This window comes from Acidovorax sp. GW821-FHT10A04, assembly GCF_059415825.1.
Window position 1 is genome coordinate 611519 of record NZ_JBWKNZ010000002.1, and the last position, 99011, is coordinate 710529.

Here is a 99011-nt window from a genome sequence, read left to right on the forward strand (position 1 = left end):
GCCGCCGCGCGTCACCAGGCAGATCGGTGGTGCGGGGATCAGCTCGCGCACCGGGATCTGCTGCACCAGCCCGAGCAGGGGGGATTGCGTCCACTGGATCGGCAGGACCATGAGCAGGTCGGAATAGACCATGGACGTGAGGAAGGTCAGGGTGGAGTGCGAGCTCATCACCAGCCGCGGCGGCGGCAGGCCGTGCTGGCGGAACAGCGGGCCGATCTCCTCCTCGGCCTTGTGGGTCACCGAGCTGGTGATCCACTCCGCACCGGCCAGCTCCTTCAGGGAGCGGGCGCCGGCCAGCGGATGCCCCTTGCGCCCGACGACCACGCGGGTGTTGTCGAACAGCCTCTCCACCGCCAGCCCCGCCGCCGTGTCCGCGGGCGCGGGGCCGGCGTAGAAGTCCAGGCTGCCGTCGAGCAGGCGCGCTTCGACGCGCGGGTACACCGCGTCCATGATGTCCAGCCGCACCTCGGGGTAGCGCTGGCGGAAGGCGCGCAGCGCCCCCGGGTAGAGCGCCAGGTGCGGCACGCTGGACATGGCGATGGCCAGGCGGCCGTGCACCTGCCCGCGCAGCTGGTCGATCTCCTCGCGCGCACGGCGCACGTCCTCCACCACCGAGCGGGCACGGCGCAGGAACACCTCGCCCATGGGCGTGAGCGACACGCCGCGGCTGTTGCGCTCGAACAGCGGCACGCCCAGGTCCTTCTCCAGCTCCTGGATGCTGTGGCTCAGGGCGGCCTGGGCGCTGCCCAGGTGGCGCGCCGCGCCGCGCAGGCTGCCACGCTCGGCCACGGCCAGGAAGTCGCGCAGGGCATTGAATTTCATGAACGCTCCAAGGCTGCTGGGTGATCGCAAATTTCGATCAGTGTGCGAATTTTGCCGTCTTTCGCAGACGCGGGCCACTGCCTACGATCGCCCCATGCCCTTGATCCAGATCCCGAAAAAAGTCCCGCCATGCAATCCGTCCAGGTCCTGATCGTCGGTGCCGGCCCCGTGGGCCTGGCGCTCGCCATAGAACTCGGCCACCGCGGCATCCGCTGCCTGCTGGTGGAACGCAACGACCGCGTGGGCTACGCCCCGCGCGCCAAGACCACCAATGTGCGCACCCGCGAGCACCTGCGCCGCTGGGGCATCGCCGACCAGCTGCGCGCCGCATCGCCGCTGGGCATGGACTACCCCTCCAACGTGGTCTTCGTCACCCGCCTGGCCGGGCCCGAGCTCACCCGCTTCGAGAACGCGATGTATTGCGCGCCGGGACGCAACCCGCTGTACTCCGAACATGCGCAGTGGATTCCGCAGTACACGGTGGAAGAGGTGCTGCGTGCCCATGCCCAATCGCTGCCCGGCGTGGAGCTGCGCTTCAACTGCGAGCTCGGCGGCTTCGACCAGGACGAAGAGGGCGTCGAGGTCCACCTGCACGACCGGGTGGGCGACACCGACTTCTGCGTGCGCGCCGACTATGTGGTGGGAGCCGACGGCGCGCGCAGCAAGGTGCGCGAACTCATCGGTGCGCGCATGGAGGGCACCTACGGCCTCTCGCGCAACTACAACATCGTGTTTCGCGCCCCGGGCCTGGCCCAGGCGCACCGCCATGGCCCGGCCATCATGTACTGGCAGGTCAACACCGAGCTGCCCAGCCTCATCGGGCCCATGGACCGGGGCGACACCTGGTTCTTCATGCCCACCCGGGTGCCCGAGGGCGTGAAGCTGTCGGACCTGGACGCCGCCGCCCTGATCCGCCAGGCCACCGGCCTGGACCTGCCCTACGAGTTGCTGAGCAGCGACGAGTGGGTGGCCAGCCGCCTGATTGCCGACCGCTACAGCGACCGCCGCGTGTTCCTGGCCGGGGATGCCTGCCACCTGCATCCGCCGTTTGGCGGCTACGGCATGAACATGGGCGTGGCCGACGGGGTCGACCTGGGCTGGAAGCTCGCTGCCCGGCTGCAGGGCTGGGGCGGCGATGCCCTGCTGGCCAGCTACGAGGCCGAGCGCCGGCCGGTGCACGAGTGGGTGATGGCCGAGGCCGAGGCCAACCACGCGGTGCTGGGCAACCAGCTGTCCGCCGCAGGCGTGGAGGACGACACGCCCGAAGGTCGGCGCCTGCGCGCGGAGATCGGCGTGCGCATCCAGGCCACCAAGATGCGCGAGTTCGCCACCCTGGGGGTGGTGCTGGGCTACCGCTACGAGGATTCGCCGGTCACCGTGCCCGATGGCACGGCAGCGCCGGCCCGTGACTTCATCAACTACGTGCCCACCTCGCGCCCGGGCAGCCTGGCCCCGCATGCCTGGCTGCACGACGGCAGCTCCCTGTACGACCTGTTCGGCCCGGGCTTCACCCTGCTCGCCGCGCCGCAGGCCGACAGGGCCGAGCTGGAACGCATCCGGCTGCAGTGCGCGGCCGCCCGGCTGCCGCTCAAGGTGCTGCAGTGCGAGGAGGGCGGTGTTGCCAGCCTCTACCCCACGCGCTACACCCTGGTCCGGCCGGACCAGCATGTGGCCTGGCGCGGCGACGACTGGCCCGAGGACGGCCGGGGCCTGTTGGACCGCGTGACCGGGCGCGCCCCGGGGTAGCAGCAATCCAAGAATTCCACCAGGTCAGCCATCAAAAAAAACGGAGACAAGACATGCCACCCATCACCCGCCGCGCCGCCGGCCTCCTGGCCCTGGCGGCACCCTTTGCCACCTGGGCACAGCCTGCGCCGGGCCTGCCCGTGCGCATCACCACCGTGTTCCCCACCGGCAGCGGGCCCGACGTGGTGGCACGCATCGTGGGCGAGAAGCTGCAGGCCCGCTGGGGCCGGGCCGTGGTCATCGATGCCAAGCCCGGCGGCGCCGGCATGGTGGCCATCAACGGCGTGAAGGGCGCCGCGCCGAATGGCAGCGAGCTGGTGGTGGTGGACGTTGGCAACCTGTCCATCAACCCCCTGATCTTCAAGAAGCTCTCGTACGACCCCGACAAGGACCTGGTGCCGGTGGCCGTGCTGTACAAGACGGCGTTCTTCATCGCCGTGGGGGCGTCCAGCCCTTACAGGAGCGTGCAGGAGCTGATGGCGGCGGCCGCCGACAAGCGCAAGCCGCTGACCTACGGCTCCAACGCCGTGGGCGGGCCGATCCACCTGCATTCCGAGCGCCTGGCGCATGCCGCCGGCGTGGAGATGGTGCACGTGCCCTTCAAGGAGACCAGCCAGCTCTATGCGGCGGTGGCCATGGGCGAGGTGGACTGGGCCTTCGGCAGCATCGCCAGTGCCGGCCCGCTGGTGCGCGGCGGCAAGCTGCGCCTGCTGGCCGTGGCAGACAGCGCGAAGTCGCCGGCCATGCCCGAGGTGCCCACGCTGGAGGCCGCCGGCGGCCCCAAGGGCCTGCATGCCTCGACCTGGGTGGCCCTGATGGCGCCGCGCGGCACGCAAGCGGCCACGGCCGCCGACATCAACAAGGCCGTGAACGAGGCGCTGGCCCTCCCCGACGTGAGAGACAAGTTCGCGAACTTCGGCTTCGTCCCGAGCCCGGGTCCGGTGCAGCAGGTGGTGGACCTCACGCAGGAAGACCGCACCCGCTACGCCGAGGTGGTCAAGCGCGTGAAGCTTTCCGTCGACTGAGGCAGAACGGCCGTCCGGGCGCCGGCCCAGGCCAGGGGCCGGGGTCAGCGCGGCGCCAGGATGGCCATGGTGATGCGCGACACGCAGGTCATCTCGCCCGCGTCGTTGACCATGTCGATCTGCCACACATGCGTGGTGCGGCCGATGTGCACCGGGCGGGCCGTGCCTGTCACCCAGCCGCTCTGGGTGGAGCGCAGGTGGTTGGCGTTGATATCGAGGCCCACGGCGCGGTAACCCTCGGGGCAGGCGTGGGCCGCGCCCACCGAGCCCAGGGTCTCGGCCAGCACCACGCTCACGCCACCGTGCAGCAGGCCGTAGGGCTGGTGGGTGCGCTCGTCCACGGGCACGCGGCCGCGCACGAAATCGTCGCCGACCTCCAGGAACTCGATGCCCAGGTGCGGCACGGCCGTGCGCAGGCTGTGGTGGGTGAGCGATTCGACGGTGATGGGTTTCTTCCAGATGGCAGGCATCGTTCTTTTCTTTCTCGCAAAGGGTGAGCAGGGCCCCTTGGTGGTTGGCAGATGAGCCTGCCATTGTGCTTCGGTTCAAGCGCCCGGGCCCTGGGCCGCGTCGCCTGCGGGTCAGCCGGCCGGCGCGCTACCATGACCGCATCCCGCCGGCTTTTCCTTTGTCCATGCAGCACCTCCCTTCCTGCCCCTCCTGCCGCCAGCCCATGCAAGAGCACCGGTTCGCCACCAACCTGGGCGGCGAACTGGCGCTCGACATCTGCTTTCCCTGCCAGGGCATCTGGTTCGACCGGCACGAGAACCTCAAGCTGGCGCCCGCGGCGGTGGTGGAGCTGTTCAAGCTGCTGCACGAGCACCGCACCGACGAGCGGCGCCCCCTGCAGAACAGCATGGCCTGCCCGCGCTGCGTGCGCCCGCTCGCGCACGGTTTCGACCTGGTGCGCAGCGGCCGCTACGTCCTGTACCGCTGCGCCAGCCAGCATGGCCGCTTCAGCACCTTTTCGTCCTTCATGGTGGAAAAGGGCTTCGTGCGCCACATGACCCAGCCTGAGGTGGCGGACCTCGCCCAGCGCGTCGGCGCCATCTACTGCACCAGCTGCGGCGCCCCCGTGGACATCCGCAAGGACCACGCCTGCCCCTACTGCCGCGCAGCGTTCTCGCTCATCGATCCGGAGGCCGTGAAGCGCGCTCTGGAAGGCTACGCCCAGGCCGGGCAGCGCGCCGCCCAGCTGCACCCGCCGCAGCGCACCGACCTGGCCGATGCGCTGGTGTCGCTGGAGCGCGACCGCACGCGCGCCGAGCGTGAGCGGCAGAAGGAGCGCTTCAGCAGTGCCGGCGCGACCGAGGCGAGCGTGACCGGTGATCTGCTGGTCGCCGGCGTGGCGCTGGTCTGGGGCATGCTCAGCGCTTAGGACACCCTCTCAGTCCCAGGGGCGCAGCGTGCTCCGGTGGGCATGTGGGGAAGCGCCCAGGGGCCCGGTGAGCTGCCCCACGATGGCTGCCCGCAGCGGTGGCAGGCGCCGTGCCAGCTGCAGCACCCCCTGGCGCAGCAGGCGTGGCACAGGCCGGGCGTCGGTGTAGAGCCGCACGATGGCGTTCGTTCCCTGGTACATCGGCCAGGCATGGCGGTGGTGCTCGCTCGCATAGCGGGCCAGTGCCGCGGTATGGCCGGTGTCATGCCCCTGGTGGCGGCCTGCCACCAGGGCGGCCACCAGGCGCTCCACGCCCGCCAGCCCGAGGTTGAGCCGTGCGCCGTCACCGGGTGCATGCCCACGGCGGCATCGCCCAGCAGCGCACAGCGTGGGCCCGCAAAGCGCCGGGCATACACTCCCACCAGCGGGTAGGCATGGCGCTCGCCTTCCAGTTCCATGGCCCCCAGCCGCTGCTGGAACTGGGCCTGCACCTGCGCAGCAAAGGCCTCGGGTGGCAGGGCCATCAGCGCCGCGGCATCAGCCGCCCCGGCCGTGACCACCACCGAGCAGGCGGCCCGGCCATCGGCGGCATCGGCCAGGGGCAGGATGGCCAGCGTGCGCGCGTAGCCAAAGCATTCGTGGGCTGTGCCGCCATGGGGCTGTGCGTGCCGCATGCGGCAGACGATGACGGTGCGGCCGAAGTCCGTGATGTCCGCCCCGATGCCGAGCTGGCGCCGCGTGACCGAAAAGCGGCTGTCGGCCGCCACCAGCAGGGGCGCCTGCAAGCGCAGCGTTTGCGAAGCCGTCGTGCCCTCGGCCGGGCCCAGCGTGCAGTCGAGTTCGGCATGCTCGACCCCGGTGGCGACCCGCGTCACCTGCGCGCCGGCGAGGATGCGCACGCCCGCGGTGCGCGCAGCCACGGCGTGGGCGGTGCGCCGCAGCGCGTGGTTGGAGACGATGGCGCCCAGCGCCTGGGCGCCGCCGGTGTGCAGCCGCAGGGGGCCGTGGCGGCCCAGGGGGCCATCGTGCACCTGGGCCTCGCGGATCGTGCCGCGCTCGTGCGCCTGCAGGCCGGCCCAGGTGCCCAGGCGCTGCAGCGTGGCCACGCTGGGGTGCGTGAGCGCGATCTCGCGGCCATCGGGTGCCGGGTCGGCCAGCGCCGCCCCGGGCTGCTGCTCCACCACGGTGGCGCTGAAGCCGGCCTGCGCCAGCGCGATGGCGAGCGAAAGCCCGGCGGGGCCGGCGCCCACGATGAGAACGTCACTTCGGGAGGTCATGGCAACAGGGTGTGAACGCACCCGCTGCGGGTGCGTCCCCATTGTGCTGCCCTGGTGCCAGCAGGGGCTTTGCCGTGGGTCAAGCCTTGCGGGACTTGGCCGAGGCCCTGGCCGGCTTTTTCTTCTTGCCAGCGCCCGATTTGCCGCCGCCGCGCAGGTGCAGCACCCAGGCCACCAGCAGCCACAGGCAGGACAGCGGCACCGAATACGCCGCCATCGCAGCCAGCGACAGCGGTGGCGCCGTGATGGAGCGCGGGTTGGCAATGGTCTGCAACAGCTGGCGCGTACCGTCGCCCAGCACCGGCGTGCCCTGCACGCCGCCCGTGCGCGACATGCGCGCGGCCATGAAGAGCATGAACTCCATGAGCAGCGCCCCGATCAGGAAACAGGCCACCAGGGCCAGCAGCTGCAGGAAGGCGCGGCGATCACCCCGGGCGAGAAAGAAAATGGCGGACAACACGACCAAGGCGAGCAGCACCCAGACCAGGATGGGCCAGGCAGAGATGAGCAGGGGCATCGGGAATTCGGGTCGGCAGGAACAGGCTGCCGATCATAGGCCTGGCGCCCGGGGCGGCATCAAGCCTGTATGAAATCCGCCACGGCGTTCAGCACGGCCTCGTCCTGCAGCAGCTTGCGGTGGCCCAGCCCGTCGGTGGCCAGCAGTTGCGCGCCCGCAATGTGGTCGCGGTAGGCCTCACCGTCGGCAAAGCGGTTGATGCGGTCGCCCCGGTCGTGCACGACCAGGGTCGGCTGGGCGATGCGCGGCCCCACGGCCTGGGGTTCGAACTGGGGCATGAGGATGCCCTCGCGCGCCTCGATGCGCCGCTCCATCGCGGCGCGCGTGGTCTCGCTCAGGCCGAACACCTGTGCGAACAGCCGTGTGTACTCGCGTGGCGAGGCGGGCGGCGCCAGCAGCACCAGCCGGGCGGCCGGCAGGCCCCGGCTCGCGGCATGGGCCGCCGCGTTGGCGGCCAGCGAATGGGCCACCACGGCTGCCAGCGTGTTGCCGCGGGCCTGCAGGCGCGCCGTGGCGTACTCGATGGCGCGGGCGAACTGCGGCAGGTTGCTCACGCGCCCCCGGCTGCCGCCGTGCGCGGGCAGGTCCACGAGCACGGGGTGCATGCCGCGCGCGGCCAGCGCATCGGCCAGGGGCAACATGTGCCGCGCATGCCCGCCCCAGCCATGGGACAACAGCACCACCGGGCCCTTGGTAGGCAGGTCGCTGCGGGTGTAGAGCGTGATCTCGGCGTCCTCGAAGGGCCAGCGCTCGGCCTGCCAGCCGGCGGCCACCAGGGCCTGGTGGCCCGGCTTGCGCAAGGGCAGGGGCGTGCCGAAGAGGCGGTAGGCGGTGCGCACGGCGAGCCGGGGCCACAGGTGCTGCGCCGTGCCCAGTGCCAGGCGCACCAGGCGCATGCCGGCATGGGCGCCGTAGAAGTTCGAGGTGGCCTGCACGGCGGTGGACTGGCTCATGGTGGGGCTCCGTAGGGGGGTGGAAGGGTTCCAGAGAGGGAGAGGCGCGTGCGGTCAGTAGAAGACCCAGTCGCGGTTGCTGCGCGGAAGGCGGGCCAGGGTCTGGCGCACCGCATGCAAGGCGCCTGCGAGGGCCGCGGCAGCGGCAAGTCCGACAAGGATCAGCATGGTGTTTTCCTTTCTTCGCACGGTTGTGCGAAATTTGGGCGAACAAGAAGCAAGGGTTCCATGGCGCGCAAAGGGGGTTTAGGCGGTCTGGTAACTCTTGACGAGGCGCGCCCACGACGCCTCGGTGCGTTGCGCCGCCTGCGGATCACGCAGGAAGCGCACGTCGTGGAGCAGGCCCATGACCATGGCGTAGATCTCTGCCACCAACTGGTCGGCCGGGGTGTCTGCGGGCAGGTGCCCGGCCTCGATGGCCTGCAGCACGGTGCGGCGCAGGGCGGCGCGCCAGCGCGTGATCTCGGTGTGCAGCAGGTCGCGCAGCTCGCCTTCGCGGTCGTCGAGTTCGAAGGCGCCGGCGACGTAGATGCAGCCCGTGAAGGCCTCCACGTCGCGCGTGCGCGCAATCCAGCGGCGCACGATATCGTTCAGGCGGGGCAGGCCCTTGGGCTGCTGCATGGCGGGCACGAACACCTGGGCCAGGAAGCCGCGGCCGTACTCCTCGATCACGGCCTTCTGCAGCGCCTCGCGCGAACCGGCGCGCGAGAACACGCCGCTCTTGGACAGGCCCACGCGGTCGGCCACGGCCTGCAGGGTGATGGACTCCAGCCCGTCGGCCGCAGCCACGTCCAGCGCGGCGCCGATGATGGCGGCGCGCGTGAGCTCGGCTTTCTGGGTCTTGGCGTCCATGGCGCTAATTTAGCACATGTGTGCGAAAAATCAAGGCGATGGGTTTCTGCAGGTTTTCCCGGCCCGCGCCAAGGCCCTGATGCCAGCGGGAGTTTTTCCTACGGCGCCTTTTCGCCATGGGCAGTAGAGTGGCTTCTTTGTAACCGCCAAAGGACCAACCATGCGCGTGGACATCTACCGTCGGGCCGAAGCTGAGGGCCGTTTCACCCACCTGGCCGTGCCGGAAGGAAAGCGAATTCCGGAAGAAGCGACCAATACGGACTGGGACACCGAGGTGAAAGGCCAGGACCTGGACGAAGATGCCGACCGCTGGGACCACTACGGAATCGTCAAGCCAGGCGCTCAGCTGCAGGAAAAAGGCTACGCCATCACCGGCCTGCACGAGCCCGAAGGCGGCTGACCACCTCGGCCGCCGCGATCAAACGGGGCCGCAGGCGACCCCGTGGCGTCAGTACTGGTGCCCGCGCTGGGTGCGGCGGGCGTCGCCTGCCGGCAGTCCGGTGGTCGGCCCGGAGCCGGTCAGCACGCTGGTGGGGCCCACGCTGCTGCCCGATGCCGCCGTGTCCTGGCCGTAGGTGCCTTGCCACACCGACCATGCCATGTCGTTGCCCGTGCACTCGCTGTCCTTGAAGGCCAGGGGGGCCGTGCTTTCGATCCAGTTGGCGCGGGCCGCCAGCTGCGTGGCCAGGCCGGCTGGCCGGCTCTGGCACGACAGGCCGCCATAGGCCGGCGTGCTGCCGCTGCTGAGGATGTTGTGGCTGATGCGCGTGCCCGAACTCGTGGGGTTGAACGGCCCCCAGCTCAGGGCGATGCGCTGGTTGACGACCGTGTTGTGGTGCACGTCGTGGTCGCGCATGGAGCAGGTGCTCTGGAAGCACTGCGTTCCGAGCAGGATCCCGGCGTTCACCAGCAGGTTGTGGTGGATGTGCACGCCCACCGAATTGTCCTGCGCCGACACCTGGATGCCCGAGGTGGTGCGGTTGGCGGCCGAGAACTCGATGTAGTTCTCGCGGTAGGTGTTGTTCTGCGAATTGTCCTTGTCGTGGAAGCCGCCATTGACCTTGCCCAGGCGCAGCTGGTTGTTCTCGACGAGCGATTCGCCGGCATCGAAGAAGGTGGTGGCATAGCCTGCACCCACGTAGGTGCCGAAGTCGTTGTCCTGCACCAGGAACTGGTGGCGCCAGGCGGGGCCCGTGTCGCCCCAGCCATGGATGAAGGCGGGGTTCTCGCTCAGGGTGGGGCCTTCCTCCCCGTTGACGAAGCGCACGTGGCGCACCACCAGCCCTGCCTTGCTCGGGTCGCTCACGATGCCGTACTGCTTGACGTTGGCGATGTCCACGCCCTCGATGCGCGGTGCCGGTGCGGTGGAGGAGGCCACGGAAATGGTGTCCACCCTGTTCATGTCCAGCGTGGCCACCTCGTCGGGGTAGGCGAGGATCTGCTTGGCCTTGTTGTCCAGCAGCCGCAAGGGGCCGCTCAGGTAGGTGCCCTGGCGCAGCACGAGGGCCTGGCCCGCGGTGCTGCGTGCCAGGGCATAGGCGAGCGTCCTGTAGGGCGCTGCGCGCGTGCCCCGGCCACTGGTGTCCTGTCCATCCGGAGCGACGAATGCAAAGCGCGAGGCCGCCGTGTCGACGGTGAAGCTGCGCACCAGCGTCTGCGGCGTGCTGCCACTGTCCTTGATTTCCAGCGTGATGGTGTAGCTGCCCTCGGCAGGCGGCGTGAAGCGCACCGTGCCGCGCCGGAAGTCGAGCGACAGGTCGGCACTGCTCTGCGCCACGCCATTGCGCGTGAAGCCCTGCAGGCGGTACTCATAGGGAAAGGTGCCGCCCACCACGCCGGGCCGGCTTTCGTAGGCGATGCCCGGGTAGGCCAGCTCGCGCAGCGCAAAGCCCACGGCCAGCGGCTTGCGGGGCTCGGTGTCGGGCATGGTGAGGTGGGCGCCAGCGGTGTGCACGCAGCGCACGAAGACCGGAGCGCCGTCGGCCGGTACGGTGGCCGGGGCGGACTCCGACACGGCGCAGCGCTGCCCGGTGGGCTGGGCCGTGACGCGCAGGTCCAGCGGGGCACCCGCTGCCGCCTGGGGCGCGAAGCGGTAGGGCTCGTTCAGGGTGGCGCTCAATGTGGCCGTGCCGTGGCCGAGCTGCAGTGTGCGGCCGAGGCCCAGCCCCTGTACGCGCACGTTCAGGGCGACCAGATTTCCCGACGGCGCGGGGTTGGGTGCTGTACCCCCGCCGCCCGCACCGGGCGCGGCGGTATCGCATGGGTCGCGCAGGGGCTCGTCGCCCGCGATCTGCGCCACCACGCCGAAGCGCTGGCGCGCCAGCAGGTCGGCAAAACTCTGGGCCCCGCTGGCGCCATAGCCCACGAACACCGTGAGCCCGGGCAGGGCCGCGGCGGAGCGCAGGCCAGGTTCGGTGACCGCCACCTCCAGCATGTCCACGCCTGCGCCCTGGCTGCGCTGGGGATGGCGCACCGCGTTGCCGGCCACGGGCACCACGCCGATCGAGGGGGGCAGCACCACCCACTGCCCCTGGCCGTTCTGGAAAGCCCATTGCCCCTGGTAGTGCGCGCCCTTGTAGATGTCGAAGAGCCCATCGGGGCTTTCAGCGCTGAAATCCAGCTGGGCCCGGGCGACGAAGCCCCGGTCCTTGTGGAAGCAGGTGCTGGCGCCCGACACGGCGGGTGGCAGCGGGCTGAGCGCCTGGGCGCTGCCCGCGCAGGCCAGGCCCAGCAAGGCCGCGATGGCCCAGGGCGTACAGTGCGGCGGGCGCACAGCGGTGCCCCCAGCCGTCCAGGTGTTCTTCATGTCCATCCCCCCTCGCTCCTGGCGATGCATTTGTTGTGGTGCCACGGGGCTCTCCCGGGCGACACCGAGTATTTCCGAGCGGTTGTCGTACCTCGCAAGGGTTTTCCCGAGAAAATGTGTCCGTCTGTGGTGCGCGCGGGAAGGTGGACCGCGCCGCCCGGGTGTCAATCCGGGGACGGCGCCCGATGGCAGGCCTGCGCCAGCGCTGGTACGCTGCGTCGCCATGGAGACAACCAACAACACCCCCCCGTTCATTCCCCAGATCCGCCTGTACCAGGACTGGCTGCGCGACCAGCGCGGCCTGGCCTTCGACAGCTACGACGCGCTGTGGCGCTGGTCCACGACCGAGCTCGATGCCTTCTGGCACAGCGTCTGGGACTACTTCGAGATCGAGTCGCCCACGCCGCCCACGGTGGCGCTGGCCAGGAACACCATGCCGGGGGCCGAGTGGTTCCCGGGCGTGCAGCTCAACTATGCGCGCCAGGCGCTGCGCCATGTGCAGGCAGCCTATGCCGCCGGCTTGCCGGCCATCGTCAGCCGCAACGAAAAAGGCCAGCACCGCGAGCTGGACTGGCCCGAGCTGCGCCGCCAGGTGGCCGCGCTGGCGCTCCACCTCAAGGCCCAGGGCGTGCAGCCCGGCGACCGCGTGGCCGCCTACCTGCCCAACATCCCCGAGGCCATGGTGGCCCTGCTGGCCACGGTGAGCATTGGCGCGGTGTGGAGCATCTGTGCCCCCGACATGGGCACGAACGCCGTGCTCGACCGCTTCCGCCAGATCGAGCCCACGGTGCTGATCGGCGTGGACGGCATCACCTACGGCGGGCGCGACCACGACCGCATGGGCGTGCTCAGCGAGTTGCGCGCGGCCCTGCCCAGCGTGCAGCACGCCATCCTGGTGCCCAACCTCGCTGCGGATGCGGCGCTGGCCGGCTGGTCCGACTGGGCGGCCGACGTGGCCGCCAGCGGGCCGGCGGTGGATGCCTTCGAGCCCGCCTGGATGCCCTTCGACCACCCGCTGTGGATCGTCTATTCCAGCGGCACCACGGGCCTGCCCAAGCCCATCGTGCACGGCCATGGCGGCATGGTGCTGGTGGCGCTGCAGCTCAAGGTACTGCACAACGACATCGGCTGCAGCTACGAGGCCAACAGCCTCGGCGAGCGCTACCACTGGTACAGCTCCACCGGCTGGGTGATGTGGAACGCCCAGGCCAGCGGCCTGCTGTCGGGCACCACCTGCGTGATCTACGACGGCAACCCGGGCGGCAGCAAGGACCGGCCCGACTGGGGCACCTTGTGGCGCTTTGCGGCCGAGACCGGCGTCACCTTCTTCGGTGCGGGTGCGGCGTTCTTTGCCAACTGCATGAAGTCGGGGCTGGACCTGGCCGCCTGCGGCGACCTGTCGCGCGTGCGCGCCCTGGGCACCACGGGCTCGCCGCTCTCGCCCGAGGTGCAGGCCTGGGGCACGGCGCAGTTCGAGCGCATCGGCACCCCGGACATCTGGTGGAACAACATCTCGGGCGGCACGGACTTCTGCGGCGCCTTCATCGGCGGCCACCGCGAGATGCCCCAGGTGCCCGGCGAAATGCAGTGCCGCATGCTGGGCGCGGCCGTGGAATCGTGGAACGCCCAGGGCGAACCCGTGAAGGACGAGGTGGGCGAGCTGGTCTGCGTGCAGCCCATCCCCTCCATGCCGCTGTACCTGTGGAACGACACCAACGGCGAACGCTACCTGTCGAGCTATTTCGACATGTACCCGCCCGGCCATGGCCGCCGCCCCGGCGGCGGCGACACGGGGCCCGAGGCCGGCGCCGTCTGGCGCCATGGCGACTGGCTCAAGATCGACGGTGCCAGCGGTGGCTGCACCATCTACGGCCGCTCGGACGCCACCATCAACCGCCACGGCCTGCGCATGGGCACGAGCGAGATCTACAGCGCCGTGGAGGCCCTGCCCGAGGTGCTGGACAGCATGGTCGTCGACCTCGAGCACCTGGGCCGCGAAAGCTACATGCCGCTGTTCGTGGTGCTGCGCGAGGGCGTGGCGCTCGACGAGGCCACGCGCCAGCGCCTGAACGGCGCCGTGCGCACCGCTCTGAGCCCGCGCTTCGTGCCCGACGACATCTTCCAGGTGCCCGAGATCCCGCGCACCCTGAGCGGCAAGAAGCAGGAACTGCCCATCAAGAAACTCCTGCTGGGCCAGCCCATCGAGAAGGTCGTCAACAAGGACGCCATGGCCAACCCGGGTTGCCTGGACTGGTATGTGGCGTTTGCCAACCAGCGGGCCGCCAAGGGGGTGTGAAACTGGCGCGACCTGGGCCAGCACCCCCGTGCAAGGGCCGCCCCGCCGCGCTGGGGGTGTCCCCCTGAGGGGGATGACGCGAAGCGGCTCAGGGGGTTAGTCCAGCTTTGCGCCGGATTGCTTGATCAAACGCTCCCACACCGGCCGCTCCTTCATGTACGCGGCCTTGAACTCGGCCGGTGAGGAGTTGGTGCGGGCCTCGAAGCCCATGCCCGCGATGCGCTGGGCCACGTCGGGCAGCTGCACGGCCTTGCGCACCTCGGCGGCCAGGCGCTCCAGGATGGCCGGCGGCGTGCCCGCCGGCGCGGCAAAGGCCAGCCAACCCGCCACGCGGTAGGCCTCGTCGGTCATGCCCTGCTCGGCCAGCGTGGGCACGTTGGGCAGGATGCCCATGCGCCGCTCGCCGGTCACGCCCAGCGCCTTGAGCTTGCCGGCATCGATGTGCGGCTTGGCGACCAGGGCACTCGCGTAGGCCATCTGGATCTGGCCGCCGATCAAATCCTGCACCATGGGCGCCTCGCCGCGGTAGGCCACATGGCTCATGTCGGCGTTCTGCGTGAGGCTCATGTAGGCCCCCGCCAGGTGCGGGTAGGCGCCCGTGCCGTAGGAGCCATAGGCCACCTTGCCCTTGTTGGCGGCGGCGTACTTGAGCAGCTCGGGGCCGGTGGCCACGGGCACGCTGGGGTGGGCCACCAGCACCAGCGGGGCGATGGTGATCTGGTAGACCAGGGCCAGGTCGCGCTGCGGGTCGTACGGCAGCTTCTCGTAGAGGAACTGGTTGGTCAGCAGCGAATTGCTCAGGCCCAGCACGATGGTGTAGCCATCGGGTGCGGCCTTGGCCACTGCATCGGTGCCGATGATGCCTGCCGCGCCGGGCTTGTTGTCGATGACCAGGGGCTGGCCCAGGCCGGCCGCCATCTTCTCGGCCAGCACGCGGGCCAGCACGTCGGTGGCGCCGCCCGGCGCAAAGGGCACGACCACCTTGATCGGCTTGGCAGGGTAGGCCGGCTGCTGGGCCTGGGCGGCCATGCCGGCGAGGGAGGCGACGGCGAGCGCGGCCGCGCCGAGCCAGGTGCGGCGTTGAAGGGTCTGGAAAGTTCGCATGGTGGTTTGTCTCCTGGAATCGTTATGGGTCTTGGGGGTAAAAGACTCAGGCACCGGGCGCTGACAGCACCACCTGCACCTGGATGGGCAGGGGCGCCAGCACCTGGCGCAGGCGGTCTGCGAGGGCTGGTGCGCCGCCGTCGACCGCCACGCGCACGGCGCTTTCGCCTTCTGCCTGCACGCTGGGGCGCGTGGTGGCGCCGAGTTCGGTGCACACGCCGTCGACCAGCGCCTGCACCGTCCGGCAGGCGGCCTGCAGGCGCAGGGCGGGCTTGTAGATCTTGCCCACATTGGTCACGGGCATGGTCTCCAGCACGGTCAGCGTGCGCGGGCGCGACACGGCCTCGTCCACGCCCGCGCAGACGAAGTCCAGCAGCTCGGCCTCGCTGGCCTGGGCGCCCGGCACCAGCGTGGCGAAGACCACGGGCAGCTCGCCCGCATAGGCATCAGGGGCCCCCACGGCGGCGCACAGCTGCACGGCGGGGTGGGCGCCCAGGGCGTCCTCGATCACCTTCGGGTCGATGTTGTGGCCGCTGCGGATGATGAGGTCCTTGGAGCGCCCGCTCAGGTGCAGGCGGCCTTCGGCATCGACGAAACCCAGGTCGCCCGTGGCCAGCCAGCCATCGGCCGTGAAGGCCCGGGCCGTGTCGGCGGCATCGAGAAAGCCCGAGAACAGGTTGGGCGAGTGGAACAGCACCATGCCCGGCTGGCCGGGCGGCATCTCCTGGTCCGAGGCATTGCCGTGCGCGTCGAGCGCCACGATGCGCAGCCGCGTGTAGGGCAGGCGCCAGCCCACGCAGCCTGCGGGCGCGTTCACGCCCGGTGGCGTGATGGTGGAGATGCCGGCCATCTCCGTCATGCCCAGGCTCTCGTGCACATGCAGGCCGAACAGGCGCTCAAAGCGCGCCGCCAGCTCGGGCGCCAGCACCGCTGCACCGGTGCGGCAGTAACGCAGGCCCGAGATGTCCGCACCATCGAGTGGCACATTGGCCAGCGCCGCCAGCACCGTGGGCACGGCCGACAGGTAGGTGCAGCGGTAGCGCTCGGCCAGGCGCCAGTAGTTGGCGATCACCTGGCGGTTGCGGAACAGCCCGGTGGTCGGGATGATGGTCTCCACCCCGGCCGACAGTGCCGCCAGCGCGCCCGGCAGCACGCCCGCCACGTGGAACAGGGGGTAGCCGTTGATGCCGGCGTCCTCGGGTCGGATGCCCTGCATCTGCACACAGGCCCAGGCCGTGAACACCTGCGCGCCATGGCTGTGGCGCGCGAGCTTGGGGGCGCCCGTGGTGCCCCCGGTATGGAAGTAGGCCGCGATGTCACCGGCCGCGATGCGCCGCCCGCTCACCAGCCGGTCGTCGGGTTGGGCGCTGCGGCTGGCAAAGTCGATCACGCCGTCGGGCAGCGGGCCGGCAGCGCCTGGTGCCTCGCCGTGCGGGGCCACGCGCAGCACGGTGCGCAGGGTCGGCACCTGGCTGCGCAGGCCCATGGCCTTGGTCCAGAAGCCCGAATCGCCGTCCTCGCCATAGGCGATCAGCACCTTGGCGCGGGCCAAGGTCATCATGGAGGCGAGCTTCTCGGGCGTGAGCAGCGGGTTGAGCGGCTGCACGATGGCGGCCGCCTCGCCGCCCCACAGGGCCAGGTGGTATTCCAGGCAGCCGGGCAGCAGCACGGCCACGGCATCCTGCGGGCCCACGCCCAGGTCGTGCAGCAGGTTGGCCGTCTGGTGGATGCCAGCGAGCAACTGCGCGTACGACCAGCGCATGGGTTCATCCGCCGGGTCGGCGGTGGGCAGAAAGCTCAGCGCCGTCTTGTCGCCAAAGGCATGGGCCGAGTTGCAGAAGATCTCGTAGGTGCTCTGCACCGGCAGCGCCTGGGCCAGTGGCAGCGCCTCCAGGCGCTCCACGTCCTGCAGGCTGCGCACCGGAAACGCGGGGGCGAAGGGGGCCGACAGGGGCGGGCGTGCGCGCGCGCCGCCGGTGCCAAGGGGGGCCGCCGTCATGGAGCGGGGGCCCCCGCGGCGACAGGGGTGGGGCAGGGCGAGAGTGCGCTCCCGGCAGTGTGCATGGTTTGTCTCCTGGCAAATCGGGCCCATCCTGGGAACCAGGTGGGCCGATCATTGTTGGTGCGCGATGATTTTTTGACAATTGCACAAAACCATGGACACACTGTTCAAAAACATTGACAGTGAGCAAAGCCATCGCGCGGGGCCTTGGCTGAATGCGCCTGCTGCCGGTGCCACCCCATCCGCGCGGGGAGTGTGCCTACAGAAGGCGGTGCGCGCCGCCGCCCATAATGTGGCGTCACCACTTTCCCTGGCGCGACCGGTGCGCTCCTGACATGACCACTCCCCAAACCCATCCCAAGCGCTTTTCGATGATCCGCGAGTTCCACCTGGCCGACTGGTTCACGCTGGGCAACGCGGTGTGCGGCGTCGGGGCGCTGTTCTCGGCCATGACCTACCTGGGCACGCGCGACGTGCTGCACATCTACTTTGCCGCCGCCCTGGTGCTGGCGGCGCTGGTCTTCGACGTGCTCGACGGGCGCATCGCGCGCTGGCGCCAGAAGAGCTCGGCCATGGGGCGCGAGCTCGATTCGCTGGCCGACGTGATCTCGTTCGGCGTGGCGCCTGCCATCATTGCCTATGGCTGCGGCATGCAGGGCCTGTACGACCGCGTGGTGCTGGCCTACTTCGTGGCCTGCGGCGTCTCGCGCCTGGCGCGCTACAACGTCACGGCCGAGTCGCTCTCGGGTGACGACGGCAAGGTCCGCTACTTCGAGGGCACGCCCATCCCGACCTCCATCGTGCTCGTGGCCCTGATGGCCCTGGCAGGGTACATGGGTGCCCTGGGCGAGAACCTGTGGTTCGGCAAGGTGCTGATCGGCGGCTTCACCTTGCACCCGCTGGTGCTGGTGTTTGCGGCTTCCGGCTCGCTGATGATCAGCCGCATCCGTATCCCTAAGTTCTGATGGCGAAGGCCCCCCGCAAGGGGAAGGAGGCGCCGTCCACCGGCCTAGACCCTGAAGCGCGGGCATCGAGCGTGCGCTGGGCTTTGTTGTTGTCGGCGGTTGCCGTCTTGGCCGCGAGCACAGGGAGGCTCAGGATTTCCCCGGGTCGGGGCCGCACCCTGGTCGTGCTGAGCGGTGGTCCCCTGTTGCTCATGCTGGGGGCCCTGGCCTGCGGAGTGCTGGCCTTGGCTTCCAGGGTCGTGCAGAGCCTGCATCAAGGCGCCAATGCCCGGGAGTACGAATCCTTCCGGTGGCTGGTGCTGTGGCTGGGCGTTGCGTTCGCCGTTTCCTCGCTGATCGCGCACCTTTACCTGGGCGTGCGGGGATAGTGGTCAGGCCGCCGCCGGCTTGCGATTGACCAGCACAATTCCCACCGCCACCAGCCCCAGGGCCACCAGCAGCCCCGGGGTCACGGGTTCGCCCAGCCACCAGGCGCCGAACAGCAGGGCGAAGACCGGGGTCAGGAAGACGAACACCGAGATGCGCGTGGCCGGGTAGTGGGCCAGCATCCACATCCAGGCCAGGTAGCTCACGAAGGCGCCCACCAGGGCCTGCACCAGCAGCGATCCCCAGGCGAAGCCGCTGAAGTGCCAGGTCCAGGTCTCGCCCAGCACCAGGGACAGGAGGGGCAGCACGGCAGCGCTCACGCCCACCTGGTAGAGCAGCTGCTTGGCCGGGGCGACGCGCGCCAATGGCGTGGTGCGGATCACCACCGTGGTCAGCGCCCACATCAGGCCCGAGGCCACGCCCAGCAGGTCGCCGAGCCAGGCCAGGGGCATGGCGGCGTTGGCCGGGCCCAGCATGCCGTCACCCAAGGCCAGCGCCACGCCCACGAAGGCGGCAGCCAGGCCCAGCCACTGCCAGCCGCGCAGCCGCTCGCTGGGGATGAAGCGCGGCAGCAGCAGGGCCACCCAGAATGGCGCCCCGTACAGGAACACCGTGAGCCGCGAGGCGCTGGTGTACTGCAGCCCCAGGTAGATGCAGGCGAACTCGCCGGCGAACAAGGCGCCGGCCAGCAGCCCGGCGCGCAGCGCGCCCGCGGGCTCGCCACGGCTGGACAGGGGCACGCCGCGCCACAGGCACCAGGCGGCAATGGCCAGCGCCGCCAGCACGAAGCGCACCGAGGACTGGAACACCGGGGCCACCTCGGCCACGGTGGCCTTCACCAGCACCTGCTGGAAGCCCCAGAACATGCAGCAGGCGAGCAGCAGGCCGATGGCCAGGGAATCGAGGTGGGTCTTGCGGGCAATGGGCATCGGCCGATTATGGAAGGGGCGTGCCCAGGCCGCAGGGCAGCGCCCGGCCGCGGCCTGAAACGTCGCGAGACAAGGCCTCTTTGGGCCCACGGTACACTTTGCGGCTGGCGATACCGGCTTTCGGGCGCTTTCTTCACCCAACTCCGTTGACATGGCCTTTTCCACGGCGGCCCAGGTCCGCACCCGCTTCGATCTCAAGAGCGCTTCGCTGTCCGTGGTGGCGGTGCTGCTCAAGACCACCGATGCCGCCCAGTTCGCCGCCGAACTGGCCGAGCGTGTGGCCGATGCACCGGGGTTCTTCGACAACGACCCGGTGCTGATCGACCTGGCGCTGGTGCGCGAGGCCGAGGAGTCCATCGACTTCGCGGCCATCGTCGCGGTGCTGCGCGAGCACCGCACCCTGCCCGTGGCGGTGCGTGGCGGCAGCCCGGCCCAGATGGACGCCGCGCGCGCGGTGGGGCTGGCGGCGGTGCCCGATGCGCCGGCGGCCCGTGCCGAGACGGCAGCTGCCCCGGAACAGGAGCCCGAACCGGACCCGGAGGCGCAGGTCCAGGTGCAGGAGGTCATCCGCGAGGTGGTGCACGAGGTCGAGGTGGTGCGCGAAGTGCCCGTGGCCGGCCCCGGCACCATGGTCATCGACAAGCCGCTGCGTTCGGGCCAGCAGGTCTATGCGCGCGGCTGCGACCTGGTGGTGCTGGCCATGGTCAGCTTCGGTGCCGAGGTGATCGCCGACGGCAACATCCACGTGTATGCCCCGCTGCGCGGGCGCGCCATTGCCGGCGCGCGCGGCAACACCGAGGCACGCATCTTTTCCACCTGCATGGAGCCGCAACTGGTGTCCATTGCAGGCATCTACCGCACCACGGAGACCGCCCTGCCCGATGAGGTCGCGGGCAGGCCGGCCCAGGTGCGCCTGGAAGGCGAGAAGCTCTTCATCGAGCCGCTGCGCAATCCCGTACGTATCAACCCCAGAGAGATCCAATAATCCATGGCCAAAATCGTCGTCGTGACCTCCGGCAAGGGTGGTGTGGGCAAGACCACCACCAGCGCCAGCTTTGCCACCGGCCTCGCCCTGCGCGGCCACAAGACCGCCGTGATCGACTTCGACGTCGGCCTGCGCAACCTGGACCTCATCATGGGCTGCGAACGCCGCGTGGTGTACGACCTCATCAACGTGATCCAGGGCGAGGCCAACCTGAACCAGGCCCTCATCAAGGACAAGCAGTGCGAGAACCTGTTCGTGCTGGCTGCCAGCCAGACGCGCGACAAGGACGCCCTCAAGCAGGACGGCGTGGAGAAGATCCTCAAGGACCTGGCCGAGATGGGTTTCGAGTACATCGTTTGCGATTCGCCCGCCGGCATCGAGAGCGGCGCGCTCATGGCCATGCACTTCGCCGACGAGGCCCTGCTGGTCACCAACCCCGAGGTCTCCTCGGTGCGCGACTCCGACCGCATCCTGGGCATGCTGGGCAGCAAGACAAAGCGCGCCATCGAGGGCGGCGAGCCGATCAAGGAGCACCTGCTGATCACCCGCTACAACCCGAGCCGGGTCGAGGACGGCCAGATGCTCTCGCTCGAGGACATCCAGGACATCCTGCGCATCAAGCTGATCGGCGTGATCCCCGAGTCCGAGGTGGTGCTGCAGTCGTCCAACCAGGGCACGCCCGCCATCCATGCCCAGGGCACGGATGTCTCGGAAGCCTACAAGGACGTGATCGACCGTTTCCTCGGCCAGACCGACAAGCCCCTGCGGTTCATTGACGCAGAGAAACCCGGCTTCTTCAAACGCCTGTTCGGGAGCAAGTAAGACATGGCATCGTTTCTTTCCTTTCTTCTCGGCGAAAAGAAGAAGACGGCCAGCGTTGCCAAGGAGCGCCTGCAGATCATCCTGGCGCACGAACGCAACGGCCGCAACGCCTCCGAACCCGACTACCTGCCCGCGCTGCAGCGCGAACTGGTGTTGGTGATCTCCAAGTACGTGAAGATCAACCCCGAAGACCTCAAGGTGCACCTGGAACGCCAGGACAACCTGGAGGTGCTTGAAGTGAAGATCGAACTCCCCGACACCGTCCGCTGAGGTCCCGCGCCGCGTTCGTGCGGTGAGCATTCTTGAGGAGGTGATCGGCGCATGCTGTCCCATGTCCATATCGGGGTGAACGATTTCGGGCGCGCCCTGGCGTTCTATGGGCCGGTGCTGGAGCGCCTGGGCCTGGCGCAGCGCTTTTGCGAGCCTGAAGTGCCCTGGGCCGGCTGGCAGGTGCCGGGCGTTGCGCGCCCGCTGTTCCTCATTGGCCGCCCCTTTGACGGCCATGCCGCCAGCCCCGGCAATGGCGCCATGAACGCGTTGCTGGCCGCCGACCGCAGCACCGTGGACGAGGTCCATGCCCTGGCCTTGCGCCATGGCGGCACCTGCGAGGGGCCGCCTGGACTGCGGCCCCAGTACCATGCGAACTACTACGGGGCGTATTTCCGCGATCCGGACGGCAACAAGCTGTGCGTGTGCTGCCACGGGGCTGCCTGAAAAGGCACCTGGCCTGCCACCGCGGCTGTTTCGTGCCCCCGCCGGCCACCATGGCCGGTTTATTGCTTAGTATTAGGGTAATCCCTGATATGAGGCATTCCTGTGGACGAATCCTGGAAATCCAGCTGGCAACGCGCACGCAACCATGAGGGCTTCACGCGCGGCGCGCGCGCCTTCTGCGCGCTGGCGGCCGTGCTGGCCTGGGGCTGGTGGGCCGGCTGGCAGGCCGAGCTGATGCCGGTGCTGCTGGGCGTGATCGCCAGCGCCCTGACCGAAACCGATGACAGCTGGCGCGGCCGGCTGCGCGCGCAGCTGCTGGCGCTGGGCTGTTTCGGCCTCATGGCGCTGGCGGTCTGGGCCACGGTGGCCTGGCCCTGGGCGCTGATGGGGGTGCTGGCGCTGTCAGCCCTGGGGTTCAGCCTGCTGGGCGCGCTCGGCGAGCGCTGCCGGGCCGTCGCCTTCGGTTCCCTGGTGCTGTTCATCTATGCTGCGCTGGCCGCCCACACCAGCCGTGCCGGGGCGGCGCAGGCGGCACCGCTGATGCTGGCGGGAGCGGCCTGGTACGGGCTGGTCTCGGTGGCCTGGGCCGGGGCCATGCCGCGCGCGCCGGTGCGCTTTCGCCTGGCCCGGCTGTATGCGGTGCTGGGCGAGTACCTGCGCCTGAAGGCCCTGCTGCTCGAACCCGTGCGCGATGTGGACCTGGAGCGCCGGCGCATGGCGCTGGCCCTGCACAACGGGCGCGTGGTGGACGCCCTCAACGCCGCCAAGGAAAGCCTGATGAGCCGCATGGGCCGGGGTCAGCCCCCTGCCTGGCTGCAGGCTGCCATGCACCAGTACCTGGCCGCGCAGGACGTGCACGAGCGCGTGAGCTCCTCGCACGAGCACTACGACCTGCTGGCCACGGCGTTCTTCCACAGCGACGTGCTGTACCGCTGCCAGCGGGTGCTCACGCTGCTGGGCGAGCAGGCCCTGCGGCTGTCGCTCGCCATCCAGCAGCAGTCGCCGCCGCAGCACGGGGGCATGACCTCCCGCGCCATCGAGGACCTGCAGGCCGCCATCGCGCACCAGGCCGGCATTGCCGCCGACCTGGCGGGCACGCAAGGGGCCGCCTCCATGGCCCGGCCCCTGCGCTCGCTGCACGCCCTGGGCAACAACCTGGCGGCCATGGCCGCGGTGTTCGCGACGGCCCTGGGGGGCGCCGCCGCCGGCGAGCGCGGCGGCGTCGACCATGCCCTGTTCGACCGTGAGCCGCGCAGCCTGCGCGATGCCTGGGGCCGTGTGCGTGCGCAGCTGCATGCGCAGTCGCCCTGGCTGCGGCACGGCGTGCGGCTGGCGCTGTCGCTGTTGGCGGGCTTTGGGCTGATGCAGGCCACCAGCGACCCGCACGGCTACTGGATCCTGCTGACCATCGTCTTCGTGAGCCAGCCGCAGTACGCGGCCACGCAGACGCGGCTCATGCAGCGCGCCAAGGGCACGGCCATCGGCCTGGCCCTGGGCTGGGCGGTGATCCAGCTGTTCCCGGGGGCGCTGGTGCAGGCCGCGCTGCTGGTGTTCGCCGGTGCCGTGTTCTTTGGCGCGCGCCACACCCGCTACGTGCCGGCCACGGCGGCGGTGACCACCTTGCTGCTGCTGGGCTTTCACCAGATGGGCATGGCCCAGGGCGTGATCCTGGCGCGGCTGCTGGACACCGCGGCTGGCTGCCTGATCGCGGCGGCCGCCGCCTGGCTGGTGCTGCCGCACTGGCAATCGCGCCAGTGGCCACGGCTGGCAGCCCAGGTGCTGCAGACCCAGGCCCTGTACCTGCGCGCCATCCTGGCGCAGTACCACAGCGGCAAGCACGACCACCTGGATTACCGCCTGGCGCGGCGCAATGCGCACAATGCCGATGCCGCGCTGTCCAACTCCTACAGCGCCATGCTCAAGGAGCCGCGCGGCGTGCGCGGCAACGTGGATGCGGTGGCCAACTTCCTGCGCCTGTCGCACACCCAGCTCAACTACCTCTCGGCCCTGGGCGCGCAGCGCGGCGGTGCCGATGCCAACCCCGTGGATGCGCGCGCGCAGGAGATGGCGAGCGCGCTGCTGACGTCGCTGCAGCAACTGGCGGGGCAGCTCGAGCAGGCCCAACAGCAGGCGCGGGGCCGGATCTCGCGGGCGCCTGCGGCACCGGCGGTGGCACAGGTGCTGCAGGAGTTCGGCGAGCCCGCTGCCGCGCCGCCGGCCGTGCCTGCCCACAGCCTGATGGCGGCCCAGCTGGCACTGGTGGGCAAGGTGTTTCCGCAGCTCCAGGAGCAGGCGCGGCAATGGGCCGAGCCGCCGCGCGGGCCGGCTGCGCAGCCGTGAGTGCCGCTAGCGCGCGTGTTTGGCGAACTTGGCGGCGAAGGCCTGGGCAATGCTCAGCGAGCGCCGGCCGGGCACCAGCGTGGCGCGCTGTCCCGCGGTGAGGGTGCCCGCCTGGTCCACCGCCAGGTAGTAGCCGCAGCAGCCCGCCAGCGCCATGGCGCGGCCGGCCTGGGCAAAGCCCATCACGGCATTGAACTTGAAGCAGGGCTCGCGCGGCGCCGTCACGCGCAGCACGCAATCGGGGAAGTGCAGCTCGTCGCCGATGAAGACCTCACCCTCCAGCGGTCCGTCCACGGTGAGGTTCTCGCCCATGAATCCGGGCGGCAGCTCCTCATCGAACAGGCTCACACCGCGCTCGCGCCGCTGCGCCTGCCAGAAGGCATAGTGGGCAGCCGGGTAGGCGTAGACCGCCTTGTCCAGGCCGCCGTGAACATTCAGGTCCGCCTGCTCGTCGCCGGCCAGGCCCAGCCGCCCCACGGCCACAGCCCCGGCAACCGGTGCCTTGCCGATGGCGCTGAGCACGCTGCGCTCGCCCACCTTGAGGCGGCGGGCGCTGCCGGTGTTCACATGGCGCGCCAGCACGCCCGGCGTCACAGCGGGTGCTCGGTATAGAAGCGGCCGCCGTGGTACAGCAGCGGCGGTACGCCGGCGCGGTGGCTGCAGTGCTCGACCTCGCCCACGAAGATCAGGTGGTCGCCTTCTTCGTAGCGGCTGCGGTTGAAGCACTCGAAGCTCGCGGCGGCGCCGTCCAGCACAGGTGCACCGTTGGTGCCGGGGTGGTGGCTGACGCCGGCCCAGCGGTCGATGCCGCGCGTGGCAAAGCGCTCGGCCAGCGCCTTCTGGTCTGCGGCGAGCACGTTGATCGCATAGTGCGCGCCGTTGGCGAAGGTGGGCATGGTGCTGGCGCCGCGCGACAGGCTCCACAGCACCAGCGGCGGGTCCAGCGAGACGGAGTTGAACGAGCTGGCGGTGAGCCCCACCAGGCTGCCGTCCTCATTGCGCGCCGTGACGATGGTGACGCCGGTGGCAAACATGCCCAGTGCGTCGCGGAACTCGCGGGCGGAGAAGCTCGGGGGCCGGGCAAGGGCAGGGCGGGGCAGGGGGCGGTTCACGAAGGGCAGGCGCTGGGGCCGAAAAAGGGCAGGAGACCATTATGGTCTGCATGCCACAGCCATGTTGCGGCCGGGGGCGCTGGAGGTGTCGCGCATGCGGGGCCTGACCCCGGGGCGTGGATGCCCCGACCGCCGTCCGGGGTTAAAAACACCTGGGCTATCATGAACCGACCCTTGCCATGGCAGGGATTGCGCAGGACATCCATGGCACTTCTTCCCCATTTCTCCACCCTGGGCAGCGGGCCTACCGTGCTCATGCTGCACGACGCCGACGGCGGCCACCTGAGCTTTGCGCCCCAGGTCGAAACCCTGGCCAGCCTGGGCTACCGGGCCGTGGCCTGGGACATGCCCGGCTATGGCAACAGCGCCCCCATCGAACCCTATGGCTTCAAGGGCCTGGCCGAAAGCTGCCTGGCGCTGATCGATGCCCTGCAGTGCGGCCCCGTGACGCTGGTGGGCCACGGCATGGGCGCCATGGTGGCGCTGGAAGTGGCCGTGCGCCAGAGTGCCGTGGTGCGCCGCCTGGTGCTGTGCGCGGGGGGGCCGGCCCTCGATGCCCAGGCCCGGCAGGACTGGGTGGAGCCGCGCCTGGCGGCCCTGGATTCCGCGCAGGGCGACATGGCCTCGCTGGCCCAGGGCCTGGTGCCGCAGTTCATCGGCAGCGGCGCCCTGCCCGAAGGCGTGCGCCTGGCCACCCATGCCCTGTCGCAGGTGTACCGGGGCTCCTACCGCCGCGCACTGGAGGCGCTGTCCACCTTCGACCGTGGCGCCAGCGTGCTCGGCCGCCTGCACATGCCCACGCTCATCATCGGTGGCGCACAGGACCGCTGCACGCCCCCCGCGGCCCTGCAGGCCCTGGCCCACGTGCTGCCCGACGCGCGCCACCTGAGCCTGCCGCATGCGGGCCACTGGCCGCAGCTCGAAGACCCCGACGGCTTCGACGGCGCGCTGGCGGAGTTCCTGGCTTCTGCGCGGGTACTGCATTGACCCAGGGCGATTCTTTCGCGTCCCGTGCGCGGACCCAGGGCTCGGCCTGGCCGGGTTCGTTGCTGGCCGGAGCTGTGCTCGCCGCCCTCACGGCGGGGGGCCTGTGGATCGCTCCGCGGGCCGGTGTGGAGCGCGGCACGACCGCACAGCGGGCAGCAACGCCGGTGCAGGTGCTCCAGGCGCCGGCGCCCCCGGACCCCTCCACTGCAGCCCCGGAGCCTGCGGCCCCTGTACCGGCTGCACCGGTGGCGGCCGCCGCTGCGCCGGCCGGTCCCGGGGCCTGTGCGCTCTTTCTGGCACGCCTGCCCACCGTCTCGCGCGCGCAGTGCGAGGAGGCACAGCTCACGCCCAGTGGCGCCCTGTCAGCGCATGGCGTACCCCTGTTCTGGCGCGATGTGCCTGCTCCGGTGGGCACGGGCGCTGCCGAGGCACCCTTGCGCGTGCTGATTGCCGGCGCCATCCATGGCGACGAGCTCACGGCGGCGGCGCTGGCGCTGCGCTGGATCGCCCTGGCCGAGCAGGCCGGGCGACCCGTGCACTGGCGCTTCATCCCCGTGCTCAACCCCGATGGCCTGCTGGCCAGGCCGGCCACGCGCACCAACGGCCGTGGCGTGGACCTGAACCGCAACTTCCCCACGCCCGGCTGGGAGAAGGATGCGCCGCTGTACTGGGACAAGCGCACCAAACGCGACCCGCGGCGCTTTCCCGGCAAGGCGCCGCTGTCCGAACCCGAGTCGCAGTTCCTGCACGCCCAGATGGCGGCCTTCCGGCCGCACCTGATCGTGAGCATCCATGCGCCCTATGGGGTGCTCGATTTCGATGGCCCGCTGTCGCCGCCGGAGCGGCTGGGCCGCCTGTGGCTGGACCAGGTGGGCATTTTCCCCGGATCGCTGGGCAACTACGGCGGCGTGCACCGCGGCATGCCGGTGGTCACCATCGAGCTGCCGCATGCGCTGAACATGCCTGCGGATGCCGAGGTGCGCTCCATGTGGCGCGACCTGCTGCGCTGGATGGGCGAGCACTGGCCCGAGGCCCCGGGCACGGAGCCCAGGCCCTGACACAGCGGCCCCGCCTGGGGAGGTCAGGAAGTGGCCAGCGTGGCACTGCGCGGCCGTGCCGCCTGCTCGCCCAGGAAGCCGAAGTTCATGGCCGGCTGCTCGCCGCTGATCAGCTCGGCCAGCGCCTTGCCCGAGCCCGCGCCATGCGTCCAGCCCAGCGTGCCGTGGCCGGCGTTGACCCACAGCTTGCCCACGCGGGTGCGGCCAATGAAGGGGATGTTGGTCGGGGTGGCGGGGCGCAGGCCGGTCCAGTACTGCGGGTTGCCGCCCTGCTCGGGCGTGCGCGTGTCGCACACGCCGGGCAGGATCTCCTCGATGCGGCGCGACAGCATGTGGCAGCGGGCCTTGGCCACCGGCGAGTCGAGCGACAGGTCGTAGCCGCCAAGTTCGATGGTGCCGGCCACGCGCAGCACGTTGCCCAGGCGGCTCATGGCGATCTTGCGGCCGTCGTCGATGGTGGAGACCGAAGGCGCTGCCTCGGGGCGCAGCAGCGGGAAGCTGGCGCTGTAGCCCTTGCCGGGGTAGATCGGCAGGTCCACGCCCACCGTGCGCAGCAGCGGCGCACTGTAGGAGCCGCAGGCCACCACGACCGCATCGGCCTTGAGCAGGAAATCCTTCTTGAGGCCGCCCGCACCACCGCGGGCCATGACGGCCACCGAATCGATGCTGTCGCCGATCTTGTTCAGGCGCAGCACGTCGTGGCCGTACAGGAACTGCACGCCGCGCTCGGCGCAGCGGCGCGCCAGGGCCTGGGTGAAGACGCGGGCGTCGCCGCTCTCATCGGTGCTGGTGTAGGTGCCGCCCGTGATGTGCTCGCCGTAGGCCTTGAACGCCGGCTCGATCTGCAGCAGTTCTTCGCGGCTCACCAGGCGGCGCTGCACGCCATGCGTGCGCATCAGTTCCACGGCGTGGCCGGCATCGTCGAAGGACTTCTGGTCGGTATAGAAATGGGCAATGCCGCGTTCGAGCCGGTGGTAGTCGATGCCCGTGCTGGCCACCACCTCCTTGAGCGCCGTGTGGCTGTAGGCGCCCAGGGCCACGATCTGCTGCACGTTGCGCTCGAAGGCCGTGTCATTGCACTGGGCCAGGAACTTGAGGCCCCAGCGCCACTGGTCCCAGTCCAGCTGCGGGCGGAACAGCAGCGGCGCCTCCTTGTCGAACATCCATTTGAGCGCCTTGAGCGGGGCCTCACGGTTGGCCCAGGGCTCGCAGTAGCTCACCGAGATCTGGCCGGCGTTGGCAAAACTGGTCTCCAGCGCCGCATCGGGCTGGCGGTCGACCACGATGACCTCGTGGCCACGCTCCAGAAGGTGCCACGCGGTGCTGATGCCGATGATGCCGGCGCCCAGGATGATGGTTTTCATGGATGGCAGTGTGATCCACATTGCGTTCTACTAAAAGCAAAATTAAACTCAATCCAAACGCATCAGTCTGTCTAATGCAGCGGCCGCCCACGAGGCGCCCGCCGCCCGAGTTTTTTGCGAGCCTTGAAGCCATGAGCACCTACGACCCCGCCGCCCTGGAATGCCTTGCCGCCATCGTCGAAGAAGGCGGCTTCGAGCGCGCCGCCCAGCGCCTGAACGTCACGCAGTCGGCCGTCTCGCAGCGCCTGCGCGCGCTGGAGGCGCAGGTGGGCTCGGTGCTCATCGTGCGCAGCCGGCCGCTGCGGCCCACTTCGGCGGGGCAACTGCTGCTCAAGCACACCAAGCAGATGCGCCTGTTGCGCGCCGACCTGGAGCGCGACCTGCAGGAGCTGGCCCCGAGCGCGCCCGGCGCCACGCGCGAGGACGAGCGCATCTCGATCGCCATCAATGCCGACAGCATCGCCACCTGGGCCATGGGCGCGCTGCACGAGCTGGTGGGCCAGCGCCTGCCGCTGGAAATCATCGTCGACGACCAGGACTTCACGCAGGAGTGGCTGCGCTCGGGCCAGGTGCTGGGCTGCGTCACCACGCTCAAGCAGGCGCTGCGCGGCTGCAAGATGGTGCCGCTGGGCGCCATGCGCTACGTGGCCGTGGCGTCCCGGGACTTCGCCGCCAAGCACCTGCCCCATGGGCTCACGCCGCACAATTTCCGCGAGGTGTCCTTCCTCTCGTTCAACCGCAAGGACGACATGGCGGCCGAGTTCGTGGCGCGGACCTTCGGGCTCAAGCGCGTGGCGCTCAACCACCTGTTCGTGCCCAGCACCGAGGGCCAGATGCGCGCCGTGGCCGCCGGCTGGGCCGTGGGCGTGGTGCCCGAGCTGCTCGCGCGCGGGCCCGTGGCCGACGGCAGCATGGTCGACCTGGCGCCCGGCCATGCCCTGCCCATCCAGCTGTACTGGCACTGCTGGAACCTGGAGTCGGTGGTGCTCGATGCCCTGAGCGCCGCCCTTACCGCCACGGCCGCAAAGACGCTGACCCAGCCCTGAATTGGGGCCCGGAAGCGGCAAAAGCCGTCAACAGGGGGTAACCCGCACGAAATAACATTCCCCGCAGTGGGGCGGCACGATTCCTGCAGACTAAAACGTGAACGGCGTAGTTGTAAAGCAACTTAGTCATTTATTTTTTTACTGCAATGTATAAGATGGGGTCCATGTCCACCACGCTACAACCCAAAGTGTCCTTCAAGGAGCAGATGCACCAGGCGCGGGAGGGGGCGATCCTCCAGTCGGCCTGTCGCCTGCTGGGTGAAAAAGCCTTCGACGCCATGACCATGGACGATGTCGCCAATGCGGTGGGCATCGCCAAGGCCAGCCTGTACAAGCATTTCTGCAGCAAGGAAGAGCTGTGCAGTGCCGCCATGGTGCAGATCCTCGCGAGGGTGCGCACCTACCTGGCGGCGCTTCCGGCCGAGCTGCCGGCCCATGAGAAGCTGCGTGCCCTGGTGCGCTGGTCGCTCGAGCGCCTGCTGACCAACGAGATGCCGCTGCTGCCCAGCCGCAACTCGTCGCTGCGCGCCGTGCTCATGGCCGACAAGGATTACCTCGATGGCCTGGTCATCGTGAGCGACCAGATCGGCGAGTGGATCACCGAAGCCCAGGCGCAGGGCGTGATCAACCCCACGCTGCCGCCGCTGGTGGTGCTGTACACGCTGTATGCCCGTGCCTGCGACCCGGTCGTGACCTTCCTCAAGGAAGGCGGCCAGTACTCCGACGCCGAGATCGTCGACCTGGTGCTGCGCACCTGCTTTGACGGGCTCGTAGCCCGCTGACCCGCTGACGCCACCAGGGGCGCGCTGGCGCGGCCCGTGGCTCAGTGCGAAATCACCAGCTTGCCGAAATGCTGCCCGCCTGCTGCGAGGTGGGCATAGGCCTCCCGCGTGTCGCCGATGCCGAAGACGCGGTCGATGACCGGCACGATGCGGTGCGCCGCAATCGCCCGCGCGGCTTCGGCCAGGTCGGCCACCGAGCCGGTGTTGTTGCCCACCACGCGCAGCGCCTTGACGATCACGGGCAGCAGATCCACCGGGGCCGAGGTTCCGCCCACGAAACCCACCGTGAACACCGTGCCGCCCATGGCAGCGGCCTGCAGCGAGTGGGCGATGGTGGCCGCGCCCACCGTCTCCACGACCAGGTCGGCCCCATGCCCCGCGGTGAGTTTGCGCACCTCCTCGTCCCAGGCGGGCGTGGCGCGGTAGTTGATGAGGTGGTCTGCGCCGAGCCGGCGTGCACGTTCGAGCTTCTCGTCGGACGAGGAGGCGAGGATCACCGTGGCGCCCGATGCCTTGGCGAACTGCAGCGCAAAGATGCTCACGCCCCCCGTCCCCAGCAGCAGAACCACCGAGCCGGGCCGCACCCCTGCCGAGCGCACGGCATTCCAGGCCGTGGTCGCAGCGATGGGCAGCGTCGCGCCGTGGGCGAAGTCCAGGTGCGCCGGCAGGGCCACGAGGCTGGCGGCGGGCACGGCCACGTAGTCGGCGAGCGATCCGGGCAGCGTCAGCCCGCGCATGGCGGCCACATGGCGCGGCGTGATGGCTCCCCCCTGCCAGTGGGGCATGAAGTGCGGAATCACCCGGTCGCCCAGGGCCAGGCCGCTGACGCCGTCTCCCAGTGCCGCCACCTCACCGGCCCCGTCGGCCACCGGCACCATCGGAAAAGCGGGCACCGGAAAGCCGCCGGTGGCGACGGCCACGTCCAGGTAGTTCAGTGCGGCGGCGCGCAGGCGCACCAGCACCTCGCCCGGACCGGCCACCGGGTCCGGCAGGTCGGTGGCGCGCAAGGCGGTGAGCGAGGGGGCGGTCAGTTCGATGGCTTTCATGGCGGTTGCTTTCAGGGATGCGGTGGTGGTGAAGTGGCCGCCAGTGTGATTTCAAATTGGCAGCGGATAAACTGCGAATTCATTGATTGATTTGAAATCAGGAGTGCGCAATGGACGTGTTCGACAGCATGCAGGTCTATGTGCTGGCGGTCGAGAAAGGCAGCCTCAGCGCTGCCGCGGTGGCCTGCGGTATCTCGGCCACGATGGCGGGCAACCACCTGCGCACGCTGGAAAAGCGGCTGGGCATGCGGCTGCTGCAGCGCACGACCCGGCGCCAGCACCTGACGCCGTTTGGCCAGGACTACTATGTGCGCTGCAAGGAAATCCTGCGGCTCGTGGCCGAGACCGATGCCCAGGCACAGAACCAGCAGCTCGCCCCGGCGGGCAGGTTGCGGGTGACGGCCCCGGTCACGTTCGGTACCGACGCCCTGATGCCGGCGCTGCCGGCCTACCTGGATCGCTATCCCGAAGTCAGCATCGACGTGTCGCTCTCCGACCGCGTGGTGGACCTGGTGGAGGAAGGCTTCGAGGCCGCGATCCGCGTTGGCGAGCTGCCCGATTCAGCGCTGATCGCCCAGCCGCTGGCCCCGTACCGGTTGATGGTCTGCGCCTCCCCGGCCTATCTGGAACGGCGCGGTACACCGCGGCAGCCGCAGGACCTGAGCCAGCACGAGTGCCTGTCTTTCGCGCCCACCGCCCTTGCGCACTGGCGCCTGGCGGACGGGGAGGGCAGCAGCAGCCGGGTGCCGGTTTCAGGGCGCCTGCAGGTCAACCAGGGCCAGGCGCTGCGGGTGGCGGCCGTGCACGGCCTGGGCATCGTGCTGCAGCCAGCCATCCTGCTGCAGGCGGACGTGCAAGCCGGGCGCCTGGTCCAGCTGTTCCCAACCCATGAACTGCCCAGCCGGCCGATGAACGTGGTGTACCTGCCGGACCGCTACCGCTCGGCCAGGCTGCGCAGCTTCGTGGACTTCCTGGTGGAGCGGTTTCGCTGACGGCAGGCACACGCGAAAACGCCCGGCATGCCGGGCGTTCTAAGGTTGTGCAGGGGCTCAGCGCACCAGCAGCACCGGCACCTTGCAGTGCGCCAGCACCTGGGTCGTGACGGAACCCACGACCAGGGTGGCGAGGGCGCCGTGGCCGTGCGAGCCCATCACCAGCAGGTCGTAGCGACCGGAGTCGGCCACCTTGGCGATGGTTTCGCCGACATGGCCGACCTTGACGATGGTCTTGGCCTGCACGCCCTGGCGGGAGATGAACTTGACGACCGGGGCCAGGACCTTGTCGGCCTCCTCGGCGTGGTAGGTGTCCACGGCCTCCTTGCCCAGGGCCGAACGGGCGCGGGCGGGCAGGGGGGCCTGCACGGTGAGCACCGTGTAGTCGTGTTTCGGGCCCAGCAGCTCCTCGTGCGCAGCGAGGTAGGCGAGCATTTTTTTCGTGTAGGCGCTGCCGTCGACAGCGAGCAGGATGTTCATTCGAGTTCTCCTAGTTGGTATGACAGACCGTACCTTGCGCTGTCGGTTGTTGTCTTGACCTGTGTCAGGCTTTTCGATCCTGCGCTTGGCAAGGGAGCGGCTCCCTCGCCAGGCCATCATACGGTCACGCAGTAGCGGGGCCGGAAGGTTTCCTGTTCCCCATTGCGGGCATAGCCCAGCGGGTTGGCCACCACGCGGCATTCCCAGGGGCTGCCATCGGCGCGCACGCCCTGGGCGATGTAGTCGCTGGGCGCATGCAGGTGGCCGTGGATCCAGACCTGGGCATCCTGCAGCAGCTCGTCGAGCACATTGCAGAAGCCCGCCGTGCCGGGCACCACGCCGTAGCGCGGGTCGGCACTGCGCAGGCTGGGCGCGAAATGGGTAATGGCCACCGTGGTGCCGTCGAAGGGCGTGGCCAGCGCCCCGCGCAGCCACTCGGTACACGTGAGCGCCAGCTCCCGCATGGGTTCGGCCAGGAAGGGCTCGCCGTCCTTGGTGCCGCCGGTCTTGCGCAGGTAGTGGTTGGCCGCGCGGAAGGCCTTCCCGCGCAGCTTCAGGCGCCGCGCCAGGTCGGTCACCTGGGCATCGTCGGCCAGCGCGTCGTAGTCGGCCCACAGCGTGGTGGCCACGAAGCGCACGCCATCGAGCACCAGGGTCTCGCGCTCCAGCATGCGGATGCCCAGGCGCTCGCAGGTGGCGCGCAGGCGTTCGTGGGCGACATCGAAGTCGAGCGCGTCGTACTCGTGGTTGCCGGGCACGAAGAGCACCGGCGTCGGCCAGCCCGCGAACTGCGGCAACGGGGAAAACCGCGCCAGGCCGAAGTCCTCGTCCTGCATGCGGCCGCCCTCCTGGTAGGAGCCGATGTCACCCGCCAGCACCAGCAGGTCGGCGCCCGGCGCAGGCTCGGGCATGAAATCGGGGTTGGCTTCGAGGTGCAGGTCGGACAGGATCTGGATTTGCATGGACCCCGCAGTCTAAGGCGTGATGCCGAACGACGTGCCCGCCGAATGGCCGGGCTCTCCCTGCGGAAACGCACGCCGTGCCGAACGCGCCAGCGCCGACAGCAGCCAGCCCATGGCCGCCTCCTGCGTGCTGTTGCGGCGCCACAGCGCGTCCACGTGCACCGGCGGCACGTCGAAGGGCAGGCTGCGCTGCACCAGGGCGTCGGCAATCCCGGTCACCGGCACGAAGTGGCGCGGCAGCACGGTGAGCATGTCCGAACCCGACACGACGCGGCCGGCGGTGAAGAACTGGTTCACCGTGAGCACCACGCGCCGGCGGCGCCCGAGTGAGGCCAGCGCTTCGTCGATGAAGCCGAAGGGCCGGCCCGAGAAGCTCACCAGCATGTGGCGCGCCTCGCAGTAGGCATCGAGCGTCAGCGGCGCATCGGCCAGCGGGTGGCCCTGGCGCATCACGCACATGTACTCGCTGTCGTACAGGCGCCGGCTCTCGAACGAGACCATGCCACCCGATTGCGCACGCGCCGTGAGGTCGGCCAGCACGGCCGGGAAGTAGCCCACGGCCATGTCGGCGGCCTCTTCCTCGAGCAGGCGGCGCGGGTCGCGCGTGGTCAGGGGCACCACGCGCACTGCGACACCGGGTGCCTCGCTTTCGAGGATTTCCACCAGGCCGGGCACCAGCGTCGCACCCGTGGCATCGGCCATGGCCAGCACAAAGGTGGATTCGGCCGTGGCCGGATCGAAGCGGCCGGGCGACAGCGATTCCTGCAACTGCGTGAGCGCGTCGCGGATGGGCGGCCACAGGGCCAGGGCCCGGGGCGTCGGCTCCACGCCCTGGCCGCTGCGCACCACGAGGTCGTCGCCCAGCACCTCGCGCAGGCGGCGCATGGCATTGCTCACGGCCGGCTGGGTCAGCGAGAGCTTGTGCGCGGCCTTGGTCAGGCTGCGCTCGGCCATGACTTCGTCAAAAACCCGGAGCAGGTTCAGGTCGAGCGAGCGGAAGTTGAGGCGGCTGGGCATGGCGTCAAATCATCACGAGTGTGAATATCAATGATTCAACATATAAATTTGAAAGACTAAAGGGTAAACCCTAGTATTGCGCCATCGCCCGGGCAATGTCGCCAAAAGCGCTGAATAGGGGAACCGAAATGACCAATTTTGTACACGTGGACTATCCAACCGAACATCCAGGCGTGGTTCGCGCCGAAAACGCCGCCGCTGCCCTCAAGGGCATCGCCGCGGGCTTCGACAGCGCCCGGGGCGCTGCTTCCCTGATGCTGGCCGCCGTGGTCTCCGGCCTGCTGGTGCTGGCCAACCAGGTGGTCGATAGCTGGACCGAAGGCCACCTGCTATCGGCCTGGGTCGTGCTGTGGCTGGTGGCATTCGCCGCCCTGGCCCTGCTGTCGGCACCGGCCCGCCGTGCCGGCCTGGCCCTGCGTGCCGGTGTCACCCGCTGGGCCGAAAGCCAGCGCCATGCCGCCGAAGACCGCCGCACCTGGCAGGTCGCCCTGCGCGATCCGCGCATCATGGCCGAGCTGAACCACGGCCTGACCGACATCCGCAAGTTCTACTGAGCCGCCGCTCCTGCCCCCGGGCAGGGCCCACCTCGACCTTCAAGCCGTGGCATGCCACGGCTTTTTTGTGGCCGACTACCCAGGGGGAGGCCGGCAACATCACTGCAGTGAATGGCGGTAATTCAAGATATAAACTTGATAACACATGGGGTAAACCCTAAGATTCAGTCACTCGCCCGGCAATGTCGCCACAAGCGCTGATAAGGGGAAACCAAATGACCAGTTTTGCACACGTTGACTATCCAACCGAACACTCGGGCGTGATCCGCGCCCAGAACGCCGCTGCCGCCATCAAGGGCATCGCAGCTGGCTTCGACAGCGCCCGTGGCGCCGCCTCCCTCCTGCTCGCCGCCATCGTCTCCGCCCTGCTGGTGGTGGCCAACCAGGTGATCGACACCTGGAGCGAAGGCCACCTGCTGGCCGCCTGGATGGTGCTGTGGCTGGTGGCGTTCGCCGCCCTGGCCCTGTTGTCGGCCCCTGCACGCCGTGCCGCAGCCGCCCTGCGCGTGGGTGTTGCCGGCTGGGCCGAAAGCCACCGCCGCGCTGCCGAAGACGAGCGCACCTGGCAAGTTGCCATCCGCGACCCACGCATCATGGCCGAACTGAACCACGCCATGGGCGTGCGCACGGTGAACGACCTGCGCGCCGGCTACTGAGCGGGCACTTCTCCTGCCTGCCGCACGACGGCTGGTGGAATCTGAAAAAAGCCGTGGCATGCCACGGCTTTTTTCATGGGCGCTTGCGGGCCGTGGTGGGACGCGGGACGTGGAAACGGACAAAATAATCGGGGCGCATGTCGAAAAAGCCGAGGCGACGGCGTCCTTGGTGCACCGGAATCCCTGGCGTGCCAAGCCGCACCGGGCGGTTCCGGAGTCTTGACGTTCACCACTTCCAAGGAACCACCATGAAGTACATGCTCCTGATCTACAGCGACCCCCAACGCGAGCCCGCCTACGGCACGCCCGGCTTCCAGGCCATGATGGCCGGCTACTTCGCGCTCAGCGCGAAGATGCGGGACGATGGCGTCCTGGTGGCCGGCGATGGACTGCAAGGGATCGAAACCGCCACGTCGCTGCGCATCCGTGGCGGCAAGGTGGAAACCATGGACGGCCCGTTTGCCGAAACGAAGGAACACCTGGGCGGCTACTACGTGGTCGAGGTGCCCGACCTGGATGCGGCCCTGAAGTACGCGCAGGCCGTTCCTACCGCAAGCTATGGCACCGTCGAGGTGCGGCCGCTGATGGTCTACGACACGGCGGCCTGAGCCAGCCGCATTGCCTGGCCGCCGACCATGGGCCCATCCGCCTCTGCAGCGGTCGCCGTGACCCAGGCCCTGAACCGCCTGGCACGCGAGGACCGGGGGCGGCTGATGGCGGCGCTGATCGCCCGGCTCCGGGACTTCCAGCTGGCCGAGGATTCGCTGCAGGACGCCATGGAGTCGGCGGTGTCCCATTGGAGCCGTTCCGGCATCCCGTCGTCGCCCCTGGGCTGGCTGCTGCGCGTGGCCTACCGCAAGGCGCTGGACCGCATCCGCAGCCACCGGACGGCCGACCGGATCGGCGACAGCCTGCTGGTGCTTGCGGGCGGCGAGGCCCACGAAGTGGAGACCGACGAGATTCCGGACGAGCGCCTGCGCCTGATCTTCACCTGCTGCCACCCGGCGCTGGAGCAGAAGTCGCAGGTGGCGCTCACATTGCGCGTGGTGGCCGGCCTGTCCACCGCGCAGATCGCCCGGGCCTTCCTGGACCAGGAAGCCACGATGGGCCAGCGCCTGTCGCGTGCCAAGGCCAAGATCGCCGCGGCGCGCATCCGCTATGCGGTGCCGGAGCCGGCCGAATGGCCCGAGCGCCTGGCCGCCGTGCTCGCGGTCATCTACCTGGTCTTCAACGCCGGCTACTCCGCCGGGCCGCAGCGGGGGAACGGGCTGGCGCAGGAGGCCTTGTACCTGTGCGCGCTGCTGGACCGGCTGCGCCCCGGCGAGGCGGAGATCGAGGGCTGCCTGGCCCTGCTGGTGATCAGCCATGCCCGCCGTGCGGCCCGCACGGATGCCGGTGGCCAGACCATACCGCTGGGCCAGCAGCAGCGCGGGCTGTGGAAAACGGAAGAAATCGCCGCAGGCGTGGCGATCCTGGAGCGGGCGCTGGCCCGGCATGCCCTGGGGCCGTACCAGCTCAAGGCCGCCATTGCCGCCTGCCACTGCGAGGGTGAGCACTCGGACTGGGCGCAGATCGCCCTGCTCTACGACCGCCTGCTGGCCTTCGAACCCACCCCCGTGGTGCGGCTGAACCGGGCCGTGGCCCATGCCGAAGCCGGTGCGCTGGATGCCGCTTTGGCCGAGCTGGAGGACATAGCGCCGGGCCTGCAGGACTACCAGCCCTTCTTTGCCGCGCAGGCGGAGCTGCTGGTGCGCAAGGGCTTGTACGCCCGGGCCCGCACAGCCTACGAGACGGCCCTGGCGCTGGCTCCCTCGGAGGCCGATGCCGCGTGGCTGGCGTTGCGCATGAAAGACCTCCCCGGGCTGTGACCTGGGGGTTCAGGCACAAAAAAGCCGCCCAGACCGTGCGATCGGGGCGGCTTGGTGCGGGCCCGGCCAGGCCGGGCTCTGCCCGTGGTCAGGCGGCCAGGCGCTTTTCAATGGCAGCCTTGGTGTCCAGCAGGGCCTGGGGCAGGTGGTAGGCCAGTTGCTCGAAGTGCGTGGTGTGCAGCTTGAGCTCTTCGGCCCAGGCGGCCTTGTCGATGCTGGTCACGGTGTTGAACTGGGCGGCGCTGAAATCCAGGCCCGACCAGTTGATCTCGGTGTAGGCCGGTGCCACGCCGAACATGGTTTCCTCGCCGGTGGCCTTGCCTTCCAGGCGGTCGATCATCCACTTGAGCACGCGCATGTTCTCGCCATAGCCGGGCCAGACGAACTTGCCGGCCTCGTCCTTGCGGAACCAGTTGGTGGTGTAGATGCGCGGCAGGGTGGCGCCCGAGGCAGCCAGCTTCTCTCCCAGCGTCAGCCAGTGCTGGAAGTAGTCGCTCATGTTGTAGCCCATGAAGGGCAGCATGGCGAAGGGGTCGCGGCGCACCACGCCCTGCTGGCCGAAGGCCGCAGCGGTGGTTTCCGAGCCCATGGTGGCGGCCATGTAGACGCCTTCGGTCCAGTTGCGTGCCTCGGTCACCAGCGGCACCGTGGTGGAGCGGCGGCCGCCGAAGATGAAGGCGTCGATCTTCACGCCCTTGGGGTCGTCCCAGGCGTCGTCGAGCGCGGGGTTGTTGGTCGCGGCCACGGTGAAGCGGGCATTCGGGTGGGCCGCCTTGGCGCCGGTCTGCTTGGCGATCTCGGGGGTCCAGTCCTTGCCTTGCCAATCAATCAGGTGGGCGGGCTGGCCGCCGGTATCCTTTTCCATGCCTTCCCACCAGACGTCGCCGTCGTCGGTCAGGGCCACGTTGGTGAAGATCACGTCCTTGTCCAGGCTGGCCATGCAGTTGGGGTTGGTCAGCGTGTTGGTGCCGGGGGCCACGCCGAAGTAGCCGGCCTCGGGGTTGATGGCGCGCAGGCTGCCGTCGGCCTGGGGCTTGATCCAGGCGATGTCGTCGCCGATGGTGGTGACTTTCCAGCCGCTGAAGGCGTCCGGTGGCACCAGCATCGAGAAATTGGTCTTGCCGCAGGCGCTCGGGAAGGCCGCTGCCACGTGGTACTTCTTGCCTTCGGGGTTGCTCACGCCCAGGATCAGCATGTGCTCGGCCAGCCAGCCCTGGTCACGGCCCATGGTGGAGGCGATGCGCAGCGCGAAGCACTTCTTGCCCAACAGCGCGTTGCCGCCGTAGCCCGAACCGTAGCTCCAGATCTCGCGCGTCTCGGGGTAGTGCACGATGTACTTGGTCTTGTTGCAGGGCCAGGACACATCCTGCTCACCGGCGGCCAGGGGCGCGCCCACGGTGTGCACGCAGGGCACGAACTCGCCGTCCACGCCGAGCACGTCGTACACGGCCTTGCCCATGCGGGTCATTATCTTCATGTTCACGGCCACGTAGGGGCTGTCGGACAGCTCGATGCCGATGTGGGCGATGGGCGAGCCCAGCGGGCCCATGCTGAAGGGCACCACGTACATGGTGCGTCCCTTCATGCAGCCGTCGAACAGGGGCTGCAGCGTGGCGCGCATCTCGGCCGGGGCCATCCAGTTGTTGGTCGGGCCGGCGTCTTCCTTGGCGGCCGAGCAGATGTAGGTGCGGTCTTCCACGCGCGCCACGTCCGATGGGTCGGACCAGGCCAGGTAGCTGCCGGGGCGCTTGGCGGGGTTGAGCTTCTTGAAGGTGCCGGCGTCCACCAGCTGCTGGCACAGGCGGTCGTACTCTTGCTGGCTGCCATCGCACCAGTAGATGCTGTCGGGCTTGCACAGGGCGGCCATGTCGGCCACCCAGGCGAGTAGCCGGGCGTTCTTGACGTGCGAGGGGGCGTTGAGATTCAGGCCCTGCATGGTGGGTGCGTTCATCGGGAGCTTCCTAAGTTGAAAAACAGTCTTTTCAAAGGAAGCGTCCCGGGGCACGGGGCGAAAGGCCTGGCGCAGGTGCGGATGCTGAGCGCTGCCTTTGAAAAAACGGCTTTCTTGCTCAGTCGGCGGGCGGGGCGCGGTTCATCCCCACGGGGTGGAGGACGGATTCCACGGATTCCGCGGGTCGGCTGGGATGTCGATTTTATGAATCTGCCGCCAACTTGTCTGTCAGAAAGGTCCTAAAACCATGCAAAAAAAGCATGGGGTTATGCGGGGCTGAGGCTGTTTCAGCCGCGGCCGTTCCCTGTCCAGCGCTCGTAGCCCGCCTTGCGCAGGGCGCAGGCGGGGCAGGTGCCGCAGCCGTAGCCCCAGGCGTGGCGCTCGCCGCGCACGCCGTGGTAACAGGTGTGCGACTCCTCCAGGACAACGTCCACCAGCGCCTGGCCGCCCAGGTCCTTGGCCAGTTGCCAGGTGTCGGCCTTGTCCAGCCACATCAGCGGCGTCTCGAAGGTGAAGCGCTGGCCCATGCCCAGCGACACAGCCACCTGCAGCGCCTTCAGGGTGTCGTCGCGGCAATCGGGGTAGCCCGAGAAATCCGTCTCGCACATGCCGCCCACCAGGGTGTGCAGCCCGCGCCGGTAGCCCACGGCGGCGGCCAGGTTGAAGAACAGCAGGTTGCGTCCGGGCACGAAGGTGTTGGGCAGGCCGGCGGCCGTCATCTCTATCTCGGTCTCGCTGGTCAGCGCCGTGTCGCTGATCCGGCCCAGCACCGCCAGGTCGAGCATGTGGTCCTCGCCCAGGCGGCCAGCCCACTCGGGAAAGCGCTCGCGCATGGCCGCCAGCACGGTCTGGCGGGCGGTGAGCTCGATGTGGTGGCGCTGGCCGTAGTCGAAGCCGACGGTCTCGACATGGGCGAAATGCGTGAGCGCCCATGCCAGGCAGGTGGTGGAATCCTGTCCACCGGAGAAAAGAACCAATGCGCTTCCGGGTCTCATGGCGAACTCCAGGCTGTGGATGAAAAAAAGGGCAAAAAAAAGCCCCGCTGCGCGGGGCTTGCCATGGGGCGTGTGGGGCGCTCCGTGGCGATCAGGCCATGTTCACGGCGATGAACGCCAGCAAAAACATCATGATGCCGCCCACCACGGGCAGCACGATGGGCATCAGCGGGACCACGTTTTCCACGGCGTCGGCCGGATGTTCTTCAGGGGCGTGCGGGGTGTTGTGGTCGGACATGGCGGGGCTCCAGGTGCTTAAAACTTGGCCAATTCTAGCCGGTGTGCGGGGCAGGCCCAAGCCCGTCAGATCAAGACGGCCTCCATGCCCCCGTCGTGCAGGTGTTCCAGCACCTCTTCGATATGGGCCTTGCCGCGCGTCTGCAGCACCAGCTCGATCTCCACGTTCTGCGCGGCGAGCATGGTGAAGGCGCGCTGGTGGTGCACCTCCTCGATGTTGGCGCCCGTGTCGGCCACCATGGCGGTGATGCGCGCCAGCACCCCGGGCACGTCGCGCGCGCTGACCTTGACGCGTGCCAGCCGGCCCGAGCGCACCATGCCGCGCTCGATGATGGCGGCCAGCAGCAGCGGGTCGATGTTGCCCCCGCACAGCACCAGCCCGACTTTCTTGCCCTGGAAGCGCTCGGGGTAGCGCAGCAGAGCGGCCAGACCGGCGGCGCCCGCACCTTCGACCAGCGTCTTCTCGATCTCCAGCAGCATGAGCACGGCCTGCTCGATGTCGCCCTCGTCCACCAGCACCAGGTCGTCCACCAGCCGCTTGACGATCTCCTGCGTGATCTTGCCCGGCGTGCCCACGGCAATGCCTTCGGCGATGGTCGAGGTGCCCTGCGGGTGCTGTGTGCCCTGGATGGCGTTGACCATGGCCGGGAAGCGCGTGGTCTGCACGCCCACGATCTCGATGCCCGGGCGGATCGCCTTGGCCGCCGTGGCCACGCCCGAGATCAGGCCGCCGCCGCCTACCGCGATGACCAGCGTGTCGAGGTCGGGTACCGCCTGTAGCATCTCCAGCCCCAGTGTGCCCTGGCCCGCGGCCACGGCTTCGTCGTCGTAGGGGTGCACGAAGGTAAGGCGGCGCTCGCCGGCCAACTGGTAGGCGTGCGCGCGTGCCTCTTCGAGTGTGTCGCCATGCAGCACCACCTCGGCGCCGAAGCCGCGCGTGCGCTGCACCTTCACCCCGGGGGTGAAGCGCGGCATCACGATCACCGCATGCAGGCCCAGGCGCTGCGCATGGTAGGCCACGCCCTGGGCATGGTTGCCGGCGCTCATGGCGATCACGCCGCGCGCCTGCTCCTCGGCGCTCAGTTGCACCAGCTTGTTGCAAGCCCCGCGCTCCTTGAAGGAAGCGGTGAACTGCAGGTTCTCGAACTTGAGGAACACCTGCGCGCCCACGATCTGCGAGAGCGTCTTGGACTCGACGCAGGGCGTGTCGAGCACATGGCCCTGGACGCGGGCGGCGGCGGCGTGGATGTCTTGGAGGGTCAGCATGGGTGCCATTGTGGCGCCGCAAGGCCCCCTTGTGCGCTGACCGGGGGCCTTTTGTTCCGTTGGCACGCCGCCCCGGCGGCACCGCCCCCTAACGGGTGAAGAAGCGCAGCGGCACCATCACCAGCTGCGGGAACAGGGTGAGCAGCAGCAGCACCGCTGTCTGCGCCAGCAGGTAGGGCATGACGGCGCGGATCACCGGCTCCATGCGCTCGCGCGCGACCCCACAGACGACGTTGAGCACCGTGCCCACCGGCGGGGTGATCAGGCCGATGGCGTTGTTCATGATGAACAGCACGCCGAAGTACACCGGGTCGATGCCTGCCATGCGCACCACCGGCATCAGCACCGGCACCAGGATCAGGATGGTGGGCGCGAAGTCGAGCGCCGTGCCCACGGCGAAGATCAGCGCCATGATCACCAGCATCAGCAGCACCGGGCTGCCCACCAGGGGCTGCAGCATGTCGGCCACCACCATCGGGATGTTGGCGGCGGCGATGAGCCAGGCCGAGACCTGCGCCGCCGCCACCAGGAACATCACCACGGCCGAGGTCTTGGCACTGGCCAGCAGCAGCCCGTAGAGCTGCGGCCAGCGCAGCTCGCGGTACACCACGAAGCCGATGAACAGCGCGTAGAACACGGCCACCACGGCGGCCTCGGTAGGGGTGAAGTAGCCCGCCTTGAGCCCGCCGACGATGAGCAGCGGCAGCAGCAGCGCCCAGAAGCCCGCCACGGTGGCCGAGATCCGCTGGCGCAGGGGCATGCGCTCGCCGCGCGGCATGTCGTCGCGGTGGGACTGGTAGATCCAGGTGAACACCAGCGCCAGCGCCATCATCAGGCCCGGCACGATGCCGGCGATGAACAGCTGCGTGATGGAGATGTTGCCCACCACCCCGAGCATCACGAAGCCGATGGACGGCGGCAGCACCGGCGCGATGATGCCGCCCGAGGCGATCAGCCCCGACGCGCGCGGGATGTCATAGCCGGCCTTGCGCATCATCGGGATCAGCAGCGCAGCGACGGCGGCCGTGTCGGCGATGGCCGAGCCCGAAAGCGAGGCCATGACCACGCAGGCGAAGATGGCCACATAGCCCAGCCCGCCCTTGAAGTGCCCGACCCAGGCACCGGCCACGTCGACGATGCGCCGCGAAATGCCGCCAGCATTCATGAGCTCGCCTGCGAGCACGAAGAAGGGAATCGCCATCAGCGGGAAGCTGTCCGCCCCGGACAGCATGTTCTGCGCGATGATCTGCGCATCAAACAGGTCCATGTAGAACATCATCGCCATGCCGCAGGCGATCAGCGAGAAGGCGATGGGCACGCCCAGGGCCATGGCGGCCAGCAGCGAGAGCACGAAGACGGCGACGACCATGGTGTCAGGCCCCTTCTTCGCTCACGGCGACCAGCGACGCGGGGCTCACCCGCCCACTCAGCAGCCGCGCGATGTTGACCACCGTCATCACCCCGATGGATACCGCACACAGGTAGGCCACCGAATACACCACGCCCAGCGAAATGCCGGTCACCAGGCCGGTGTTGGCCATGTTGAGCGCGTGCTGGCGCAGCAGGCCCCACAGCAGCACCGCGCAGCAGGCCAGCGTGATGCACTGTGCCAGCAGCACGGCCGCGAACAGCGCCTTGCCCGAGAGGCGGTGCACCACCATGTCCATGCCCAGGTGGCCGCCCTCGCGCATGGCGAGGATCGCGCCCAGGAAGATCAGCCAGATGAACATGAAGCGCGAGAGCTCCTCGGAGATGTTGATGCCCGAGTCGAACAGGTGGCGCAGCACCACGTTGCCGAAGACCATGACGCACATGGCGGCCAGGCACAGCACGACGACCCCCTCCAGTGCCTTGAAATACCAGTGGATGAGTTGCTTCATGGAAAGTGGGGGGAAAGGGTGGACAGGCCGCGTCAGAACGCGAAGACCTTGCCGGGGTTCATGAGGTTGTGCGGGTCCATGGCGTGCTTGATCTGGCGCATCAGCGCCACCGGGGCGGCGCCGAGTTCGTCAAGCAGGAAGCCCTGCTTGTGCAGGCCCACGCCATGCTCGCCGGTGCAGGTGCCGTCCATGGCGAGGGCGCGCCGCACCAGGCGTGCGTTGAGCGCTTCGGCCTGCTCCACCTCGGCGTGGTCGTTCGCATCCACCAGCATCTGCACGTGGAAGTTGCCGTCGCCCACATGGCCGACGATGGGCGCGAGCATGCCCGACCGCTGCAGGTCCTGCGCGGTCTGGCCCACGCATTCGGCCAGGCGCGAGATCGGCACGCAGACATCGGTGACCACCGAGCGGCAGCCTGGGCGCAGCTGCAGCGCCGCGAAGTAGACGTTGTGCCGGGCTTCCCACAGGCGCGTGCGTTCCTCGGGGCTGCTGGCCCACTGGAACTGGGCGCCGCCGCCGTCCATGGCCAGGGCCTGCACGGTGTCCACCTGTTCCTGCACGCCGGCTGCGCTGCCGTGGAACTCGAAGAACAGGTGGGGCTGCTCGGGCAGGCCGGTGCGGCTATGGCCGTTGAGCGCGCGGATGGCCGTGGCGTCGACGAACTCGCAGCGCGCGATCGGCACACCGAGCTGGATGGTCTGCACCACCACCTGCACGGCGGCATCGATGTCGGGGAAGGCGCAGACGGCTGCCATCACGCTCTCGGGCAGCGGGTACAGGCGCACCGTGGCCTCCACCACCACGCCCAGCGTGCCCTCGGAGCCCACGAACAGGCGCGTGAGGTCGTAGCCCGCGGCCGACTTGCGCGCGCGCTGGCCGGTCTTGACCACCTCGCCGTCGGCTGTCACCACGGTGAGGTTGAGCACGTTCTCGCGCATGGTGCCGTAGCGTACGGCATTGGTGCCGCTGGCGCGCGTGGCGCACATGCCGCCGATGGTGGCGTCGGCCCCCGGATCGATGGGAAAGAACAGGCCGGTGTCGCGCAGCTCGGCGTTGAGCGCCTTGCGCGTCACGCCCGGCTGCACCGTGGCGGTCTGGTCCTCGGGATGGATGGCGAGCACCTGGTCCATCTGCTGCAGGTTCAGCGTGAGGCCGCCGCGCGTGGCCAGGGTATGCCCTTCGAGCGACGAACCCGCACCATAGGGCACCAGCGGCACGCGGTGGTCGCGGCACAGGCGCACGATGGCCAGCACCTCGTCGCGCGTGCGCGCATGGGCCACGGCATCGGGCGGCATGGCGGCAAAGATCGACTCGTCGCGCCCGTGGTGCTCGCGCACCGCCAAGCTGGTGGACAGGCGCGGGCCGAGCAGCTGGCCCAGGGCATCGAGGAAGGCGGGCGGCAGGGCAGGGTGGGCAGCCATGTCGCTCACTGCGGCTTGGCCGCGGCGCGCGCCTTGGCGATCTCGCTGCGCACCAGGGCCATGAACTCCGGGCCGATCTTCTCCAGGTGCGGTGCGATGGCCGGCGGCACCCGGTCGCGGATGGCCTGCAGGTCGGCCTCGGAGAACTGCGTCACCTGCATGCCCTTGTCCTTCATGCCCTGCAGGGCTGCGCCGGCCTCGGCGGCCGTGGTCTTGCGCTGGTAGGTGGTGGCGCTCCTGGCGGCGGTGCTCATCATCTGCTTCTCGTCGGCCGAGAGGCTGTCCCAGTACTTCTTGGACACGGCGAAGATCAGCGGCGAGTAGACGTGGCCCGAGAGCGTCATGTACTTCTGCACTTCATAGAAGCGCTGCGTGTACATCAGAACGATGGGGTTTTCCTGGCCGTCGAAGGCCTTGGTCTCCAGCGCCACGAAGAGCTCTGACCAGGGCAGCGGCGAGGCGTTCGCGCCGATGGCCTTGAAGGCGTCGAGCGTGAGCGGGTTGGGCTGGGTGCGCAGCTTCAGGCCCTTGAGGTCATCGATCTTGTTCACCGGCCGGCGCGAGTTGGTGATGTGGCGAAAGCCGTTCTCCCACCAGCCCAGCACGTGGATGCCCACGGCGGCGAGCTTGGTGTTGAGCTGCTGGCCCACGGGGCCGTCGAACACCGCGTGGGCCTCGGCCTCGGTGTTGAACAGGAAGGGCACGTCCTGGAAGCCCAGTTCCTTGACCTGGCCGAGCAGCGCCAGCGCGCTGCCGGTGTAGAACTCCTGCACGCCGCCCTGCAGGGCGCCCAGCATCTGCGGGTCGGGCCCCAGGGCCTGGTTGGCGATCACGGTGATCTTCATCTTGCCCCCGGTGGCCTTGTCCATGTCGGCGGCGAACTGCTTGGCCGCCAGGCCGGCAGGGTGGCTGTCGGCAAGCCCATGGCCGAAGCGGGCCGTGCGGGGCTTGGTGTCCTGGGCCTGCACGCAGACGGCGGCCAGGGCGGTGAGGGTGCCGATGAGGGCGGTGCGCAGCAGTCGGTTCAATGGCATGGCAGTCTCCTGGGGGTTGGGCGTTATGCGGTGGCGGGCTCGAAGGGGCGGGGCGCCGTGGCGGTTGCGGCATGCACGGGGTTGCGCAGCAGGCCGATGCGCTCGATCTCCACCTCGCAGGTGTCGCCGGGCTTCATGTACAGGCGCGGCTCGCGCGCATGGCCGATGCCGGCCGGGGTGCCCGCCACGATCAGGTCGCCCGCTTCGAGCGTGATGGCTTCGCTGATGGTGACGATCAGCGACTCGATGTCGAACACCATGTCGTCGGTGTTGGCCGACTGCACGGTCTGGCCGTTCAACCGGGTTTCCAGCCGCAGGCCGCGCGCACCCGGCGGCAGCTCGTCGGCGGTCACCAGGCAGGGGCCGAAGGCGCCGGTGCCGTCGAAGTTCTTGCCCATGGTCCATTGCGGCGTCTTGAACTGGTATTCGCGCACGCTGGCGTCGTTGAAGACCGAGTAGCCCAGCACGTGGGAGAGCGCTTTGTCCCGCGTGATGCGGCTGCCGCCGGTGCCGATCACCGCGACCAGCTCGCCCTCGAAATCGAGCGAATCCGACAGTGGCGAGTGCAGCAGCGGTGCGCCGTGCGCGATCACGCTGGAGTTGAAGCGCGCGAACAGGGTCGGGTAGGCGGGCTGCACGAAGCCGCTCTCGGCCGTGTGGTCGCGGTAATTCAGGCCCACGCAGATGATCTTGGCTGGCCGGGCCACGGGTGCCAGCAACTGCACGGCGGCCAGGTCCACGGCGTCCTGGCGGGCCATGGCAGCGGCAGCGGCGTCCAGCGCCGCGCGGCCCTGGCGCAGCAGGTCGTCCACGTCGCCGGGGTAGCCGGCCGCACCTTGGGTGGTGCCGTGCCATGCGCCGGTGGCGGCGTTGCACACGGCCCAGCCGTTGCGGCCGGTCGATTGGAAGCGAAGCAATTTCATCAGTTCTCCTGGTGGCAGCCGCGGGACCACTGCCCCGACCGCTTGGATATATATTTGATCGAATAATCTATTATTCGTGTGTTGGTAGATTCCCGCATAAAATGGAGTGCCATGCTGACCACCCTTCCCAAGCGCACCCAGGCCGAGACGGCGTGCGACCTGATCCGTGCCGAAATCCTCGACGGGCGCCTGCCGCCGGGCGCCAAGCTGAACATCAAGGCCGTCGAAGAGCGGCTGGAGCTGAGCCTGGGCGCCGTGCGCGAGGCGTTGTCGCGCCTGGGGGCCGAGGGCATGGTGGTGGGCGAGTCGCACCGCGGCTACCGCGTGAGCCCGGTGAGCAAGGACGAGCTGCTGGACCTGACCCGTGCCCGGGTGGAAATGGAATCGCTGTGCCTGGGCCAGGCCATGGACCATGGCGATGTGGAGTGGGAGACGCGCATCGTTGCGGCGGCCCACCGCATGGAACGCCTGCAGTCCATGCCCTCCGAGGCCGAGGCGCGCTCCACCACCGCCTGGAATGACGCCCATGGCGAATTCCACGAGGCCCTGGTCAGTGCCTGCCCCAACCAGTGGCTGCTGCGCATGCGCGACATGCTCTACCGCCAGAGCGAACGCTACCGCCGCCTCTCGGTGCCGCTGAGCACCGACCACCGCGACGTGCGCAGCGAGCACCGCCACATCATGGAAGCGGCCTTGGCGCGCGACAAGGCGCGGGCCTTTGCGGCCATCGACACCCACCTGTTTGCCACCGCGCAGATCATCCTGCGCTCGCCATTGCTGCAGGAGCCATGAGAGTGCGGGCGCGGTAACCTTCGGGATCACACAGTGTTACCGGCCCCACGGGGGGTGCGGTGTACCGTTGCAGTTTTGCGGAGGTGCCCGCCATCGCCCGTCTGCAGGCTTTCATCCTTTCGTTGACCCTGTCCGCTGCGGCGCTGGCCGCGGGCCCTGCGCAGGCCCAGGGCGGCCCGTCGCCGCGCCCCGCCTGGCCCGAGTTGCTGCAGGCCGAACTGGTCCAGGTGGCGGCGCAGAACACGGCCGGCATCGGCGTCTACGTGCGCGACCTGGAGACCGGCATCGCCGTATCGCACCGTGGCATGGAGCGCTGGTACCTGGCCTCCACCGTCAAGGTGCCGGTCGCGCTGGCGGTGCTGCAGGCGGTGGAGCGCGGCGAATTCACGCTGGACACGAAACTGCGCGTGCGCGCCTCGGACTACGTGGACGGCGCGGGCCAGACCAATTCCAAGGCCGTGGGCACGGCGCTGAGCGTGCGCTACCTGCTCGAGCAGATGCTCATCTACAGCGACAACACAGCCAGCGACATGCTCATCGGGCTGGTCGGCATCCGCGCCGTGAATGCCCTGGTCGAGCAGCTCGTGCCGCGCGGCTTCGAGCGCATCACCAGCCTGGCCGACGTGCGCCGGCACGCCTACGGCCAGCTCACGCCGCAGGCCTCGCACCTGTCGGGCCACGACTTCCTGGTGATCAAGCGCCAGCGCAGCGATGCAGAGCGCATGCAGGTGCTCGCGCGCCTGCTGCACGTGCCGGCCTCGTCCTTCCTGCTGCCCAGCGTGGGCGAGGCCTTCGAGGCCTACTACGCGGGCGGCCTGAACTCGGGCCGGCTCGATGCCTATGCCGACCTGCTGGAGCTGCTGGTCCACGGCAAGATCGTCAACGCCGAACACACGCGCTACCTGCTGGCGGTGATGGAGCGGGTGCAGACGGGGGTCTACCGCGTGCAGGCCGGCCTGCCCAAGGCGGCGCGCTTTGCGCACAAAACGGGCACGCAAAGGGCGCGCACCTGCGACTCCGGATTGGTCACTGTCCCACGTCTGGGCCGGGACCGGCGCGTTATCGTGGTCGCCTGCACGCGTGGAGAGCTGTCCAGCGCGCGTTCAGACCGTGCCCTGCGCGACGTGGGGGCGGCCCTGTGCCAGTCTGGACTGCTGACCGACGGACGAACCCATGACCCAGAGTGTCCCCCCGTGGCGCGCGTGGTGCACCGCGCTGATCCTGGCGAGCGCTAGCCTGGCTGCGCAGGGCGCCGCCTGGAGCGACGCGCTGCGCCAGCAGATCGAACGCATCGACGCCGCCACGCCCGGCCGGCTCGGCGTTTATGTGAAGCGGCTGGACAACGGCGAAGTGCTGTCCTACCAGGCCGACCGGCCCTGGTACCTGGGCTCCTCGGCCAAGCTGCCGGTGGCCATCGCGGTGCTGCAGGAGATCGAGCAGGGCCGGCACAGCCTGGCCGAGCAGGTCACCTTGCAGGACACGGACAAGATCGACGGCTCGGGCAACGTGGTCTGGAACAAGGCCGGCACCCGCTACCGGGTGGATGCACTGCTCAAGCGCATGCTGATGGAGAGCGACAACACGGCCGCCAACATGCTGATGCGCAGCATCGGCGACGAGGCGCTCAACCGCCATGCCCGCGAACTGTTGGGCAGCAAGGGCTTCGAGCGCATCACCAATTTCGCGCAGGTGCGCTACGACGTGTATGCCGAGCTGCACCCCGATGCGCTCACCATGAGCAACATGGACCTGGTGCGCCTGGCGGCCGCGCCCATGGGGCCGCAGCGCGTGGATGCGCTGGCCCGCACCATCGAGGTGGACAAGGCGGACTTCCGCGTGAAGACCATGGACGATGCCTACCGGCGCTACTACGCGCGCGGCCTCAATTCCGCACCGCTCACCTCCTATGGCGGCATGCTGGAAAAGCTGGTCACCGGCAAGCTGCTCTCGCCCGCGCACCAGCAGCGCCTGTTCACCGACCTCAAGTACGCCACCTACGATGCCTACCGGCTCGAAGCCGGCCTGCCGCGCAGCGAGCGCTTCATCCACAAGACGGGAACCCAGCTGCACCGCGCCTGCCACATGGGCGTGGTCAACCCGCAGGACGGCGGCCGTGCCGCCATCGTGGTGGCCACCTGCGCCGAAGACCTGGACGAGCACGGCGAGGCTGGCAAGGCCTTCGAGCAGATCGGCCGGGCCATCACCGCGACCCTGCTGCCGGGCAAGAAGCCCGGCCGATGAGCAGCGGAGGCTACTGCGCGCAGACGCGCAGCACCTCGCTGCCGTAGGCCTCGAGCTTTTTCGCGCCCATGCCGCTGATGCCCTGCAGGTCCTCCTGCGTGGCCGGGTTGCGCTCGGCGATGGCGGCCAGCGTGGCGTCGTGGAAGATCACGTAGGCCGGCAGGTTGTGCTCCTTGGCCACCTCGGCACGCCAGGCCTTGAGGTTGATGAAGCGCACCTGCGCATCGGGCCCCAGGTTGGCGGCGGCGGCTGGCGGCGCGCTGCCCTTGCGGGTGCGCTTGGCCGGCGCGGCCGACACCGATTCGCGCAGCTGCACCGGCACCTCGCCCTTGAGCACGGCGCGCGAGCCCTCGGTCAGGCACAGGGTGTCGAAGCTGTGGCCGCTGTCGAGCATCACCTTCTGCAGGCCCAGGGCGCCGGTGGCGATCAGCTGGCGCAAAACACCGCGCAGCTGTGGCTCGGACAGGTCGGCCCCGATGCCGAAGGTGGAGATCTTGTCGTGCCCGAACTGCGCGACCTTCTCGGTCTGCTTGCCGCGCAGGATGTCCATGATGTGGCCGGCGCCGAAGCCGATGCGGCTGACCTGCTGCACCCGGTAGATGGTGGACAGCAGCTTGCGCGCCGCGTCGGTCGCATCCCAGATGGCCGGGGGTGTGAGGCAGTTGTCGCAGTTGCCGCAGGGCGTGGACTCCTCGCCGAAGTAGGCCAGCAGGCGAACGCGGCGGCAGTCGGTGGCCTCGGCCAGGGCCAGCAGCGCGTCGAGCTTGCCGCGCAGCGCCTGCTTGAACTCCTCGCCCGCCGGGCTCTCGTCGATCATGCGGCGCTGGTTCACCACGTCGTTCAGGCCGTAGGCCATCCAGGCATCGGCGTTCAGGCCGTCGCGGCCGGCCCGGCCGGTCTCCTGGTAGTAGCCCTCGATGTTCTTGGGCATGTCCACATGCGCCACGAAGCGCACGTCGGGCTTGTCGATGCCCATGCCGAAGGCGATGGTGGCCACCATCACGATGCCTTCTTCGCGCAGGAAGCGGTCCTGGTTCTTCTGGCGCACCTTGGTATCGAGGCCCGCGTGGTAGGGCAGGGCGGTCAGGCCCGCGTCGCTCAGGGTGGAGGCCAGCTCCTCCACGCGCTTGCGCGACTGGCAGTACACCACGCCGGCCTCGCCCGCATGCTCGCGCTCGATGAAGCGCAGCAATTGGGTGGTGGCGTCCTTCTTCTCGACGATGGTGTAGCGGATGTTGGGGCGGTCGAAGCTGCTGATGAACAGCCGCGCGTCCTCGAGTTGCAGGCGCTCGATGATGTCGGCGCGCGTGAGGTCGTCGGCCGTGGCCGTGAGGGCGATGCGCGGCACGCCGGCATAGCGCTCGTGCAGCACCGTGAGGGCGCGGTACTCGGGCCGGAAGTCGTGGCCCCACTGGCTCACGCAATGGGCTTCGTCGATCGCGAAGAGCGACAGGTGCCCTTCGTTGTACAGGCTGTCGAGCAGGCCCAGGAAGCGCGGCGTGTTCAGCCGCTCCGGTGCCGCGTAGAGCAGCGTGATGGCGCCGGTCTGCAGGCGGAATTCCACGTCCTGCGCCTCGTCGAAGCTCAGCGTGGAGTTCAGGAAGGCCGCGTCCACCCCCGCCTCGTGCAGGGCGCCCACCTGGTCGTGCATCAGCGCGATCAGGGGCGAGATGACGATGGTCACCCCGCGCCCCTGCTGCTGGCGCACGATGGCCGGCACCTGGTAGCACAGCGACTTGCCGCCGCCCGTGGGCATCAGCACCAGCGCATCGCTGCCGCCGATCACATGCTCGACGATGTCCTGCTGCGGGCCCCGGAACTGCTCGTAGCCAAAGACGTCGTGCAAGACGGTATGGGCGGGTGACGGACTCAATGACTCTCCTTTTGATAGCTGCCGCAGCGCATGGCAAAAGGGCGGCAGCCTGGTCGGGTTGGTGTTCAACAGCGCCGGCGCGCGCATCTGCGGCGGCGGGCAAAGGCGCCTATTGTGCGCTGTGCAGGCGCCCGGTTCCGGCCAACCCGGTGCTGCAGTCAACGATTCGCATTGCGAATGGATCGGTCCGATTATCCAATTGGACGCAAATGGCTGCCCCGGACAAGATGCGGTCCAGCCCCGGCACAAGGGGTGTCCGTACACCCATCCAGGAGACAAAGACATGCATCACATCTTCCGGGCCGTGCTCACTGCCTGCGCCGTGGCGGCGGCCAGCTTGCCGGCAGGGGCGCAACAAGCCGTGTACCCCAGCGCGCCCATCACCCTGGTGGTGCCGTTCGCGGCCGGCAGCGGCACCGATTCGGTGGCCCGCACCGTCAGCCAGAAGCTCGCCGAGCGGCTCAAGCAACCGGTATTGGTGGACAACAAGCCCGGCGCCAATGCCCAGGTGGCCGCGCAGATCGCCGCCAAGGCCAGGCCCGACGGCTACACGCTGTTCATGACCACCAACACCTCGCATTCGGCGAACCCGGCGCTGTACACGGCCCTCAAGTACGACCCGATCAAGGACTTCACCCCCGTGGCGCGCGTGGGCGAGCTGCCGTTCGCGCTGGCCGTGCACCCCTCGGTACCGGCCAAAACCCTGGGTGAACTGATCGCCTACGCCCGCGCCAACCCCGGCAAGCTCAGCTACGCCACGCCCAACAGCACCTCGCTGGTGGCGATGGAAAGCATCAAGCACATCGCCGGCATCGACCTGCTGAGCGTGCCTTACAAGTCGAGCCCGCAGGCCATGACCGACCTGGTGGGCGGCCAGGTGCAGGTCTACGTGGCCGACCTGGGCTCGGGCATGAGCATGCTCAAGAGCGACAAGGTGCGCACCCTGGGCATCACCACGGCCCAGCCCTCGCCCCTGCTGCCGGGCGTGCCGCCCATCGGCCAGACGGCCAAGGGCTTCGACCTGACCTCCTGGAACGGCATCTTCGGCCCGGCTGGCATGCCGCCGGCGGTAGTGAACCGGCTGAACACCGAGCTGCAGGCCGTGCTGGCCGACAAGGACACGCAGGACAGGCTGGCGCTGATCGGCTTCCAGGTCTGGCCGAGCAAGACCCCCGAGGAGTTCGCCAGCTACGTGGCCGAGCAGCTCAACCACTGGCGCACCCTGATCCGCCAGGCGGGCATCAAGCCCGAATGACCCTACCGAGAGGAACTCCTTCCATGCAGGACACCAGGCCCCGAGAGGCGGCAGGCCCGCTCGCCGGCGTGCGCGTGCTCGACCTCACCAGCGTCATCATGGGCCCGTTCGCCACGCAGATCCTGGCGCAACTGGGTGCCGAGGTCATCAAGGTGGAGACACCCGAGGGCGACAACATGCGCCACGTGGGCCCCATGGCCAACCCGGGCATGGGCCACATCTTCCTGCACGCCAATGGCGGCAAGCGCAGCATCGTGCTCGACCTCAAGCACCCCGCAGGGCGCGAGGCCGCGCTGCGCCTGGCCGAGGGTTGCGACGTGCTGATCAGCAACGTGCGGCCCCAGGCGCTGGCGCGGCTGGGGCTGGACGCCGCCGCGGTGGCCGCGCGCAACCCGCGGCTGATCCACGTGAGTTGCTGCGGCTTTGACCAGGAGGGCCCCGACGCCGCGCGCCCCGCCTACGACGACCTGATCCAGGGCGCCACGGGCATCCCCTGGCTCATGCAGCAATACGGCGCGCCCGAGCCTGCCTATGCGCCCACCACCCTGTCGGACCGCGTGACCGGGCTGCACGCGGTGTACGCCGTGACGGCCGCGCTCTATGCGCGCGAGAAGACCGGCCAGGGCCAGGCCATCGTGGTGCCGATGTTCGAGGCCATGGCCCAGTTCGTCCTGGGCGACCACATGGCGGGGCTGAGCTTCGAGCCGCCGCGTGGCGATGCGGGCTATGCGCGGCTGCTCACCGCGCACCGCAAGCCCTATGCCACGGCCGACGGCATGCTCTGCGTGCTGATCTACAACGACAAGCACTGGCGCAGCTTCTTCGCCGCCATCGGCGAGACCGAGGGCCTGGGCCGCGACCCGCGCTTTGCCACGCACGGGGCGCGCGCCGCCCACATCGACGCCGTGTACGCCGAGGTGGCGCGCATCCTGCGCGGCCGCAGCACCGCCGAATGGCGCGCCCTGCTTGACGCGGCCGACGTGCCCCACATGCCCATGAACTCCCCGGCCGACCTGCTGGCCAATGCGCAACTGCGCGCCACCGGCTTCCTGCAGGACAGCCTGCACCCCAGCGAAGGCCCGCTGCACACCATGGCCCACCCCACGCGCTGGTCCGGCACGCCGCCGGCACGGCAACTGGCACCCGCCCCGCGCCTGGGCGAACACACGTGTGCCTTGCTGGCCGAGGCCGGCTATGCCCCCACCGACATCGATGCCCTGCTGGCCCAGGGCGCCTGCCACCTGCCCGCCGGAGACACTGCATGACCCCTGCCACCCCACCCCGCTACCTGGTGCGCAGCGCCGGGGTGCCCGCTTACCAGCCGGCCAACCACCAGCACACGCACAACCAGCGTCTGATCGGCCCCGAGACCGTGGGCGCCCGCCAGATGGAGGTGCTGCTGGGCACCCTGCACGCGGGCGGCGGCGCGCTGCCCCACGCCCACCCGGGCGTCGAGCAGGCCTGCTACCTGCTGGAGGGCACGGCCCGTGCCGAAGTGGCGGGCGAGGTGTTTGACATGCTGCCGGGCGACATGTGCTTCTTTCCGGCCGATGTGGCGCATGTCTTCACCGTGACCAGCGAGGTACCGGTGAAGTTGCTCGTCATCTACAGCCCCCCTTACCTCGAATCGCCCGAGCGGGTGGTCCGCTTCCCCGCTGCTTCTTCAGCCACCGCTGCGCCCGCATGAACTTTGCCCTCTCCCCCGAACACGAGCAGATCCGCGATGCCGTCGAGCGCGTCTGCGCACCTTTCGACGCCGACTACTGGCTGCACAAGGACCGCGACGGCGGCTTTCCCGAAGATTTCCACCGCGCCCTGGCCGATGCCGGCTGGCTCGGCATCGCCATACCCGAGGAATACGGCGGCGCAGGCCTGGGCATCAGCGAGGCGGCGCTGATGATGCACACCATCTCTGCCACCGGTGCGGGCCTGTCGGGCGCCTCGGCGGTGCACATGAACATCTTCGGCCTGCACCCGGTGGTGGTCTTCGGCACCGAGGCGCAGAAGGCGCGCTGGCTGCCGCCGCTGATCGCCGGCCGCGACCGGGCCTGCTTCGGCGTGACCGAGCCCAACACCGGGTTGAACACCCTGAAGCTCACGACGCGGGCCGTGCGCCAGGGTGACCACTACGTGGTGCACGGCCAGAAGGTCTGGATCAGCACCGCCCAGGTGGCCAACAAGATTCTGCTGCTGGCGCGCACCACGCCGGTGGAGGAATGTACGGGCACCGAGGGCCTGAGCCTGTTCTACACCGACCTGGACCGCAGCACGGTCGAGGTGCGCGAGATCGACAAGCTCGGGCGCAAGTGCGTGGACTCCAACCAGATCTTCATCGACGGCCTGCGCATCCCGGTGGAAGACCGGGTGGGCGAGGAGGGCCAGGGCTTTCGCTACATCCTGCACGGCCTGAACCCCGAGCGCATCCTGATCGCCAGCGAGGCCGTGGGCCTGGGCCGCGCGGCGCTGGCCCGTGCCGCCGGCTATGCCAACGAGCGCGAGGTGTTCGGCCGCCCCATCGGCCAGAACCAGGGCGTGCAGCACCCGCTGGCGCTGTCGTGGATGGAGCTCGAGGCTGCGCACCTCATGGTGCAGAAAGCCGCCTGGCTCTACGACCAGCACCTGCCCTGCGCGGCCGAGGCCAACAGCGCCAAGTACCTGGCGGCCGAGGCCTGCTACCACGCCTGCGAGCGCGCCATCTTCACCCATGGCGGCATGGGCTACGCCAAGGAATACCACGTGGAGCGCTACCTGCGCGAATCCTGGATACCGCGCCTGGCGCCCGTGAGTCCGCAGCTCATCCTGTGCTTCATTGCCGAGAAGGTGCTCGGGCTGCCCAAGTCGTATTGAGGCGCGCATGCGCTGGCATGATGGGCGCATGAAGCTGTACCTGCTGCGCTACTTTGCCGTGCTGGCCGAAGAGCTGCACTTCGGCCGTGCGGCCGAGCGCCTGGCCATCACCCAGCCGCCGCTCAGTTCGGGCATCAAGGCGCTGGAGGACGAGCTGGGCGTGAAGCTGTTCGAGCGCAGCAGCAAGCACGTGGCGCTCACCCCTGCAGGCCATGCCTACCTGGCCGAGGTGCGCGTGGTGCTCGACCGTGTGGCGCGCGCGGGCGAGACGGCGCGCGCCGTGGCGGCGGGGCTGCGCGGGCGCCTGGACATCGGCTTCACCGGTTCCATGGTCTACCGCGACATGCCGGCCATCGTGCGTGCCTTCGGCGCGCAGGCGCCAGGCATCGAGGTGCAGCTGCGCGAGATGTCCACCGGCGAGCAGCTCGAGGCGCTGCTGCACCGCCAGCTGCACGCCGGCTTCATCAACAGCAGCGTGGTGCCCGAGCCGCTGGCCAGCCTGCCGCTGGCCGAGGACCACTTCGTCTGCTGCCTGCCCGAGGACCACGCGATGGCGCAGCACCCCACGCTGGACCTGCAGGCGCTGGCCGCCGAGACCTTCGTGATGTTCTCGCGCGACGTGGCGCCCGCCAACCACGACAACGTGATCGCCCTGTTCCACCGCGCCGGCATCCACCCCAACACGCGCCATGCGGCGCGCCAGTGGCTCACGGTGGTGGCGCTGGTGGCCCTGGGCATGGGCGTGGCCCTGGTGCCGGCCGCCATGGCGCGGGCCGGGGCCCAGGGCGTGCGCTTCGTGCCCATTGCCGGCCTGCACCACCCCACGGTGGGAGTGCTGGCCTGGCACCGCGACGCGGTGAGCCCGGCGCTGCGCAGCTTCCTGGACGTGGCGGCCGTTGGCCAACAGGGGTAACCGGCCCGGGCCAGCAGGGGAAAAGCCGCGCTTTCTACAATAGCGGGATGCAAGCCCTCCAATACACCCGCGCCCGGGAACTGCCCGACATCCTCGCCCAACGCATCGCCATCCTCGACGGCGCCATGGGCACCATGATCCAGCGCTTCAAGCTGGGCGAGGCGCAGTACCGGGGCGAGGGCTACACCGGCCCCGGCAACGCGGGCGACCGGTTCAAGGACTTTGCCTACGACGTCAAGGGCAACAACGAGCTCTTGAGCCTGACCCGGCCCGACGTGATCAGCGACATCCACGAGCGCTACCTGGCCGCGGGCGCCGACCTGATCGAGACCAACACCTTCGGTGCGACCACCATCGCGCAGGAGGACTACCACATGGCCGAGCTGGCGCGCGAGATGAACCTGAAGTCCGCCCAACTGGCCCGCGCCGCCTGCGACAAGTACAGCACACCCGACAAGCCGCGCTTCGTGGCCGGCGCCCTGGGCCCCACGCCCAAGACGGCCAGCATCAGCCCCGACGTGAACGACCCCGGTGCGCGCAACATCGACTTCGAGCAGCTGCGTGCCGCCTACTACGAGCAGACCGAGGCGCTGGTCGAAGGCGGCTCCGACGTGCTGCTGGTCGAGACCATCTTCGACACCCTGAACGCCAAGGCCGCGCTGTTCGCCATCGACGAGTATTTCGAGAACAGCGGCCAGCGCCTGCCGCTGATCATCAGCGGCACGGTGACCGACGCCTCGGGCCGCATCCTCTCGGGCCAGACCGTGACGGCCTTCTGGAACAGCGTGCGCCATGCGCGCCCCCTGGCCATCGGCCTGAACTGCGCCCTGGGCGCCACGCTGATGCGCCCCTACATCCAGGAGCTCAACCGCGTCGCCGGCGACACCTTCATCAGCTGCTACCCCAACGCCGGCCTGCCCAACCCCATGAGCGACACCGGCTTTGACGAGACCCCCGAGGTGACCAGCCGGCTGGTGCACGAGTTCGCGGCCGAAGGGCTGGTGAACATCGTGGGCGGCTGCTGCGGCACCACGCCCGACCACATCGGCGCAATCGCGCGCGCGGTGGAAACCGTGCCTGCGCGCAAGATGTTCTACCCGGCCGAGGCCTGAATCCCGGGGCCGGTGGGCCCATCTGTACGAAAATCGATCCTGGCGATGGCTTTGCCATCGCCAGGTGCTATGCATACCATCGCAATTTTGGACCGCAGCATCTGCTGCGGCCGTGAATCCTCCTGCCCGCCATGCTGACCGACGCCCCCACCTCGCCCCCCGTTGCCGCACCACCCGCCCCCATGGCGGGCAGTACGGACCGCGAGGCCCTTAAGCTCGAAAAGCGCCTGGTGCGCCAGGTCAGCCAGGCGATTGCCGACTTCGGGCTGATCGCCGATGGCGACAAGGTCATGGTCTGTGTCTCGGGCGGCAAGGACAGCTACGGCATGCTCGACGTGCTGCGCATGCTGCAGCAGCGCAATGGCAACCGCTTCGAGCTGATCGCCGTCAACCTCGACCAGAAGCAGCCGGGTTTTCCGGCCCAGGTGCTGCCCGACTACCTGGCGGGGCTGGGCGTGCCCTTCCACATCGAGACGCGCGACACCTACAGCGTGGTCAAGCAGCATGTGCCCGAGGGAAAAACGATGTGCAGCCTGTGCAGCCGCCTGCGCCGGGGCATCCTGTACCGCGTGGCCGACGAACTGGGCTGCACCAAGATCGCGCTGGGCCACCACCGCGACGACATGCTGCAGACCTTCTTCCTGAACATGTTCTTCGGCGGCAAGCTCAAGGGCATGCCGCCCAAGGTGCAGAGCGACCGTGGCGACCACCTCGTCATCCGCCCGCTGGCCTATGTGGCCGAGGACGACCTCACGCGCTGGGCGGCGCTGCGCAACTTTCCCATCATCCCCTGCACCCTGTGCGGCAGCCAGGAGAACCTGCAGCGCAAGCAGATCGGGCAGATGCTGCGCGACTGGCAGCAGCTGTACCCGGGCCGCATCGAGAACATGGCCGTGGCGCTGCGCAACCTGGTGCCTTCGCACTTCATGGACCCGCGCCAGTTCGACTTCCAGGGCCTGGTGGCCAATGGCGTGGCCGATGCCGATGGCGACAAGGCCTTCGATGGCGAGGAATTCCCGCAGGCCATTGCCATGCCGGTGCCGCCCTGAACAACCCACAACCCGACTGGATGGCCCCCGATGACCGCCCTCAAAGCCCCTGAACTGCTGTTGCCCGCCGGCTCGCTCGACAAGATGCGCGCGGCCTATGACTTCGGCGCCGACGCCGTGTACGCCGGCCAGCCGCGCTACTCGCTGCGCGCGCGCAACAACGAGTTCCGCCTGGAGCAGATCCGCCAGGGCATCGAGGAGGCGCATGCGCGCGGCAAGAAGTTCTTCGTGACCAGCAACCTGATCGCGCACAACGACAAGATCCGCACCTACCTGCGCGACATCGAGCCCGTGATCGATTTGAAGCCCGACGCCCTGATCATGGCCGACGCCGGCCTGATCATGATGGTCAAGGAAAAGTGGCCCGAGGTGCCCGTGCACCTCTCGGTGCAGGCCAACACCACCAACTGGGCGGCCGTGAAGTTCTGGCAGAAGATGGGCGTTGCGCGCATCATCCTCTCGCGCGAGCTGAGCCTGGACGAGATCGCGCAGATCCGCCAGGAGTGCCCGGACATGGAACTCGAGGTGTTCGTGCACGGCGCGCTGTGCATCGCCTACTCGGGCCGCTGCCTGCTCAGCGGCTACTTCAACCGCCGCGACCCGAACCAGGGCACCTGCACCAATGCCTGCCGCTGGGGCTATGCCACGCATGGCGCCGAGGTCGACCCGACCACCGGCGAGGCCGTGGCGCAGAAGATGGAGGCCGGTTTCGACTTCGCCGCCGCGCAGCAGGAGGCCGAGCAGTCGTTTTCCACCTGCGGCGACGGCGTGCGCCACCCGGCGGCCGACCAGGTCTACCTGCTCGAGGACATCGGCCGGCCCGGCCAGCTCATGCCCATCATGGAGGACGAGCACGGCACCTACATCCTCAACAGCAAGGACCTGCGTGCCGTGGAGCATGTGGCGCGGCTGGCGCAGATCGGCGTCGACTCGCTCAAGATCGAGGGCCGCACCAAGAGCCTGTACTACGTGGCCCGCACCGCCCAGGTCTACCGCCGCGCCATCGACGACGCCGTGGCCGGCCGGCCGTTCAACCCCGAGCTGCTGCTGGAGCTCGAAGGCCTCTCCAACCGCGGCTATACCGGCGGCCTGCTCGAGCGCCGCCCCAGCCAGGACTACCAGAACTACATCAGCGGCCACTCGGCCACCCAGCGCAGCCAGTTCGCGGGCGAGGTGCTGGGCGCCGACGGCCAGGAGGCCGTGGGCCTGGCGGGCGACTGGGTGCAGGTGGAAACCAAGAACCACTTCGCCGTGGGCGACCTGCTGGAGGTGGTGCACCCCAGCGGCAACATCCAGCTGCGGCTCGAGCGCATGCACGACGTGCACGGCCAGCCCGTGGCCGTGGCCCAGGGCAACCCGGTGCGCGTGTGGATCCCGCTGCCCGCGCGCTATGCGGGGGCACTGCTGGCGCGTGTGGTGGAACAGCCAGCGGCCGCGCCGGAGCTGGTGGCGTGATGCCGCGGCGGGCAGGATTGATCTCCCTGGCCGCCGCACTTGCGGGAGCGGCTCTGTGGGCGCCGGGCGCGGGCGCGCAGCTGGGGCCCGAGCCTCCGGTGCGCCATGTGCAGGGCTCCTGGGTCAACCTGCGCGAGCGGCCCCGGCCCGATGCCCGCGTCGAGGCCCAGTTGCCGGCCAACACCGTGGTGCGCCTGCTGGCCGAGCAGGACGGCTGGTGCGAGGTGTTCTACACCGGGGACAGCCGGCTCAACCCCGATGGCAAGGGCGAGGTGATCCGCTTCATCCCCTTCCAGTCGCACATGGCCTGCAACCTGCTGGCGGCGCAACCGTTGACGCTGCCGCAGGCCGCGAAGGACCCGGCCCGGGCCTTCTGGGTGGCGCCGTCGTCCAACCGCCTGCGTGCCTATGGCAATGCCTTGCCCCGGCCCGCGGCCCTGCAACTGCCGGCCTTGCGCAAGAGCCACGCCGAAGGGGCCGAGGTGCGCTACCCCGCCCGACCCGAGTTCGATGCTGCCAAGCGCCTGCTGCGCGCCGGCGTGCTGCCCGACACGGCCCACGAGATCGCGCGCGGCAAGCCGGTGCCGGACCCTGTCGCCGATCTCAAGCTGCCAGGCCTGCGCCTGGCCCTGCAGCCCATTGCGTCCTCGCGCTTCAAGCGCCATGGCGAGGTGGCGCTGCTGCACGACACCGAGGCCGACGGCCTGGCCGCCGTGGCCGGCAGCCGCATTGCCGTGGTGCCCACGGCGGCGCCCATGGGCCGCTACAACCGCCACAGCGGGCCGGAGATCGAGTTCGTCACCGGCTTCTGGGATGTGGGGGCGGCCGACCTGGTCTTCGATCCGCCGCTCACCATCTATGCCATCACGCAGCAGGGCCTGGTGGGCGCGCAGGCCCTGCGCAAGCGCAGCTGGCAGATCGACAATGCGGACTTCTACTGCGGCGGCAACTACACCGGTCCGGCGTTCGAGGATCCAGGGGCCGAGGGGGACGAGGTCGTCCCCGTCAAGCGCTATGCACGCCTGCCGGAAACGGCGCAGGTGCTCACCCGCCTGGTCACCACGACCGAGCTGCCCGCCAGCGCCGCGGCGGTGAAGTCCCAGCGCCAGCCCCTGGGCTGGACCATCCCTGCCGAGCCTCCCGAAGTTCCCAAGCCGGTGCGCATCCAGACGGCCGTGGTGGCCTACGAGATCGACCTCGACCGCGACGGCATTGCCGACATCTTGCGCTTCGAGGTGCCCTTCAAGGGCGAGATGTCGGGCCACCCCCTCTTTGCGCACCACTGGTACCTCAACGTCGGCGGCCAGTGGTTCCGCGCTGGCCGCTGGATCGACCAGGAGTGCACCTGAACTAAGGTGGTGGAGCCGGCTGGCGCAGCAATGCCGCCAGCACCAGGGCCTCGGCCAGCACCTCGAAGACCTCCTCGAAGGTTTCCAATGCTGGCGGCACGCCGGGCCACTGGTCGACGGCAATCGCCCACAGGCCGACCAGCAGGCCGGCCCACACCAGTGCCTGCGTGCTGCGGTGGCTGAGCGCGCGGTGCAGCCAGGCCAGCGTGGCCACGCCGACCCCGCCCACAGCCAGCAGGGGCGCCTCGCGCACCCAGGTCGACTGGCAGGCCGCGGTCCATTCGATGCAGCGGAACTTCCACAGCTCGTGCAGCATGAACTGCTCGTCCAGCGCCAGCGCGCCGAAGGCCAGCACCAGCCAGATGCCCAGCAGCCGGGGCAGGGCGCGCTCGGCGGTCAGCCGCAGCGCGGTGACGGACAGGGTGAGCAGCAGCGCGCTCGACAGCCAGGCGGCCGGCGAGGCGTCGGAGCGGAAGGCGCGCTCCCAGCTGGGCGCGAACAGCGCGGCGCTGAGCAGCAGGAAACCGGCCACGGCGGCGAGCAGGGCAGGGGCCACCCAGGGATGGGGCGGCAGCGAAGGCGGCGAGGGTGGAGTGGGCATGGTGGCGTGGGCAGGCCGGATTCTGACGCAGGCCGGGTGGGCCGGTGATCGGGTGCCGCTGTTCAGCGGGGTCGAATCGCTCCAGAATCGGGCCTTCACCCCACCGCCCGCATGGCTGCACCCATCGACCCCTCTCGCCCTGGCGCCCTGCCGCCCGTGGCCCAGTTCCTGGCCGAGGCGGCGCTGCAGCGCCAGGCCGCGCTGCTCGGGACCGACAAGGCGGCCCCGGCGCGTGCGCCGTTTCCGCTGGGCGATCCCGCGGCCCCTGCCGCACCCGTGCCCGGGGCAGCGCCCCCGGCGCCGGCAGTGGCCGACAAGGCCAGCATTTCGCCGCAGGCGCGTGGCCCCCTGGGCGCGGGCTTCGATCCGCGGGGCCATGCGGCGGCGGCCAGCCCGGTGGGCGCTGCGGTGCGCAACCTGCTGCCTGCGGCGCTGGCACCGGGGGCGCCGGTGCCAGCACCTGCTGCGTCCGCGGCAGCACCGCTGTCTGCGGCCTGGCCGGCCGAGGGGCTGGACGCCCCGGCGCTGCGCATGGTGGGCGCCCTGGTGGCGCAGCTCACCGAGGGCAGTGGCATGCCCCAGCGCGTGGTTGCGGCCCAGCCCTGGCCCGTGGGCCTGGCGCATGCACTGGAGAAAGGCGATGCCGAGCCCGGGCAGCCGCCGCTGCAGACCTGGCTGGTGCGCCAGGGCACGGTGCAGACGCCCGAGGGGCCACGCAGCTTTGCGCTGACCCTGCGCGTGCCGGTGCCCTGGATGGCGTCGCAGTCGACACCCTTCGCCGCGGCGGGGCTGGGCGCGCCGGCGCCGTTGCAGGTGCCGTTTTCCGGCAATGCGCAGGCGCTGCAGTCGGGGGTGTTCGCGCTGGTGCTGCAGGGGCCTGACGCTGCGGCCACGGCGCGCACCAGTGCGCTCCTGGTGCTGGACTTCCAGGCGCAGGTGCCGGCTTCGGTCTATGGCCGAGAGATGCTGCTCGCGCCAGGCCAGCGCCTGGACCCCTGGACGCAGATGGCGGTGCTGCAGGCCAGTGGCCATCTACCGGTCGATGAGGAGCGTGAGCGCGAGCGGCCGCTGTGCGAGGTGGCTGGCTGCCCTTATGCGGGGCGCACGCCTTGTGCGCAGCCTTTCTGCCTGGCCTTGCGCTGGGTGGACCCGGTGGTTCCAGCGCTGCCCGCAGGGCCCCAGCTCAGCCCGTGAACTGGCTGTCGCGCACGTCGCCCACGCTGCGGCGGATCTCGCCGTGCCGCGCGCGCGTGATGGGGTAGACCAGCAGCAGCGGAATCGCTAGCGCCAGGCACAGTGCGGGCAGCGGGCCGGTCATGAGCCGTATGCCGCCCAGCGCCTCGGGCGACTGGGCCACGTTGGGTACGTAGTGCGTGATGTCCAGCACGGCCGCAACGATCACCGTGGCCAGCGTGCGTGCGATCTTGTCGACCAGACCGAACAGGCCGTAGTACATGCCGGTGGTGCGCTCGCCCGCGAGCATGTGGCCGTGGTCGATGGTGTCGGGCACCATCGCGAAGGGCACGATCCAGTGCGCGCCCATGCCGATGCCGATCAGCGCCAGCACGGCGGCCACCGCCCCCTGCTGGCCCGGCCCGATCCAGTACAGCACCACCAGGCCCGCGGCACTGAACACCAGGCCCAGCATGTAGGCCCGGTTCTTCTCCCAGCGGTCCACCACGCGCTTCCAGACGAACAGCGAGACCGCCACCACCCCGAGCAGGATGGCCATGAGCCGCGGCAGGTCGCCCTGCGTGCCCTGCAGCTGGTAGATGACGAAATAGGCCAGCGCGCCCTGCACCAGGGTCAGGCCCAGGCGCACCAGGCCGGCCGCGCTCACCAGCAGCAGGAAGGGCCGGTTGCGCAGTGTGCCCAGCAAGGTACGGCGCACCGAATCCCAGGCGGGCGCGGGGTCGGTGGGGGCGGCTGCCTCGTCGGCCACGGGCTCGCGCACGCGCCAGGCCACCACGGCCACCGCCATGCCGGCGGCCAGGCCGAAGCAGGCACCGGCCAGCGCGTAGCCCGTGCGCGCATCGGGCGCGGCACGCACCAGCACTGGCATGAGCACGCTGCCCGCGAAGAAGCCGATCAGGGCACCGAGCGAGGCAAAGGCCGTGAGGCTGGTGCGCTCGTCGTAGTCGCGCGTGAGGTTGGCGGCCATGGCCTGGTAGGGCAGCTGCACCAGCGTCATCAGCGTGTCGAACAGTGTGTAGGTGATGGCAATCCACAGGAACGCCGCCACGGGCGACAGGCCCGGGGGCACCATCCATACCGCGGCCGACACCACGGCCAGCGGAATCGCGCCGTAGATGAGGTACACGCGGTGGCGGCCCCAGCGCGAGCGCGTGCGGTCCGTTACCCAGCCGAACAGCGGGTCGTTGATGGTGTCCCACACCTTGCCCACCAGCAGCGCGGCGCCGGCCACGGCCGGCGGCACCAGGGCCACGTCGGTGTAGAAGATCATGAGCAGGAAGCCCATGGCGGCGATCAGCATCTGCAGGCCCACGTTGCCCACGGCGTAGCCGAGCTTGGTGCCCAGCGGCAGCCTGGTGTCGGCGGTGGTGGCAGCCTGCGCGGCGGTCGGCCCGCTCACAGCGCGTGCGCCGGTTCGGCCACGGGCTCTTCGGCGTCGAGCATGGCGCGCACCTCGCGGCGCAGCATCTTGTTGAGGAAGCTGCGCGGGATCTCGGGCACGATGCGCACGCGGTCGGGCTGCAGTGCCGCAGTCAGGTTCTCGGCCAGGTACTCGGTGATGTCGTGCTCCAGCGCACGCCAGTTGTGCTCGGTGCGCCAGCTCTGGCGCAGGCTGACCACCAGCACGGCCTGCTCGCCGTGCTGCACCAGGCAGCATTCCTTGACGGCGGGGTGCTGGTGCGTGACTTCTTCCACCTCGCGAGGGTTGAGCAACTGGCCGTCCTTGCGCACGCGGTCGGCGTTGCGGCCCAGCACGTGCAGGTAGCCTGCCTTGTCGAAATAGCCCGTGTCACCCATCACCACCCAGCCGTCGCGCAGGGTTTCGGCCGTTTTCTCGGGGTCGTGCCAGTAGCGCTCGAATTGCACCGGGGTCTGTACCGTGATGAGGCCCGTGGAGCCCAGGGGCAGCGGATGGAAGTCGTCATCGCGGATCACCACCTCCACGCCGGGCATCACGCGCCCCACCGACGACAGGATGTCCAGGCCCAGTGGCGCGCCGCTGGCGTCCACATGCTCGTGCGGCAGCAGCCAGGTGATGGGCGGCAGCGCCTCCAGGCAGCCGTAGCCCTGCTGGAAGATGGGGCCGAAGCGGCGGATGGCTTCGGCGATCTTGGGCGCGGGCATCATTTCCGAGCCATAGGGCACATGGGTCAGCGAGGCCAGGCGGTAGCGCGGCAGCTCCGGGTCGTCCAGCAGGTCGATGATGGCCGACGGCGAGAGGAAGGCGCGCGAGACCTTGTGGCGCTCGATCAGTCCGGCCAGCGTGGCCGAGCGGAAGTTCTCGGGCATCACCAGCACGGCGCCCGAGAGCAGCGTGGGCAGCACCAGGCCCGAGCCCGGCCCGGTGAGCGGCAGGCCCAGCATGTTGATGTCCTGGCCGCTGGCCGGGGGGGTGAAGTTGATCGACTGGGCAATGAAGCGCACGCTGTCCAGGTACTTGCGGTGGGTGTAGCCGATGGCCTTGGGCAGCCCGGTGGTGCCCGAGGTCATGTGCAGCGCGAACACCTCGTCCTCGTGCACCCTGGCCGTGCCGCGCGTGGGCGTGGCCTGGGCCAGCGCGTGCTCGTAGGGCTTGCCCAGGGCCAGGATGTGCAGGCCGGGCATGCGCTCGCGCACGGTGGCCAGGATGGGCTCGCTCAGCGCCGGGTCGTGGATGAACACCGCGGGTTTCACGCGCAGCAGGGTATCGAGCGCGGCCTGGGCCGACAGGTGCTTGTGGAAGCTCGCGAAGATGGTGCCGTTCTCGAACGTGGCCAGGCGCGTCTCGTACTGCTCGCCGGTCTCGGGCAACCAGGTGAAGACGATGTCGCCCTGCTGGACGCCCTGCGCCTGCATCCAGCCGTGCAGGCGCAGCACGCGGTCGTGCAGCTGTTGGTAGGTGAGGGTGCCGCGCCGGTCGATGAGGGCGCGCTTGCTGCCATGCAGTCGGTAGGCCAGGCGGGCCACCGAGCGGGCGGTGCGCAGGCGGCTCAGCATGAAGCGCGCCATGACGCTGCGCAGGGAGGGAAGGGCCACCGTTGTCTCCTGGGATTGCCGAGATGAAAGGGCAGTCTCCCACGCAGCCTGCGGGGCAATCATTTCCATTTGTTGGCGTGCGTATCTGCCTGTTTCAGCGGCCGCCCAGCGGTCGCATCGTGCCGACAACAGGCATGAACGCGGGTGTGCGGCGTCGCCCGGACGCAACAGGCACCTCCCGGAAAAAAGCCGCCAGCACCGGGTGCGGTGCTGGCGGCTGGGTCGGACCGGGGGCCGCCGGATAGGCGGCCGCGGTTCTTGCAAAAAAGAAAGATCAGGGATACAGGCCGCGCATTTCGCGGGCGTGCAGGATGCGCTGGCAGGCCACGATGAAGGTGGCGGTGCGCAGGCTGACCTTGTGCTCCTGGGCAATCTGCCAGACGCCGGCAAAGGCATCCTGCATGATGCGCACCAGGCGGGCGTTGATCTCGTCCTCGCTCCAGAAGAAGCTGGAGAAGTCCTGCACCCATTCGAAGTAGCTCACCGTCACGCCGCCGGCGTTGGCGATCACGTCGGGCAGCACCAGCACGCCCTTGTCGTGCAGGATGTCGTCGGCCTCGGGGGTGGTGGGGCCGTTGGCGCCCTCGATCACCAGCTTGGCCTTGATCTGGCCGGCATTGTGCTCGGTGATCTGGCCTTCCAGCGCGGCCGGGATCAGGATCTCGCAGTCCACGCCCCAGAACTCGTCGGCTGCCATGGTGTCGGCGCCGGCAAAGCCACCCACGCCGCCACGCGCCTTCACGTGGGCCAGCAGGGCCGGTACATCGAGGCCCTTGCCGTTGAAGATGGTGCCGGTGTGGTCCTGCACGGCAACGACCTTGGCGCCGGCCTCGGCAAACAGCTTGCCGGCGATGCCGCCGACGTTGCCGAAGCCCTGCACCGCCACGCGGGCACCGTCGAGCGACAGGCCGGTGAGCTTGGCGGCTTCCACGCCCACGGTGAAGACACCGCGGCCGGTGGCTTCCACGCGGCCGAGCGAGCCGCCCAGGTCCACGGGCTTGCCGGTGACCACGCCGGTGGCGGTGGCGCCGGTGTTCATCGAGTAGGTGTCCATCATCCAGGCCATGATCTGGCCGTTGGTGTTCACGTCCGGCGCAGGGATGTCCTTGGAGGGGCCGATGATGATGCCGATCTCGCTGGTGTAGCGGCGCGTCAGGCGCTCAAGTTCACCGAGGGAGAGCTTCTTGGGGTCCACGCGAATGCCGCCCTTGGCACCGCCGTAGGGCACGTTCACCGCGGCGTTCTTGATCGACATCCAGGCCGACAGGGCCATCACTTCCGACAGCGTCACGTCCTGGTGGAAGCGCACGCCGCCCTTGCCCGGGCCGCGCGAGGTGTTGTGCTGCACGCGGTAGCCCTCGAAGTGGGCGATGGTGCCGTTGTCCAGCTCGATCGGTACGTCCACGATCAGCGCGCGCTTGGGGCGCTTGAGCGTCTCGACCCAGCGGGCCAGATGGCCCAGGTAGGGCGTGACACGGTCCACCTGCTGCAGGTAGACGCCCCAGGGGCCGAGGTTGTCCGCCTGGAGGTAGGAAGGCAGGGTATGGACGGCGCCCAACTTGGAGCTGGTGGCCGGAGCGCCGGAAGATTGCGACATGTGAATTTCCTTGTGGGATAAGTTCAAGCCACGGAGCTTATGCCTGCCTGTTGTCCCTGTCCAAGGCCGGAGTGTTACAGGATTATGCATTTGATGCATAACCTGCCAATTGGCCCGATCGGTGTCTGGAACCGGCGCGCAGCGCCCCTGGCTTGCTGCCCTCGAGGGCATCTCCAACGCCTCACGTTCCATGTCCGCCAGCGCGTACACCTTCACCTGCATCGGCTCCGATGCCGACGCGCTTTCCACCCTGCACGGCAAGCTGCTGGCCGCCATCGGCACCCCCTGCAGTGCCTGGCCCGAACTCCTGGGCGGCATCTTTGCCGATTGGGACCAGCCCTCGGTGCTCAGTGCGTCGCTGCTGGGCACGACCTTGCGCTGCAGCATAGACGCCTCGGCGCACGATGCACTGGAGAAGGCGCAGATCCTCGCCCTGCATGCCGCGGGTGCCGAGTACCTGCGCGTGCAGGTCTTCAACAGCCAGGTGGGCGAGTCGGACACCACACACCACCACGCGGGCAAGCGCATCAGTGCCAAGGCCTTTCCCAAGCCCGCCCTGTCCGAAGGCGACCGCTTGTACGAGCTGGTGCTCGAGTCCAAGGATGGCACGCTCGCCAAGGAGATCAAGGCCGGGGCCTCTGCGGATGCCGCGGCCTAGGGCATGCCCCTGTTCATGCACGCCCTGCGCGGGGGCATGGAAAAGTCCGTGCGCGCCATGTTCGATGCCCGTGTGGACCTGGCCCCCTGCCGGCCCTGGGCCACCGAGGCGGCCAGCCAGATCGCGCAGCATGGCGGCAGCAGGCGCGAGGCCATGCTGGCCGCGCTGCTGGCGCTGCCAGGCGCAGACCTGGTGGCACTGTCGCGCTCCGTGGCCGTGGTGCAGGCCGTGTGCGCACACCCCAAACTGCTCAAGTGGCTGCTCGCCCAGGAAGGCGTGGACGTGAATGCCAAGTTGTACGAGGAGGAGTCTGCGCAGGAGGTCGGCAGCCTGTTGTTCCACAGCGTCGAGTTCTTCGAGGACAGCGCGGAAGTCCTGGCGGTGCTGGAGGCCCGGGGCGCCCGCTCGGTGCCACCCCTGCAGATGAGCGACGTGGCCCGTCTGGACCGCATGCGCTATGGCTACCGCGATGCCGAAACCCCGGCGCAGCTGGCGGCTGCGGGCGTGGACCTCGACACCTCGGTCTGGCGTGACGACTATCCGGCGGTGCGCATGCTGCTGCGCAATTTTCAGGGGGCGGCGCGGGATGTGCGCCTCGCCCTGGAACTGCTGGATGCGGGCGCCGGCATCGCTGGCTGGCTGACGCCGGAAGCGGTCCAGGAGGAGGTGCTGGGCGCGCTGCTCGCGTGGTGCTGGTACGAGCAGGGTGCAGCCGAGGGTGAGGAGCCCATCGCTCTGGACGGGCAGCGCGTGGACGCTGTCCTCGGCATCTTTCGCCGCCTGCTGGAGCGCGGGCTCAACGCCGACACCCCCGTCGTGTTCAGCGCCGACAACCTGGCGGCCAGGGGCGAAGCCTTTGCTACGCCCCGGGTGCGCTATGAAGGCAGCTTGCTGGGGGCCGTGGCCTGCATGCTGTGCGCACGGGGCAGCGAACTGCGCGGCCTGTGCCTGCCCCTGGTGGAGCTGCTGCTGGGGCATGGCGCCGATCCGCATGCGCCCTGCCGGCGTGTCGCTGGCCACCCGGGGTTGGGTGGTTCCCGGATCTGGGTGCGCGGGGCCTGGCCGGAGATCAACCTGCCCTGGCCCGAAGGCGCCTCGGCACTGGACTATCTGCTGCAGCGCCAGGCCCGGGAGCCGGACAGCACCGATGCCGCGGTGGTTGCGGCCCTGCAGGCCAGCGGTCGGCCAGGGCGCTGAACGCTCACTCGACCTTGAAGCCTGCCAGCTGCGGGTCGCCTGGCGGGTAGCGCAGTTCCAGGTTCTGCAGCACCTGGCGCAGCACGGTGGCGATCATCAGGTTGCGGTGCGTCTTGGAGTCGGCCGGCACGATGGTCCAGGGCGCCCAGGGCGTGTGCGTGGCCTGGAGCAGGGTGTCGTAGGCCAGGCGGTAGTCCTTCCACTGCTTGCGCACCTCGATGTCGCCCATGCTGAACTTCCAGTGCTTGGCCGGGTCGTCCAGGCGCTCCTGCAGCCGCAGGCGTTGCTCCTCGGGGCTGATGTGCAGCAGGAACTTGAGCACGATGGTGCCGGTCTCGCTGAGCATGCGCTCGAAGTCGTTGATGTGGGCCAGGCGCTGCTGTTGCTGCGCGGGCGTGATCCAGCCATTGACCACGGGCACCAGCACGTCCTCGTACTGGCTGCGGTTGAACACCGTGATCTCGCCGTCCTGCGGCACCTGCTGGTGGATGCGCCAGAGGTAGTCGTGTGCACGCTCGGTCTCGGTGGGGGCTTTCCAGCCCACGGTGCGCACGCCCAGGGCGCTCATGCGGCCGAACACGCCGCGGATGGTGCCGTCCTTGCCCGAGGTGTCGGTCCCTTGCAGCACCACCAGCAGCTTGTAGCGCTTGTCGGCATAGAACAGGTTCTGCAGCGCGTCGAGTTCCAGCGCCAGGGCTTCCACGGCCGCCTTGTCCTCGGCCTTGCTGCCCAGCGAGAAGGGCTTGGCACCCGGGTCCCAGTTGGCGAGGGCGGAGGCCTTGCCTTTCTTGCCGCCCGCCTTGGGTTGCCAGGCCGACCAGCGCTCGCCAAAGGCCTTGCTGCTGCTCTGGAAGGGGTTCATGGTGTGCATCTCCGGTGAATAGGACTATCGAAGGGGCCGTCAGTGGCTGCCATGGGCCATGCGGTAGGCCATGGGCGTCTGGCCGGTGGCATGGGTGAAGGCCCGGTGCAGGCCTGCTTCGCTGGCAAAGCCCAGGTCCTGGGCGATGCGCTTGAGCGGGTAGCGGGTCTGACACAGGGCATCACCGGCCTGCCGCAACTTGATGCGGCGCATCCAGTGTGCCGCAGACAGGCCTGTGTGTGCACGCACCCGCCGCGCGAGGGTGCGGGTGGACAGGTGCATGGCCGCCGCCAGGTCGGCCAGGCACAGGCCCTGGGCCGGGGTGCGCTGCACCCAGAGCATGGCGCTGCGCAGGGCGGGCTCTGCCTGGGCCATCAGGTCCAGCCCGGCAAACACCGGGTGGGTGGTGCGCGGGCGGGGCAGCATCAGCACCTCCTGCAGGTCCTGCACCGCCTGGGGTGGCAGCCGTGACGCCAGCGCGTGCAGCATCAACGGCAGGTAGCCGCTGGCGCCGGCGGCCGTGGTGGCGGCCGCGTGAGCCACCAGGGGCTCGTCCAGGCGCCAGTGCACGGCCGAAAACTCCTGCTCCAGCGCCGCCCGCAGCCACCAGGTGGCCGTGGCCGCGTGGCCATCGAGCCGGCCGCTGGCCGCCAGCAGCACCACGCCGGCACAGTAGCTCCACAGCTGCGTGCGGCGGGGCAGGGCACGCAGCGCCCGCACCAGGGGCTGCAGGGGGCGCAGCTGGGCCTGTACCGCGTCGGGTGACGACAGCCACAGGCCCGGCACCAGCACGGCATCGGCCTGTGCCTGGACCAGGGTCACGGTGGGTGCCAGTGCCGGCCCCTGCCAGGTGGCAACCGGCTGCAGGTCCAGCCCCACCCACTGCACGTCGAACAGCGGCCTGCCCGCACGCAGGTTGGCCGCGCGCGCCATGTCGGCCGTGGCAAACAGGCCCGCGGGCATGCAGCCCTCATAGAGCAGCAGGGCCAGGCGCAAGGGGCGCGAGGGGGAGGGGGAATCAGCACCTGGGTGTGGCATGAATTGGCAATGAATCGTCCATTCCGGCCATTTTCACCAGACGCACGCCTTTGAACAATAGGTCTTCATCCATTGCCACAGCACCTCTCCCATGAAGATCACCCAATTGCGCAACGCCACCATCGTGCTGGAATTCACGGCCCAGGGCACGCCCGTGGTCCTGCTGGTCGATCCCATGCTCTCGCCACAGGGCGGCCTGCCCACGCTGCGCTACCTGGGCGGCACGCGCCGCCGCAACCCCATCGTGGAGCTACCCCAAGGGGCCGATGCCTTGCTGGGCCGCGTGACGCATGCCCTCATCACCCATTGCCAGTGCGGCCACTTCGATCACCTGGACCGGGCGGGCAAGCAGTTCCTGCGCGGGCGCAGCACGCCCGTCGCCTGCATGCCCCGCGATGCGGACTACCTCGCCGCACGTGGCCTGGTGGTGCAGCCGCTGACCGGTCCCGGCCGGCAGCCCTTCCTGGGCGGTGGGCACATCACGCCCATCGCCTGCCTGCATGGGCGCGGCTGGGTCGGCCGGCTCATGGAGCATGGCCATGGCTACCTGATCGAGATGCCGGGCGAGCCCAGTGTCTACATTGCCGGCGACACGGTGCTCACCCCCGGGGTGCGCGACTGCCTCACCCGGCTGCGGCCCGACGTGGCCGTGCTGCCGGCCGGCGGCGCGCGTTTCGACCTGGGGGGCGAGATCCTCATGGACGGGCGCGACGTGATCGAGGCCTGTGCACTGGCGCCCGGCCTGGTGGTGGCCAACCACCTGGAGGCACTCGACCATTGCCCCACGACGCGGGCGGATCTGGCAGCGATGGCCGCACAGGCCGGCCTGCAGCACCGGCTGTGGATCCCGCAGGACGGCGAGTCACGCGTGTTCTGAGGCGGGTGTCGAGCAGGTCTGTTCGGGCGCATGCCCGGCCTGCAGCGCATCGTGCGCCATCAGCTCCACGAAGCGGCGTGCACCCAGGCCCAAGGGGCGCTCCTTGGACCAGACCACGTCCACCCACAGCGCCGTGCCGTTGCTCAGGTTCTCGAAGGGCATCTCCAGCAGCGTGCCCGCGTCGATGCGCGGCTGCACCAGCGCGCGCGGCTGCCAGCCCCAGCCCAGGCCGGCCTCGATCAGGCCCAGGGCGGCCAGGTGGTTGTCGGTGCGCCAGTGGTGGCGCGCAAATACGAAGCGCCGGTCGATCTGCGCCAGGTCGCGGCTGGCCACCACGATCTGCCGCGTGGTCGTGAGGTGCTCTTCGCGCAGCTGGGCCAGGGCGCCGGCTTCGCCCCGGGCCTCGGCGGCCGCGCGCGCTGCCTGGAGCACCGGGTGGTCAGGCGCCATCACCGCCACCAGGGTCTCGCTGCCCACCTCCTGGAAGCCTTCGCGCCCGTCGATGCTGGGCCGCTCGAACACCAGCGCCAGCTGCGCGCGCCCGGTGTGCAGCAGCTCCAGCGCATCGACCTGGGGCGCAGCCAGCACCTCCACCTGCAGCAGCGGGTACTCGCGCGCCAGGGCGGCGATGGGCTCCGTCCAGCGCGAGGCCAGCAGCTCGGGCGCAATCGCCACCGTGAGTCGCTCTTCCAGGCCCTGGGTCAGCGACAGCGCCTGGGCATTGAGCTGCTGCAACTGCCCGGCCAGCAGCCGCGCCTGGGGCTCCAGCGCCCGCGCGGCTGCCGTGGGCCGGGGTTCGCGGCCGCTGCGGTCGAAGAGCGGCATGTCCAGCTCCGCCTCCAGGTGGGCAATGGCCATGCTCACGGCCGAAGGCACGCGCGAGAGGCTGCGCGCCGCCGCCGAGAAGGAGCCCTGGTCCAGCACGGACAGGAAGACCTGGATGTTGTCCGAGGAAAAAGCCATCCCTCAATCTATCAGATATCAGAAAAACTGATACAAGCTAACTTTTTATATCAGTCGCAAGCACATAAAGTTCGGGCCATGGAAACGCAGAACACCACCACCTCCCTGGCAGCGCCGCAGGCTGCCGCCGGCCTGCAGGGCGTCAAGCGCCGAGTCGTCTACGTCACGCTGTACGAACTCATCGCCATCTTTGCCGCCACGGCGGGGCTGGCCTTCCTCACCGGCCAGGGCGCCGCGCATGCGGGCGTGATTGCGGCCGTGGCAGCCCTCATCGCCGTGGCCTGGAACCTGCTGTTCAACTGGGCCTTCGAGCGCTGGGAGTCGCGCCAGGAAGTGCGCGGGCGCAGCACCAGGCGCCGGGTGGTGCATGCCATCAGCTTCGAGATGGGCCTGGTGGTCACCCTGGTGCCGATCTTTGCCTGGTGGTTCCACATCAGCCTGTGGCAGGCGCTGGTGATGGACATCGGCATGATCGTCTTCTTCCTGTGCTACACCTTTGTCTTCAACTGGGTGTTCGACCATGTGTTCGGCCTGCCGGCCAGTGCGCAAGGCATCGCCCAGCCTTGAAACCAGCGGTGCCTGACCGCAGGGGGTGAAACTGGCGCGGCCAGGAGGTGCTTCATCTCAACCCTGCAGCAACTGCCCCGCGATGGCGGCTGCTGCCGTGCGGGTCTCCACCCCCAGCTTCTCGAAGATGTGCTCCAGGTGCTTGTTCACCGTGCGCGGGCTCATGCCCAGGATGTCGGCGATGTCGCGGTTGGTCTTGCCCTTGGTGAGCCACGAGAGCACCTCGGTCTCGCGCGGGGTCAGCGCCACCTGCTGAAGGTGGCGCGGCGCTGCGGCCTCGGGCCGGGCGTGGCTGAGCAGCAGCATCGATTCGGCCAGGCCGCTGGCGCCCATGTGCCGGGCCAGCAGCTGGCGGCCGTCGGCCAGGGCCAGGGTCTGTTCGCCATCGCGCTGGGCCTGCACTAGCCAGGCGGCGGCCACCTCGGTGGGGGCCTCGGCATGGGCGAAGGCGTCTTCCAGCCAGCGCGTGGCCTGGGGTGAGCGCCAGGCCATGCGGCCCTGGCCATCAAGCACCACCACGCCCAGGCCGGCCACGTCCACTGCCTCGCGCGCCAGGCGCGTGGCCTGGGCATTGCGCACATGGGTCGCCAGGCGCGCCAGCACCTCGGGGATGCGCAGCGGCTTGACCACGTAGTCCACGCCACCGCTGGCAAAGCCCTGCAGGATCTGCGCCGTGTCCGACAGCCCGGTCATGAACACGATGGGCACGTGCGACCACGGCGGCGTGGCCTTGAGCTGGCGGCACAGCGCGAAGCCGTCGATGCCCGGCATCACCGCGTCGAGCAGCACGCCATCGGGCACCACCATGTCGAAGCGCTGCAGCGCCTCTTCGGCGTCGCGCGCGGCCAGCACGGCGTAGCCCTCGGCGGCCAGCGCGTCGCACAGCATGCGCAGGGTGTCCAGGGCGTCGTCCACCACCAGGATGACGCGCTGGCCGGGCACGCCGGGGCTGGCCGGTGCGGTGGGATCAAAAGGACTGTTCATGGTCGGGTTCGCGAAGGTGGCGGGCCAGGGCCTCGAAGTCGAAACGGTCGGCACAGGCCTGCAGCACGGCCAGTGCCGCAGCGTGGGCCGGCAGCTGGGCACGCGCCTGGCGCAGCAGCTCGCGCACGGCACCGGCCTGGCCCTGGCGCGCCAGGCGCGTCAGGCCGTCGCGCAGGTCCTGGGGCAGGCTGGCGGGAGCGGGCACCGGGCCCGCGGCCTGGCCCGCTGGGGGCGGCAGGGGCTGCGGGGTGTTGTCGTGCACCCATTCGAGCTGCAGCGCCACCTGCAGCGCACGCAGCAGCTCGGACTCGATCACCGGCTTGCCCACGAAGCCCTGCACCTGCATGGCGGCCAGGCGTCCGGGCTCGTGGTCGAACTGGTTGGCCGAGACGAAGACGATGGGCAGCGCGCTGGCAGGCAGCAAGGTGCGCAGCAGACCCGCGGTCTGCCAGCCATCGAGGTCGTCCATGGAGATGTCGAGCAGCACCAGGTCGGGCGGGGTCTGGCGCACGATCTCCACGCACTCGCGCCCGCTGGCCGCCTCGCGCACGATGAAGCCCAGCGGCACCAGCAGGCCGGCCAGCAGCTGGCGCTGCAGCGGCTGGTCGTCCACCACCAACAGCGTGCGGCGCGGGGCGATGTGGCCGATCACCGGGCGCAGGGCCGCCATGTGGGCCGGGCGCCACGCCGGGTCGGGCGAGATGCCGGGCAGGTACAGGCGCACGGTGAAGGTGCTGCCCTGGCCCGGGGTGCTGGCCACCGTGAGCTCGCCGCCCATGAGCTGGGTAAGCAAGTGCGTGATGGTCAGGCCCAGCCCGGTGCCGGCCTCGCTGGCCCGGCGCCCGGCGCTGCCGCGCTCGAAGGGCAGGAAAATGCGCTCGCGGTCCTGCGGCTCGATGCCGATGCCGGTGTCGATGACCTCGATGCGCGAGACATGCGGGCGAAAGTCCATGCGCAATCGCACCTCGCCGCGCTCGGTGAAGCGCACGGCGTTGGACAGCAGGTTGATCAGGATCTGGCGCAGGCGCTTGGCGTCGGCGCGTATCCAGCCCGGCATGGTGCCTTCGGTCTGCACCACGAAGCGCAGGCCCCTGGCCTCGGCCTGCGGGCGCAGCATGCCCTCCACGTTCTGGATCAGCTCGGGCAGGGGCAGGGGTGCCAGGTCCAGGCGCAGCCGGCCGGCCTCGATGCGCGCCAGCTCCAGCGAGCCGTCGATCAGCGCATGCATGTGCTGCCCGCTGTGCTGGATGGTGGACAGGCTTTCGCGCAGCCAGCCCTCGGTCTGCGGGTTCTTGAGCAGGATCTGCGTGTAGCCGAGGATGCTGTTGAGGGGTGAGCGCAATTCATGCGTCATGCCGGCCACGTAGCGCGTCTTGGCCAGGCTGGCCGACTCGGCCTGGTCCTTGGCGGCCTGCAGCTCGGCATCGGTGCGCTTGTGCGCCTCGATCTCCTGCAGCAAGAGCTGCGTCTGGCGCTCCGACTCGTCCTGCGCCATGCGCCGGCTGTCGGTGCTCAGCACCACCCACCAGGCGCACACGGCCGCCAGCAGCGCCAGCAGCGCGAAGACCTTGAAGAAGGGCATGCGCAAGAACTGTGCGGGCGTTTCCAGGCTCTCCTGCACGTAGACCACGCCGAGCAGGAACACCAGCACCGCGCACAGCGAGACCATCACCATCAGGTACTGCCCCATGCGGAAGTTGACCTTGGCTGCCCAGTGGCGTGGCAGCAGCAGTGCGGCCACGGCGCGCAGCTGGTCGGTGGCGCGCGAGCCGGTCTTGCAGCGGTCGTGGCAGCGCGATTCGAGCGAGCAGCACAGCGAGCAGATGGCCGCGCCGTAGGCCGGGCAGCGCGCCATGTCCTCGGACTCGAACTGGTTCTCGCACACCGTGCAGCGCACGGCCTCTCCGGGTTGCCAGGTGGTGTCGGGCTGGCGCGCCAGGTAATAGCGCCCCTTGGTGGCCCAGGCCAGCAGCGGGGCCAGCGCCATCGACAGCACGAGCGCGATGAAGGGCGAGAACGCGGCCGCCATTTCGCCCAGCATGCCGGCATAGGCGCAACAGGCCACCGTGGCCGCCAGCACCATGGAGCCCAGCCCCACGGGGTTGAAGTCGTACAGGTGCGCGCGCCGGAACTCGATGCCCGGCGGCGACAGCCCGAGCGGCTTGTTGATCACCAGGTCGGCCACCAGCGCCCCCACCCAGGCGATGGCCACGTTGCTGTAGACGGCCAGCACCTTCTCGAGCGCGCCGAACACCCCGAGCGTCATGAGCAGCGTGGCAATGCCCACGTTGAACACCAGCCAGACCACGCGCCCGGGGTGGCTGCGCGTGATGCGCGCGAAGAAGTTGGACCAGGCAAGCGAGCCCGCGTAGGCATTGGTCAGGTTGATCTTGATCTGCGAGACCACGACGAACAGCACCGTGACCGCCACTGCCAGGCCCGGCAGGCCCAGCGCCTGCATGACCTGGTGGAAGCCCGCGAGGAACATCTGCGTGGGCTCGGCCGCGCGCGTGGTGCCCACTTCGAACTGCAGCGCCGCGAACGCCAGGAAGGCGCCGCCCGCCATCTTCAGCATGCCCATCACGATCCAGCCCGGGCCGGCCACCAGCACCGCGCCCCACCAGCGCCAGCGGTTGGCGGCCGTGCGCTCGGGCAGGAAGCGCAGGAAGTCCACCTGCTCGCCGATCTGCACCACCAGCGAGAAGATCACCGTGCCCGCCACGCCGAACATCAGCAGGTTGAACTGGCTGCTGCCGCTCTTGAGGCCCGAGAGCCCGGCGAAGTCGCGGTACAGCTGCGGCTGGGTGAGCGCGATCCACACGAAGGGCAGCAGCAGCAAGAAGAGCCACAGTGGCTGCGTCCAGGCCTGCAGGCGCGAGATCAGCGTGATGCCGCGCATGGCCATGGGCAGGATGACCAGCGACGACAGCACGTAGCACCACTGCAGCGGCCAGTCGACCACCATCTGCAGCGCCAGCGCCATGATGGCCGCCTCCAGCGCGAAGAAGATGAAGGTGAACACCGCGTAGATCAGCGAGGTGATGGTCGAGCCCAGGTAGCCGAAGCCCGCGCCGCGCGTGAGCAGGTCCATGTCCAGGCCATAGCGCGCCGCGTAGTAGGCGATGGGGAGCCCGGTCAGGAAGATCAGCACCCCCACCGCGAGGATGGCCCACATGGCGTTGGAAAAGCCGTAGTTGAGCGCGATGGCCCCGCCGATGGCCTCCAGCGCCAGGAAGGACAGCGAGCCGAAGGCGGTGTTCGCCACGCGGAACTCGCTCCAGCGCCGAAAGCTCTTGGGGGTGTAGCGCAGCGCGTAGTCCTCCATGGTCTCGTCGGCCACCCAGGCGTTGTACTCGCGCCGGAAGCGAAAGATCGTCTGCGGTGCAGGCTGCGGGGCGCTGGACGGGGTGGAAGAGTGCATGCACCGGCCCATGCAAGAAACGTTCTAGCCACGCCGGGCAGGCAGTGCGTACGCAGGGGCTACGTTAATTGACGTATGGGCGTGAACCAGGGTTCTCCCTAATCTTCAACCCAGCGCGGCACCCAACCGGCCGGCGCCGCACACCACCCCGATCCAACCCGTCTGTAGCAAGGAGCGTTTTCACCATGAAGCACCTCACCGATCCGAATGCCCTGGGCCTTCCTCCCTCCACGGACGGCGGCCGCCGCCGCCTGCTGCAGGCCATGGGCGCCGCCTCGATGGCCGGCCTGCCGGCCTGGTCCTTTGGCCAGACCACGGCCGCTGTCAACACCACCAAGCTGGCCGTGACGGACACCGAGGTCACCGTGGGCCAGCTGCATTCGGCCACCGGCACCATGGCCATCTCCGAGACCGGCTCCATCCAGGCCGAACAGCTCGCCATCGACCAGATCAACGCCATGGGCGGTGTGCTCGGCCGCAAGATCAAGGTGATCAAGGAAGACGGCGCCTCCGACTGGCCCACCTTCGCTGAAAAGTCCAAGAAGCTGCTCATTAATGACCACTGCGCCGCGGTGTTCGGCTGCTGGACCAGCGCCTCGCGCAAGGCCGTGCTGCCCGTGTTTGAAAAAGAGAACGGCCTGCTCTACTACCCCACCTTCTACGAAGGCCTGGAGCAGTCCAAGAACGTGATCTACACCGGCCAGGAGGCCACGCAGCAGATCCTGTACAGCCTGGAGTGGGCCAAGACCGAGAAGAAGGCCAAGACCTTCTTCCTGATTGGCTCGGACTACATCTGGCCGCGCACCTCGATGAAGATCGCGCGCAAGCATGTCGAGAACTTCCAGAAGGGCAAGATCGTCGGCGAGGAGTACTACCCATTGGGCAGCACCAACTTCGGCTCGCTGATGAACAAGATCAAGGTGCAAAAGCCCGACTGCCTGTTCGTGGCCGTGGTGGGGGGCTCCAACGTGGCCTTCTACAAGGCGCTCAAGGCCGCCGGCATCACGGGCGACAAGCAGCTGCTGGTCACGCTCTCGGTCACCGAGGACGAGATGACCGGTGTGGGTGGCGAGAACTTCGCAGGCTTCTTCTCGTCGATGAAGTACTTCCAGTCGCTGGACAACGAGAACAACAAGAAGTTCGTCGCCGCCTTCAAGGGCAAGTACGGCAAGGACGCGGTGATCGGCGACGTGACCCAGGCCGGCTACCTGGGCCCCTGGCTGTGGAAGGCCGCGGTCGAGAAGGCCAAGAGCTTCGACGTGGACAAGGTGGTGGCCGCATCGCCGGGCATCGAGCTCAAGACCGCGCCCGAGGGCTACGTCAAGCTCGACGCCAACCACCACCTGTGGAGCAAGTCGCGCATCGCCATGGGCATGCCGGACGCCAGCTTCAAGGTCGTTGCCGAATCGCCGGAGCTTATCAAGCCCGATCCCTTCCCCAAAGGGTATCAGTAACCACCCCCTGAGCGGCTACGCCGCTTCCCCCTCTCTCGCTTCGCGGGAGGGGGACGACGCCCTCGCTGCGGGGCGGCCCTTGCTCGGCGTCCCTGGCTTGGGCCGTGCCTTTGCGTGCCCCGTTCTTCGTACCGACCCGTTTGCGCTCAGGAGCAGCACCCATGACCTTCTCAGAAATGCTCAACATCGGCCTCATGCAGGGCTTTGCGGGCCTGAGCCTGTTTGCCGTGCTGCTGCTCATGGGCCTAGGGCTGGCCATCATCTTCGGGCAGATGGGCGTGATCAACATGGCGCATGGCGAGTTCATGACCATCGGCGCCTACACGATCTACCTGGGCTCCACGCTGGCCTCCACGCATGCGCCGCAGCTGGTGGCCTACTACTTTCCGGTGGCCATCGTGGCCGCCTTCGGCATTGCCTTCGCCGCGGGCTGGCTCGTGGAATGGGGCCTGATACGCCACCTGTACAAGCGCCCGCTCGATACGCTGCTGGCCACCTGGGGCATCAGCCTGGCGCTGCAGCAGTGCTTTCGCACCTTCATCGGCCCCAAGGAAGTCAGCCCCACCTTGCCCGACTGGCTGCTGGGCTCGTGGGCACCCGTCGAGGGCCTGGATATCCCCATCAACGGCATGTTCGTGCTGGGGCTCACGGTGGTGGTCACCTGCGGCGTGCTGCTGGCGCTGCACCGCAGTCGCTGGGGCCTTCGGGTCCGTGCAACGGTGGCCAACCGCGTGATGGCCAATGCCACGGGCATCGATACGCAAAAGACCGACCGCCTGACCTTCGCCATCGGCTGCGGCATCGCCGGTGTGGCGGGGGCCGCCTTCACCACCATCGGCTCCACCGGGCCGACCTCGGGCTCGCTCTACATCGTGGACGCCTTCCTGGTCGTCACCTTCGGCGGTGCGGCCAGCCTGCTGGGCACGGTGGTCTCGGCCTTCGGCATCGCGCAGACGCAGTCCATCACCGAGTTCTTCCTGGCCGGCTCCATGGCCAAGGTGATCACGCTGTCGCTGATCGTGCTGATCCTGATGGTGCGGCCGCAGGGCCTGTTCGCCTCCAAGGTGCGCCGCTGAGCGTTCGCCGACCCCCCACCTGAGTTCACCGGAGTCCTTTCATGAATGCCCTCAAAGCCTGGATCCAGCGCTACCAGCTCGCCAGCCTGGTGCTGCTCACCGTGCTGCTGGCCGTGGTGCTGCCGCTCGCGCTCGACATCTTTCGCCTGAACCTGGTGGGCAAGTACCTCACCTACGCCTTCGTGGCCATCGGCCTGGTCATGGTCTGGGGCTACGGCGGCGTGCTCAGCCTGGGGCAGGGTGTGTTCTTCGGCCTGGGCGGCTACGCCATGGCCATGTTTCTCAAGCTCGAAGCCTCCGACCCCATCAGCACCAAGATCCAGTCCACCCCCGGCATCCCCGACTTCATGGACTGGAACCAGATCACCGAGCTGCCCGCGTTCTGGGTGCCGTTCAAGAGCCTGCCGTTCTCGCTGGCCGCGGTGATCGTGGTGCCCACATTGCTGGCCTTTATCGTGAGCTTCGCCATGTTCAAGCGCCGCGTGGGCGGCGTGTACTTCGCCATCATCACCCAGGCCGTGGCGCTGATCTGCACCGTGCTCATCATCGGCCAGCAGGGCTACACCGGCGGCGTCAACGGCATGACCGACCTCAAGACCCTGTGGGGCTGGGACACGCGCACCGACAGCGCCAAGTACATCCTGTACTACGTGTGCGTGGCGCTGCTGGTGCTGTCCATCGTGCTGTGCCGCTTCATCCAGACCAGCAAGCTCGGCACCCTGCTGCTGGCCATGCGCGACAAGGAAGACCGCGTGCGCTTCTCGGGCTACGACGTGGCCAACTTCAAGGTCTTCACCTTCTGCCTGGCGGCCGCGCTCTCGGGCATCGGCGGTGCGCTGTTTTCGCTGCAGGTGGGCTTCATGTCGCCGAGCTTCGTGGGCATCGTGCCGTCCATCGAGATGGTGATCTACGCCGCCGTGGGTGGGCGCATGAGCCTGGTCGGGGCGGTGTACGGCACCTTGCTGGTCAACGCCGGCAAGACCTACTTCTCCGAAAGCTTTCCCGACCTGTGGCTGTTCCTCATGGCCGCCCTGTTCATCGGCGTGACCATGGCCTTCCCAATGGGCCTGGCCGGCCTGTGGGAGAGCCACATCGTGCCCTGGTGGAAGGGCCGCCGCGAGGCGCTGCGCCAGGCTGCGGTGCGGGCGCCGGTGGCACCGCCAAGCCGCCCGCCCACCGATGCGCCGGCCGCCGCCCCGAGCCTGCCTGAAGGCGCCAGCAGCCAGCGCGCCTGAGCGCACCCCGCACCCGGAGCACCCCCATGAGCAACACCGACTTCGCCCTGGCCGTGGAAGACCTCACGGTCTCGTTCGACGGCTTCAAGGCCATCGACGCCCTCACGCTGTACGTCGACAAGAACGAGCTGCGCGTGATCATCGGCCCCAACGGCGCGGGCAAGACCACGCTGCTGGACCTGATCTGCGGCAAGACGCGCGCCACCGGCGGCAGCATCAAGTTCCGGAACGAGGAGCTCACGCGCATGGCCGAGCACAAGCGTGTGCGCCTGGGGATCGGCCGCAAGTTCCAGACGCCCTCGATCTACGAGAACCTCTCGGTGTTCCAGAACCTGGAGGTCTCCTACCCCTCGGGGCGCTCGGTGTTCGGCGCACTCGCGTTCCGCTGCACCCCGGCGGTGAAGGAGCGCGTGCAGGCCGTGGCCGACGACATCGGCCTCGGGGACAAGCTCGACACCGAGGCCGGCCTGCTCTCGCACGGCCAGAAGCAGTGGCTGGAGATCGGCATGCTGCTGATGCAGGAGCCCGAGCTGCTGATGCTCGACGAGCCGATTGCCGGCATGAGCGCACGCGAGCGCGAGCTCACGGCCGAGCTGCTGCAGCGCATCTGCAAGAACCGCGCGGTGATCGTGATCGAGCACGACATGGAGTTCGTCAAGCGCATCGCGCACAAGGTCACCGTCATGCACCAGGGAAAGATCCTGGCCGAGGGCTCGATGGACAAGGTCCAGAACGACCCCAAGGTGATCGACGTCTACCTCGGCCACTGACCGAGCCACCCCGCACAGGAGCACCACCGTATGTTGGAAGTCAAGGACCTGTTCGTGGCCTACGGCCAGAGCGAAGCACTGCACGGCATCTCCTTCGAGGGCCGGGCCAACGAGACCGTGGCCATCATGGGCCGCAACGGCATGGGCAAGACCACGCTGTTCAAGAGCCTCATGGGGGTGATGCCGGTCAAGAGCGGCAGCATCACCGTGGCCGGCCAGGAGGTGACGCGTGACGAGAGCTTTCGCCGCGTGGCCAAGGGCATTGCCTACGTGCCCCAGGGCCGCATGATCTTTCCCACGCTCACGGTGGAAGAGAACATCCAGACGGGGCTGGAGAACTCGAAGACGCGCGAGATCCCCGATGAGATCTACGCCCTGTTCCCCGTGCTGTGGGACATGCGCCGGCGCAAGGGCGGCAACCTTTCGGGCGGGCAGCAGCAGCAACTGGCGATTGCGCGCGCGCTGGTCACCGACCCCAAGGTGCTGCTGCTCGACGAGCCCACCGAGGGCATCCAGCCTTCCATCATCAAGGACATCGCCCGGGCCCTCAACGAGATCCGCAAGCTGCGCCAGATCACCATCGTGGTCAGCGAGCAGGTGCTCTCGTTCGCCATGGACGTGGCCGACCGCCTGTTCGTTATCGAAGGCGGCCGTCTGGTGCACGAGACCGCGCGCGCCGATACCGACCAGCAGCACATCAAGGCCTACCTCTCGGTCTGAGCCCCTCTTTCTTTTCTCTCTTCGTTCCCCTTCCACAACCATCCAAGGAGCAACACGCCATGGCCGATACCCTGATCAAGGTGGACCTCAAGCAGTCGCCGTACGACAACCCCCAGGTGCACAACCGCTGGCACCCGGACATCCCCATGGCCGTGTGGGTGGAGCCCGGGGCGGAGTTCAAGCTCGAAACCTACGACTGGACCGGCGGCGCCATCAAGAATGACGACAGCGCCGACGACGTGCGCGACGTGGACCTGTCCACTGTGCACTTCCTGTCGGGCCCCGTGGGCGTCAAGGGCGCCGAGCCGGGCGACCTGCTGGTGGTGGACCTGCTCGACATCGGCGCGCGCGACGACAGCCTGTGGGGCTTCAACGGCTTCTTCTCCAAGAAGAACGGCGGCGGCTTCCTGACCGAGCACTACCCGCTGGCGCAAAAGTCCATCTGGGACTTCCACGGCATGTTCACCAACAGCCGCCACATCCCGGGCGTGAACTTCGCGGGCCTGATCCACCCCGGCCTGATCGGCTGCCTGCCCGACCAGAAGATGCTCGATGCCTGGAATGCGCGCGAGGCCGAGCTGATCGCCACCGACCCGGACCGCGTGCCCGGCCTGGCCAACCCGCCCAACGGAATCACCGCCCACATGGGCAAGCTGCAGGGCGAGGCCAAGGCCAAGGCCGCCGCCGAGGGCGCACGCACGGTGCCGCCACGCGAGCACGGTGGCAACTGCGACATCAAGGACCTCTCGCGCGGCTCCAAGGTGTATTTCCCGGTCTACGTCGAAGGCGCGGGGCTCTCGGTGGGTGACCTGCACTTCAGCCAGGGCGACGGCGAGATCACCTTCTGCGGAGCCATCGAAATGGCGGGCTGGGTGCACATGAAGGTCAGCCTGATCAAGGGCGGCATGGCCAAGTACGGCATCAAGAACCCGATCTTCAAGCCCAGCCCTGTCACCCCCAACTACAAGGACTACCTGATCTTCGAGGGCATCTCGGTCGACGAATCGGGCAAGCAGCATTACCTGGATGTCACGGTGGCCTACCGCCAGGCCTGCCTGAACGCCATCGAGTACCTGAAAAAGTTCGGCTATAGCGGTGCACAGGCCTATTCCATCCTGGGCACGGCCCCGGTGCAGGGCCACATCAGCGGCGTGGTCGACGTGCCCAATGCCTGCGCCACGCTGTGGCTGCCCACCGAGATCTTCGACTTCGACATCAACCCCACGGCCGCCGGCCCGGTGAAGATGCTCGACGGCAGCATCGACATGCCGATCTCGCAAGACAAGTAGCCACGAAGGCCCGCCCATGCCCACCTACGACTACGCCTGCCCCGACTGCGGCAACTTCGATGCGCTGCGCAGCGTGGCCCTGCGCAACGAGCCCTGCGCCTGCCCCGAATGCGGGGCCGCAGCGGCGCGCGTGTTCGCCTACGCCCCCCATCTGGCCTGCGTGAGCCCCGAGCAGCGCCGCGCGCACGACACCAACGAGCGCGCGCAGCACGCCCCGCGCTCGTCCTCGCGCGATGGCGATGCCGGCAGCTACGGCCGGCTGCGCCACCCCTCGGGGTGTGGCTGCTGCGGCGGCGGTGGCAGCAAGCGCGGCGGGACGGTCACGGCACCGAGTGGCGCCAAGACCTTTCCCACAAAAAGGCCCTGGATGATCAGCCACTGACGAATCAACGATTCCCAAGGAGACCACGCCATGATCCACGGCGATATTTCAAGCAGCAAGGACACCGTGGGCGTCGCGGTTGTCAACTACAAGATGCCGCGCCTGCACACCCAGGCCGACGTGCTGGACAACGCGCGCAGGATCGCCGACATGCTGGTGGGCATGAAGACCGGCCTGCCGGGCATGGACCTCGTGGTCTTCCCCGAATACAGCACCCACGGCATCATGTACGACCGCCAGGAGATGATGGATACCGCCACCACCATTCCTGGCCCCGAGACGGAAATCTTCGCGGCTGCCTGCCGCAAGGCCAAGGTCTGGGGCGTGTTCTCGCTCACGGGCGAGCGGCATGAAGAGCATCCGCACAAGATGCCCTACAACACGCTCATCCTGATGAACGACCAGGGCGAGATCGTGCAGAAGTACCGCAAGATCATGCCCTGGACGCCCATCGAGGGCTGGTACCCCGGCGACCAGACCTATGTGAGCGAGGGGCCCAAGGGCCTCAAGATCAGCCTCATCATCTGCGACGACGGCAACTACCCCGAGATCTGGCGCGACTGCGCGATGAAGGGTGCCGAGCTCATCGTGCGCTGCCAGGGCTATATGTATCCGGCCAAGGAACAGCAGATCCTGATGAGCAAGGCCATGGCCTTTGCCAACAACACCTACGTGGCGGTGGCCAATGCGGCGGGGTTCGACGGCGTGTACAGCTACTTCGGCCACTCGGCGCTGATCGGCTTCGACGGCCGCACGCTGGGCGAGTGCGGGGAGGAGGAATACGGCGTGCAGTACGCGGCCCTCTCCACCAGCCTGATCCGCGATTTCCGCAGAAACGGTCAGTCCGAGAACCACCTGTTCAAGCTGCTGCACCGCGGCTACACCGGTGTTCTCAATTCCGGCGAAGGGGACAAGGGCGTGGCCTCCTGCCCCTACGGCTTCTACCAGCGCTGGGTGACCGACCCCGACGGCACGCGCGCCGCCGTGCAGGCGCTCACGCGCAGCACCGTGGGCACGGCCGAGTGCCCCATCGAAGGAATACCGCACGGCGGGTGACGCACGGTTACCAGGACGCGCCCGGCAGTTGCCGATAATGGGGCGCACATGGTGGCACCCGCATCCCTTCACATCCCCCTGGCCTTGCTGGCCCTGTCGTCGCTTGCCTTTCTGGCCGGTTGCTCCGCCCCGGCACCCACCGCGCGCGGTGAGGTGCGCGGCGCGCCCACCACTGCGGGCGAACTGGCCCAGTCGGACGTGAACCGCATGGCCACGCTGGCCATGCGCGACAACCTGGCCAGCCTGTACCTGCTGATGGACAAGCTCTACCGCCGCAACCCGGCCGAGTGGCGCAAAAGCGGCGCGGCCAGCCGCGAGCAGGCCATGGAGCAGGTGCGCGCCGCCGTGGAACAGCGCCAGCCCTGGGCGCCGCTGCAGGGCCGGCGCGATATCGCGGGCCTGGCCTTTGCGCTGGCCCCCGAATTCGCGGGCGACCGGGTGGCGGCCTTCATTGCTGCCACGGCCGACATGCTGGTCACCGCGCATGGCGGCAAGACAGAGTTCTTCCTGCTCGACTCGCTCGACGCCCAGCACCTGTACAACGCCGCGCGCAACGTCGAGTCGGCGGTGTGGCTGCTGTCCCAGCGGCGCAATGGCGCGGGCCAGCCGCTGCTGTGGGCCGACGAGATCGGGCCCCAGGGGCGCAACCTGAGCTTCGAGCGCGAATTCGGCAAGCTCATCGCCCGCCTGGACCTGGTGGCCGTGGTGGTGACCGAGAAGTACCGCCGCGCGGCCATCAGCTATGTGCAGGGGATCGTCGGGGGCACTTTTCTGCAGTTCCTGCCCGTTCGCTAGGCAGGTAAAATGCCGCTTCCCCCGAGGAGCGTTGCAGCGGACAAGCCCGGCACCCAGATTGCCAGGCAACCATCCGTCAGGCTCGGGGCCGACCACCCCGCAACGACGCTCACCTGTTACCGACCCCACTTGCAGGTGAGCCTGATGTCCGCCCTTCCCATGCCCCCCCTGAAGCTGTCCGGCCTGGAGCCCGTCTCCATTGGTGAGGGCACGCTGTTCGTCAACATCGGCGAGCGCACCAACGTCACCGGCTCCAAGGCCTTTGCCCGCATGATCCTCAACGGGCAGTACGAGGAGGCCCTGGCCGTGGCGCGCCAGCAGGTGGAAAACGGCGCCCAGGTGATCGACATCAACATGGACGAGGCCATGCTCGACAGCAAGGCGGCCATGGTGCGCTTTCTGCAGCTCATCGCCTCCGAGCCCGACATCGCGCGCGTGCCCATCATGGTGGACAGCTCCAAGTGGGAGGTGATCGAGGCCGGCCTGCGCTGCATCCAGGGCAAGGGCATCGTGAACTCCATCTCCATGAAGGAGGGCATCGACAAGTTCAAGCACGAGGCGCGCCTGGTCAAGCGCTATGGCGCGGCCGCCGTGGTCATGGCCTTCGACGAGAAGGGCCAGGCCGACACCTTCGAGCGCAAGATCGAGATCTGCGAGCGCGCCTACCGCGTGCTGGTCGACGAGGTGGACTTCCCGCCCGAGGACATCATCTTCGACCCCAACATCTTCGCGGTGGCCACCGGCATCGAGGAGCACAACAACTACGCGGTCGATTTCATCGAGGCCGTGCGCTGGATCAAGCAGAACTTGCCCGGCGCCAAGGTCTCGGGCGGTGTCTCCAACGTGAGCTTCAGCTTCCGCGGCAACGACCCGGTGCGCGAGGCGATCCACACCGTGTTCCTGTACCACGCGATCCAGGCCGGCATGGACATGGGCATCGTCAACGCCGGCATGGTCGGCGTCTACGACGACCTGGAGCCCACGCTGCGCGAACGTGTCGAGGACGTGGTGCTCAACCGCCGCCCCGATGCGGGCGAGCGTTTGGTCGAGGTGGCCGAGACCGCCAAGAGCGGCGCCAAGGACGAGAGCAAGAAGCTCGAATGGCGCGGCACCCCCGAGGCCCCGCGCACCGTGGGCGAGCGCCTGTCGCATGCGCTGGTGCACGGCATCACCGACTTCATCGTCGAAGACACCGAAGAGGCCTACCAGGCCATCGTCGCCAAGGGCGGGCGGCCGCTGCACGTGATCGAAGGCCCGCTGATGGACGGCATGAACGTCGTGGGCGACCTGTTCGGCGCCGGCAAGATGTTCCTGCCCCAGGTGGTCAAGAGTGCGCGCGTGATGAAGTCCGCCGTTGCCCACCTGATTCCCTACATCGAGGAAGAAAAGCGCCAGGACGAACTGGCCGGGCGCGACGTGCGCAGCAAGGGCAAGATCATCATCGCCACCGTCAAGGGCGACGTGCATGACATCGGCAAGAACATCGTCACCGTCGTGCTCCAGTGCAACAACTTCGAGGTGGTGAACATGGGCGTGATGGTGCCCTGTCACGAGATCCTGGCGCGCGCCAAGGTCGAGGGGGCCGACATCGTGGGCCTGTCGGGCCTGATCACGCCCAGCCTCGAAGAGATGCAGTACGTGGCCGGCGAGATGCAGAAGGACGACCACTTCCGCATCAAGAAGATCCCGCTGCTCATCGGCGGCGCCACCACCAGCCGCGTGCACACGGCCGTGAAGATCGCGCCGCACTACGAAGGCCCTGTCGTCTACGTGCCCGATGCCTCGCGCAGCGTGAGCGTGGCCCAGAGCCTGCTGGGCGACGGCGTGCACAGCTATGTGCAGGAGCTCAACGCCGACTACGACAAGGTGCGCACCCAGCACGCCAACAAGAAGCAGACCCCGCTGTGGTCGCTGGCCAAGGTCCGGGCCAACAAGACGCCGGTGGACTGGGCGGCTTTCCAACCCACCGTGCCGCGCGCGCTGGGCCGCCGGGTGTTCAAGAACTTCGACCTGGCCGAGCTGGCGCGCTACATCGACTGGGGCCCGTTCTTCCAGACCTGGGACCTGGCCGGCCCGTACCCCGCGATCCTGACCGACGAGGTGGTGGGCGTGGAGGCCACGCGCGTGTTCGCCGATGCGCAGGCCATGCTGAAAAAGATCATCGAGGGCCGCTGGCTCACCGCCAGCGGCGTGATGGGCCTGTACCCGGCCAACAGCGTGAACGACGACGACATCGAGTTCTACACCGACGAAACCCGCACCGAGGTCGCCATGACCTGGTACGGCATGCGCCAGCAGACCGAAAAGCACGTCATCGACGGCGTGACCCGCCCCAGCCGCTGCCTGGCCGACTTCGTCGCACCCAAGGACAGCGGCATCGCCGACTACGCCGGCCTGTTCGCCGTGACGGCGGGTCTCGGGATCGAGAAGAAGGAAAAGGCCTTCATCGACGCGCTCGACGACTACTCGGCCATCATGTTCAAGAGCCTGGCCGACCGCCTGGCCGAGGCCTTTGCCGAGTGCCTGCACCAGCGCGTGCGCACCGACCTGTGGGGCTATGCCGCAGGCGAGCAGCTGACCAACGACGAGATGATCGGCGAGAAGTACGCCGGCATCCGCCCCGCGCCCGGCTACCCCGCCTGCCCCGACCACAGCGCCAAGAGCGAGCTGTTCCGCGTGCTGCAGTGCGAGGAGGTCGGGATGACCCTGACCGAGAGCCTGGCCATGATGCCGGCCGCCAGCGTGAGCGGCTTCTACCTGGGCCACCCTGAGAGCACGTACTTCAGCGTCGGCAAGATCGGCGAGGACCAGCTGCACGACATGGCCCAGCGCCGCGGCATGGACGAGGCCGTGCTGGCGCGGCTGCTGGCGCCAAACCTCTAAAAACAGCCCCTCTTCGAGGGGCTGCCTGTGGTGCCTCAGGCGATGATGGTTCCGCTCACTTCGCCCAGGCCGATGCGCACGGCGCCTTCGCGCTCGCACCAGCCCTTGAGGACCAGCGTGTCGCCGTCTTCGAGGAAGCTGCGCTGCTCGCCATTGGGCAGCGTGACGGGCTGCTTGCCGCCACCTGCCAACTCCAGCAGCGAGCCGGCTTCGCTGGCCTCGGGGCCCGAGAGCGTGCCCGACCCCATCAGGTCGCCGGGCTGCAGGTTGCAGCCGTTCACCGTGTGGTGCGCCACCAGCTGCGCGGGCGTCCAGTAGGCGGCGCGCTGGGTGTTGGTCAGCGCCAGGCGCACGGCAGGCTCGCCGGCTTCGCGCATGCGCGCGGTCTGCAGCAGCACCTCCAGCGCGATGGTGAAGGCACCCTGGGCGCGGTTGCCCGGCGAGTCGAGGTAGGGCAGGGGCTGCGGGTCGGCGGCGTCGCGCTCGAACGGGGCGCGAAACGGTGCCAGCGCCTCCATGGTCACCACCCAGGGCGAGAGGGTGCTGGCGAAGTTCTTCGACAGGAAGGGCCCCAGCGGCTGGTATTCCCAGCCCTGGATGTCGCGCGCGCTCCAGTCGTTGAACAGCGCCACGCCGAACAGGTGCTGCTCGGCCTGGCCGATGGCGATGGGCTCGCCCTGGGCATTGCCCTGGCCGATGAACCAACCCAGCTCCAGTTCGTAGTCCAGGCGCTTGCAGGGGCCCAGCGTGGGCGCGGCAGCTTCGGGTGCCTTGGTCTGGCCCTGCGGGCGCTTCACGCACTGGCCGCTGATGCCGATGGACGAGGCGCGCCCGTGGTAGCCGATGGGCACCCACTTGTAGTTGGGCAAGAGCGGGTTGTCGGGGCGGAACTGCTTGCCCACCGTAGTGGCGTGGTGCACGCTGGTGTAGAAATCGGTGTAGTCGCCGATCTGGCAGGGCACGGCCATCTCGGCCTCGCCCTGGGGCGACAGCGCCTGGGACCAGGCGGCCTGCTGGCTGGCGCCTTCGCGCAGGCCTTCGGACAGCTGCTGGCGCAGGGCCTGGCGCTCGGCCGGCGTGGCGGCCATCAGCGCGTTCATGTCGTTGTGCGCGACCAGGCCCGCGGCCTGCAGGTCCAGGATCTGGTCACCGATGGCCACGCCGATGCGCAGCGGTCCACCGCTGCCCGCGGTGCGAAAGCGGCCGAAGGGCAGGTTCTGGATCGGGAAATCGCAGCCCGCCACGTTGGCGGAGGCGACCCAGCTGCGCAGCTGGAGGCCGTGGGTGGCGTCGAGGGTGGTGCTCATGGTCAGGAGGTGTGGAAGAGAAAGAAAAGGTGATCAGTCGGCGCTCATCTGCGCACTGTGGGCGACCCTGCCCAGGCGCTCGTACTCGCGCTTGGTCAGTGCATCGAACTCGGCCACGCTGGCGCTGCGCGGGGTGAAGCCCGCGGCCAGCAGCTTGTCCTTGACGGCGGGGTCGGCCAGCGCATCGGCCAATGCCTTGTTCAGGCGCTGTGCCACGGCGGGGGGCAGGCCCGCGGGGCCATAGACGCCGAACCAGGGCTCGACCACCGCGTCGGGCAGGCCGGCTTCGGCCAGGGTGGGCACGTCGGGCAGAGCGGGGGAGCGCTGGGCGCCCGCCACGGCCAGGGCGCGCAGCTTGCCGGCCTGGATGTGGGGCAGCGAGGCGGGCAGGTTGTCGAAGGCGATCGGCACCTGGCCGCCGATCAGGTCGGTGATCAGCGGCGCGCTGCCCTTGTAGGGCACGTGCACCAGGTCGGTCTTGCTGGTCTGGGCGAACAGCACGCCGGTCAGGTGCATGGAGGTTCCGGCACCTGCTGTGGCGTAGGGAACACCGGGGTTCTTCTTCGCATGGGCCAGCAGCTCGGCCACGGTCTTCACGGGCAGGGCGGGGCCGGCCTCGAGCACGATGGTGGAGTTGCCCAGCAGGCCCACGGCCGTGAAGTCCTTGCGCGGGTCGAAGGGCATCTTCTTGTAGATGTGCGGGTTCAGTGCATTCGTGGAGATCGCGCCCATGCCCACGGTGTAGCCGTCGGGCGCGGCCTTGGCCACCGCGTCCATGCCGATGTTGCCGCCCGCGCCCGCGCGGTTGTCGATGATGACCGGCTGACCCAGGGTCTGCGCCATGTGGGCGCCCACGGTGCGTGCCACCAGGTCGGTGGTGCCGCCGGGGGCATAGGGCGCGACGAAGCGGATCGGCTTGGCCGGGAAGGCGGCCTCCTGCGCGGCCGCCGGGCCGGCGGCCAGGCAGAGCATGCCGGCGGCAGCGGTGCACAGCAGGGCGCGGCGGGTGGTAGGGGTGCGGTCGAAAGCGGTCATGTCAGGGTGTCTCCGAGGATGGTTATAGGAATGCCGCCATTCTTGGCCGGCCCGCCGTTTCCTACAATCGTTCTTTCCACTCCATGGACAAACATGGCCACCCTGGTGCTCGACCGCGTGCTGCGCATCCTCGACCAGCTCTCGCGCTACGACGCGCGCGGGCTGTCGCTGTCGGACATCGCGCGCCAGTCCGGCATACCCCACCCCAGTGTGCACCGGCTGCTGCAGGACATGATGGCCGCGCGCCTGGTGGCCGCGCTGCCCGAGGGGCGCGGCTATGTGCTGGGCCGCCGCCCGTTCGAGCACGGCCTGGCCGCGCGCGGCCGGCACGACGTGGCGCCGCTGTTCAGCGCCAACCTGCAGCGCCTGGCCGATGCCACGGGCTATGCGGCCTACCTGTTCGTGCTCAGCGGTCACGAGGCCGTCTGCTATGCCCATACCAATGTGCAGCGGCTCGACCCGCCGCTGTCGGTGACCGTGGGCGGGCGCCGCCCGCTGGGCGTGGGCGCGGCGGGCCTGGCGCTGATGGCGGCGCAGGGCGAGGAGCTCATCGAGGCGGCGCTGGCGGCCAATGCGGCCACGCTGGGCCGCTACGGCGGGCTGGACGAGGCCACGCTGCGCACGCTGCTCACCCAGACCCAAGGCCTGGGCTATGCACGCAGCGGCGGCTGCCTGAACACCAATACCGCCGCCGTGGGCCATGCGGTGGTGGACGCGGGCGGGCGTGCCTTTGCGGCCATCAGCCTGTCGACCACCGTGGCGCGGCTCACGCAGCGCGAGGCGGCGCGGCTGGCCGCGCTGCTGCGCACCGAGATCGCGGACATCCAGCCGCGTGTGCACTTCCACTGGAGTGATTCCTCACCCCTGCGCTGAGGCGGTTGGCCTATGGCTGCGGTGTCTGCTCGGCGCCCATGTCGGCGCCCGCAGCCATTTCGAGCTGCATCATGATCATGTTGACCAGCATGTGCACCGTGGGGCGGCCGGTCTCGATCACGTAGTGGGCGGTTTCCCGGTACAGGCCGTCGCGCTGGGCGTAGAGTGCGCGCAGCTTGTCCATGGGGTTGCCGCCCTGCAGCAGGGGGCGGGTGCGGTCGTGCTTGACGCGCTTGTAGATCTCTTCGGGCGAGGCGCGCAGGTAGAGCACCGGGCCCATGGCGCGCAGCACATCGCGGTTCTCGCGGCGCAGCACGGCGCCGCCACCGGTCGACAGCACCATGCCCCCCGGCTGGGCAGCGGCCTTGGCGAGTTCCTGGGCCTCCAGGTCGCGAAAGCGCGCCTCGCCATGTTCCTCGAAGAACTGGCGGATGCTGGTGCCCAGCGTTTCCTCGAGCCGATGGTCCAGGTCGATGAACGGCACACCCGTGCGGTGCGCCAGCTGCCTGCCGACGGTGGATTTGCCCGAGCCGGGCATGCCGACCAGTGCACAGCGAATCTGCATATTCTTTTCTTGCCCCTTGGGGGCGAGTTTAAAGCAGGGCCCTGTGGTTGCTACAGCGCCGCGTAGACCAGCGCCGGGTACAGCTCGCACAGGTAGCGCAGCTGGCCGGGCGCCTGGGTGAGCAAGATGGCCACCAGGTCTTCCGCCGGGTCCACCAGGAAGAAGGTGCCGCCCATGCCGCTCCAGCCGTACTGGCCCACCGAGGCGGTGTGGGGCGCCAGGCCGGCGCTGCGGCGCACGGCCACGCCCAGGCCAAAGCCGTAGCCCTCGGGCAGGATGTCCCCGGCCGCCGGGATGCGGTCACCCAGGTGGTCGGCCGCCATGAAGGCCACGGTGGCGCGGCTGGCCAGGCGCACGCCGTCGAGCGTGCCGCCGGCCAGCAGCAGGCGCGCAAAGCGCGCATAGTCGCCGGCCGTGGACACCAGCCCGCCGCCGCCCGACTCGAACGCGGCCGGGCGCGCTACGTCGTTGAGCGCCACCTCGGCGCCGGTGGCCGGGTCGCGCGCGAAGGGCTCGGCCAGGCGGTGCAACTGCTCCGCCGCCACGTGAAAGCCGGTGTCGTGCATCTGCAGCGGGCCGAAGACCCGGCGCTGCAGGATGGCGCCCAGGGTCTCGCCCTCCACCACCTCCAGCAGCGCGCCCAGCACGTCGGTGGCGCGGCTGTATTCCCAGCAGCTGCCGGGCTGGTGCAGCAGGGGCAGGGGCCCGATGGCCTTGGCCAGCGCCGCATTGCCGTCGCGGCGCGAGCCGATGCGTGCCGCCTGGTAGGCCTGGGCCACCGGGCCGGTGTCCCAGGCGTAGCTCAGCCCCGCCGTGTGGCGCAGCAGGTCGTGCACCGTGGCCTCGCGCTGCACGGCGGTGGTACCCCCCGTCGCCGGGTCGAACACGCCCTGGCCGGCAAAGGTGGGCAGGTAGCGCGCCACGGGGTGGGACAGGGGCAGGCGCCCTTCTTCCATGAGCATCAGCGTGGCCAGCGACACCACGGGCTTGGTCATGGAGTAGATGCGGAAGATCGAATCCGGCGCCATGGCCGGCGCCCCCGCGCCGGGCGCCTGGGCGCCCAGGGCGTCGTGCAGCACGGTCTGGCCGCGGTGGTGCACCAGCGCCACCGCGCCGGGCAGGATGCCGCGGTCGATGTGGTGCTGCAGGACGCTGCGCAATCGGGTCAGGCTGGGGGCATGCATGGGCGGGGGCTCCTGGAGAAGATGGCAAGAGCCTGCCACAAGTGGCAGATGGGCCCAGCCGCCTGTGGGACAGCGCCTACAGTGGCTTCCGTGCCCGACCGGTGGAATTCCGCCACCCCGCCTTCTATGCTCCGTGCATGACCGTCTCCGACCGCATCCAGCGCGCCACCGAGCGCCTCCAACCCCTGGTACAGCCCGTGATGCCGCTGTGGCGCGCGGTGCAGCTGTGGCTCGACGCCGACGGTCTGCGCATGAGCGCGGCCATGTCCTTCTACGGCATGCTCAGCCTGGCGCCGCTGCTGCTCCTGCTGGTGGGCGTGCTCGGCTGGTGGCTGGACCGCAGCTACCTGGAGAGCAGCTTGCTGAACCAGGTGCAGTCGGTGATGGGCGAGCGCGTGGCCGACGTCATGCGCCAGGCCCTGGCCAGCGCCCAGGAGCCGTCCGAGGGGCGCCTGGCCTCGCTGGTCGGCTTCGTCGTGCTGCTCTCGGGCGCCACCGGGGTGTTCGTGGAGCTGCAATCGGCCCTGGCACGGCTGTGGCAGGGCGCGGAGCCGGACCCCGCGCGCGCCGCATGGTGGCACATGGCCTCGCTGCGGCTGCGCGGGCTGGCCTATGTGCTGGCCATCGGCTTTTTGCTGCTGGTCTCGCTCACGCTGTCCACCCTGATCAACCTGTTCGCCGGCTGGGCCGGGGCCCGGCTGTCCATCGCGCCGCTCGGTCCCATCCTGCAGGTCGTCAACGAGGTGGTGGCCTTCGGCTTTGCCGTGGCGCTGTTCGTCGGGCTGATGCGCATCGGCACCGGGCGCAAACCGCCGCTGCGCTGCCTCATCGCCGGCGCGGTGGTGGGCGCCACCCTGTTCACCATCGGCAAGCAGCTGCTGGCGTGGTACCTCTCCACGGCGGCGGTCGTTTCCGCGTATGGGGCGGCCGGGTCGCTGGTGGTGCTGCTGATGTGGATCTATTTCTCGTCGGCGGTGCTGCTGTTCGCCGCCAGTTGCGCGCGGGCCCTGGACGAGGCGGGGCTGCAGGTGCGCAGGCGTCGCGCCCCGGCGCATCCCGTGCCCCAGGACGGTACGGAGGTGGCGCCTGTGCCTTGACTAGGGCCTGTGTCGCTTGGCGCTGTAAGCAATGGCAAATGTGTGCCCTGGGGCTGTGCACCTTGCGGCGCTACTGCAGCACTTCTTACCGACCCTTACAAAGCAGACAAAGGCGGGCATCGTGGCCTGTATACCGTGCGCCCATGGGCCGCGTTGTGCACTGAGTGACGGCCCCGAAACCAGAACGACTCCTGAATGGCGCACATGCGCGCGGAAAGAAAAGAAACACCATGAACAGCCCTATCACCCTGCAGCCGTCCGATGTGCGCACCGTGCCTTCCACCCCTTCGCCCATGAAATGGATGTGGGTCGCCATCGCTTCCCTGGGGGCCTGTGTGGTGGCCCTGGGTACCACGCTGGTGGTACAGCACCGCCCGGCTGAAGTTTCCGCCGCCGCAACGGCGGCCAGCCCTGCCGTGGTGGCCCAGTCGCTGCAGGGCGCCGCTCCCGCCCCATCGCCGCTGGGTCTGGTAGCACCCCAGGTCGGTGCCCAGGCACAGCCTGCGCCCATGCCCGAGCCATTCCAGCCCCAGCGTGCCAATCTGGCCGGCGGCACGACCCAGATGGCGCAGCGCGCCCCGGTGTGCAGCACCTGCGGCCGGGTCGAATCGGTGCAGGCCGTCCAGCAGGCCGAGCCCGCCACCGGGGTGGGCGCGGTTGCGGGCGGCGTGCTTGGCGCCGTGGTGGGCAACCAGATCGGCAAGGGCAACGGCCGCACGGCCGCCACGGTGCTGGGCGCCGTGGGCGGCGGCTATGTGGGCCACCAGGTGGAGCAGCGCTCGCGCACCCGCACGGTGTACCAGGTGGCGATCCGTATGGACGATGGTTCGCTGCGCCGCTTCACGCGCGCGCAGCCACCGGCCGTGGGCACGCCCGTGGCGCTGCAGGGCAAGGGCTACCGCATCGACCACGAGCGCGACAGCCGCCCGAACGGCGGCGGTGGTGGTGCGTACACCAACGCCCCTGCGGGCGCGGTGCGCGTCGCCAACGGCTACTGATCAGCGGCAGGCGCCTTACAGCGCCCGGACCAACTCCGGCACGGCCGTGAACAGATCCGCCTCCAGCCCATAGTCGGCCACACTGAAGATCGGCGCCTCCGGGTCCTTGTTGATCGCCACGATCACCTTGGAGTCCTTCATGCCGGCCAAGTGCTGGATGGCCCCCGAGATCCCGGCCGCCACATACAGCTGGGGCGCCACGATCTTGCCCGTCTGGCCCACTTGCCAGTCGTTGGGTGCGTAACCGGCATCCACCGCAGCGCGGCTGGCGCCCAGGGCAGCGCCCAGCTTGTCGGCCAGCGGGGTCATCACTTCGTCGAACTTTTCCTTGCTGCCCAGAGCCCGGCCACCGGAGACGATGATCTTGGCAGCGGTCAGCTCGGGGCGGTCGCTCTTGGCGATCTCGCTGCCCACGAAGACGCTCTTGCCCGTATCCGCCGTGGCGGCGGAGGTTTCGGTGGCGGCACTGCCACCGCTGGCCGCTGCCGGATCGAAGCCCGTGGTGCGCACGGTGATGACCTTGGTGGCGTCGCTGCTCTGCACGGTGGCAATGGCATTGCCGGCGTAGATGGGGCGCTCGAAGGTGTCGGGGGAGACGACCTTGGTGATGTCGCTGATCTGCGCGACGTCGAGCTTGGCCGCCACGCGGGGGGCCACGTTCTTGCCGCTGGCAGTGGCGGGGAACAGGATGTGGCTGTAGTTGGATGCGATCGCGAGGACCTGGGCGGCCACGTTCTCGGCCAGGCCGTGTTCCAGGCCGGGGGCATCGGCTTGCAGGACCTTGGCGACGCCGGCGATCTGGGCGGCAGCAGCTGCGGCGCCACTGGCGTTGTGGCCGGCGATCAGCACGTGCACGTCGCCACCGCAGGCAATGGCGGCGGTCACGGTGTTGAGCGTTGCGC

Annotated in this window: 91 protein-coding genes, 1 pseudogene and 1 riboswitch (1 of these 93 cut by a window edge); of the genes and pseudogenes, 51 read left to right on the forward strand and 41 right to left on the reverse strand. The window is 69.2% G+C overall.

The genetic code is table 11. The annotated features are described in order from the left end of the window. Positions 1–822: the 5' portion of a LysR family transcriptional regulator gene (locus AC07PF_RS07230; RefSeq protein ID WP_494611345.1), read on the reverse strand. Its footprint begins 81 nt before the window's first position; the window shows 822 of its 903 coding nt (coding positions 1–822); its start codon is at positions 820–822; the stop codon falls past the left edge of the window. A 129-nt stretch (positions 823–951) separates the two neighbouring features. Here AC07PF_RS07230 and AC07PF_RS07235 point away from each other — a divergent pair, with 129 nt between their 5' ends. After that, positions 952–2568: an FAD-dependent monooxygenase gene (locus AC07PF_RS07235; protein ID WP_494611346.1), complete on the forward strand. Its 1617-nt coding sequence runs from the start codon at positions 952–954 to the stop codon at positions 2566–2568. 53 nt (positions 2569–2621) lie between these two features. Then, the gene (locus AC07PF_RS07240; protein WP_494611347.1) at positions 2622–3593 is read left to right on the forward strand and encodes a Bug family tripartite tricarboxylate transporter substrate binding protein; all 972 of its coding nucleotides are present in this window, start codon (positions 2622–2624) and stop codon (positions 3591–3593) included. Between the two features lie 44 nt (positions 3594–3637). On the opposite strand, the gene AC07PF_RS07245 is transcribed toward AC07PF_RS07240, so the two are convergent. Next, positions 3638–4063: a hotdog fold thioesterase gene (locus tag AC07PF_RS07245; RefSeq protein ID WP_184855097.1), complete on the reverse strand. Its 426-nt coding sequence runs from the start codon at positions 4061–4063 to the stop codon at positions 3638–3640. Positions 4064–4227: 164 nt separating this feature from the next. Here AC07PF_RS07245 and AC07PF_RS07250 point away from each other — a divergent pair, with 164 nt between their 5' ends. After that, positions 4228–4971 (forward strand): zf-TFIIB domain-containing protein, encoded by a 744-nt coding sequence (locus AC07PF_RS07250; RefSeq protein ID WP_494611348.1) that lies wholly within the window; start codon positions 4228–4230, stop codon positions 4969–4971. Positions 4972–4980: 9 nt separating this feature from the next. Here AC07PF_RS07250 and ubiM read toward each other — a convergent pair. From ubiM to AC07PF_RS07270, 4 genes and pseudogenes are all read right to left on the reverse strand, one after another. After that, positions 4981–6248 (reverse strand): annotated as a pseudogene (gene ubiM / locus AC07PF_RS07255) (5-demethoxyubiquinol-8 5-hydroxylase UbiM). Between the two features lie 79 nt (positions 6249–6327). Further along, positions 6328–6765, reverse strand: a complete 438-nt coding sequence (locus AC07PF_RS07260; RefSeq protein WP_007855977.1) for a hypothetical protein — start codon at positions 6763–6765, stop codon at positions 6328–6330. A 59-nt stretch (positions 6766–6824) separates the two neighbouring features. Then, positions 6825–7718 (reverse strand): alpha/beta fold hydrolase, encoded by an 894-nt coding sequence (locus AC07PF_RS07265; protein WP_494611349.1) that lies wholly within the window; start codon positions 7716–7718, stop codon positions 6825–6827. Between the two features lie 246 nt (positions 7719–7964). Continuing rightward, positions 7965–8570 (reverse strand): TetR/AcrR family transcriptional regulator, encoded by a 606-nt coding sequence (locus AC07PF_RS07270; RefSeq protein WP_007855974.1) that lies wholly within the window; start codon positions 8568–8570, stop codon positions 7965–7967. Between the two features lie 160 nt (positions 8571–8730). Between AC07PF_RS07270 and AC07PF_RS07275 the strand changes: the two genes are divergently transcribed. Beyond that, entirely contained in the window at positions 8731–8970 is a 240-nt protein-coding gene (locus AC07PF_RS07275; RefSeq protein WP_007855973.1) for a DUF6139 family protein, read from the forward strand. Positions 8971–9018: 48 nt separating this feature from the next. On the opposite strand, the gene AC07PF_RS07280 is transcribed toward AC07PF_RS07275, so the two are convergent. Further along, positions 9019–11382, reverse strand: a complete 2364-nt coding sequence (locus tag AC07PF_RS07280) for a right-handed parallel beta-helix repeat-containing protein (protein ID WP_494611350.1) — start codon at positions 11380–11382, stop codon at positions 9019–9021. Positions 11383–11599: 217 nt separating this feature from the next. On the opposite strand from AC07PF_RS07280, the gene AC07PF_RS07285 reads away from it, so the two are divergent. Continuing rightward, on the forward strand, positions 11600–13672 hold the full coding sequence (locus AC07PF_RS07285; protein WP_494611351.1) for an acetoacetate--CoA ligase: 2073 nt from the start codon (positions 11600–11602) through the stop codon (positions 13670–13672). Between the two features lie 96 nt (positions 13673–13768). Here AC07PF_RS07285 and AC07PF_RS07290 read toward each other — a convergent pair whose 3' ends face one another. Continuing rightward, complete coding sequence (locus AC07PF_RS07290) at positions 13769–14776, reverse strand: Bug family tripartite tricarboxylate transporter substrate binding protein (protein ID WP_494611352.1); 1008 nt, start codon at positions 14774–14776, stop codon at positions 13769–13771. A 46-nt stretch (positions 14777–14822) separates the two neighbouring features. Further along, positions 14823–16697, reverse strand: a complete 1875-nt coding sequence (locus AC07PF_RS07295; protein WP_494611353.1) for an acyl-CoA synthetase — start codon at positions 16695–16697, stop codon at positions 14823–14825. A gap of 416 nt (positions 16698–17113) precedes the next feature. Here AC07PF_RS07295 and pssA point away from each other — a divergent pair, with 416 nt between their 5' ends. Further along, positions 17114–17743, forward strand: a complete 630-nt coding sequence (gene pssA, locus AC07PF_RS07300; RefSeq protein WP_007855955.1) for a CDP-diacylglycerol--serine O-phosphatidyltransferase — start codon at positions 17114–17116, stop codon at positions 17741–17743. Beyond that, a complete protein-coding gene (locus tag AC07PF_RS07305; protein ID WP_494611355.1) occupies positions 17743–18111 on the forward strand; it encodes a hypothetical protein in 369 nt (122 codons plus the stop codon). Before pssA ends, AC07PF_RS07305 begins: the two co-directional genes overlap by 1 nt. Positions 18112–18114: 3 nt before the next feature. Here the strand turns inward: AC07PF_RS07305 and AC07PF_RS07310 are convergent, their stop codons facing one another. Then, entirely contained in the window at positions 18115–19038 is a 924-nt protein-coding gene (locus AC07PF_RS07310) for a DMT family transporter (RefSeq protein ID WP_494611356.1), read from the reverse strand. Positions 19039–19189: 151 nt separating this feature from the next. Between AC07PF_RS07310 and minC the strand changes: the two genes are divergently transcribed. From minC to yccS, 5 genes are all read left to right on the forward strand, one after another. Next, positions 19190–20023 (forward strand): septum site-determining protein MinC, encoded by an 834-nt coding sequence (gene minC, locus AC07PF_RS07315; RefSeq protein WP_007855952.1) that lies wholly within the window; start codon positions 19190–19192, stop codon positions 20021–20023. Between the two features lie 3 nt (positions 20024–20026). Beyond that, entirely contained in the window at positions 20027–20845 is an 819-nt protein-coding gene (gene minD, locus AC07PF_RS07320) for a septum site-determining protein MinD (RefSeq protein ID WP_007855951.1), read from the forward strand. 3 nt (positions 20846–20848) lie between these two features. Next, a complete protein-coding gene (gene minE / locus AC07PF_RS07325; RefSeq protein ID WP_007855949.1) occupies positions 20849–21115 on the forward strand; it encodes a cell division topological specificity factor MinE in 267 nt (88 codons plus the stop codon). Between the two features lie 51 nt (positions 21116–21166). Further along, entirely contained in the window at positions 21167–21559 is a 393-nt protein-coding gene (locus AC07PF_RS07330) for a VOC family protein (RefSeq protein ID WP_494611357.1), read from the forward strand. A gap of 102 nt (positions 21560–21661) precedes the next feature. Then, the gene (yccS, locus tag AC07PF_RS07335) at positions 21662–23899 is read left to right on the forward strand and encodes a YccS family putative transporter (protein ID WP_494611358.1); all 2238 of its coding nucleotides are present in this window, start codon (positions 21662–21664) and stop codon (positions 23897–23899) included. A 6-nt stretch (positions 23900–23905) separates the two neighbouring features. On the opposite strand, the gene AC07PF_RS07340 is transcribed toward yccS, so the two are convergent. Both AC07PF_RS07340 and AC07PF_RS07345 read right to left on the reverse strand, forming a co-directional pair. Beyond that, positions 23906–24493 (reverse strand): MOSC domain-containing protein, encoded by a 588-nt coding sequence (locus AC07PF_RS07340; protein ID WP_494611359.1) that lies wholly within the window; start codon positions 24491–24493, stop codon positions 23906–23908. Further along, positions 24490–25011 (reverse strand): flavin reductase family protein, encoded by a 522-nt coding sequence (locus tag AC07PF_RS07345; protein WP_494611360.1) that lies wholly within the window; start codon positions 25009–25011, stop codon positions 24490–24492. Before AC07PF_RS07345 ends, AC07PF_RS07340 begins: the two co-directional genes overlap by 4 nt. Positions 25012–25215: 204 nt before the next feature. Between AC07PF_RS07345 and AC07PF_RS07350 the strand changes: the two genes are divergently transcribed. Together AC07PF_RS07350 and AC07PF_RS07355 are read left to right on the forward strand one after the other, a co-directional pair. Further along, positions 25216–25998 (forward strand): alpha/beta fold hydrolase, encoded by a 783-nt coding sequence (locus tag AC07PF_RS07350; RefSeq protein ID WP_494611361.1) that lies wholly within the window; start codon positions 25216–25218, stop codon positions 25996–25998. A gap of 74 nt (positions 25999–26072) precedes the next feature. Continuing rightward, positions 26073–27056, forward strand: coding sequence for a M14 family zinc carboxypeptidase (locus tag AC07PF_RS07355; RefSeq protein ID WP_494611362.1), 984 nt, complete (start codon positions 26073–26075; stop codon positions 27054–27056). A gap of 23 nt (positions 27057–27079) precedes the next feature. Here AC07PF_RS07355 and AC07PF_RS07360 read toward each other — a convergent pair whose 3' ends face one another. Next, positions 27080–28420, reverse strand: coding sequence for a D-amino acid dehydrogenase (locus AC07PF_RS07360; RefSeq protein WP_494611363.1), 1341 nt, complete (start codon positions 28418–28420; stop codon positions 27080–27082). A gap of 131 nt (positions 28421–28551) precedes the next feature. On the opposite strand from AC07PF_RS07360, the gene AC07PF_RS07365 reads away from it, so the two are divergent. Further along, on the forward strand, positions 28552–29466 hold the full coding sequence (locus AC07PF_RS07365; RefSeq protein WP_007862149.1) for a LysR family transcriptional regulator ArgP: 915 nt from the start codon (positions 28552–28554) through the stop codon (positions 29464–29466). Between the two features lie 164 nt (positions 29467–29630). Then, positions 29631–30248 carry a TetR/AcrR family transcriptional regulator gene (locus tag AC07PF_RS07370; RefSeq protein WP_007862151.1) on the forward strand — a complete coding sequence of 206 codons (618 nt, stop codon included), beginning with the start codon at positions 29631–29633 and terminating at the stop codon, positions 30246–30248. A gap of 41 nt (positions 30249–30289) precedes the next feature. Here AC07PF_RS07370 and AC07PF_RS07375 read toward each other — a convergent pair whose 3' ends face one another. Beyond that, on the reverse strand, positions 30290–31294 hold the full coding sequence (locus tag AC07PF_RS07375) for a zinc-dependent alcohol dehydrogenase family protein (RefSeq protein ID WP_494611364.1): 1005 nt from the start codon (positions 31292–31294) through the stop codon (positions 30290–30292). A 110-nt stretch (positions 31295–31404) separates the two neighbouring features. On the opposite strand from AC07PF_RS07375, the gene AC07PF_RS07380 reads away from it, so the two are divergent. Beyond that, a complete protein-coding gene (locus AC07PF_RS07380) occupies positions 31405–32286 on the forward strand; it encodes a LysR family transcriptional regulator (RefSeq protein WP_494611365.1) in 882 nt (293 codons plus the stop codon). Positions 32287–32343: 57 nt separating this feature from the next. Here the strand turns inward: AC07PF_RS07380 and AC07PF_RS07385 are convergent, their stop codons facing one another. The 3 genes from AC07PF_RS07385 to AC07PF_RS07395 all read right to left on the reverse strand — a co-directional run bounded on the left by AC07PF_RS07385 (position 32344) and on the right by AC07PF_RS07395 (position 34745). Then, positions 32344–32766: a universal stress protein gene (locus AC07PF_RS07385; protein WP_007860510.1), complete on the reverse strand. Its 423-nt coding sequence runs from the start codon at positions 32764–32766 to the stop codon at positions 32344–32346. Positions 32767–32882: 116 nt separating this feature from the next. After that, on the reverse strand, positions 32883–33728 hold the full coding sequence (locus AC07PF_RS07390; protein ID WP_494611366.1) for a metallophosphoesterase: 846 nt from the start codon (positions 33726–33728) through the stop codon (positions 32883–32885). Between the two features lie 12 nt (positions 33729–33740). Then, complete coding sequence (locus tag AC07PF_RS07395) at positions 33741–34745, reverse strand: LysR family transcriptional regulator (protein ID WP_007860501.1); 1005 nt, start codon at positions 34743–34745, stop codon at positions 33741–33743. A gap of 128 nt (positions 34746–34873) precedes the next feature. Here AC07PF_RS07395 and AC07PF_RS07400 point away from each other — a divergent pair, with 128 nt between their 5' ends. The 4 genes from AC07PF_RS07400 (at position 34874) to AC07PF_RS07415 (ending at position 37823) form a co-directional block, all read left to right on the forward strand. After that, positions 34874–35299: a hypothetical protein gene (locus AC07PF_RS07400; protein ID WP_494603286.1), complete on the forward strand. Its 426-nt coding sequence runs from the start codon at positions 34874–34876 to the stop codon at positions 35297–35299. Positions 35300–35514: 215 nt separating this feature from the next. Further along, a complete protein-coding gene (locus tag AC07PF_RS07405) occupies positions 35515–35955 on the forward strand; it encodes a hypothetical protein (protein ID WP_494611367.1) in 441 nt (146 codons plus the stop codon). Between the two features lie 248 nt (positions 35956–36203). After that, the gene (locus tag AC07PF_RS07410; RefSeq protein WP_007860496.1) at positions 36204–36563 is read left to right on the forward strand and encodes a YciI family protein; all 360 of its coding nucleotides are present in this window, start codon (positions 36204–36206) and stop codon (positions 36561–36563) included. 27 nt (positions 36564–36590) lie between these two features. Continuing rightward, entirely contained in the window at positions 36591–37823 is a 1233-nt protein-coding gene (locus AC07PF_RS07415) for an RNA polymerase sigma factor (protein ID WP_494611368.1), read from the forward strand. Between the two features lie 88 nt (positions 37824–37911). On the opposite strand, the gene AC07PF_RS07420 is transcribed toward AC07PF_RS07415, so the two are convergent. The 9 genes from AC07PF_RS07420 to AC07PF_RS07460 all read right to left on the reverse strand — a co-directional run bounded on the left by AC07PF_RS07420 (position 37912) and on the right by AC07PF_RS07460 (position 47530). Then, positions 37912–39774, reverse strand: coding sequence for a phosphoenolpyruvate carboxykinase (GTP) (locus AC07PF_RS07420; RefSeq protein WP_494611369.1), 1863 nt, complete (start codon positions 39772–39774; stop codon positions 37912–37914). Between the two features lie 287 nt (positions 39775–40061). Next, positions 40062–40769 carry a 7-cyano-7-deazaguanine synthase QueC gene (queC, locus tag AC07PF_RS07425; protein ID WP_494611370.1) on the reverse strand — a complete coding sequence of 236 codons (708 nt, stop codon included), beginning with the start codon at positions 40767–40769 and terminating at the stop codon, positions 40062–40064. A 91-nt stretch (positions 40770–40860) separates the two neighbouring features. Beyond that, the gene (locus AC07PF_RS07430; RefSeq protein ID WP_007860492.1) at positions 40861–41007 is read right to left on the reverse strand and encodes a hypothetical protein; all 147 of its coding nucleotides are present in this window, start codon (positions 41005–41007) and stop codon (positions 40861–40863) included. 65 nt (positions 41008–41072) lie between these two features. After that, positions 41073–42272, reverse strand: a complete 1200-nt coding sequence (locus AC07PF_RS07435; RefSeq protein ID WP_494603276.1) for a threonine ammonia-lyase — start codon at positions 42270–42272, stop codon at positions 41073–41075. A gap of 88 nt (positions 42273–42360) precedes the next feature. Continuing rightward, a complete protein-coding gene (locus AC07PF_RS07440; RefSeq protein ID WP_494611371.1) occupies positions 42361–43641 on the reverse strand; it encodes a TRAP transporter large permease subunit in 1281 nt (426 codons plus the stop codon). 4 nt (positions 43642–43645) lie between these two features. Further along, complete coding sequence (locus AC07PF_RS07445; protein ID WP_145694278.1) at positions 43646–44152, reverse strand: TRAP transporter small permease; 507 nt, start codon at positions 44150–44152, stop codon at positions 43646–43648. 32 nt (positions 44153–44184) lie between these two features. Further along, positions 44185–45573 (reverse strand): FAD-binding oxidoreductase, encoded by a 1389-nt coding sequence (locus AC07PF_RS07450; protein WP_494611372.1) that lies wholly within the window; start codon positions 45571–45573, stop codon positions 44185–44187. 5 nt (positions 45574–45578) lie between these two features. Beyond that, complete coding sequence (locus AC07PF_RS07455; RefSeq protein WP_494603268.1) at positions 45579–46607, reverse strand: TRAP transporter substrate-binding protein; 1029 nt, start codon at positions 46605–46607, stop codon at positions 45579–45581. Between the two features lie 23 nt (positions 46608–46630). Next, positions 46631–47530: a fumarylacetoacetate hydrolase family protein gene (locus AC07PF_RS07460; RefSeq protein WP_494603266.1), complete on the reverse strand. Its 900-nt coding sequence runs from the start codon at positions 47528–47530 to the stop codon at positions 46631–46633. Between the two features lie 111 nt (positions 47531–47641). On the opposite strand from AC07PF_RS07460, the gene AC07PF_RS07465 reads away from it, so the two are divergent. The 3 genes from AC07PF_RS07465 to AC07PF_RS07475 all read left to right on the forward strand — a co-directional run bounded on the left by AC07PF_RS07465 (position 47642) and on the right by AC07PF_RS07475 (position 50563). After that, on the forward strand, positions 47642–48322 hold the full coding sequence (locus AC07PF_RS07465; RefSeq protein ID WP_494611373.1) for a GntR family transcriptional regulator: 681 nt from the start codon (positions 47642–47644) through the stop codon (positions 48320–48322). Positions 48323–48405: 83 nt separating this feature from the next. After that, complete coding sequence (locus AC07PF_RS07470) at positions 48406–49557, forward strand: serine hydrolase (protein ID WP_494611374.1); 1152 nt, start codon at positions 48406–48408, stop codon at positions 49555–49557. Then, entirely contained in the window at positions 49496–50563 is a 1068-nt protein-coding gene (locus AC07PF_RS07475) for a serine hydrolase (RefSeq protein ID WP_494611375.1), read from the forward strand. The genes AC07PF_RS07470 and AC07PF_RS07475 overlap by 62 nt, the downstream gene beginning before the upstream one ends. 10 nt (positions 50564–50573) lie before the next feature. Here AC07PF_RS07475 and recQ read toward each other — a convergent pair whose 3' ends face one another. Then, positions 50574–52436, reverse strand: a complete 1863-nt coding sequence (recQ, locus tag AC07PF_RS07480; RefSeq protein WP_007860482.1) for a DNA helicase RecQ — start codon at positions 52434–52436, stop codon at positions 50574–50576. A gap of 283 nt (positions 52437–52719) precedes the next feature. On the opposite strand from recQ, the gene AC07PF_RS07485 reads away from it, so the two are divergent. The 9 genes from AC07PF_RS07485 (at position 52720) to AC07PF_RS07525 (ending at position 62416) form a co-directional block, all read left to right on the forward strand. After that, positions 52720–53691, forward strand: coding sequence for a Bug family tripartite tricarboxylate transporter substrate binding protein (locus AC07PF_RS07485; RefSeq protein WP_494611376.1), 972 nt, complete (start codon positions 52720–52722; stop codon positions 53689–53691). 23 nt (positions 53692–53714) lie between these two features. Next, positions 53715–54956 carry a CaiB/BaiF CoA transferase family protein gene (locus AC07PF_RS07490; RefSeq protein ID WP_494611377.1) on the forward strand — a complete coding sequence of 414 codons (1242 nt, stop codon included), beginning with the start codon at positions 53715–53717 and terminating at the stop codon, positions 54954–54956. Further along, a complete protein-coding gene (locus tag AC07PF_RS07495) occupies positions 54953–55378 on the forward strand; it encodes a cupin domain-containing protein (protein WP_494611378.1) in 426 nt (141 codons plus the stop codon). The genes AC07PF_RS07490 and AC07PF_RS07495 overlap by 4 nt, the downstream gene beginning before the upstream one ends. Then, positions 55375–56538, forward strand: a complete 1164-nt coding sequence (locus AC07PF_RS07500) for an acyl-CoA dehydrogenase family protein (protein ID WP_494611379.1) — start codon at positions 55375–55377, stop codon at positions 56536–56538. The genes AC07PF_RS07495 and AC07PF_RS07500 overlap by 4 nt, the downstream gene beginning before the upstream one ends. Before the next feature lie 28 nt (positions 56539–56566). Further along, positions 56567–57451 carry a LysR family transcriptional regulator gene (locus AC07PF_RS07505; RefSeq protein ID WP_494611408.1) on the forward strand — a complete coding sequence of 295 codons (885 nt, stop codon included), beginning with the start codon at positions 56567–56569 and terminating at the stop codon, positions 57449–57451. A 47-nt stretch (positions 57452–57498) separates the two neighbouring features. Continuing rightward, a complete protein-coding gene (locus tag AC07PF_RS07510; RefSeq protein ID WP_494611380.1) occupies positions 57499–58563 on the forward strand; it encodes a homocysteine S-methyltransferase family protein in 1065 nt (354 codons plus the stop codon). A gap of 182 nt (positions 58564–58745) precedes the next feature. Further along, positions 58746–59612 (forward strand): tRNA 2-thiocytidine(32) synthetase TtcA, encoded by an 867-nt coding sequence (ttcA, locus tag AC07PF_RS07515; RefSeq protein WP_494611409.1) that lies wholly within the window; start codon positions 58746–58748, stop codon positions 59610–59612. Positions 59613–59642: 30 nt separating this feature from the next. After that, positions 59643–61067, forward strand: coding sequence for a prephenate-dependent tRNA uridine(34) hydroxylase TrhP (trhP, locus tag AC07PF_RS07520; RefSeq protein WP_007860474.1), 1425 nt, complete (start codon positions 59643–59645; stop codon positions 61065–61067). Between the two features lie 17 nt (positions 61068–61084). Then, positions 61085–62416: an SH3 domain-containing protein gene (locus AC07PF_RS07525; protein ID WP_238541926.1), complete on the forward strand. Its 1332-nt coding sequence runs from the start codon at positions 61085–61087 to the stop codon at positions 62414–62416. Position 62417: 1 nt separating this feature from the next. Here the strand turns inward: AC07PF_RS07525 and AC07PF_RS07530 are convergent, their stop codons facing one another. Further along, positions 62418–63017 (reverse strand): DUF8692 domain-containing protein, encoded by a 600-nt coding sequence (locus AC07PF_RS07530; RefSeq protein ID WP_007860472.1) that lies wholly within the window; start codon positions 63015–63017, stop codon positions 62418–62420. A gap of 111 nt (positions 63018–63128) precedes the next feature. Here AC07PF_RS07530 and AC07PF_RS07535 point away from each other — a divergent pair, with 111 nt between their 5' ends. After that, positions 63129–64211 (forward strand): hypothetical protein, encoded by a 1083-nt coding sequence (locus tag AC07PF_RS07535; RefSeq protein WP_494611381.1) that lies wholly within the window; start codon positions 63129–63131, stop codon positions 64209–64211. On the opposite strand, the gene AC07PF_RS07540 is transcribed toward AC07PF_RS07535, so the two are convergent. The 3 genes from AC07PF_RS07540 to AC07PF_RS07550 all read right to left on the reverse strand — a co-directional run bounded on the left by AC07PF_RS07540 (position 64201) and on the right by AC07PF_RS07550 (position 68823). Further along, entirely contained in the window at positions 64201–65610 is a 1410-nt protein-coding gene (locus AC07PF_RS07540) for an MFS transporter (RefSeq protein ID WP_494611382.1), read from the reverse strand. The two genes, AC07PF_RS07535 and AC07PF_RS07540, sit on opposite strands and share 11 nt — an antisense overlap. Continuing rightward, the gene (locus AC07PF_RS07545) at positions 65607–67226 is read right to left on the reverse strand and encodes a class I adenylate-forming enzyme family protein (protein ID WP_494611383.1); all 1620 of its coding nucleotides are present in this window, start codon (positions 67224–67226) and stop codon (positions 65607–65609) included. The genes AC07PF_RS07540 and AC07PF_RS07545 overlap by 4 nt, the downstream gene beginning before the upstream one ends. Positions 67227–67500: 274 nt before the next feature. Further along, on the reverse strand, positions 67501–68823 hold the full coding sequence (locus tag AC07PF_RS07550) for a Glu/Leu/Phe/Val family dehydrogenase (RefSeq protein ID WP_007860465.1): 1323 nt from the start codon (positions 68821–68823) through the stop codon (positions 67501–67503). Positions 68824–69013: 190 nt separating this feature from the next. On the opposite strand from AC07PF_RS07550, the gene AC07PF_RS07555 reads away from it, so the two are divergent. Together AC07PF_RS07555 and AC07PF_RS07560 are read left to right on the forward strand one after the other, a co-directional pair. Continuing rightward, complete coding sequence (locus AC07PF_RS07555) at positions 69014–69481, forward strand: hypothetical protein (protein WP_494611384.1); 468 nt, start codon at positions 69014–69016, stop codon at positions 69479–69481. A 3-nt stretch (positions 69482–69484) separates the two neighbouring features. Next, entirely contained in the window at positions 69485–70678 is a 1194-nt protein-coding gene (locus AC07PF_RS07560; RefSeq protein ID WP_494611385.1) for a hypothetical protein, read from the forward strand. Positions 70679–70682: 4 nt separating this feature from the next. Here the strand turns inward: AC07PF_RS07560 and AC07PF_RS07565 are convergent, their stop codons facing one another. Together AC07PF_RS07565 and AC07PF_RS07570 are read right to left on the reverse strand one after the other, a co-directional pair. Further along, positions 70683–71549, reverse strand: a complete 867-nt coding sequence (locus AC07PF_RS07565) for a PPK2 family polyphosphate kinase (protein ID WP_494603233.1) — start codon at positions 71547–71549, stop codon at positions 70683–70685. Between the two features lie 30 nt (positions 71550–71579). Next, positions 71580–72536: a GlxA family transcriptional regulator gene (locus AC07PF_RS07570; protein ID WP_494611386.1), complete on the reverse strand. Its 957-nt coding sequence runs from the start codon at positions 72534–72536 to the stop codon at positions 71580–71582. Between the two features lie 133 nt (positions 72537–72669). Here AC07PF_RS07570 and AC07PF_RS07575 point away from each other — a divergent pair, with 133 nt between their 5' ends. After that, positions 72670–73455 (forward strand): MBL fold metallo-hydrolase, encoded by a 786-nt coding sequence (locus AC07PF_RS07575; RefSeq protein ID WP_494611387.1) that lies wholly within the window; start codon positions 72670–72672, stop codon positions 73453–73455. Here the strand turns inward: AC07PF_RS07575 and AC07PF_RS07580 are convergent. After that, a complete protein-coding gene (locus AC07PF_RS07580; protein WP_494611388.1) occupies positions 73441–74418 on the reverse strand; it encodes a LysR family transcriptional regulator in 978 nt (325 codons plus the stop codon). The two genes, AC07PF_RS07575 and AC07PF_RS07580, sit on opposite strands and share 15 nt — an antisense overlap. Positions 74419–74496: 78 nt before the next feature. Here AC07PF_RS07580 and AC07PF_RS07585 point away from each other — a divergent pair, with 78 nt between their 5' ends. Beyond that, positions 74497–74985 (forward strand): PACE efflux transporter, encoded by a 489-nt coding sequence (locus AC07PF_RS07585; RefSeq protein ID WP_007860447.1) that lies wholly within the window; start codon positions 74497–74499, stop codon positions 74983–74985. 57 nt (positions 74986–75042) lie between these two features. Here the strand turns inward: AC07PF_RS07585 and AC07PF_RS07590 are convergent, their stop codons facing one another. Both AC07PF_RS07590 and AC07PF_RS07595 read right to left on the reverse strand, forming a co-directional pair. Then, entirely contained in the window at positions 75043–75969 is a 927-nt protein-coding gene (locus AC07PF_RS07590) for a response regulator (RefSeq protein WP_494611389.1), read from the reverse strand. Further along, complete coding sequence (locus AC07PF_RS07595) at positions 75953–79390, reverse strand: hybrid sensor histidine kinase/response regulator (protein ID WP_494611390.1); 3438 nt, start codon at positions 79388–79390, stop codon at positions 75953–75955. Before AC07PF_RS07595 ends, AC07PF_RS07590 begins: the two co-directional genes overlap by 17 nt. A gap of 185 nt (positions 79391–79575) precedes the next feature. Between AC07PF_RS07595 and urtA the strand changes: the two genes are divergently transcribed. The 10 genes from urtA to metH all read left to right on the forward strand — a co-directional run bounded on the left by urtA (position 79576) and on the right by metH (position 91050). Beyond that, the gene (gene urtA, locus AC07PF_RS07600) at positions 79576–80844 is read left to right on the forward strand and encodes an urea ABC transporter substrate-binding protein (protein WP_007860429.1); all 1269 of its coding nucleotides are present in this window, start codon (positions 79576–79578) and stop codon (positions 80842–80844) included. A gap of 161 nt (positions 80845–81005) precedes the next feature. Beyond that, entirely contained in the window at positions 81006–81920 is a 915-nt protein-coding gene (gene urtB, locus AC07PF_RS07605) for an urea ABC transporter permease subunit UrtB (RefSeq protein ID WP_007860428.1), read from the forward strand. Between the two features lie 41 nt (positions 81921–81961). Continuing rightward, positions 81962–83155 carry an urea ABC transporter permease subunit UrtC gene (urtC, locus tag AC07PF_RS07610; protein ID WP_007860426.1) on the forward strand — a complete coding sequence of 398 codons (1194 nt, stop codon included), beginning with the start codon at positions 81962–81964 and terminating at the stop codon, positions 83153–83155. Between the two features lie 26 nt (positions 83156–83181). Continuing rightward, positions 83182–83925 (forward strand): urea ABC transporter ATP-binding protein UrtD, encoded by a 744-nt coding sequence (gene urtD / locus AC07PF_RS07615; RefSeq protein ID WP_494603217.1) that lies wholly within the window; start codon positions 83182–83184, stop codon positions 83923–83925. Positions 83926–83955: 30 nt separating this feature from the next. Continuing rightward, entirely contained in the window at positions 83956–84645 is a 690-nt protein-coding gene (gene urtE, locus AC07PF_RS07620; RefSeq protein WP_007860422.1) for an urea ABC transporter ATP-binding subunit UrtE, read from the forward strand. Between the two features lie 59 nt (positions 84646–84704). Further along, positions 84705–85934 (forward strand): formamidase, encoded by a 1230-nt coding sequence (fmdA, locus tag AC07PF_RS07625; RefSeq protein ID WP_007860420.1) that lies wholly within the window; start codon positions 84705–84707, stop codon positions 85932–85934. A gap of 16 nt (positions 85935–85950) precedes the next feature. Then, the gene (locus AC07PF_RS07630) at positions 85951–86316 is read left to right on the forward strand and encodes an FmdB family zinc ribbon protein (protein WP_494611391.1); all 366 of its coding nucleotides are present in this window, start codon (positions 85951–85953) and stop codon (positions 86314–86316) included. Between the two features lie 30 nt (positions 86317–86346). Then, on the forward strand, positions 86347–87372 hold the full coding sequence (locus tag AC07PF_RS07635) for an aliphatic amidase (protein WP_494603213.1): 1026 nt from the start codon (positions 86347–86349) through the stop codon (positions 87370–87372). 48 nt (positions 87373–87420) lie between these two features. Further along, a complete protein-coding gene (locus tag AC07PF_RS07640) occupies positions 87421–88167 on the forward strand; it encodes a hypothetical protein (RefSeq protein WP_007860413.1) in 747 nt (248 codons plus the stop codon). Positions 88168–88184: 17 nt separating this feature from the next. Next, positions 88185–88285: riboswitch (S-adenosyl-L-homocysteine riboswitch) on the forward strand. Between the two features lie 26 nt (positions 88286–88311). After that, a complete protein-coding gene (gene metH, locus AC07PF_RS07645; RefSeq protein ID WP_081497425.1) occupies positions 88312–91050 on the forward strand; it encodes a methionine synthase in 2739 nt (912 codons plus the stop codon). Positions 91051–91085: 35 nt separating this feature from the next. Here metH and fahA read toward each other — a convergent pair whose 3' ends face one another. Beyond that, positions 91086–92357, reverse strand: coding sequence for a fumarylacetoacetase (fahA, locus tag AC07PF_RS07650; protein WP_494611392.1), 1272 nt, complete (start codon positions 92355–92357; stop codon positions 91086–91088). A 33-nt stretch (positions 92358–92390) separates the two neighbouring features. Further along, a complete protein-coding gene (locus AC07PF_RS07655) occupies positions 92391–93392 on the reverse strand; it encodes a Bug family tripartite tricarboxylate transporter substrate binding protein (protein ID WP_494611393.1) in 1002 nt (333 codons plus the stop codon). Positions 93393–93485: 93 nt separating this feature from the next. Here AC07PF_RS07655 and AC07PF_RS07660 point away from each other — a divergent pair, with 93 nt between their 5' ends. After that, positions 93486–94265, forward strand: coding sequence for an IclR family transcriptional regulator (locus tag AC07PF_RS07660; RefSeq protein WP_494603200.1), 780 nt, complete (start codon positions 93486–93488; stop codon positions 94263–94265). A gap of 10 nt (positions 94266–94275) precedes the next feature. Here AC07PF_RS07660 and AC07PF_RS07665 read toward each other — a convergent pair whose 3' ends face one another. Both AC07PF_RS07665 and AC07PF_RS07670 read right to left on the reverse strand, forming a co-directional pair. Continuing rightward, positions 94276–94830 carry a shikimate kinase gene (locus tag AC07PF_RS07665; protein WP_007860398.1) on the reverse strand — a complete coding sequence of 185 codons (555 nt, stop codon included), beginning with the start codon at positions 94828–94830 and terminating at the stop codon, positions 94276–94278. Between the two features lie 50 nt (positions 94831–94880). Next, on the reverse strand, positions 94881–96014 hold the full coding sequence (locus AC07PF_RS07670; protein ID WP_494611394.1) for a serine hydrolase domain-containing protein: 1134 nt from the start codon (positions 96012–96014) through the stop codon (positions 94881–94883). A gap of 137 nt (positions 96015–96151) precedes the next feature. Between AC07PF_RS07670 and AC07PF_RS07675 the strand changes: the two genes are divergently transcribed. Together AC07PF_RS07675 and AC07PF_RS07680 are read left to right on the forward strand one after the other, a co-directional pair. Continuing rightward, the gene (locus AC07PF_RS07675) at positions 96152–97111 is read left to right on the forward strand and encodes a YihY/virulence factor BrkB family protein (RefSeq protein WP_494611395.1); all 960 of its coding nucleotides are present in this window, start codon (positions 96152–96154) and stop codon (positions 97109–97111) included. Between the two features lie 230 nt (positions 97112–97341). Further along, positions 97342–98109, forward strand: a complete 768-nt coding sequence (locus AC07PF_RS07680; RefSeq protein ID WP_494611396.1) for an outer membrane lipoprotein — start codon at positions 97342–97344, stop codon at positions 98107–98109. Positions 98110–98124: 15 nt separating this feature from the next. Here AC07PF_RS07680 and AC07PF_RS07685 read toward each other — a convergent pair. Further along, positions 98125–99011 (reverse strand): electron transfer flavoprotein subunit alpha/FixB family protein (locus AC07PF_RS07685; RefSeq protein ID WP_494611397.1); only part of this gene is annotated, 887 nt, incomplete at its 5' end.

Excerpts from the sequence above, each read along its gene's own strand:
- AC07PF_RS07235 (WP_494611346.1), top strand. The coding sequence starts at position 952 with ATGCAATCCGTCCAGGTCCTGATCGTCGGTGCCGGCCCCGTGGGCCTG.
- AC07PF_RS07240 (WP_494611347.1), top strand. The coding sequence starts at position 2,622 with ATGCCACCCATCACCCGCCGCGCCGCCGGCCTCCTGGCCCTGGCGGCA.
- AC07PF_RS07245 (WP_184855097.1), bottom strand. The coding sequence starts at position 4,063 with ATGCCTGCCATCTGGAAGAAACCCATCACCGTCGAATCGCTCACCCAC.
- AC07PF_RS07250 (WP_494611348.1), top strand. The coding sequence starts at position 4,228 with ATGCAGCACCTCCCTTCCTGCCCCTCCTGCCGCCAGCCCATGCAAGAG.
- AC07PF_RS07260 (WP_007855977.1), bottom strand. The coding sequence starts at position 6,765 with ATGCCCCTGCTCATCTCTGCCTGGCCCATCCTGGTCTGGGTGCTGCTC.
- AC07PF_RS07265 (WP_494611349.1), bottom strand. The coding sequence starts at position 7,718 with ATGAGCCAGTCCACCGCCGTGCAGGCCACCTCGAACTTCTACGGCGCC.
- AC07PF_RS07270 (WP_007855974.1), bottom strand. The coding sequence starts at position 8,570 with ATGGACGCCAAGACCCAGAAAGCCGAGCTCACGCGCGCCGCCATCATC.
- AC07PF_RS07275 (WP_007855973.1), top strand. The coding sequence starts at position 8,731 with ATGCGCGTGGACATCTACCGTCGGGCCGAAGCTGAGGGCCGTTTCACC.
- AC07PF_RS07280 (WP_494611350.1), bottom strand. The coding sequence starts at position 11,382 with ATGGACATGAAGAACACCTGGACGGCTGGGGGCACCGCTGTGCGCCCG.
- AC07PF_RS07285 (WP_494611351.1), top strand. The coding sequence starts at position 11,600 with ATGGAGACAACCAACAACACCCCCCCGTTCATTCCCCAGATCCGCCTG.
- AC07PF_RS07290 (WP_494611352.1), bottom strand. The coding sequence starts at position 14,776 with ATGCGAACTTTCCAGACCCTTCAACGCCGCACCTGGCTCGGCGCGGCC.
- pssA (WP_007855955.1), top strand. The coding sequence starts at position 17,114 with ATGACCACTCCCCAAACCCATCCCAAGCGCTTTTCGATGATCCGCGAG.
- AC07PF_RS07305 (WP_494611355.1), top strand. The coding sequence starts at position 17,743 with ATGGCGAAGGCCCCCCGCAAGGGGAAGGAGGCGCCGTCCACCGGCCTA.
- AC07PF_RS07310 (WP_494611356.1), bottom strand. The coding sequence starts at position 19,038 with ATGCCCATTGCCCGCAAGACCCACCTCGATTCCCTGGCCATCGGCCTG.
- minC (WP_007855952.1), top strand. The coding sequence starts at position 19,190 with ATGGCCTTTTCCACGGCGGCCCAGGTCCGCACCCGCTTCGATCTCAAG.
- minD (WP_007855951.1), top strand. The coding sequence starts at position 20,027 with ATGGCCAAAATCGTCGTCGTGACCTCCGGCAAGGGTGGTGTGGGCAAG.
- minE (WP_007855949.1), top strand. The coding sequence starts at position 20,849 with ATGGCATCGTTTCTTTCCTTTCTTCTCGGCGAAAAGAAGAAGACGGCC.
- AC07PF_RS07330 (WP_494611357.1), top strand. The coding sequence starts at position 21,167 with ATGCTGTCCCATGTCCATATCGGGGTGAACGATTTCGGGCGCGCCCTG.
- AC07PF_RS07350 (WP_494611361.1), top strand. The coding sequence starts at position 25,216 with ATGGCACTTCTTCCCCATTTCTCCACCCTGGGCAGCGGGCCTACCGTG.
- AC07PF_RS07360 (WP_494611363.1), bottom strand. The coding sequence starts at position 28,420 with ATGAAAACCATCATCCTGGGCGCCGGCATCATCGGCATCAGCACCGCG.
- AC07PF_RS07365 (WP_007862149.1), top strand. The coding sequence starts at position 28,552 with ATGAGCACCTACGACCCCGCCGCCCTGGAATGCCTTGCCGCCATCGTC.
- AC07PF_RS07370 (WP_007862151.1), top strand. The coding sequence starts at position 29,631 with ATGTCCACCACGCTACAACCCAAAGTGTCCTTCAAGGAGCAGATGCAC.
- AC07PF_RS07375 (WP_494611364.1), bottom strand. The coding sequence starts at position 31,294 with ATGAAAGCCATCGAACTGACCGCCCCCTCGCTCACCGCCTTGCGCGCC.
- AC07PF_RS07380 (WP_494611365.1), top strand. The coding sequence starts at position 31,405 with ATGGACGTGTTCGACAGCATGCAGGTCTATGTGCTGGCGGTCGAGAAA.
- AC07PF_RS07385 (WP_007860510.1), bottom strand. The coding sequence starts at position 32,766 with ATGAACATCCTGCTCGCTGTCGACGGCAGCGCCTACACGAAAAAAATG.
- AC07PF_RS07390 (WP_494611366.1), bottom strand. The coding sequence starts at position 33,728 with ATGCAAATCCAGATCCTGTCCGACCTGCACCTCGAAGCCAACCCCGAT.
- AC07PF_RS07395 (WP_007860501.1), bottom strand. The coding sequence starts at position 34,745 with ATGCCCAGCCGCCTCAACTTCCGCTCGCTCGACCTGAACCTGCTCCGG.
- AC07PF_RS07400 (WP_494603286.1), top strand. The coding sequence starts at position 34,874 with ATGACCAATTTTGTACACGTGGACTATCCAACCGAACATCCAGGCGTG.
- AC07PF_RS07405 (WP_494611367.1), top strand. The coding sequence starts at position 35,515 with ATGACCAGTTTTGCACACGTTGACTATCCAACCGAACACTCGGGCGTG.
- AC07PF_RS07410 (WP_007860496.1), top strand. The coding sequence starts at position 36,204 with ATGAAGTACATGCTCCTGATCTACAGCGACCCCCAACGCGAGCCCGCC.
- AC07PF_RS07415 (WP_494611368.1), top strand. The coding sequence starts at position 36,591 with ATGGGCCCATCCGCCTCTGCAGCGGTCGCCGTGACCCAGGCCCTGAAC.
- AC07PF_RS07420 (WP_494611369.1), bottom strand. The coding sequence starts at position 39,774 with ATGAACGCACCCACCATGCAGGGCCTGAATCTCAACGCCCCCTCGCAC.
- queC (WP_494611370.1), bottom strand. The coding sequence starts at position 40,769 with ATGAGACCCGGAAGCGCATTGGTTCTTTTCTCCGGTGGACAGGATTCC.
- AC07PF_RS07430 (WP_007860492.1), bottom strand. The coding sequence starts at position 41,007 with ATGTCCGACCACAACACCCCGCACGCCCCTGAAGAACATCCGGCCGAC.
- AC07PF_RS07435 (WP_494603276.1), bottom strand. The coding sequence starts at position 42,272 with ATGCTGACCCTCCAAGACATCCACGCCGCCGCCGCCCGCGTCCAGGGC.
- AC07PF_RS07440 (WP_494611371.1), bottom strand. The coding sequence starts at position 43,641 with ATGGTCGTCGCCGTCTTCGTGCTCTCGCTGCTGGCCGCCATGGCCCTG.
- AC07PF_RS07445 (WP_145694278.1), bottom strand. The coding sequence starts at position 44,152 with ATGAAGCAACTCATCCACTGGTATTTCAAGGCACTGGAGGGGGTCGTC.
- AC07PF_RS07450 (WP_494611372.1), bottom strand. The coding sequence starts at position 45,573 with ATGGCTGCCCACCCTGCCCTGCCGCCCGCCTTCCTCGATGCCCTGGGC.
- AC07PF_RS07455 (WP_494603268.1), bottom strand. The coding sequence starts at position 46,607 with ATGCCATTGAACCGACTGCTGCGCACCGCCCTCATCGGCACCCTCACC.
- AC07PF_RS07460 (WP_494603266.1), bottom strand. The coding sequence starts at position 47,530 with ATGAAATTGCTTCGCTTCCAATCGACCGGCCGCAACGGCTGGGCCGTG.
- AC07PF_RS07465 (WP_494611373.1), top strand. The coding sequence starts at position 47,642 with ATGCTGACCACCCTTCCCAAGCGCACCCAGGCCGAGACGGCGTGCGAC.
- AC07PF_RS07475 (WP_494611375.1), top strand. The coding sequence starts at position 49,496 with ATGACCCAGAGTGTCCCCCCGTGGCGCGCGTGGTGCACCGCGCTGATC.
- AC07PF_RS07485 (WP_494611376.1), top strand. The coding sequence starts at position 52,720 with ATGCATCACATCTTCCGGGCCGTGCTCACTGCCTGCGCCGTGGCGGCG.
- AC07PF_RS07490 (WP_494611377.1), top strand. The coding sequence starts at position 53,715 with ATGCAGGACACCAGGCCCCGAGAGGCGGCAGGCCCGCTCGCCGGCGTG.
- AC07PF_RS07495 (WP_494611378.1), top strand. The coding sequence starts at position 54,953 with ATGACCCCTGCCACCCCACCCCGCTACCTGGTGCGCAGCGCCGGGGTG.
- AC07PF_RS07500 (WP_494611379.1), top strand. The coding sequence starts at position 55,375 with ATGAACTTTGCCCTCTCCCCCGAACACGAGCAGATCCGCGATGCCGTC.
- AC07PF_RS07505 (WP_494611408.1), top strand. The coding sequence starts at position 56,567 with ATGAAGCTGTACCTGCTGCGCTACTTTGCCGTGCTGGCCGAAGAGCTG.
- AC07PF_RS07510 (WP_494611380.1), top strand. The coding sequence starts at position 57,499 with ATGCAAGCCCTCCAATACACCCGCGCCCGGGAACTGCCCGACATCCTC.
- ttcA (WP_494611409.1), top strand. The coding sequence starts at position 58,746 with ATGGCGGGCAGTACGGACCGCGAGGCCCTTAAGCTCGAAAAGCGCCTG.
- trhP (WP_007860474.1), top strand. The coding sequence starts at position 59,643 with ATGACCGCCCTCAAAGCCCCTGAACTGCTGTTGCCCGCCGGCTCGCTC.
- AC07PF_RS07530 (WP_007860472.1), bottom strand. The coding sequence starts at position 63,017 with ATGCCCACTCCACCCTCGCCGCCTTCGCTGCCGCCCCATCCCTGGGTG.
- AC07PF_RS07535 (WP_494611381.1), top strand. The coding sequence starts at position 63,129 with ATGGCTGCACCCATCGACCCCTCTCGCCCTGGCGCCCTGCCGCCCGTG.
- AC07PF_RS07550 (WP_007860465.1), bottom strand. The coding sequence starts at position 68,823 with ATGTCGCAATCTTCCGGCGCTCCGGCCACCAGCTCCAAGTTGGGCGCC.
- AC07PF_RS07555 (WP_494611384.1), top strand. The coding sequence starts at position 69,014 with ATGTCCGCCAGCGCGTACACCTTCACCTGCATCGGCTCCGATGCCGAC.
- AC07PF_RS07560 (WP_494611385.1), top strand. The coding sequence starts at position 69,485 with ATGCCCCTGTTCATGCACGCCCTGCGCGGGGGCATGGAAAAGTCCGTG.
- AC07PF_RS07565 (WP_494603233.1), bottom strand. The coding sequence starts at position 71,549 with ATGCACACCATGAACCCCTTCCAGAGCAGCAGCAAGGCCTTTGGCGAG.
- AC07PF_RS07575 (WP_494611387.1), top strand. The coding sequence starts at position 72,670 with ATGAAGATCACCCAATTGCGCAACGCCACCATCGTGCTGGAATTCACG.
- AC07PF_RS07580 (WP_494611388.1), bottom strand. The coding sequence starts at position 74,418 with ATGGCTTTTTCCTCGGACAACATCCAGGTCTTCCTGTCCGTGCTGGAC.
- AC07PF_RS07585 (WP_007860447.1), top strand. The coding sequence starts at position 74,497 with ATGGAAACGCAGAACACCACCACCTCCCTGGCAGCGCCGCAGGCTGCC.
- AC07PF_RS07590 (WP_494611389.1), bottom strand. The coding sequence starts at position 75,969 with ATGAACAGTCCTTTTGATCCCACCGCACCGGCCAGCCCCGGCGTGCCC.
- AC07PF_RS07595 (WP_494611390.1), bottom strand. The coding sequence starts at position 79,390 with ATGCACTCTTCCACCCCGTCCAGCGCCCCGCAGCCTGCACCGCAGACG.
- urtA (WP_007860429.1), top strand. The coding sequence starts at position 79,576 with ATGAAGCACCTCACCGATCCGAATGCCCTGGGCCTTCCTCCCTCCACG.
- urtB (WP_007860428.1), top strand. The coding sequence starts at position 81,006 with ATGACCTTCTCAGAAATGCTCAACATCGGCCTCATGCAGGGCTTTGCG.
- urtC (WP_007860426.1), top strand. The coding sequence starts at position 81,962 with ATGAATGCCCTCAAAGCCTGGATCCAGCGCTACCAGCTCGCCAGCCTG.
- urtD (WP_494603217.1), top strand. The coding sequence starts at position 83,182 with ATGAGCAACACCGACTTCGCCCTGGCCGTGGAAGACCTCACGGTCTCG.
- urtE (WP_007860422.1), top strand. The coding sequence starts at position 83,956 with ATGTTGGAAGTCAAGGACCTGTTCGTGGCCTACGGCCAGAGCGAAGCA.
- fmdA (WP_007860420.1), top strand. The coding sequence starts at position 84,705 with ATGGCCGATACCCTGATCAAGGTGGACCTCAAGCAGTCGCCGTACGAC.
- AC07PF_RS07630 (WP_494611391.1), top strand. The coding sequence starts at position 85,951 with ATGCCCACCTACGACTACGCCTGCCCCGACTGCGGCAACTTCGATGCG.
- AC07PF_RS07635 (WP_494603213.1), top strand. The coding sequence starts at position 86,347 with ATGATCCACGGCGATATTTCAAGCAGCAAGGACACCGTGGGCGTCGCG.
- AC07PF_RS07640 (WP_007860413.1), top strand. The coding sequence starts at position 87,421 with ATGGTGGCACCCGCATCCCTTCACATCCCCCTGGCCTTGCTGGCCCTG.
- metH (WP_081497425.1), top strand. The coding sequence starts at position 88,312 with ATGTCCGCCCTTCCCATGCCCCCCCTGAAGCTGTCCGGCCTGGAGCCC.
- fahA (WP_494611392.1), bottom strand. The coding sequence starts at position 92,357 with ATGAGCACCACCCTCGACGCCACCCACGGCCTCCAGCTGCGCAGCTGG.
- AC07PF_RS07655 (WP_494611393.1), bottom strand. The coding sequence starts at position 93,392 with ATGACCGCTTTCGACCGCACCCCTACCACCCGCCGCGCCCTGCTGTGC.
- AC07PF_RS07660 (WP_494603200.1), top strand. The coding sequence starts at position 93,486 with ATGGCCACCCTGGTGCTCGACCGCGTGCTGCGCATCCTCGACCAGCTC.
- AC07PF_RS07665 (WP_007860398.1), bottom strand. The coding sequence starts at position 94,830 with ATGCAGATTCGCTGTGCACTGGTCGGCATGCCCGGCTCGGGCAAATCC.
- AC07PF_RS07670 (WP_494611394.1), bottom strand. The coding sequence starts at position 96,014 with ATGCATGCCCCCAGCCTGACCCGATTGCGCAGCGTCCTGCAGCACCAC.
- AC07PF_RS07675 (WP_494611395.1), top strand. The coding sequence starts at position 96,152 with ATGACCGTCTCCGACCGCATCCAGCGCGCCACCGAGCGCCTCCAACCC.
- AC07PF_RS07680 (WP_494611396.1), top strand. The coding sequence starts at position 97,342 with ATGAACAGCCCTATCACCCTGCAGCCGTCCGATGTGCGCACCGTGCCT.